The 115,343-nt window shown below is 45.7% G+C and carries 99 protein-coding genes and 2 pseudogenes (2 of these 101 cut by a window edge); 62 read left to right on the top strand and 39 right to left on the bottom strand.

Translation table 11 applies throughout. The features are described from left to right. Positions 1-4 carry the 3' end of a dicarboxylate/amino acid:cation symporter gene (locus OCU60_RS01225; RefSeq protein WP_074372239.1) on the top strand. It extends 1,280 nt beyond the left edge of the window, so the window shows 4 of its 1,284 coding nt (coding positions 1,281-1,284); its start codon lies off the left edge, out of view; it ends in the stop codon at positions 2-4. A 321-nt stretch (positions 5-325) separates the two neighbouring features. Continuing rightward, positions 326-997, top strand: coding sequence for a 7-cyano-7-deazaguanine/7-aminomethyl-7-deazaguanine transporter (locus OCU60_RS01230; protein WP_074372238.1), 672 nt, complete (start codon positions 326-328; stop codon positions 995-997). Between the two features lie 91 nt (positions 998-1,088). Here OCU60_RS01230 and OCU60_RS01235 read toward each other — a convergent pair whose 3' ends face one another. The 6 genes from OCU60_RS01235 to OCU60_RS01260 form a co-directional block, all read right to left on the bottom strand. Further along, positions 1,089-2,792 (bottom strand): sodium:solute symporter family protein, encoded by a 1,704-nt coding sequence (locus OCU60_RS01235; protein WP_074372237.1) that lies wholly within the window; start codon positions 2,790-2,792, stop codon positions 1,089-1,091. Positions 2,793-2,806: 14 nt separating this feature from the next. Next, positions 2,807-3,073 (bottom strand): DUF4212 domain-containing protein, encoded by a 267-nt coding sequence (locus OCU60_RS01240; RefSeq protein WP_074372236.1) that lies wholly within the window; start codon positions 3,071-3,073, stop codon positions 2,807-2,809. Positions 3,074-3,402: 329 nt separating this feature from the next. Beyond that, a complete protein-coding gene (locus OCU60_RS01245; RefSeq protein ID WP_074372235.1) occupies positions 3,403-4,032 on the bottom strand; it encodes a response regulator transcription factor in 630 nt (209 codons plus the stop codon). Positions 4,033-4,271: 239 nt separating this feature from the next. Continuing rightward, positions 4,272-6,068, bottom strand: coding sequence for a protein-disulfide reductase DsbD (locus OCU60_RS01250; RefSeq protein WP_074372234.1), 1,797 nt, complete (start codon positions 6,066-6,068; stop codon positions 4,272-4,274). Positions 6,069-6,341: 273 nt separating this feature from the next. Continuing rightward, a complete protein-coding gene (aspA, locus tag OCU60_RS01255; protein WP_074372232.1) occupies positions 6,342-7,787 on the bottom strand; it encodes an aspartate ammonia-lyase in 1,446 nt (481 codons plus the stop codon). 189 nt (positions 7,788-7,976) lie between these two features. Further along, positions 7,977-9,848: a sensor domain-containing diguanylate cyclase gene (locus tag OCU60_RS01260; protein ID WP_228448965.1), complete on the bottom strand. Its 1,872-nt coding sequence runs from the start codon at positions 9,846-9,848 to the stop codon at positions 7,977-7,979. A 331-nt stretch (positions 9,849-10,179) separates the two neighbouring features. Here OCU60_RS01260 and OCU60_RS01265 point away from each other — a divergent pair, with 331 nt between their 5' ends. From OCU60_RS01265 to OCU60_RS01295, 7 genes are all read left to right on the top strand, one after another. Next, entirely contained in the window at positions 10,180-10,665 is a 486-nt protein-coding gene (locus OCU60_RS01265; protein ID WP_074372230.1) for an FxsA family protein, read from the top strand. Between the two features lie 54 nt (positions 10,666-10,719). Further along, positions 10,720-11,184 carry a tRNA (cytidine(34)-2'-O)-methyltransferase gene (locus tag OCU60_RS01270; protein ID WP_074372229.1) on the top strand — a complete coding sequence of 155 codons (465 nt, stop codon included), beginning with the start codon at positions 10,720-10,722 and terminating at the stop codon, positions 11,182-11,184. A 641-nt stretch (positions 11,185-11,825) separates the two neighbouring features. After that, the gene (locus tag OCU60_RS01275; protein WP_074372228.1) at positions 11,826-12,503 is read left to right on the top strand and encodes a hypothetical protein; all 678 of its coding nucleotides are present in this window, start codon (positions 11,826-11,828) and stop codon (positions 12,501-12,503) included. Positions 12,504-12,525: 22 nt separating this feature from the next. Further along, positions 12,526-13,407, top strand: a complete 882-nt coding sequence (locus OCU60_RS01280) for a hypothetical protein (RefSeq protein ID WP_074372227.1) — start codon at positions 12,526-12,528, stop codon at positions 13,405-13,407. 12 nt (positions 13,408-13,419) lie between these two features. Further along, a complete protein-coding gene (locus OCU60_RS01285) occupies positions 13,420-14,637 on the top strand; it encodes an ATP-grasp domain-containing protein (protein ID WP_074372226.1) in 1,218 nt (405 codons plus the stop codon). After that, entirely contained in the window at positions 14,634-15,821 is a 1,188-nt protein-coding gene (locus OCU60_RS01290; protein ID WP_074372225.1) for an ATP-grasp domain-containing protein, read from the top strand. Before OCU60_RS01285 ends, OCU60_RS01290 begins: the two co-directional genes overlap by 4 nt. Continuing rightward, positions 15,814-16,731 carry a DMT family transporter gene (locus tag OCU60_RS01295; RefSeq protein ID WP_074372224.1) on the top strand — a complete coding sequence of 306 codons (918 nt, stop codon included), beginning with the start codon at positions 15,814-15,816 and terminating at the stop codon, positions 16,729-16,731. Before OCU60_RS01290 ends, OCU60_RS01295 begins: the two co-directional genes overlap by 8 nt. A gap of 105 nt (positions 16,732-16,836) precedes the next feature. Here OCU60_RS01295 and cpxA read toward each other — a convergent pair whose 3' ends face one another. After that, positions 16,837-18,258, bottom strand: coding sequence for an envelope stress sensor histidine kinase CpxA (gene cpxA / locus OCU60_RS01300; RefSeq protein WP_074372223.1), 1,422 nt, complete (start codon positions 18,256-18,258; stop codon positions 16,837-16,839). After that, the gene (locus OCU60_RS01305) at positions 18,258-18,953 is read right to left on the bottom strand and encodes a response regulator (RefSeq protein ID WP_074372222.1); all 696 of its coding nucleotides are present in this window, start codon (positions 18,951-18,953) and stop codon (positions 18,258-18,260) included. The genes cpxA and OCU60_RS01305 overlap by 1 nt, the downstream gene beginning before the upstream one ends. Before the next feature lie 219 nt (positions 18,954-19,172). Between OCU60_RS01305 and OCU60_RS01310 the strand changes: the two genes are divergently transcribed. Both OCU60_RS01310 and fieF read left to right on the top strand, forming a co-directional pair. Next, positions 19,173-19,673 carry a Spy/CpxP family protein refolding chaperone gene (locus OCU60_RS01310; RefSeq protein ID WP_074372221.1) on the top strand — a complete coding sequence of 167 codons (501 nt, stop codon included), beginning with the start codon at positions 19,173-19,175 and terminating at the stop codon, positions 19,671-19,673. Between the two features lie 302 nt (positions 19,674-19,975). Next, positions 19,976-20,887 (top strand): CDF family cation-efflux transporter FieF, encoded by a 912-nt coding sequence (gene fieF / locus OCU60_RS01315; protein WP_074372220.1) that lies wholly within the window; start codon positions 19,976-19,978, stop codon positions 20,885-20,887. A gap of 134 nt (positions 20,888-21,021) precedes the next feature. Here the strand turns inward: fieF and OCU60_RS01320 are convergent, their stop codons facing one another. After that, positions 21,022-22,551, bottom strand: coding sequence for a M28 family metallopeptidase (locus OCU60_RS01320; protein ID WP_074372219.1), 1,530 nt, complete (start codon positions 22,549-22,551; stop codon positions 21,022-21,024). Positions 22,552-23,094: 543 nt separating this feature from the next. Here OCU60_RS01320 and pfkA point away from each other — a divergent pair. Continuing rightward, entirely contained in the window at positions 23,095-24,057 is a 963-nt protein-coding gene (gene pfkA, locus OCU60_RS01325; protein WP_074372218.1) for a 6-phosphofructokinase, read from the top strand. Between the two features lie 143 nt (positions 24,058-24,200). Here pfkA and glpX read toward each other — a convergent pair whose 3' ends face one another. Next, positions 24,201-25,208: a class II fructose-bisphosphatase gene (gene glpX, locus OCU60_RS01330; RefSeq protein WP_074372217.1), complete on the bottom strand. Its 1,008-nt coding sequence runs from the start codon at positions 25,206-25,208 to the stop codon at positions 24,201-24,203. Positions 25,209-25,526: 318 nt separating this feature from the next. Here glpX and zapB point away from each other — a divergent pair, with 318 nt between their 5' ends. Continuing rightward, positions 25,527-25,769 (top strand): cell division protein ZapB, encoded by a 243-nt coding sequence (zapB, locus tag OCU60_RS01335; protein WP_074372216.1) that lies wholly within the window; start codon positions 25,527-25,529, stop codon positions 25,767-25,769. A gap of 145 nt (positions 25,770-25,914) precedes the next feature. On the opposite strand, the gene metF is transcribed toward zapB, so the two are convergent. The 3 genes from metF to OCU60_RS01350 form a co-directional block, all read right to left on the bottom strand. Continuing rightward, positions 25,915-26,799, bottom strand: a complete 885-nt coding sequence (gene metF / locus OCU60_RS01340) for a methylenetetrahydrofolate reductase (RefSeq protein ID WP_074372215.1) — start codon at positions 26,797-26,799, stop codon at positions 25,915-25,917. 231 nt (positions 26,800-27,030) lie between these two features. Further along, a complete protein-coding gene (locus OCU60_RS01345; protein ID WP_074372214.1) occupies positions 27,031-29,442 on the bottom strand; it encodes a bifunctional aspartate kinase/homoserine dehydrogenase II in 2,412 nt (803 codons plus the stop codon). Continuing rightward, complete coding sequence (locus tag OCU60_RS01350) at positions 29,442-30,608, bottom strand: O-succinylhomoserine (thiol)-lyase (RefSeq protein WP_074372213.1); 1,167 nt, start codon at positions 30,606-30,608, stop codon at positions 29,442-29,444. The genes OCU60_RS01345 and OCU60_RS01350 overlap by 1 nt, the downstream gene beginning before the upstream one ends. 213 nt (positions 30,609-30,821) lie before the next feature. Here OCU60_RS01350 and metJ point away from each other — a divergent pair, with 213 nt between their 5' ends. Together metJ and OCU60_RS01360 are read left to right on the top strand one after the other, a co-directional pair. Further along, a complete protein-coding gene (metJ, locus tag OCU60_RS01355) occupies positions 30,822-31,139 on the top strand; it encodes a met regulon transcriptional regulator MetJ (protein WP_072960538.1) in 318 nt (105 codons plus the stop codon). Positions 31,140-31,301: 162 nt separating this feature from the next. Continuing rightward, a complete protein-coding gene (locus tag OCU60_RS01360; protein WP_074372212.1) occupies positions 31,302-31,952 on the top strand; it encodes a glutathione S-transferase in 651 nt (216 codons plus the stop codon). Between the two features lie 87 nt (positions 31,953-32,039). On the opposite strand, the gene OCU60_RS01365 is transcribed toward OCU60_RS01360, so the two are convergent. Beyond that, the gene (locus OCU60_RS01365) at positions 32,040-33,317 is read right to left on the bottom strand and encodes a malic enzyme-like NAD(P)-binding protein (RefSeq protein ID WP_074372211.1); all 1,278 of its coding nucleotides are present in this window, start codon (positions 33,315-33,317) and stop codon (positions 32,040-32,042) included. Between the two features lie 297 nt (positions 33,318-33,614). After that, positions 33,615-33,836, bottom strand: coding sequence for a 50S ribosomal protein L31 (gene rpmE, locus OCU60_RS01370; protein WP_074372210.1), 222 nt, complete (start codon positions 33,834-33,836; stop codon positions 33,615-33,617). A gap of 250 nt (positions 33,837-34,086) precedes the next feature. Here rpmE and priA point away from each other — a divergent pair, with 250 nt between their 5' ends. From priA to rraA, 7 genes are all read left to right on the top strand, one after another. Beyond that, on the top strand, positions 34,087-36,291 hold the full coding sequence (gene priA / locus OCU60_RS01375; protein ID WP_074372368.1) for a primosomal protein N': 2,205 nt from the start codon (positions 34,087-34,089) through the stop codon (positions 36,289-36,291). 250 nt (positions 36,292-36,541) lie between these two features. Continuing rightward, entirely contained in the window at positions 36,542-37,546 is a 1,005-nt protein-coding gene (cytR, locus tag OCU60_RS01380; protein WP_074372208.1) for a DNA-binding transcriptional regulator CytR, read from the top strand. A 117-nt stretch (positions 37,547-37,663) separates the two neighbouring features. Beyond that, entirely contained in the window at positions 37,664-38,212 is a 549-nt protein-coding gene (locus OCU60_RS01385) for an SPOR domain-containing protein (protein ID WP_074372207.1), read from the top strand. 142 nt (positions 38,213-38,354) lie between these two features. Beyond that, the gene (gene hslV, locus OCU60_RS01390; RefSeq protein ID WP_074372206.1) at positions 38,355-38,894 is read left to right on the top strand and encodes an ATP-dependent protease subunit HslV; all 540 of its coding nucleotides are present in this window, start codon (positions 38,355-38,357) and stop codon (positions 38,892-38,894) included. A gap of 44 nt (positions 38,895-38,938) precedes the next feature. Then, positions 38,939-40,270: an HslU--HslV peptidase ATPase subunit gene (gene hslU, locus OCU60_RS01395; protein ID WP_074372205.1), complete on the top strand. Its 1,332-nt coding sequence runs from the start codon at positions 38,939-38,941 to the stop codon at positions 40,268-40,270. Positions 40,271-40,451: 181 nt separating this feature from the next. After that, positions 40,452-41,369 (top strand): 1,4-dihydroxy-2-naphthoate polyprenyltransferase, encoded by a 918-nt coding sequence (locus tag OCU60_RS01400; protein WP_074372204.1) that lies wholly within the window; start codon positions 40,452-40,454, stop codon positions 41,367-41,369. Positions 41,370-41,444: 75 nt separating this feature from the next. Further along, complete coding sequence (rraA, locus tag OCU60_RS01405) at positions 41,445-42,023, top strand: ribonuclease E activity regulator RraA (protein WP_074372367.1); 579 nt, start codon at positions 41,445-41,447, stop codon at positions 42,021-42,023. Between the two features lie 36 nt (positions 42,024-42,059). On the opposite strand, the gene OCU60_RS01410 is transcribed toward rraA, so the two are convergent. After that, on the bottom strand, positions 42,060-43,454 hold the full coding sequence (locus OCU60_RS01410) for an MATE family efflux transporter (protein ID WP_074372203.1): 1,395 nt from the start codon (positions 43,452-43,454) through the stop codon (positions 42,060-42,062). Between the two features lie 132 nt (positions 43,455-43,586). Continuing rightward, on the bottom strand, positions 43,587-44,357 hold the full coding sequence (tpiA, locus tag OCU60_RS01415) for a triose-phosphate isomerase (protein WP_074372202.1): 771 nt from the start codon (positions 44,355-44,357) through the stop codon (positions 43,587-43,589). Between the two features lie 206 nt (positions 44,358-44,563). Between tpiA and OCU60_RS01420 the strand changes: the two genes are divergently transcribed. Next, positions 44,564-44,914 carry a tautomerase family protein gene (locus OCU60_RS01420; protein ID WP_074372201.1) on the top strand — a complete coding sequence of 117 codons (351 nt, stop codon included), beginning with the start codon at positions 44,564-44,566 and terminating at the stop codon, positions 44,912-44,914. Between the two features lie 157 nt (positions 44,915-45,071). Here OCU60_RS01420 and OCU60_RS01425 read toward each other — a convergent pair whose 3' ends face one another. Next, positions 45,072-45,413 (bottom strand): DUF3135 domain-containing protein, encoded by a 342-nt coding sequence (locus OCU60_RS01425; protein WP_074372200.1) that lies wholly within the window; start codon positions 45,411-45,413, stop codon positions 45,072-45,074. 130 nt (positions 45,414-45,543) lie between these two features. Further along, positions 45,544-46,164 (bottom strand): helix-turn-helix transcriptional regulator, encoded by a 621-nt coding sequence (locus OCU60_RS01430; protein WP_074372199.1) that lies wholly within the window; start codon positions 46,162-46,164, stop codon positions 45,544-45,546. A gap of 246 nt (positions 46,165-46,410) precedes the next feature. On the opposite strand from OCU60_RS01430, the gene OCU60_RS01435 reads away from it, so the two are divergent. The 3 genes from OCU60_RS01435 (at position 46,411) to OCU60_RS01445 (ending at position 50,008) form a co-directional block, all read left to right on the top strand. After that, positions 46,411-46,701, top strand: a complete 291-nt coding sequence (locus tag OCU60_RS01435) for a co-chaperone GroES (RefSeq protein ID WP_059119701.1) — start codon at positions 46,411-46,413, stop codon at positions 46,699-46,701. Positions 46,702-46,776: 75 nt separating this feature from the next. After that, positions 46,777-48,417: a chaperonin GroEL gene (groL, locus tag OCU60_RS01440; RefSeq protein ID WP_074372198.1), complete on the top strand. Its 1,641-nt coding sequence runs from the start codon at positions 46,777-46,779 to the stop codon at positions 48,415-48,417. A gap of 112 nt (positions 48,418-48,529) precedes the next feature. Beyond that, positions 48,530-50,008: an ATP-binding cassette domain-containing protein gene (locus OCU60_RS01445; protein WP_074372197.1), complete on the top strand. Its 1,479-nt coding sequence runs from the start codon at positions 48,530-48,532 to the stop codon at positions 50,006-50,008. Between the two features lie 6 nt (positions 50,009-50,014). On the opposite strand, the gene epmB is transcribed toward OCU60_RS01445, so the two are convergent. Further along, positions 50,015-51,037, bottom strand: a complete 1,023-nt coding sequence (gene epmB, locus OCU60_RS01450) for an EF-P beta-lysylation protein EpmB (protein WP_074372196.1) — start codon at positions 51,035-51,037, stop codon at positions 50,015-50,017. A 34-nt stretch (positions 51,038-51,071) separates the two neighbouring features. Here epmB and efp point away from each other — a divergent pair, with 34 nt between their 5' ends. Beyond that, positions 51,072-51,638, top strand: a complete 567-nt coding sequence (gene efp / locus OCU60_RS01455; protein WP_074372195.1) for an elongation factor P — start codon at positions 51,072-51,074, stop codon at positions 51,636-51,638. Between the two features lie 102 nt (positions 51,639-51,740). On the opposite strand, the gene frdD is transcribed toward efp, so the two are convergent. From frdD to frdA, 4 genes are read right to left on the bottom strand one after another with little or no spacing between them, the layout of a single operon-like run. Then, on the bottom strand, positions 51,741-52,103 hold the full coding sequence (frdD, locus tag OCU60_RS01460) for a fumarate reductase subunit FrdD (RefSeq protein WP_074372194.1): 363 nt from the start codon (positions 52,101-52,103) through the stop codon (positions 51,741-51,743). A 10-nt stretch (positions 52,104-52,113) separates the two neighbouring features. Continuing rightward, positions 52,114-52,497, bottom strand: a complete 384-nt coding sequence (frdC, locus tag OCU60_RS01465; RefSeq protein ID WP_074372193.1) for a fumarate reductase subunit FrdC — start codon at positions 52,495-52,497, stop codon at positions 52,114-52,116. Between the two features lie 5 nt (positions 52,498-52,502). Then, the gene (locus tag OCU60_RS01470; protein WP_074372192.1) at positions 52,503-53,243 is read right to left on the bottom strand and encodes a succinate dehydrogenase/fumarate reductase iron-sulfur subunit; all 741 of its coding nucleotides are present in this window, start codon (positions 53,241-53,243) and stop codon (positions 52,503-52,505) included. 2 nt (positions 53,244-53,245) lie between these two features. Then, entirely contained in the window at positions 53,246-55,048 is a 1,803-nt protein-coding gene (gene frdA / locus OCU60_RS01475) for a fumarate reductase (quinol) flavoprotein subunit (protein ID WP_074372191.1), read from the bottom strand. Positions 55,049-55,260: 212 nt separating this feature from the next. Here frdA and epmA point away from each other — a divergent pair, with 212 nt between their 5' ends. The 5 genes from epmA (at position 55,261) to cysE (ending at position 59,478) form a co-directional block, all read left to right on the top strand. Next, positions 55,261-56,238 (top strand): elongation factor P--(R)-beta-lysine ligase, encoded by a 978-nt coding sequence (gene epmA, locus OCU60_RS01480; protein WP_074372190.1) that lies wholly within the window; start codon positions 55,261-55,263, stop codon positions 56,236-56,238. Between the two features lie 216 nt (positions 56,239-56,454). Next, a complete protein-coding gene (locus OCU60_RS01485) occupies positions 56,455-56,889 on the top strand; it encodes a rhodanese-like domain-containing protein (protein WP_074372189.1) in 435 nt (144 codons plus the stop codon). 56 nt (positions 56,890-56,945) lie between these two features. Continuing rightward, on the top strand, positions 56,946-57,422 hold the full coding sequence (gene secB, locus OCU60_RS01490) for a protein-export chaperone SecB (protein ID WP_074372188.1): 477 nt from the start codon (positions 56,946-56,948) through the stop codon (positions 57,420-57,422). Between the two features lie 189 nt (positions 57,423-57,611). Further along, complete coding sequence (gpsA, locus tag OCU60_RS01495; protein WP_074372366.1) at positions 57,612-58,601, top strand: NAD(P)H-dependent glycerol-3-phosphate dehydrogenase; 990 nt, start codon at positions 57,612-57,614, stop codon at positions 58,599-58,601. 52 nt (positions 58,602-58,653) lie between these two features. Then, the gene (cysE, locus tag OCU60_RS01500) at positions 58,654-59,478 is read left to right on the top strand and encodes a serine O-acetyltransferase (protein ID WP_074372187.1); all 825 of its coding nucleotides are present in this window, start codon (positions 58,654-58,656) and stop codon (positions 59,476-59,478) included. A 193-nt stretch (positions 59,479-59,671) separates the two neighbouring features. Here the strand turns inward: cysE and OCU60_RS01505 are convergent, their stop codons facing one another. The 3 genes from OCU60_RS01505 to argE form a co-directional block, all read right to left on the bottom strand. Further along, on the bottom strand, positions 59,672-60,211 hold the full coding sequence (locus OCU60_RS01505) for a PadR family transcriptional regulator (protein WP_074372186.1): 540 nt from the start codon (positions 60,209-60,211) through the stop codon (positions 59,672-59,674). A gap of 364 nt (positions 60,212-60,575) precedes the next feature. Continuing rightward, complete coding sequence (gene ppc, locus OCU60_RS01510) at positions 60,576-63,209, bottom strand: phosphoenolpyruvate carboxylase (RefSeq protein WP_074372185.1); 2,634 nt, start codon at positions 63,207-63,209, stop codon at positions 60,576-60,578. A 297-nt stretch (positions 63,210-63,506) separates the two neighbouring features. Further along, positions 63,507-64,643 (bottom strand): acetylornithine deacetylase, encoded by a 1,137-nt coding sequence (gene argE, locus OCU60_RS01515; RefSeq protein ID WP_074372184.1) that lies wholly within the window; start codon positions 64,641-64,643, stop codon positions 63,507-63,509. A gap of 247 nt (positions 64,644-64,890) precedes the next feature. Between argE and argC the strand changes: the two genes are divergently transcribed. The 4 genes and pseudogenes from argC to argH all read left to right on the top strand — a co-directional run. Beyond that, a complete protein-coding gene (argC, locus tag OCU60_RS01520) occupies positions 64,891-65,895 on the top strand; it encodes an N-acetyl-gamma-glutamyl-phosphate reductase (RefSeq protein ID WP_074372183.1) in 1,005 nt (334 codons plus the stop codon). Between the two features lie 7 nt (positions 65,896-65,902). Next, positions 65,903-66,697, top strand: a complete 795-nt coding sequence (argB, locus tag OCU60_RS01525; RefSeq protein ID WP_074372182.1) for an acetylglutamate kinase — start codon at positions 65,903-65,905, stop codon at positions 66,695-66,697. Positions 66,698-66,797: 100 nt separating this feature from the next. Then, the gene (locus tag OCU60_RS01530; RefSeq protein WP_074372181.1) at positions 66,798-68,015 is read left to right on the top strand and encodes an argininosuccinate synthase; all 1,218 of its coding nucleotides are present in this window, start codon (positions 66,798-66,800) and stop codon (positions 68,013-68,015) included. Between the two features lie 95 nt (positions 68,016-68,110). Beyond that, positions 68,111-69,490, top strand: a pseudogene (argH, locus tag OCU60_RS01535) (argininosuccinate lyase); the annotation flags it as partial. A gap of 297 nt (positions 69,491-69,787) precedes the next feature. On the opposite strand, the gene OCU60_RS01540 reads toward argH, so the two are convergent. Next, positions 69,788-70,036, bottom strand: a complete 249-nt coding sequence (locus OCU60_RS01540; RefSeq protein ID WP_074372180.1) for a DUF3624 domain-containing protein — start codon at positions 70,034-70,036, stop codon at positions 69,788-69,790. A 316-nt stretch (positions 70,037-70,352) separates the two neighbouring features. Then, on the bottom strand, positions 70,353-71,096 hold the full coding sequence (locus tag OCU60_RS01545; protein WP_074372179.1) for a glutathione peroxidase: 744 nt from the start codon (positions 71,094-71,096) through the stop codon (positions 70,353-70,355). A gap of 157 nt (positions 71,097-71,253) precedes the next feature. On the opposite strand from OCU60_RS01545, the gene oxyR reads away from it, so the two are divergent. Further along, entirely contained in the window at positions 71,254-72,147 is an 894-nt protein-coding gene (oxyR, locus tag OCU60_RS01550; RefSeq protein WP_074372178.1) for a DNA-binding transcriptional regulator OxyR, read from the top strand. Between the two features lie 93 nt (positions 72,148-72,240). Here oxyR and OCU60_RS01555 read toward each other — a convergent pair whose 3' ends face one another. Beyond that, entirely contained in the window at positions 72,241-74,838 is a 2,598-nt protein-coding gene (locus tag OCU60_RS01555; RefSeq protein WP_074372177.1) for a penicillin-binding protein 1A, read from the bottom strand. Between the two features lie 271 nt (positions 74,839-75,109). Between OCU60_RS01555 and pilM the strand changes: the two genes are divergently transcribed. The 11 genes and pseudogenes from pilM to trpS all read left to right on the top strand — a co-directional run bounded on the left by pilM (position 75,110) and on the right by trpS (position 85,493). Beyond that, positions 75,110-76,045, top strand: a complete 936-nt coding sequence (gene pilM, locus OCU60_RS01560; RefSeq protein WP_074372176.1) for a type IV pilus biogenesis protein PilM — start codon at positions 75,110-75,112, stop codon at positions 76,043-76,045. Further along, positions 76,035-76,694 carry a PilN domain-containing protein gene (locus OCU60_RS01565; RefSeq protein WP_074372175.1) on the top strand — a complete coding sequence of 220 codons (660 nt, stop codon included), beginning with the start codon at positions 76,035-76,037 and terminating at the stop codon, positions 76,692-76,694. Before pilM ends, OCU60_RS01565 begins: the two co-directional genes overlap by 11 nt. Further along, on the top strand, positions 76,684-77,286 hold the full coding sequence (pilO, locus tag OCU60_RS01570) for a type 4a pilus biogenesis protein PilO (RefSeq protein WP_074372174.1): 603 nt from the start codon (positions 76,684-76,686) through the stop codon (positions 77,284-77,286). Before OCU60_RS01565 ends, pilO begins: the two co-directional genes overlap by 11 nt. Positions 77,287-77,455: 169 nt before the next feature. Then, positions 77,456-78,415: pseudogene (gene pilQ / locus OCU60_RS01575) on the top strand (type IV pilus secretin PilQ); the annotation flags it as partial. A 187-nt stretch (positions 78,416-78,602) separates the two neighbouring features. Beyond that, the gene (aroK, locus tag OCU60_RS01580; RefSeq protein WP_074372172.1) at positions 78,603-79,121 is read left to right on the top strand and encodes a shikimate kinase AroK; all 519 of its coding nucleotides are present in this window, start codon (positions 78,603-78,605) and stop codon (positions 79,119-79,121) included. Positions 79,122-79,149: 28 nt separating this feature from the next. Continuing rightward, positions 79,150-80,238, top strand: coding sequence for a 3-dehydroquinate synthase (aroB, locus tag OCU60_RS01585; RefSeq protein ID WP_074372171.1), 1,089 nt, complete (start codon positions 79,150-79,152; stop codon positions 80,236-80,238). 37 nt (positions 80,239-80,275) lie between these two features. Further along, positions 80,276-81,808 carry an SPOR domain-containing protein gene (locus OCU60_RS01590; RefSeq protein ID WP_074372170.1) on the top strand — a complete coding sequence of 511 codons (1,533 nt, stop codon included), beginning with the start codon at positions 80,276-80,278 and terminating at the stop codon, positions 81,806-81,808. Positions 81,809-81,888: 80 nt separating this feature from the next. Beyond that, positions 81,889-82,725 carry a Dam family site-specific DNA-(adenine-N6)-methyltransferase gene (locus OCU60_RS01595; protein ID WP_074372169.1) on the top strand — a complete coding sequence of 279 codons (837 nt, stop codon included), beginning with the start codon at positions 81,889-81,891 and terminating at the stop codon, positions 82,723-82,725. A gap of 158 nt (positions 82,726-82,883) precedes the next feature. Continuing rightward, positions 82,884-83,558, top strand: a complete 675-nt coding sequence (gene rpe, locus OCU60_RS01600) for a ribulose-phosphate 3-epimerase (protein ID WP_074372168.1) — start codon at positions 82,884-82,886, stop codon at positions 83,556-83,558. A 102-nt stretch (positions 83,559-83,660) separates the two neighbouring features. Then, entirely contained in the window at positions 83,661-84,341 is a 681-nt protein-coding gene (locus tag OCU60_RS01605) for a phosphoglycolate phosphatase (RefSeq protein ID WP_205410474.1), read from the top strand. A 117-nt stretch (positions 84,342-84,458) separates the two neighbouring features. After that, a complete protein-coding gene (gene trpS / locus OCU60_RS01610; protein WP_083602593.1) occupies positions 84,459-85,493 on the top strand; it encodes a tryptophan--tRNA ligase in 1,035 nt (344 codons plus the stop codon). 59 nt (positions 85,494-85,552) lie between these two features. On the opposite strand, the gene OCU60_RS01615 is transcribed toward trpS, so the two are convergent. After that, positions 85,553-86,824, bottom strand: coding sequence for an NAD(P)/FAD-dependent oxidoreductase (locus tag OCU60_RS01615; RefSeq protein WP_074372165.1), 1,272 nt, complete (start codon positions 86,822-86,824; stop codon positions 85,553-85,555). Positions 86,825-87,143: 319 nt separating this feature from the next. On the opposite strand from OCU60_RS01615, the gene OCU60_RS01620 reads away from it, so the two are divergent. Further along, entirely contained in the window at positions 87,144-87,542 is a 399-nt protein-coding gene (locus OCU60_RS01620; RefSeq protein WP_074372164.1) for a hypothetical protein, read from the top strand. 61 nt (positions 87,543-87,603) lie between these two features. After that, positions 87,604-94,635, top strand: a complete 7,032-nt coding sequence (locus OCU60_RS01625) for an RHS repeat-associated core domain-containing protein (protein ID WP_074372163.1) — start codon at positions 87,604-87,606, stop codon at positions 94,633-94,635. 82 nt (positions 94,636-94,717) lie between these two features. On the opposite strand, the gene OCU60_RS01630 is transcribed toward OCU60_RS01625, so the two are convergent. Then, complete coding sequence (locus OCU60_RS01630; RefSeq protein ID WP_074372162.1) at positions 94,718-95,764, bottom strand: CARDB domain-containing protein; 1,047 nt, start codon at positions 95,762-95,764, stop codon at positions 94,718-94,720. Positions 95,765-96,097: 333 nt separating this feature from the next. Here OCU60_RS01630 and OCU60_RS01635 point away from each other — a divergent pair, with 333 nt between their 5' ends. From OCU60_RS01635 to OCU60_RS01645, 3 genes are all read left to right on the top strand, one after another. Continuing rightward, positions 96,098-97,081 carry a glycoside hydrolase family 5 protein gene (locus OCU60_RS01635; RefSeq protein ID WP_074372161.1) on the top strand — a complete coding sequence of 328 codons (984 nt, stop codon included), beginning with the start codon at positions 96,098-96,100 and terminating at the stop codon, positions 97,079-97,081. A 567-nt stretch (positions 97,082-97,648) separates the two neighbouring features. After that, positions 97,649-99,604: a glycoside hydrolase family 44 protein gene (locus OCU60_RS01640; protein WP_074372160.1), complete on the top strand. Its 1,956-nt coding sequence runs from the start codon at positions 97,649-97,651 to the stop codon at positions 99,602-99,604. Between the two features lie 256 nt (positions 99,605-99,860). Further along, positions 99,861-100,202 (top strand): hypothetical protein, encoded by a 342-nt coding sequence (locus OCU60_RS01645; protein ID WP_074372159.1) that lies wholly within the window; start codon positions 99,861-99,863, stop codon positions 100,200-100,202. A 68-nt stretch (positions 100,203-100,270) separates the two neighbouring features. Here the strand turns inward: OCU60_RS01645 and OCU60_RS01650 are convergent, their stop codons facing one another. Further along, on the bottom strand, positions 100,271-100,657 hold the full coding sequence (locus OCU60_RS01650) for a hypothetical protein (RefSeq protein ID WP_074372158.1): 387 nt from the start codon (positions 100,655-100,657) through the stop codon (positions 100,271-100,273). A gap of 317 nt (positions 100,658-100,974) precedes the next feature. Between OCU60_RS01650 and OCU60_RS01655 the strand changes: the two genes are divergently transcribed. The 5 genes from OCU60_RS01655 (at position 100,975) to OCU60_RS01675 (ending at position 106,473) form a co-directional block, all read left to right on the top strand. Next, positions 100,975-102,135 (top strand): 5-methyltetrahydropteroyltriglutamate--homocysteine S-methyltransferase, encoded by a 1,161-nt coding sequence (locus tag OCU60_RS01655; protein ID WP_074372157.1) that lies wholly within the window; start codon positions 100,975-100,977, stop codon positions 102,133-102,135. Positions 102,136-102,412: 277 nt separating this feature from the next. Further along, entirely contained in the window at positions 102,413-102,991 is a 579-nt protein-coding gene (locus OCU60_RS01660; RefSeq protein ID WP_074372156.1) for an aminodeoxychorismate/anthranilate synthase component II, read from the top strand. A 265-nt stretch (positions 102,992-103,256) separates the two neighbouring features. Then, complete coding sequence (locus OCU60_RS01665; RefSeq protein ID WP_074372155.1) at positions 103,257-104,468, top strand: aspartate aminotransferase family protein; 1,212 nt, start codon at positions 103,257-103,259, stop codon at positions 104,466-104,468. 93 nt (positions 104,469-104,561) lie between these two features. Further along, positions 104,562-105,584, top strand: coding sequence for an arginine N-succinyltransferase (gene astA, locus OCU60_RS01670; protein ID WP_074372154.1), 1,023 nt, complete (start codon positions 104,562-104,564; stop codon positions 105,582-105,584). Between the two features lie 64 nt (positions 105,585-105,648). After that, entirely contained in the window at positions 105,649-106,473 is an 825-nt protein-coding gene (locus tag OCU60_RS01675) for a DUF1338 domain-containing protein (RefSeq protein ID WP_074372153.1), read from the top strand. 74 nt (positions 106,474-106,547) lie between these two features. Here the strand turns inward: OCU60_RS01675 and crp are convergent, their stop codons facing one another. The 6 genes from crp to OCU60_RS01705 form a co-directional block, all read right to left on the bottom strand. Next, positions 106,548-107,180: a cAMP-activated global transcriptional regulator CRP gene (gene crp, locus OCU60_RS01680; protein ID WP_038179153.1), complete on the bottom strand. Its 633-nt coding sequence runs from the start codon at positions 107,178-107,180 to the stop codon at positions 106,548-106,550. Between the two features lie 284 nt (positions 107,181-107,464). After that, positions 107,465-108,334, bottom strand: a complete 870-nt coding sequence (locus OCU60_RS01685; protein WP_074372152.1) for a phosphoribulokinase — start codon at positions 108,332-108,334, stop codon at positions 107,465-107,467. Positions 108,335-108,427: 93 nt separating this feature from the next. After that, positions 108,428-108,640: a YheU family protein gene (locus tag OCU60_RS01690; protein WP_074372151.1), complete on the bottom strand. Its 213-nt coding sequence runs from the start codon at positions 108,638-108,640 to the stop codon at positions 108,428-108,430. A gap of 158 nt (positions 108,641-108,798) precedes the next feature. Continuing rightward, positions 108,799-109,815 (bottom strand): hydrolase, encoded by a 1,017-nt coding sequence (locus OCU60_RS01695; RefSeq protein ID WP_074372150.1) that lies wholly within the window; start codon positions 109,813-109,815, stop codon positions 108,799-108,801. Between the two features lie 8 nt (positions 109,816-109,823). Beyond that, positions 109,824-110,312, bottom strand: a complete 489-nt coding sequence (locus tag OCU60_RS01700) for a TIGR02444 family protein (protein ID WP_074372149.1) — start codon at positions 110,310-110,312, stop codon at positions 109,824-109,826. After that, the gene (locus tag OCU60_RS01705) at positions 110,309-112,231 is read right to left on the bottom strand and encodes an ABC transporter ATP-binding protein (protein ID WP_074372148.1); all 1,923 of its coding nucleotides are present in this window, start codon (positions 112,229-112,231) and stop codon (positions 110,309-110,311) included. Before OCU60_RS01705 ends, OCU60_RS01700 begins: the two co-directional genes overlap by 4 nt. A 273-nt stretch (positions 112,232-112,504) precedes the next feature. On the opposite strand from OCU60_RS01705, the gene kefG reads away from it, so the two are divergent. The 4 genes from kefG to slyD form a co-directional block, all read left to right on the top strand. Next, a complete protein-coding gene (gene kefG, locus OCU60_RS01710) occupies positions 112,505-113,089 on the top strand; it encodes a glutathione-regulated potassium-efflux system ancillary protein KefG (protein ID WP_074372147.1) in 585 nt (194 codons plus the stop codon). Beyond that, entirely contained in the window at positions 113,090-114,895 is a 1,806-nt protein-coding gene (gene kefB / locus OCU60_RS01715) for a glutathione-regulated potassium-efflux system protein KefB (RefSeq protein ID WP_074372146.1), read from the top strand. It begins immediately after the preceding gene. Positions 114,896-114,898: 3 nt separating this feature from the next. Beyond that, the gene (locus tag OCU60_RS01720) at positions 114,899-115,099 is read left to right on the top strand and encodes a YheV family putative zinc ribbon protein (protein WP_074372145.1); all 201 of its coding nucleotides are present in this window, start codon (positions 114,899-114,901) and stop codon (positions 115,097-115,099) included. Positions 115,100-115,220: 121 nt separating this feature from the next. Then, a protein-coding gene (gene slyD, locus OCU60_RS01725; protein ID WP_074372144.1) for a peptidylprolyl isomerase crosses the window boundary here: on the top strand, positions 115,221-115,343 show its 5' portion. The gene runs 414 nt beyond the window's last position; 123 of the gene's 537 nt are visible here — the first part of the coding sequence; it begins with the start codon at positions 115,221-115,223; its stop codon lies off the right edge, out of view.

Below are 115,343 nucleotides of genomic sequence, written 5' to 3' on the forward strand. Positions count from 1 at the left end.
ATAATCATCTTATCTCTGTCCCCTGCATAGACCTACCTGCGCAGGGGCTGATTGCTACAGTCAAGACATCGCCCGTCTTTGTCTGCTTTCACTAAAAAATGTTCCGGTTTGTCCGTTAGGATGAGCCGGAATATTCCTTTTAAACCTCACGATGCTTTTCTTTCTTTTTGACTTCATTTATCCATCTTGCACTCATGCGTTGTTGCTGTATAATTCGCCCTCTTTTTGAGCCGATGGGATCAAAAAGAGCACAGAATCGGGGCCATTTGCCTCAAATGAATATATTTGGGTTCCCTCACCCCAAACCAAAAGAAAAAGGTAGAACATGAGTATTTTCACCATTGCACAGCAGCGCAAAGCGCTGAGTTTCCTGATTTTATTTCACTTACTGATTATTGCTTCCAGTAATTATTTAGTGCAGATCCCCTTTACCGTGATGGGGTATCACACGACTTGGGGAGCATTTACATTCCCGTTTATTTTTCTCGCGACTGATTTGACTGTCAGGATCTTTGGCGCCTCACTGGCCCGACGAATTATCTTTTTAGTCATGTTCCCAGCTTTGGCCGTCTCATATCTCTTGTCAGTCTTGTTCTTTCAAGGCCATTTTCAAGGCGTTGCACCATTAGGTCAGATCAACTGGTTTGTGGCTCGGATTGCGATTGCCAGTTTTATGGCTTACCTGTTAGGGCAAGTGATGGATGTTCAGGTCTTTAACCGTTTACGCCAACTCAAACAGTGGTGGGTTGCGCCCACATGTTCAACACTGTTTGGCAATGCGCTGGATACAGTGGCCTTTTTTGGCATTGCTTTCTACCAAAGCCCTGATCCATTTATGGCACAACACTGGCAGGAAATCGCAATGGTTGATTATGGCTTTAAATTGGTGATCAGTTTAGGACTGTTCGTGCCGATGTATGGCGTATTACTGAACTATCTGGCGAGTCGGATTACTGCAACTAACCCGAATTTTTCACTGACAACTGCGAAAGCTTAAAGTCGCTGTGATGATAGGGGACGAAGAGAGAAGTGACCCGATATGCTTCGAGTCACTTCTGTTTTATCGCTGTTATTCTGTTTTATGATGATTAATGGTTATGTGCTGTCCCCGCACCTTTCGGATAGCGAATCGACTCTACCATTTCCTGCACATCATCGGGGACTTCCGCCGTAAATTTATTGACTACAATCGCGACCACAAAATTCAGACACATTCCCAATGTTCCGATACCTTCCGGACTGATACCGAACCACCAGTTGTCCGGTGTATTATCTGCCGGATTGACGAACTTAAAGTAGATGATGTATGCAGCCGTGAAAAGAATCCCGCAGAGCATTCCTGCAATCGCCCCTTCTTTATTCATCTTCTTATAGAAAATCCCCATGATAATCGCCGGGAAGAAGGATGCAGCCGCAAGGCCGAAGGCAAAGGCGACCACCTGCGCCACGAATCCCGGTGGGTTGATTCCCAGATAGCCGGCCCCGATGACGGCCAGTGCGGCACCGATCCTCGCTGCGAGTAACTCTTGCCTGTCGGTCATGTCTGGCTTGAAGCCCTTTTTGAGCAAGTCATGTGAGATGGAGGTCGAGATAACCAGCAGTAGACCTGCGGCCGTCGAAAGTGCAGCAGCCAGACCACCGGCTGCCAGTAAGGCAACGACCCAGTTTGGCAGCTTGGCTAACTCCGGAGACGCCAGGACGATGATATCTCGGTTGATCTTCACTTCATTACGCGCATCACCCGCATAGAACATACGGCCATCACCATTTTTATCGTCCCATGAGACCAATCCGGTATTTTCCCAGTTTTTAAACCAACTTGGTGCATCCGTAGACTGAACGCCCTTCATGTCCGGACCATTGAGCGTATCGATCATGTTTACCCGGGCAAATGCTGCAACCGCAGGTGCTGTTGTATAGAGCAAGGCAATAAATACCAGTGCCCATCCGGCAGAAATTCGTGCATCAGAGACTTTCGGTACGGTAAAGAAGCGGATAATGACGTGAGGGAGACCAGCCGTTCCAACCATCAAGGCCGCACAGATAAAGAAGACATCCACCGTACTTTTCGAACCGTCAGTATATGCGGTAAAGCCCAGTTCTTGGGTTAAACCATCTAATCGATCCAAGAGGTAAGTATCGGTGCCTGAAATGGTTGAACCGAATCCCAGTTGTGGAACCGGTGTTCCTGTCATCATGAGTGAGGTGAAAATAGCTGGAACCAAGAATGCAAAAATCAGCACACAATATTGGGCGACCTGCGTATAAGTGATGCCCTTCATGCCGCCCATAACCGCATAGAAGAACACGATTGCCATCCCGATAATAATTCCCATGTTGATATCGACTTCAAGAAAGCGCGCGAAAACGACGCCAACGCCACGCATTTGGCCGGCAACATAGGTGAAAGAAACGAAAATGGCACAGAATACAGCAACCATTCGCGCCGTTCGGGAATAATAGCGGTCACCGATAAAATCCGGAACTGTAAATTTACCGAACTTTCTAAGATAGGGTGCGAGGCAAAGTGCAAGTAAGACATAACCACCGGTCCAACCCATCAGGTAGACACCGCCGTCATAGCCAATAAAAGAAATGATCCCCGCCATAGAAATAAATGATGCCGCAGACATCCAGTCAGCCGCAGTTGCCATCCCGTTCGCCACCGGATGTACACCTCCGCCAGCGACATAAAATTCACTGGTTGAAGCCGCTCTTGCCCAGATCGCAATTCCGATATACAAGGCAAAGGTCACACCCACGAGGATAAATGTCCAAGTTTGAATATCCATATGTCACTCCTTCACTAGTCTTCGTGGACGTTATATTTTTTGTCGAGTGCGTTCATTCGCCAGACATAGATGAAAATGAGGGCAACAAAGACATAGATCGACCCTTGTTGGGAAAACCAAAAACCGAGCTTGAAACCACCGAATTGAATGGTATTCAGCGTGTCTACAAATAAAACCCCGGCACCGTAAGAAACCAGAAACCAAATTGCTAGCAGGGTTCCCATGATTCCCAAATTCTCTTTCCAGTAAGCTTGTGCGTGTTCTGATGATTCAAACGCCATAGCTGTCTCCTTCCTGTTATCGGTATATTTGTTAATACAATGTTACGTTTATAAAGTAGCAGCTTGTCATGGTTTGATCTTTGCAACTTTAGTCGCGTTCTGACTTTTATTGGTATTAATGCATGGGTAGATTTTTATTGAGGTGGGTAAATGTAAAATATATGTTAAATGATGGAGTTGTTAGCCAAAAGTATATACAGCGCACTTCAACGGAGGTGAGTTGAGATTGAATTGAATGGGAAACTCACTGCAAATCAGGTTCGATAGAAAGGGGGATTGGACTGAAATGTCACAGATGCACAGGTCAGAACGATGAACTATAGGGGGGATCAGTCGTTAATTTCGTTGAGCAGAATCACGGCTTGAGTGCGATTTTTGACGCCGAGTTTGCGAAAAATAGCGGTCATATGGGCTTTGATGGTTGCTTCGGAAACATTCAACTCATAAGCAATCTGTTTATTGAGTAAACCATCCGATAGCATCCCTAATACTTTATATTGTTGTGGTGTCAATGCCGCAATTTTTTCAGCCAAATCATTGCCGGGCTGATTGGTAATAACCAGATCTTCAGGGAAGTATGGGTCACCATTGAGCACTTTATTGAGTGCATTGACGAGCGTTCGCATATCACTGGATTTGGGAATGAAGCCGAAAGCACCATGCTTTTTCACCTGTGCAACAACAGCGGGTTCTTCGCTGGCCGATACCACAACAATCGGTAAATCCGGATAGGTGTTTTTGAGCTGAATTAAACCCGAGATCCCATTACTGCCCGGCATTTTTAGATCGAGTAAAACCAGATCGGGTTCTGCTTCTTTTGCCAGAAGGGTAAGCAGTGCATCGAGTGTATCGGCTTCTTGTAGATTGGCACCGCTTACCGCCATATGCACTGATTGAAATAGTGCATTACGGAAGAGAGGGTGATCATCTGCAATGATAATGGTGTAGGTCGCGTCCATTACAATTCATATGTTTACAAGTTATTAACCAAATTATTGTTCCGTTTATAGTTTTGAACAATATCGGAGCACGAAAACTCTGAACTCTATCCCCTTTTTTGTATACATCTGTGCGCATTGTTCCCCGATTGTATGCTGATACATCAATCGTGTGATCTCGGTTTCCTTTATGGGCTGGAAGGATACAGCGTTCTCAGCATCGCTGACTGGTGTCGTTTTTACCAACCGGATAGAGTGCGTTATAAATCATACTGGTGAAGATGTTCCAAGAACTCATCTGCATCCATAAAACCAGTGATTCGGGCTTGAGGAACGCGCGTTCCTGTCGAATTCCAAAAGCTGAGCGTGGGTAATCCGAGCACGCCTAAGTGGTTCAGCAGTGCTTTATTTTGCGCATTGTTTGCCGTGACATCGGCCTGAATGAGACGATAATTGGCGAGTTTTTGCTGTACGGTATGATCTGAGAACGTATATTTTTCGAACTCTTTACAGGCGACACACCAGTCAGCATAAAAATCGATCATCACGGGTTGTTGATTCGCTTTTGCTAAAGCCAGTTGTTGTGCCAGTTCATCGACATTCTGAACCTGAACAAAAGACAACGACTCAGCATGTGCTGGTGACGTGAAGATACCGGAATACAAAGCTACGGGTGTCAGTGAAAGCCCGACGCCAGCCAGAGACAAGACGAGGAGTAATGTTTTTCTGAACTGACTGGCCGCGGAACGGAGGCTGGTCAGCAATATCCATAGGAAAAGACTCACACCAAGCAAAGCCCATAAACTGACAGACCATAATTCGGGAATGATACGTTCCAGAAGGAAGATTGGGGCCGCAAGCAGGATGAAGCCAAACAGCGTTTTGATTTTTTCCATCCATGGCCCCGATTTCGGTAGAAAACGCTGACCGAAGACCGCGATGATGATCAAAGGTACCCCCATACCGAGCCCTAACAGATAAAGCGCGATACCACCGAGCATCAAATCCCCGGTCTGTGCCACGTATAGTAAAGCACCAGAGAGTGGTGCGGTGGTGCAGGGAGAACAGATCAGCCCTGAGATTGCGCCCATGATGAAAACACCAAACTGCCGACCACCGGACTGTTGTTGACTGAGGTTATTCAGGACGGTCTGCAAAGTCGCCGGCATTTGAATGGTATAGAGACCAAACATGGAAAGTGACAGCAATATGAAAAGCAGGCTGAAAGCAATGAGGATGGTCGGGCTTTGCAGGGCTGCTTGAAATTGTAATCCCGCTGAGGCGACGACAAGTCCGAGTAATGTATAGGTGAGAGCCATGCCTTGAACATAAATCACGGCCAGTCCGAAAGCTTGTTTCTTATTGAGGTTGTTCTGACCCAGCACAATACTGGTGACAATCGGATACATCGGGAAAACACAAGGTGTGAAAGCTAATCCAATACCGAGAAACAAGAATAGCATGACCGTCCATAGATTTTCTCCCAGTGCATCAGCTAACCGATTTTGTTCAGCCTGAGGCGGTTGGACGCTTTGTTTCGGTAACGGCTGATTTGACGGAGATGCGATCCCGTTTGATGCTGAATTCTCGGTATCCAGAGTCACCGTCGGAAGGGGGGCAATCGGTACAGAGCGTACTTCTGGCGGATAACAAAACCCCTGTGCGGCACAGCCTTGGTAGCTGACTTGAATCTCGGCATTTTTCCCCGCATCAGCCAGTTCCAAAGTGATTTGAAGGGGGGTGGTATAGATATTTACATCACCGAAAAATTCGTCATGGTGCGATTCACCCTGACGCATGTGAGTTGAGACGATACGTACCTGTTGCGGGGCGAAATTCAATTTATGCTGATACAGATAGTAACCGGGTTGAATCTCCCAACTCAGCGTTAATTGATTTCCTTGTTGATAAGCGAGAAAGGGAAACGCTTGATCGACTGTCACGAATCGCGATTGATTCGGCGTAAAAGCAGAGGACAACGGCGCAGCAAATTGTTGCGCCTGAAGGGGTAATAAGGCCGATACCAGCACTGTCAAAATGAGAAAAATTGAACGCATAATTGGACGTATTAAAGGATATGTTTGACTCGAATGAACTCATCATAACGCAAGTTTTCCGACAAATGCGAGAGATAGAAGTCAGTCTTGGACAGATCGATCCAAGTATTCGACCAAAAGCCAGAAAAGCCGATGACTCTTTGATGATATGCTCAGAATGCAGGGGGGGGGGAATTTGTGTAGAAAGGCAGAGGTTTGAGTTTACAGGCGTAGAAATACATACTGCGATATCCGTGTAGGCATATCGCAGTATGTTTAACGCAGAAGAATCACTTATTCGTAGCGTTTTGCTTTATATTGAGGATGTCTCAGATTTTCGACGGATAGAATTTCGTCTACTTCAGTTTCGGTGAGCAGACCGCGTTCCAGAATGACTTCACGGACACTCTTACCAGTTTGAGCACAGATTTTACCAACAATATCACCTTCATGGTGACCGATATATGGGTTCAGGTAGGTCACAATTCCGATTGAGTTGAACACATAATTCTCACAAACTTCTTTGTTAACTGTAATACCGTCAATACACTTATCGCGTAGATTGATACATGCATTGGACAGAATCGAGATTGACTCAAACATGGCCTGACCGATAACGGGTTCCATGACGTTCAGCTGGAGTTGTCCGCCTTCAGCGGCAAAAGAGATGGTATTGTCGTTACCCAGCACTTTAAAACATACCTGATTGACGACTTCAGGAACCACTGGGTTCACTTTCGCCGGCATAATGGATGAACCAGCTTGCAGTTCTGGCAGATTCAGTTCATTCAGTCCCGCTCTTGGCCCGGAAGAAAGCAGACGTAAATCGTTACAGATTTTAGAAAGCTTCACTGCCAGACGTTTGAGTGCACCATGCGTCATCACATAAGCACCACAGTCAGAAGTCGCTTCAATTAAGTCTTCTGCCGCAACAACGTCTACACCGGTGACGGCTGCCAGATGTTTGACTGCCAGCGCCTGATAGCCTTCAGCGGCATTCAGGCCTGTACCGATAGCGGTTGCACCCAAGTTGATTTCAAGCAGAAGCTTGGAAGTATATTCCAGCGCACGGATCTCTTCATTCAATGTCACCGCCCAAGCGTGGAACTCCTGACCGACGGTCATCGGTACAGCATCTTGGAGCTGAGTCCGGCCCATTTTGAGGATATCACTAAACTCATGGCTCTTAATTTCGAATGCTTCTTTGAGGTAAGCGACTGAACTAACAAGTTTTTGTACGCTGTTAAACACTGCAATGCGGAACCCGGTTGGGTAAGCACAGTTGGTTGATTGACTCTTGTTGACATGATCATTGGGATTGATCACATCGTATTGTCCTTTTTCTTTCCCCATCAGTTCCAGAGCAAGATTGGCAATGACTTCGTTGGTGTTCATATTGACCGAAGTCCCTGCGCCGCCCTGAAATACATCTGACGGGAATTGATCCATACACTTCCCTGTTTCGAGTATTACATCACATGCTTGGATAATATAAGATGCAATCTCTTTTGGAATCACGCCTAGTTCTTTGTTAGCAAGGGTTGCCGCTTTTTTGGTCATGACCATACCACGAACAAATTCAGGAACATCTGAAATCGTGGCATTGGAAATATTGAAGTTTTCTACAGCTCGTAAAGTGTGGATGCCGTAATATGCATCAGCAGGGACATGACGTTGACCGAGTAAATCTTCTTCCAGGCGGGTAGCGGTTTCAGCAACTGCTTCAGAGAGGGTAGTCATAGTATAGGATCCTTAGGTAACTCAACTTCGTAGTTATCAATTTATAGGGATTAATTCTTCAAAGAATCCATTCTGGTAGTGTTAACGTTTGGAAATCCGACCGAAACGCGTAGAACATCATACTGAGTCTACTGGATAAAAAAAGTAGCTTGATCACCTTTTTCACTACCGACAATAACTTTATTGTTTTTAGCTATTTTGCACAACGCTCAACTGTTCGATTCCATGAGCGGAAACGCAATTTTTTCCTTTTTTCTTAGAACGATAGAGGGCTTTATCTGCATTGACGAAGGATTGATGATGACTGGATGTGATTTCAGCAATTCCGATACTGATTGTGGTGTCGTATTCTTGCCATGACTCGATAGCAAGACTGATCCGTTCCATCAATTTCTGTGATGTTGTGACATCGGCATGTTGAATGATAACCGCAAATTCATCGCCACCGATGCGCGAGACAAAATCAGTATCGCGCAGGATCGACAACATTTGATTTGCTAAACGTAGCAGGACCTGATCACCGACTGAATGGCCGTAAGTATCATTGATCCGTTTGAAGTCATCGACATCAATGATTGCCAGACAACTTTTGGGTTGATTGCTATACCGTTCCTGCAATCTTGAATAGTGCAATAATGTTTGGTTAAATTTTTTCTTATTCCAGAGTCCGGTCATGATGTCCCGTTCATTCTTCTCTTTGAGCTCTAAAATCGCGTTGTAGTGCTCAGAGATATCACTGAATGAATAAACATAGTGACTAATCTGTTTGATGGAACCTTCAAGCGCCCGAACTTCCACTTTACAGACATGTGGTGGGTCCACATCACCAATCTGTACTTGGCCTTGCCATTCTCCGCTCGTTTGCAGTTGTTTGAGAATGTTTTTGTATTTTGCTGTGGCAGGTTGTAAATCGAGGATGTTTTTCCCTTGAATTTCAAACTGCTCGGTGCCGAAAAGTTTACAGAAACGGAGATTGGCCCGAAGAATGATATGGTTTGCGTTGGTGAGAGCGACAGCAACACTGTTGTCGAGCACGACTTGATTGAATGTTTGTTCCAGTCGATTGATGAGATAACTTTCCCATAATAGGGCAAAAAAACCGGCAATAATGCCGAAGAAGAGCAACAGAATGATGACGGTCATCTGAATTTCTTTATCTCGCTGAGCAAACCCTTGCTTGATGAGGTGAGCTGGATACGTTGTCATCAGTGTGATGTCATGGCGATTACTGAATAGCGGGGCCTGAAATGGTTGAAACACATATAAGCCTTCAGTCGTTAGCAGGCTACCGGATTGATAGGGCGTTTGATGAATATACTCCCATAGTTTGGGGGCTTCATAAGCAAGGTTGATGTTTTCCCGCGCTTTGATCAGTTGGCCAAAGAGTTTATTTTTATTACTACTGAGAATGTAATAGCCACTCTTATCAATAAAATCAACTGAGTAGCCTAGCTGATTCGATGTGATATTGTTGATAATGCCTAATACTTCAAGATTCGCAATGAAGTATCCCAAGCGTTGTTGGTTATGAACGATTGGATAGATTATGCGAAATCCCGGTTTGTATGGTGTCACAATTTGGCCGAATTCTCGTTCCAGATCGATACCGAAATATCCTTGCTCACCTGAAGCAAGTCGTTGAGCATAATAAAAATAGTCTCGTTTACCTTTATCCTGTAACGCATTGTCCGGCACGATATAGGGTTGAGTCATCTGCGGCGTATAATCGACACGAATGATTTCTTTCCCTTGATTATCGAGGTAGCGTAACTGATAGAAAAACTCGACATTTGCTGCTGTCAGATACCATTGATTTTTTAGATAATTCCGGTAGGTCTGATTACCAGTTTTTGCGAATTCGAGGAGCAAGGGAGAGTGGCTCAGTTGTGTAAAATTCTGTTGGATGAGCTTACTCAACTGGGTCGCTTTGGCTTCGATATGTCCAACATATTGTTTACTCTGTGTTTCGAGCTGTTGAATAAAGAACTGATGGGCTTCATTGCTGAGGTGGAAATAGTATCCGCAAGGGATCACGGATAGACACAGCCATATCAATGTCATCTTTATGATGGTTCTTTTTGCTCTTTTCATTATGCGACTAACTGACTATTTATTTCTTAATAACGTAGATCAGGATCCGCGAAGATACCAGAGAGAATGGACTATTTCGGCTGATTATTTGACCACTTTGATTAATTTCGTTTGTAAAACAGTCCAGTGGAAAAGCAGCACAACGAGGCGATATTTTTTATTTTTCTTGGAAATTCTGTCTGTGGACTGATTTTGAGCAAGGACTGTTATCAAAAGAGTAAAGAAGTGAAACACAGGGGTCGGTTTTATGAATAGATTTCGTTACACTCGACAGGTTTGCGGACCTATAGCAGGAGGCGCTGTGTTTCCCATTATCTTATGTTTGTTTATTGCTGTTCCAATCATTGAAATTGGTTTATTTATTCAGGTCGGTGGATATTTAGGGTTGTGGCCGACCATCGGTTTGGTTTTGATCACTGCGTTTGCCGGGGCATCTTTGGTTCGAAGTCAGGGGTTACAGACCTTGTTGACGATGCAACAGCGACTCCAAGATGGCGAACTACCGGCTCAACAGATTCTGGAAGGGGTACTGCTGGCAGTTGCCGGGGTACTGTTATTGACACCGGGTTTTATGACGGATTTGATGGGGATGTTTGTTTTGCTTCCGAGACCACGCGCGATACTGGCACGTAAGCTGATGGACAAAGTTGTCATTCAAGGGAATGTCCAACAGCCATTCGGTCCCAGAGCCAGAGGGCCCTATGATCGGGAATCTGATCGCGGTAACACTTACGAAGGTGAATATGATCGCAAAGACGATGATGATGATCATGATAAATTGAATTAACGTAAAACTGCATTTAGAAAATAACCACTAAAAATAAAAATAGGCGTCAATTCTATGTTTCACATTGCATTATATTGTCCGAATATTGCCCAAAATACCGGTAATATCATTCGGTTATCAACCAACAATGGCTGTCATCTCCACCTGATCGAGCCATTGGGTTTTGATCTTGAAGAAAAAAATCTGCGCCGGGCTGCCCTCGATTACAGAGATATGGCGAAGGTCAGTGTCCATCCGAACTACGAAGCATTCTTAGCTGCGATTGGTGAGCGACGGATCTTCGCACTGACGACCAAAGGCGCCAGACCTCATGATGAGCCAACCTATCAAGCTGGTGATGTATTGCTATTTGGATCTGAAACGGCTGGTTTACCAGATGACATCCGTAATGGTTTCCCTGAAGAGCGCAGAATCCGGATCCCGATGCTGCCCAATGCGCGTAGCATGAACCTCTCGAATTCTGTGGCGGTTGTGAGTTACGAAGCGTGGCGTCAGCTCGGTTTCCCCGGCGGGAAGTGATTTCGGCTCCAATATAGATAAATAATCATATTCAGAGTAGGTGTCCCTGATGTTGTATAGTTCAGGGATTACTTCCCTCCAATTGGTCGTTTATCGTTATCTAATTCCTCTCTTTAACCTTTGTATCAAGCAATCCGACCATTTCTTATTATATACAATCAATTGTTGATCATTTTGTTGAATTGTTACTGATGTTGTAGTACATTATGCAAATTGTTGCTTTTGTGTTGTATTTTATTATGCTAAATACGTTACTGTTGAAACAATGAGTAATCTACTAGTGAATGCAAAAAATGCAAAAAGTGCTCAGTTGTAATTACTGATTGATAACTCGGAGAGTTAAGCATGACGGAGTCTGATTTCCAGAATTTATGATTTCATAGAAATGGAAAATAGAAATATGAGTGTGAAATAATTTTAAATTTTAAATATTACTGATGAAATCAATAAGAAGCTTGATGTGTTATCTGAATCAAATAATTATTGATGGCTGGTTATTTCTGGTAAAAATAATCTTTGATTATTGATAGAAAATATAATAAATACCGTTTATTAATTTCATGGTAATTTTTTATTGTTATAAGATGTGATGTTCGCTTTAAAATATAGTTTAATTGTATTTAATAATAGAGGAGTTGGTTATGTTTATCAATAAAGACGTTATAAAATTATTAGAAAGTAAGGTTCAAAATTTATTAGATAAAGAGTTTGAAAAAGACTCTGTAATGAGTGACTTTCATCAAACGGATTGGTTTAATAAAGAATATTACAAGCGTCACATTCTTGAGTGCGTTATTCGTATTAATATGAATAATGAATTGGATGCAAGAGCCGTTGCTGTTGCATGTAAGGGAAATATTCCAGCAGCAAAAAAACTATCATATTATCTATATGATGAATTAGGTCATGATGAGATGTTTGCTCAGGACTTAACTAAGTATGGTTATTCCATATCTGATATAAAAGACGAGAATGCATTTCCTTCTACACTTAAATTAATGGGGTATCTGACTTATAGTGTTGAACGGTTTGGTCCATTGAGTGCAATTATTTGGGATTGGTTCCTAGAATATTATGGCGATAATTATAATCCTTTTATCACTCAGAAAGCAGGGACTTATTTAGGTGGAGAGGAAGTTAGTGGAGCTGCATCACACGTTGCATTTGATGAAGCTGAAGATCATAGTGGTATGATGACGGAAATGCTATCAACGGTTATTAAAAGTGAACATGATCTAAAGAATGCAATTCAATATATTGAAACATTTATACCTATGATTGGTGAATACTTTAGTGAGTTAAAAGAAAACACTTTATAATTATTGATAATAGTGATGTAATATGCCTGAGGTTAAAATTAAAATAGCTGATTTAAATATAACAGCTAGTATAGAAGATAATTTAATCGAACATATCCCAAGTAATTACATTACAAAGGGGTGTCTTAATGGTGTATGCCGAGTCTGTCGATGTAAGCTTGTCTCTGGTCAAGTTATAGAGAATGGTAAGATAATAAACACCCCGAATATATTTTTACCTTGTATTAGCAAACCATTGACAGATATCTCCATCGAGTCTCATGTTGGTAATTTTTCTATTGGTTCAATTAAGAGTGTTGAATATATTGATAACTCCATTATAGAGATAAAGATAAACGTGAAAAAACAGTTTTTCACTTCAAAGTCGATAGTGAATATTTTTCATAATGACTACTCTATCTCTCGAAGTTATTCATTAGTAACAATGTATAAAGATGGATTTAACCTCCTCCGTATACATGTAAAGCTTAAAGAAAATGGCATTTTTTCTAACTGGTTTATGACCTTGAAACCTGATGACCAGATCAAATATCAAATTATCAATATACCTGTACCAAGATATCAGGAAATGAGTAGATATATTAATATTATTTCTGCTGGGAGTGGCATGGGAGCAGCGCTCTCAAGAGGGATTGAACTTTCAGAAAAGCATGAGTTAGATGGGATAAATATAGTTGCAATAAATAGAAATAATTTGAGCACTTATCATGAAAATTGTATTAACGACTTAAAGCATCACGTTAATTGTGGCGTTCATATTAGGAACGTTCATTTTACTGATTGGATTCATCATGATATCGAGAAATTTATAGAGAAGAAGTTTTTCACAGTGTCTGTAGGTTCGACAATTATTACAAAAAAGGTTGTACAGCTTGATGAAAAAGAAATTGAGTCTTTTGGCTAGTAGGATGAAAATATGAGCATTGTCGTAATTGATCCGGTTTCATCTGGAATCGCTTATATACATGCAGCTGTAGAAATGGAAGTTGATTTACATGTTCTTTGTCTTGATGAAGGAGAAAGGAAGCTATCTCCTAAGTTGAGGCATTTAGTGAAATCAGTTGTCAAGGTTGATTCAAGAGATATTGAATCACTGATAAGTGCGATTGAAAAAATTGGAGATGTTCAAGCCATTCTTCCTGGTTCTGAGTATACGGTTTCAGTTTGCGCTCAACTGGCGAAGCATTTTGGCTTGCCCGGTTTAAATCGTGATACTGTAGCATTTGTACGTGATAAATATGCGTTTAGACATAAGATAAAAGAACAAAAATTGAGTCATATTCGGTATTTCTTGATTGATATTAACACTAATTTACAAGCATTGAATGTGCCGGTGGAATTTGATTTTCCAGCAGTTATAAAACCAGTCGATATGTCTGGTAGTACTGAAGTTAAACGAATTGATAGCTTTGATGAGTTGGTTTCGTTTATGCAGAATTTATCGCAGCGTGAAATTAGTGATTTGGACTACGTATCATCAGGTAAATTTATTGTTGAGGAGTACATTCCAGGCGATGAATTTAGTGTAGAGGGCGTTGTTATTGATGATAAGATAGAAATCTTATCAATTACAGAGAAAATATTGGGTGAAGAGCCTTATTTTGTCGAACTTGGACATATTGTTGGGAATCAAGTATGTGAAACAATATCAAATCGTGTAAGTCAATATGCGAAATTTATTGTTCAAGCGATAGGAATAAACATAGGTCCTTTTCATTTGGAGTTGAGAGTTCGTCCAGATGGTCAGCCTGTTGCTATTGAAATCGCTGCAAGAATGCCTGGCGATAAGATTGTGGAATTAATTAAACAGTCTAGTGGTATAGATTTAGCTCAAATGACTATTGCTGCGTATGTAAATAAAAAAATGTCCAAGGAACCTTGTTCCAATGGTATTTCTGCTATTTCATTTATATCCAGAGGAATAAAAGAGCGTTTTACAGAATTAAATTCAATTGATAAATATAAGAATCATAAATATTTCAAGAATTGTGAAATATACTTTAATCATGGTGATATATTGGGTAGTCATCAAGACTGGACTTCTCGTATTGGACACTTTATTTTCTTTGGTGATAATTATCATGAAATTAAAGATGTAGTGTATGAGTTAAATCGTGAAGTGGGGCTAATATGAAGCATGTTTTAATCATTAATCGTTATGATGATATATTTTCTAATTATAATCTATATATAAATTCTGATGAATTTTATATGTCATTTATTACATTGAAGGGTAAAGAAAAACATATTAATCCCAAATATTGCTTGAATGTAAAAAAACTTGATGAATTAAAAAGTAAAGATGTGCTAGATGCTGCAATTGAAATCAACGAACGTGATCATGTTGATTTGGTTATTGCACACTCTGAATATGATTTGGATAGTGCTGCAATGATTCGAGATGCTTTAGGAATCTCGGGTGCTAAAATCGAGGATAATGAACTTCATCGAAACAAAGTATTAATGAAGTCTACGCTCATGAAATCTAATGTTCCTTTTCCGATGTTCAAGAAGTTACAGAGTAAAGATGATATTTATAAATTTATATCTGAGTATAAGTACCCTTGTATCATTAAACCAGAAGTCGGTGCAGCATCAGAAGGTGTCTATAAAATTTTTTCACATGATGATATACCTTCTATGGAAAGTGTCGAAGGTCTTCAAATTGAACAATTTATCGATGGTGATATTTACCATGTCGATGCGATAATATCGTGTGATGACATGCCATATTTTAAAGTGTCTAAATATATTAATACTTGCCTTGATTTTAGATATAAAGTTCCATTGGGATCGTTTACTATTGATGACCTTTCCGTGAATGAACGTTTGAAAAAACTTGCATTTAATGTTGCAGATTTACTGAGAATAAACAATCAGGCAATGCACTTAGAAATTATTGAACATGATGATGAATTCTACTTCTTAGAAATAGGGGCAAGAGTTGGTGGTGGCGAGATCCCTTTTGTTGCTTATAATAATGAAGGTGTTGACCTTTTTGAACTATGGACGAAGGTCTCACTGGGAAAAAATGTGGATACGGTCAAAACGAAAGTAACAGGTTTTTTAATGGTTCCAAATCCATTTGAATCTGGTTATCAGTTCGCTGATGGATTTCAGTTAGAACACCCTAATATTACATATCAGAAATTGAATTTAAATGGTGAAAATATAGGGTTCTCATATGATGATATACCTGCAATCGTCCACTTTGAAGGTGAGAATTCTATTGAAGTTCGAGATGCAATTGTTCAGTGTATGTCTTTGGTAAGCTCTGCAATAATCCCACTAACATATGAAGTAGGCTCTCATGGATAAAAAACATTGGTTTGGGGTACTTCTGGCGCTATTGGCTGCATTTTTTAATGGCATGGTTGGTATTTTTAGTGTCAACTTATTCAATTCAGGAATGACTCCCGAGGCGGTTGCTTTTTATAAGTGTGCGGTCGCATTTTTTATAATTGTTATCGTTTTAGTGGCAACGAATAAACTCGGTACAATGTTGCACTATTTGAGAGAGAAATGGCAAGCACTCATTGTCTGTAGCTTCTTTGGATTTTTCATGCTGTATTTCTTCGAGACCGCTGCTTACGGGAATCTAAATGTTGCTGTGGTTGTGTTCTTGTTGTTCGGTGTTTCGACGCTGGTAACATTCATTACCAATGCAATACTTGAACGTCGAATCCTGACAGGAAAGGAATGGATGTCAGTTTTGTTCGCCATTTTAGGTTTGTATTTGATTTTTATAGAAAATGAGCACATTGAAGCTTCAGTGGACATCGGCTTTATTTATGCTGTATTGGCTGGTGTCGGTTACGGTCTATTTTTGGTGCTGAATAAGAAATTGAATATTGGTGGTGGATTGATTCCCGTATGTGGATTACTGTTTTTTGGATTGATATATCTACTGATTCCATTTTCGCTATCTGGTCCTGTAGGTATTGATGGCAGTGCATGGTTCACGTTGGTGCTTTTAGCGTTGCTTCCAACCATTGGTGGATTTTGGTGTACCACTAAATCTTTAACAATTATGAAAAGCCAGACTGTACAATTGGTTGAGTTGTCTGAGCCAATCTTTGCTTTAATTCTTGGTTTTATATTTCTTGAGCAATTGGTAACTCCGATGCAGATGCTTGGTGGCGTTTGCATTTTAGCTGCCATTTTGATTCATGAGTTTAGATTCTCTCTGTGCCGTAAAGCTAAAACAGTGACGGATACAATGCCTTAAGCTGACCACTCATATATTTCTTTCAAGCCAGCCCTCTCGGCTGGCTTTTTCTGTTTTATCCTTTTGAGCGTGATGGTAAATCAGACCACTGGGTGAATCGGGGGATCAAGCTGTCATATCCAGCGGTAGGATGATGGTAATCATTAGCCCGCCCATTGTGCTTCGGCTGGCTTGAATCGTGCCACGATGCTGGCGGATGGCATTCTCGGTAATTGCAAGCCCTAGTCCTGTGCCACCGCTGTGGCGCTCTCTGGTGGTTGATACGCGATAAAATGGGCGAAATATATTCGCCAATTCATCATCCGGAACACCTTCACCATTATCTTCGACACAGAGCGTCAACTGTTGTGGTGTGTCACTGAATGTGACCCGAATTTGATCTTTGCCGTAGTAGATTGCGTTACGCACTATATTCTCGACCGCACTCATCAGTTGTTGGGGATTGCCTGAGATATATCGCTCCGGAATCGTTGTATAGGTGAGTGTCTTCGCCATTTGTTCAGCTTCGAAGACGGCATCTTCAAGCAAGGTTTCCCATAAACTGGACAGCGGCTGCGTTTCTTGATCGGTGTGGCTATTGAGCTGCATTCTGGACAGGATCAACAGCTCGCCAATCATCTGTTCTAGACGTTGGGCTTCCGTATCGATTCTTTCCAGTTCAGGGCCGGCTCCTTGTTTACGGGTCGCAAGAGCTGTCGCCATCCTTAAACGGGTGAGCGGTGAGCGCAGTTCATGAGAAATATCGGATAAAAGCCGTTGTTGCCCTGAAATCATCTCATTGACGGCGCCGACCATGTGGTTAAAGCTCTGCCCGGCCTGACGAAATTCGTTGGTCCCCTGTTCCAGAGAGCGATCAACCTGAAACTCGCCTTGCGCAACACGTTGTGCTGCCTGCGCCAGTTTTTGAGCCGGTTGACTTAATGCCCATGCTAGCCAAAGCAGCAACGGTGTACTAATCAACATGACTACCAGTAACAGAGACACCGGGTGATCGAGTAAGCGAATAAAAAGTGGGGGCAGTTGATTGTCGGGGAAAGCGACGTAGAGTCGTAACGGTTGTCGGGCAAGATGAATCGGCATCGGGCCCGTCATCAGAAAATGGCCGTACAGCCGTTGCTGCGGTTGCTCGACTGAATCAATGCCGGTGATAAAGTTTTGGAGAATCCGGTTGCTGATCATCTGATTGCCATTGACCATCAGAATGTGGCCTGCCATATCGGTTAGAAACAGATGCGGTTTGTCCTGATTTTCCCTAAGTGGTCGATGGTGCATATTGCGTCGGGGTTGTCGGATGAACTGGGCGGATAATGTTCTGAGAATGAGAGTGAGATCTTGTTCTCCGGCAAATCGGGTTTCAAGGTTCTCTTTGATTGCCGTCAGACGTTGGCGTTCCGAACTCGGTAAGTCTCTGGTTTTTCTCGGGTCAAGATTCGGCAGCAAAAGTACCACGATCAAGATCAGTAACATGGTGAACCAGAACATGGCAAAGATTCGACCATAGAGGCTGTTTAACTTAGGAAGATGCATCAGTCCTCCGCAATCATCAGGTAGCCGCGTCCGCGCAGTGTTTTGATTCTCTCTCGACCATCATTGCGGGACGGGAGTTTTTTCCTCAAGTTGGAGACATGCATGTCAATGGCTCGGTCAAACGCTGCCAGTCGTTTACCGAGTACATCCAGACTCAGGGTTTCTTTCGTGAGTGTCTCTCCCGGGTGCTGGACAAAGTGAGTGAGCAGCGCAAATTCTGTTGTGGTTAACTCAAGCAGTTGATCGTGGCAGTATGCTTCTTGTCTTTTCGGGTAGAGGCGTAAGTCCTCACTCTCGATGACTTCACTTGATTGATGCGTCGGTACGGGTTGGGTACGACGGAGAATCGCGCGGATTCGGGCCAGAAGTTCCCGGTCACTGAACGGTTTTGGCAGATAGTCATCAGCACCAAGCTCAAGACCAATGACCCGATCGATCTCTTCGCCTTTAGCGGTCAACATCAGCACCGGCGTTTGCGCATATTGAGAAGCGGAACGGATTCTTTTCAGCGTTTCCATCCCATTCAGTTTGGGCATCATCACATCCAATAAAATGATGTCTGTCCGTTCATCAAGCATGTTCAGACCGGCTTCCCCATCATGGGCTTCTGCAACACTGAACCCTTCAAAGCTGAGCACTTCCTTGAGTAGTGCGGTTAACTCAGTATCGTCATCAATGATTAGGATATGGGGCATCAGTGGTTCTCCGCAGAATTCTGTGAACGTTTTATCTTTGTCAGTCGGTGACCTTTACCACTAGTTTACCTTTAAAATTCACGGATAAAGATCGTTTGGTTCCTCATTTACACTCTTTTACCTGCGCTATACACCAGTTGACCTTACAGAATGTAAGCTTAATTTACAGATACACGAAAGGCTGATGTTGATCAGTCTGTCCACCAAGAGGTAACAGAGATGAATACTTTAACAAAAGTAATATTGGCAGCTGCTGTTCTCCCGCTCGCGCTCGGCAGTATGAATGTTTTTGCCGGATATCAGAACCATCATGGCGGTGGTCGCTGGGGGAATCAATGTTCCGAATGCCAGCGTTATGATCACCGTGGGATGTTTCGAACATTCAACCTGACATCGGAACAGCAAAATCAACTGACAGCACTCCGGCAAAAGCATTGGGAGCAAAGACAGACACGGATGCAAAATTTTCATCAAGAAATGGCCCCTATTTTACTGGCAAAAAGTTTTGATGAGAAAGCCGCTCAGAAACTGGCTGGTAAAATGGGAAATGGGCAAGTTGACCAGCGTGTAGAGATGATGCGCCAACGGCATGACATGTTGCGTGTTTTGACACCAGAACAACAAGAACAATGGCGGAAAATGTTTCAAGAAAGACCATTCGGCAGTATGACCGGACCGGGTCAAGGCGGTGGTCCTCGTGTCATGATGAACCAATGGTAGGAACACATCCGCGATTTTTGGGGGAGTGTTGCGCATGGTGAAAACAGCATGTGGTGGGAGAGCGCTTTGATGAAAGCGATGATGTCTGTGAAGTAAAATGATGTCTGTGAAGCAACATGACGTCAGTGAAGAAAGAGGTGACAGGGATGCGCCTCTTTTTTGTCATTATGACCAATAATTATTATCATTTTCATGTTTAAAATCAGCTAATTATATTATATGGCGATGAATAAATTACCTGCAATGAAGCTGATTTCGTTATATAGTTAATCATTATTGATGACAATCATTCAGAGTTTTTGATGCACTCAAATTATATTCGCTTAGTGAAATCAGCAGCATGGAGTGCGACCATTGTCGCGATTACGTTGTTGATCATTAAAATGTTTGCTTGGTGGCATACCGGCTCAGTCAGTTTACTCGCGTCGGTGATTGACTCTTTGCTGGATATTGCCGCATCGGTGGTTAACCTGTGGGTGGTTCGCTATGCTCTTCAGCCGGCAGATCGGGAACATACATTTGGCCATGGGAAAGCAGAATCTTTGGCGGCACTGGCACAAGCGATGTTTATTTCAGGGTCTGCCTGCTTTTTATTTCTGAACGGGGTTGACCGCTTCTTTCGTCCTCAGCCGCTCCAAACACCGGAGCTGGGGATTTACGTCAGTGCGCTGGCAATCGTGGTGACCTTCCTGTTGGTTCGGTATCAGAAGTATGTGGTGAAAAAAACCGGGAGTCAGGCGATTGCGGCGGACTCTTTGCACTATCAGTCTGATTTATGGATGAACATTGCAATTATGATCGCACTAGCGATGAGTTGGAAAGGGGTGACCCAAGCCGATGCGATTTTTGCCGTCGGTATCGGTGTTTATATTTTATATAGTGCATACCAGATTATTCATGAAGCGATTCAGACGTTATTGGATCGCAAACTGCCGGATGAAGAAATCAGTCACATTCGTCAGCTGAGTTTATCGGTTGAGGGTGTTTTAGGCATTCATGGTTTACGGACGCGAATGTCCGGACCGGTGCGTTTTATTCAGCTTCATCTGGAATTAGATGATCATTTACCGCTGATTCAGGCCCATGAGATTTCTGATCAGGTTGAAGCGTTATTGCTGGCGGAGTTCCCCGGCTCCGATGTGCTTGTTCACCAAGACCCTTATTCTGTGATCCTGGAGTCAGAATATGAGCAGAAAGTAGCAGAATGGTCGTGATAACGATAAATGCTTAACTGATGATCGTGTTTTGATTCGGAGCGCGATTCACATGAGGTCTCAGCCGAGATGTGGATAGAACGGATAACCTGAGAATGGTTTTCAGGTTATCCGCATGACGTCCTTTCTGACGATTAGAACGTTGCTTCTAGCGTGATGCCTGAGTAATCAGAATAACCGCGTAGCATGATTGAGTAAGTCCCCGCAGCTGCGCGATCAAACGAGCATGACTCGTTATTCCCCGTTTTGTAAGGACGACAATCATAAGAACGAGTTCCCGCTTTCGCGCCATACTTCACATAAAGATCGGCATCCCCTCGTCCGCCCGATATTGAGATTTTAAAGGAACGAGATTCAGGCAGTTCAAATGTATACCAGCTTTGAGCCGATGCGTTGCCACTTAATCCAGTCAGTGGTTTGCCGACCTTCAACACCGGATCCTGTTGCGCTTCGACCGCTGAGTTTGCCATTTCGACGACATAGGAGAGGCCGAGCCGGGCGAATTTTTGCGCGTGCTTTCCTTCTCGGTCAGAATTGGAGAGCGTATCCCGTGAGGTATGAATATGCGGATTGTATTCAGAGAATTTTGCTTCGAAAGGCATTGATGCAGGGTATCCGGCACCATGCCACGAAGCATGATCCGAGCAACCATAACCACATCGGTCGAAGCCGTATTTCAGATTGGGTAGGTACTCATCCAGCAATTTTGCCAAGAATGAATTCAGGTTGCTGTCGGTATAATCGGTCATGAAGACAATATCTTCAGCAGAACCGGGATAGTTTGTCATATCCAACTGAAGGGCGGAAAGCACGTTTTTGCCCTCATTCTTATATTGACTGGCGATATCTTGAGAGCCGCGTAACCCGACTTCTTCTGCCGCATAAGCCATGAAAGCAACTGTCCGTTTCGGTTTGAAGTTGTTTTCTGCCAGAACTCTGATAATTTCTGTCACACTCGCGATGCCTGAGGCATCATCATCTGCCCCGGGGGCAACACTTTGAGCATTGGTTCTTGAACCAATGGTGGAATCCAAGTGACCGCCAATGACGACAATTTCATCGGGTTTTTCTGTGCCTCTAATGGTGAGAATGACGGACTTCTGTTGATAGCCTGAGTGGCTGACCTGCTGAACGGAAGCATTCCCCCATGAAGCAGACAAACCTCGCCATTCATTGGCAATCCAGTTCGAGGCCTGTGTTCCGGAGAGGGTCGTATAGAAGCGATTTGTGAAGTCCGACAAGCTGGTGATTGTATCGGTAATTTGATCAGCACTGATCAATGGAATTAATGGTTTGACGATATCTTGCTGACCAATGCCAACCGCAGCAAAGGAACTGCTGGTTAATGGCACTCGGCTCGCTTCAATCGCACTTTGTTTCGAATCATGAACAATATAACCACCGCAGCGGTGATGTTCTTCATGCATGTTGTGCGATAGCTCGGCCAGATCTTGTGAAGCAACCTTTCCCACCCAGACAAGAGGATTATCGACCACTGACTGAGGCTGAATGGGTTGAGTGACAGATTCCAGCAGTGTGCCTTTTGCATCAGCACCAATCGATATCCAGACTTCGTTGGCGTCAGCTTGCGAATTTTCTGCCGCGATAAGCGATGTACTGAACAGTGTCAGGATGACGGCCAGACTGGTTTTCGTGTATTTCATTTTTCTGATCTCCCTATCATAGGTGATTGATATAATTAATAAAAGTCGTTATGGATGTTAAAGGCCAGCGTGACTAAACTAACAAAACAAAGCAAGATTAGGGATGAGTTAATGCAAATTAATTCATAATCAGAATGTAAACAACAGTGAGCACAAGAATGTTAATAAATATTTATATTGGTTATATTTATGTAAATAATTAAGTGTGTGAATGCGTAATGGCTTGTTGTATATGCTGTTATAAGCGAGCTCGCTGCAAGAGCAGACCGTTATTTTTTAGACTATTTTGTATTCAATATTGCCCTTTACTATGGTTGATTCGCATAAGGAAAAAACTATACCCTGATGTGAATCAACAAAGAGTAATGACAAAGTTGCAATACTCATTCACAATATGAACACTTAATCTTCAGTGCAAAAAAAGTTCGGGTAACATTGTAAAAAAAGTGACATGATGTGCTGAGAAGATCGGTTTGTTTTGACAGCAACAACCGAATACAACTATCTATTAGAATGACATTCCCAATATTTTAGAGGGTGAGCATGATTAAAAAGATCGGGATATTAACAAGTGGCGGTGATGCTCCAGGGATGAACGCTGCGATTCGTGGCGTTGTACGCACTGCATTAGGCGCTGGTTTAGAAGTTTTCGGCATCTATGATGGCTATCTGGGACTCTATGAAGACCGGATTGCCCAGTTAGATCGCTCGAGTGTTTCTGACGTGATTAACCGGGGTGGCACATTTCTGGGGTCGGCACGTTTCCCTGAATTTAAAGAGGTTCACGTTCGTGAAAAAGCGATTGAGAACTTGCAGAAGCATGGTATCGAAGCGCTGGTCGTGATCGGTGGTGATGGTTCTTATATGGGCGCGAAGAAGCTGACAGAAATGGGATATCCATGTATCGGTCTGCCGGGCACCATTGATAATGATATCGCCGGCACTGATTATACCATCGGTTATCTGACGGCTTTGAATACCGTGATTGATGCGATCGACCGCTTGCGCGATACATCATCATCTCACCAACGGATTTCTATTGTTGAAATTATGGGACGTCATTGTGGTGATTTAACACTGATGTCAGCCATTGCCGGTGGATGTGAATATATTATTACCCCGGAAACGGGATTGAATATGGATGAGCTGATTTCCAATCTGAAAGATGGCATCGCGAAAGGGAAGAAACATGCCATTATTGCTTTAACTGAGCTGATGATGGATGCCAACGTTCTGGCGAAGAAGATTGAAGACGCGACGAAACGTGAAACACGAGCGACTGTGCTTGGTCACATTCAGCGTGGCGGTCGTCCGACAGCGTTTGACCGGGTTTTAGCCTCTCGGATGGGGAACTACGCCGTTCACCTTCTGTTGGAAGGCTATGGTGGTCGTTGTGTCGGTATTCAGAAAGAAGATCTGGTTCACCACGACATCATCGATGCGATCGAGAACTTGAAGCGTCCTGTTCGCCAGGATTTATACAAAGTTGCTGAAGAACTGTTTTAAGGTTTTTTCGTAGCACATATTAATAAAGACCGCGGTGAGCGGTCTTTTTTTGTATCGGATATTAAGTTGGATTCTTCGGAGTACGGATATCTCTGCTGACAAGTGCCTCTCAATGCGTCATATCGAGAGGGCAATCGTTTATATCAGACAATCCACATCCGTTCTTCCGGATCTTTTCTGTTCAGGTAATGCGTGGATTGAATCCGACGGATCGTCCGGCACTTACCGCGAATGAGCAGGGTTTCGGTGACGGCAATATTACCTTGACGAGTGACGCCATCCAGTAAGTCACCTTTCGTGATTCCCGTGGCTGAGAAAATCACATTATCACTGCGGACCATGTCTTCCATCTTCAGCACTTTACCGGCTTCTACGCCCATTTTCTGACAGCGTTCGATCTCTTGCTGACCGAGCTGGCGGTTTTCATCGGTGTCACCTTTTACTTCGTGACGAGGCAGAAGGCGACCGTGCATATCACCGTCTAAGGCACGAATCACGGCAGCGGAGACCACGCCTTCCGGTGCGCCACCGATACAATACATTACATCCACTTCACTATTGGGCATACAGGTTAAAATTGAAGCCGCCACATCGCCATCGGGGACGGCAAAGACGCGGACTCCCCACTGTTGCATCTCGGCAATGATTTGATCGTGACGAGGTTTTGCCAATGTAATCACGACCAGCGTATCCAGAGATTTACCTAATGCCTGCGCGACATGTTCGAGATTCTGTTTGAGGGGTTGATTGAGATCGATACATCCTTTGGCACCCGGACCGACAACCAGTTTTTCCATGTACATATCGGGTGCTTTCAAAAAGCTACCTTTTTCCGCGGCGGCCAATACAGAGAGCGCATTTGACTGCCCCATGGCTGTCATGCGAGTACCTTCTATCGGATCAACCGCGATATCAACTTCATCACCGCCCAAACCAACCTTCTCGCCGATATAGAGCATCGGGGCATCATCGATTTCCCCTTCTCCAATTACAATCTCTCCCGTGATTTCTGTTTTATTCAACAGGCTCCGCATGACTTCGACAGCAGCGCCATCGGCTGCATTTTTATCACCGCGCCCAAGCCATTTATACCCGGCTAAAGCTGCACCTTCGGTCACTCGGGAAAAGGCCATTGCTAAATCACGTTTCATGTGAACTCCATCTTGACGGAAAACTGAGAAATTTGCGTCGAATTTTAGCATATCCCGACGAAAACGTTTGCTGAAATGCTTGTGGATTATTGCACTTGATCAAATCGGCCTCAGATCTTTAACCACATTTCTGCGCTCAAGCAGGATTGAACCCGTCACGAAGAACAACAAAAGTAAGAATTGTGTCAATTCACGTCGGTTTTTTAATCGAATGATGAAAATATTCAATATAGAGCGTGTTTCTCCAGCCGTGGCTGAGTAGAATGAACAACTAGGTACAATCATCATTGCAAGCGCAGAATCGTAAAGGATATAAGCATGTCTTTTGAAGTGTTAGAGAAATTAGAAGCCAAAATTCAAACTGCCGTTGATACAATCACACTCCTTCAAATGGAAGTTGAAGAATTAAAAGAAGAAAAACAGAAATTGATTGAAGAAGCGACTCAGCTGAAAACCAGTCGTGATGAACTGGAACAGCACGTACAAGACATTCAGCAAGAGCAGACCGCGTGGCAGGAACGTATCCGCAATTTGCTGGGTAAGATGGAAGATATGGAGTAAGAAGCGAGGCTTTCTATATCAAAGCGATCTGGTTCAAGCTTTCTGTCTTACACACGCGATATTAAAAAAATGCCGACATTCCTGTCGGCATTTTTCATGAGTCCTGTCGGCATTGTTCATGAGAGAGTTGAAAGACGATTTATGCTTACGGGCGGATGCCGAGTGTATGGCATAACGCATAGGTCATTTCTGCCCGATTCAGTGTATAGAAGTGGAAGTCTTTCACGCCTTCACGACAGAGTATCCGGACCATGTCAATGGCTTGACTTGCACCGACAAGCTGACGTGTCACCGGATCATCGTCTAATCCGTCGAATTGTTGATTCATCCAGCCCGGTACTTTGACATGGTTCTGCGCGGCAAAGCGAGATGCCTGTTTAAAGTTGGATACCGGGAGAATGCCCGGTACGATTTCGACATCGATACCGGCGCTGACACAGCGGTCCCGAAATCGCAGATAACATTCAACATCAAAGAAAAACTGAGAGATGGCACGGTTCGCACCCGCATCCACTTTACGTTTGAGATTCAGTAAGTCGGCCTGAGCACTTTTGGCTTCAGGGTGGACTTCAGGAAAGGCTGCGACAGAAATATCAAAGTCGTGACGGGATTTGAGTAAGGTCACCAGATCAGCAGCATACATCTCCGGTTTACCACCGCCCGGAGGAATATCCCCCCGGAGCGCAACAATATTCTTGATACCGTTGTTCCAGTAGTCATCGGCAATCTGACTCAACGCCTCACGACTGGCATCAATACAAGTTAGGTGAGGGGCTGCGACTAAACCGGTCCGGGATTTGATTTCTTTAATAATGGCATGGGTTCTCTCTCGTTCTCCGGAGTTCGCTCCGTAGGTAACAGAGACGAATTTGGGCTGTAAGGTTTTTAAGCGCTGCACGGAGTTCCAGAGCGTTTCTTCCATCTTCGGTGAACTGGGCGGGAAAAACTCAAAAGAGACGTTAAGGTCCCCGGATAATTCACTAATGTTCTGATTCAGTGCATCAATATGTCCAGCATATGAGTATCCCATCTTCTCTCTCCCGTGAATGATGGCTAATCGGATTTTAATCGACATTTGGACGTCTATATGTCTAGATATTCTATTGAATTGTTTTTGATGTCAATAATATAAGCATGAATATTATTCATGTTTATATGAAGGCTTTTCACATTTCTTCGTGTCTAACCCAATTGAGTTTAGAAACAAATCAGGAGCCTTTCGGCTCCTGAACAATTAAATATGTGATCGAGAATGGATTTGTTATAACAGGCTGGAAAGTAGATTAATATCTGACTGGATTGCACCCGCAGTGACATCTCGTCCGGCACCGGGGCCGCGAATCACTAATGGATTGTCTTTATACCATTTACTTTCGATGGCAAAGATATTATCGCACGGTAGTAGATTGGCTAATGGATGCTCTCGGTGTAATGCTTCCACACCGACGGAGGCTTTGCCTGATTTCTCCAAGCGAGCGACATAACGCAGCACTTTATCTTCTCTCTGTGCTTTTGCCAGACGTTCAGCAAGCTGAATGTCGAGTTGAGCGCTTTGGTCAAGAAAGTCATCCAGAGAGAGGCACTGTAATTCTTCCGGCACCAGTGATTCGACAGTGACCTGACCGGGTTCAATATCCAGACCGGACTCACGCGCCAGAATGACCAATTTTCTCATGACGTCGGAGCCATCTAAATCATTTCTCGGATCGGGTTCGGTTAAGCCTTGTTGCCAAGCCAGATCAACCAATTCACTAAATGGGACAGTCCCGTCGTATTGTTGGAAGAGCCAAGACAGTGTTCCTGAGAAAATCCCGGACAGAGCGACGATCTCATCTCCGCTTTCCCGCAGATCTCTCACCGTATGGTTAATCGGCAGACCAGCACCGACTGTCGCATTGTAAAACCAGTGACGGCTGATCTTTGTAAAAGAGTCTTTAACTTGATAGTAGTATTCACTACTTGAAGAGCCCGCGACCTTGTTGGCAGAAATAAGGTGCATTCCTTGTTCTGCGATCTGAATATATTGTCCGGCGAGTTCAGCACTGGCGGTCACATCCAGCACGATGACATCATCATAGCCGCGGATCTGTCCGAGTTTGAGTAGCCATCCTTGACCATCATTGGGAATGGATTCTTCAAGAAAATGTTGTGCGACCTTTGTCGGGTCAATGCCATGTTCATCAAACCAGTAGGTCTGACTATCGATGATCGCAACCAGTTCAAAACTCATCCCCCGGCGCTTTTCCAGCTCGGCTTTCTGTTCCGCAAAGAGCTTGAGCCAACTTGAGCCAATATTGCCTTTGCCGCAGAGTGCGAGTGCCACGCGTTTCTGAGCCTGAAAAAGGTAAGTATGTAGCTGATTGACCAAAGTATCCATGGATGTCTGACGAAGTATCGCGACCAGACTCAATTCTGATTCAGATTCACAGAGGAATTCAATCGGAGCCTGTTTGAGCTGCTGATAAAAACCGAAACAGTGGTTGGCATTTTTGGTCACCCCGGCACCGACGGCGGCGACCAGTGAATAGCCTTCTTTGAGGCGAATTTCCGCTTCAATAGCGGCATCTTGCAAATAGGATAAAGCACCAGAAGCAATTTCAGCCGTGTAAGCAAGCTGGATGCGATACTGGTCTTCTTGCTTATCATAAGCAAGCGGTATGAGCTGGGCTCGCTTGAGTTGCTCGATCACCTGTTTGTACAGACGCTGAAAATCGTGTCCGCGTGAGAAACTCAGTTCAATCAGTAAGACTTCATCCAAAGACGTGATGATTTTGGCACCCCGTCCTGAAGCAAGTACCCGTTCGATATGGGTTGATCCGGCTTCAGGGTCATAGCTACACCGGAGATGCAGATCAATCGCACTTTGCGCTACCGGCTGTAATGTCCGGCTGTGTAAGACGGGTGCAGCGAGGCGAGCCAGTTCGCTGGCTTCATCCAGACGAAGGAGCGGCAGCAGGCAGGCATCAGTGACGACTCTCGGGTCTGCACTGTAGACACCGGCGACATCACTCCAAATTGTTACCCGCTCGACTTCTGCCAGTGCACCAATAATGGTCGCTGAGTAATCGGAACCATTCCGCCCCAGCAGCACGGTTTCTCCGGCTTCGTCTTGAGCGATGAATCCAGTGATCACGATCCGTTGATGACCATGTTGAGCCAGAATTTCCTTCAATAGCGGATAAGACTGGGCACGGTCGATTTCCGGTTGGGTCTCTCGGTGAGCGCGTAAAAATGCTCTGGCGTCTTGTGCAATCGCCATTAATCCTTGCTGGTTGAGTAACGCTGCCATTAAACGGGATGACCACATCTCACCATGAGCTAATACGAATGCCTGTTGGGCGGCACTTAGTGGGGCACTGAGTTCAGCGAGGATCATGCACTCATCACTCACTCGGTTCGTCAGTGCTTGAGCGGCTTCTCCTTCGAGCAAGTCTGCAATTAACTGGTGTTGAAACTGTTGAATCTGACCCAAAATTGCTTGGGCCTGTTGCGGTTTGACGGTTAGATTCTCAATAAAAGCAATGAGTTGATTGGTTGTTTTGCCCGCTGCAGAAACCACAACTAGGTCGTGACTTTGCGAATACTCTTTGAGAATTTGAGCAACGCGGCGATAACATGCCGGATCAGCCAGACTACTTCCTCCGAATTTATGGAGGTGGCGTACGGTGGTCATCAACGATTCTCCTTTACCCAATTTAGGGATTGATCCAGATCGGCAATCAAGTCATCGACATCTTCTAAGCCGACCGAGAGCCGTAATAATTGTAGAGTAATACCGGCTTTGTGGAGTGCTTCCTCACCCATCGCACGATGGGTCATCGTTGCCGGGTGACAAATTAAACTTTCGACACCACCGAGTGACTCCGCTAATGAAAACAGATTGAGCCGGCTCACAAATTGTTGCAGCTCTTCATAGCTCCCCACAAATTCAAAGCTGAGCATCGAACCAAATCCGCTTTGCTGCTTTTGCGCAATGTCATGACCGGGATGAGTCGGTAAACTCGGATGATAAATGGTTCCGATCAGCGTCTGAGACTGCAAGTAAGCGAGAATTTTCAGTGAGCTTTCTTCATGGCAACGCATTCTTGCGCTCAAGGTGCGTAGCCCTCTGAGTGTCATATAACTATCGAATGGGGTACCGGAGGCTCCGATACAGTTGGCCCACCAAGAAAGCTGTTCAGCGTGCGCTTTGGTTTTGCTGATAATTACGCCGCCAATCACATCAGAGTGGCCATTGATATACTTTGTCGTCGAATGGATCACAAAGTCAGCGCCCAGCGATAAAGGTTGTTGGTAGACTGGGGTCAGGAAGGTATTATCAACAGCGACTAAAGCACCGACCTGCTTTGCCTGCTGACAGATTTTTTCGATATCAACGACCCGGACAAGCGGGTTGGATGGTGTTTCCAGCAAAATGAGTTTAGGTTTCTGGGCTAAGGCTTCAGTGAGCGCAGCATCGTCGCATTGATCAACGAATAACACCCGGAAGTCACCTTTATTGGCGCGGGTATTGAATAAACGGTATGTGCCGCCATAACAATCATTCGGTGCGACGATGAGATCATCGGGGCCGATAAAGGCAGAAACCCATAGATTAAGCGCTGATGTACCGCAGTTGGTGATTACGGCTCCCTGACCACCTTCCAGTTCGTAAAGTGCTTGTTCCAGCAGTCCACGGTTCGGATTACCGGAACGGGTATAATCGTACTGAGGGACTTCACCGAACGCCGGAAATCCATAATTCGTTGAGAGATAAATCGGTGGAACGACAGCATGGTACTGCGTGTCTGACTCAATACCCGTTCGAACGGCGATGGTTGCCTGTTTACGAGTGCTCATATGTGATTCCTTCCTACTTGATGACAGATGTCGTTCATGACTGAAAATCTCAATCGACACGGATTGGACATGATGGTTCACTTTACTGATTTTTTAATGGGACGTCAATACTTCTAGACGTCTATATGTCTTTGCTTGTAGCAGTAAATAAAGCTAAAATTAACACCTACTTTTTTTGATAATAATGACGAATTCCGGCAATGAGGGGAAGCAATGGCTGATTGGAATGGTGAATACATAAGTCCTTATGCTGAGCATGGTAAGAAAAACGAGCAGGTCAAGAAAATTACGGTTTCTATCCCATTGAAAGTTCTCAAAGTATTGACTGATGAACGGACAAGACGCCAGATCAATAATTTACGTCATGCCACAAATAGTGAGCTGTTATGTGAGGCATTTTTGCATGCGTATACGGGTCAGCCTTTGCCGACGGATGAAGATCTGCGTAAAGATCGCCCGGATGATATTCCAACTGAAGCAAAAGCAATCATGACTGAGATGGGCATTGAATTTGAATCTTATGATGATTAATTCGCAGGTGCCTGACTTCGCAGACAGATAAAGTATTTTTTGTCATGCTGGCTGATTTGAACGAATTGATTTAACCGCAAGCGAATATGAAATCAATTTCTTTTTAGAAAGGGAACAATGCACAAGAGGGGTTGTTTCCTTTGCAGATAAGGAACGTCTGATATGATCTATGTTCACTACCTTGAACAGTCTCGGGCATTACGTGTGGTCTGGTTGTTGGAAGCGCTCGAACTCGAATATGAGATTGTTCATTATAGTCGAGACCCAAAGACTTGGGGAGCACCGGAGTCTTTGAAGGCGGTTCATCCGTTAGGTAAATCTCCGATGATTGTTGATGGCGAACAAACCATTGCCGAGTCAGGTGCCATTATCGAGTATCTGATCGATACCTATGATCATCAACATCGTTTCCGGCCTGAATCAGGGCAGGCATTACTGGATTACCGCTACTGGTTACATGCCGCTGAAGGTTCTTTCATGATGTGGCTGGTGATGCGGCTGATCTTTATTAAGTCGAGAGAAAAACTCCCATTCTTGCTGCGTCCGCTGATTGGTTCTTTTCTCAACAAAATGGATCAGATAGTGATTGAGCCTCGTGTGTCTACTTTCTTGCGTTATATCGATGATACGCTTGCGCAACGTTCATGGTTTGCCGGAGAGAAACTCAGTGGTGCCGACTTTCAGATGCATTTGGTATTACAACTTGCCGATATGCGGGCGGATTTGTCTGTCTATCCTAATATTCAACGCTATAATCAACAGGTTGCCCAACTGGCAAGCTATCAGCAAGCATTGCAAAAAATACCTAGTTGAATCAAATGTTTAAATGCAAGTAATAAAAAGAGGATACACGATGTGTATCCTCTTTTTGTATCCGTGATGTTCTGCCAGTGTGTTGGATTAATCTTGCATGTAGCCTTCAGGCATTGAAATCCGAGCAACGCCTGAATCAACAGCGGCTTGCGCAACAGCTCTGGCGACTCGTGGCAACAGCCGTGGATCCATCGGTTTGGGAATAATGTACTCGGGACCGAATGAGAGGCTATCGATATCGGCCGCAGTCAGAACCTCTGCCGGTACATCTTCTTTGGCAAGCTGGCGAATGGCTTCAACCGCTGCAATTTTCATTTCATCGTTAATTTCGCTGGCTCGGATATCCAGCGCACCACGGAAGATGAACGGGAAGCAGAGAACATTGTTGACCTGATTTGAGTAGTCAGAACGCCCCGTTCCCATGATCAAATCCTTGCGGACTTGGTAAGCCAGTTCCGGTTTGATTTCTGGATCTGGGTTTGAGCAAGCGAACACGACCGGCTTTTCAGCCATCAGTGCTAATGCTTCCGGCGGCAGGAGGTTTGGACCTGAAACGCCAAGGAATAGATCGGCATCTTGAATGACGTCTTCCAAGGTTCTCTTATCCGTATTATTTGCAAATAATTGTTTGTGTTCATTGAGATCACTACGGCGGGTGTGAATCACACCTTTGCGGTCAAGCATATAGATCTTCTCACGCATTGCACCGCATTTGATCAACAGTTCCATACAGGCAATGGCTGCTGCACCAGCGCCCAGACAAACGATCGTACACTCCTTCAGGTCCTTTCCCTGTAGCTCAATTGCATTGAGCATGCCTGCAGCAGTGACGATTGCTGTACCGTGTTGATCATCATGAAATACGGGGACATCACAACGTTCGATGAGACGTCGTTCGATTTCAAAACAATCCGGTGCTTTGATATCTTCCAGATTTATACCACCAAAAGTATCAGCAATATTTGCGACAGTCTCGACGAACTCATCAATCGTCCGGTGCTTCACTTGAATGTCGAATGAGTCCAGACCGGCGAATCGTTTGAAAAGCAACGCTTTTCCTTCCATCACAGGTTTGGATGCCATCGGCCCCAGATTGCCTAATCCAAGGATGGCTGTCCCGTTAGAGATAACTGCGACGGTATTGCCTTTCGCCGTATACTTGTAAATATTATCGACATCCTGCGCAATCTCACGGACCGGCTCGGCAACACCGGGACTGTAGGCTAAAGCCAGATCCGCAGCGGTGTCGGCAGGTTTGGTGAGCGAGATTGCGATTTTTCCTGCGGTTGGAATGGCGTGATAATCCAAAGCTTTCTGGCGAAATGCTTTTTCGGGAGTTGAATCTTGATGGTTGTCTTCAGACATAGGATCGTGTCTCGTTTTTATAGGGAAAGAAACTGCATTCTAATGGATGTCTGGGGAGCTGCCTAGGCGATCATGACATTATGTGTTTAAACGTTGCATAAATATGTAGAGGTTGGAGGAGTTTATGCTGATATATTCTGTTTTATGCAAGAATTACGTTGATGTCATAGAGATGATGACACACCAATAGACAGTGAGCCTCGCTTGGGATGACTTGCGTCAGGGGAACCAGAGGTACTTTGGAAAATAAAAAGGACACCATTTGGTGTCCTTTTTGAAATTCTCAGCGAAGAGAGATTATTTTTTGCCGCTGCTCAGCGCACCGAAACGCTTGTTGAAGCGATCTACACGACCACCGGTATCAACGACACGTTGTTTACCAGTATAGAATGGGTGACATTTGTCACAAACATCCAAGTGCAGGGAATCTTTGTTCAATGTAGTTTTGAATTCGAAAGCGTTGCCGCAAGAACATGTTGCGCTTACAACTTTGTATTCTGGGTGGATACCAGTTTTCATGGGAGAACCTCAAAATCGGGCCATGTCGCTATCCGGATCGTTGCCGGACACCACATGTCAGTTAATTATATCGTCTTACATCGGTTGTGATACGGGCATCCGTATCATCAAGGCGCGCTATATTAAAGAATCCATGAGCGGTGATCAACTAGTTTTGCTGTTATTTTCACCATTGTTATTGCTGTCTCGAATTTCACGATAGCTTCGATTAGACTGTGGTCCATGATTTTTACATCTGATGTTCAGTGATATGCATCCATCCATTGCCCGAGTGGCATTACCTGTCCCTTTAGATAAACAGTTCGACTATCTGATACCGGCGCATTGTCAGCCTGTGATCGGTGGACGGGTTTCAGTGCCGTTTGGGCGACAGACTTTGATTGGCATTGTGGTTGCGCTCGGACATGACTCTGATGTGAGTCATGATGTGCTGAAACCGATTCGCGCAGTGCTGGATGAGCAGCCAGTTTGGTCAGCCAGTCTGTTTCGACTATTTACTTGGTGCAGCCAATATTATCAATATCCACTCGGTGATACCTTGTCAAATGTGTTACCCGCGGCATTGAGAAAAGGAAAAGCCGCTGATTTTGCGACCTTGCGAGAGTGGTGCCTGACATCAGCCGGACGGGACAAGTTGATGCAGGGGCTCGGCCGAGCAGTCCAGCAGGCGAAGGTGTTGCGTTTGCTGGAAAACGGCACACAAAGTCATCAAGCATTACTCGATGAAGAGATCAGTCGTCAGGTCTTGAACACGCTTCAGGACAAAGGGTGGATTGACGCGATTGACAGAAAACCAGACCGTCAAAAGTGGCCTGAATTACTGGAAGACGAAGATGAAAAACCGCAACTGAATATGGAACAGTCCGTTGCGATTGCGACGATCAACAGCCAGCACGAATTTGGTTGCTACTTATTGGAAGGTGTCACTGGCTCGGGGAAAACAGAAGTCTACCTGAACTTGATTGCACCGGTCTTGAAGCAAGGAAAACAAGCCCTGGTTCTCGTGCCTGAAATTGGTTTAACCCCACAGACTATCCAGCGTTTTCGTTCACGTTTTATGGTGCCGGTGGTCGTCATGCATTCCGGGCTCAATGAGACCGAAAGACTGAATGCATGGTTGTCTGCCCGGGATGGTCATGCCGGTGTGATCATCGGAACGCGTTCTGCGCTGTTTACACCGTTTGCCGATTTGGGAATCATTATTGTTGATGAAGAACATGATGCTTCATACAAACAGCAGGATAGCTTACGTTATCATGCTCGGGATGTGGCCGTTATGCGCGCCAGCCTTGAACAGATTCCCATTGTTTTGGGTTCAGCGACGCCTGCACTGGAGACCTTACAAAATGCACTCAGTGGCAAATACCATCATTTGACTTTGACACAACGGGCTGGGGATGCTGTTCCGGCGACCAATCGGGTTCTGGATGTCAAAGGGCTCTACCTTGAAGGCGGACTGTCAGCCCCGTTGATTGCTGAAATGAGAAAGCATTTACAGGTTGGGAATCAGGTTTTGTTATTTCTCAACCGACGGGGGTACGCCCCCGTGCTGATGTGTCATGAGTGTGGCTGGGTCGCCCATTGTCAGCGCTGTGATGCACGTTATACCTATCATCAGGTGACACAGGAGCTGCGTTGTCACCACTGCGGTTCCCAGCGTCCGGTGTTGCATCAATGCCAGGATTGTGGCTCGACACAGATGGCGACGGTTGGTGTCGGGACTGAGCAATTGGAAACACAACTGGCGGAGATCTTCCCCCAATATCGAACTATCCGGATTGATCGGGACAGTACTCGGAGAAAAGGCACGCTGGAATCGGCTCTCAATGCCGTTCATCGGGGGGAATATCATATTTTAATCGGGACGCAGATGCTGGCAAAAGGTCATCATTTTCCGCGAGTGACACTGGTTGGCTTGCTGGATGTTGACAGTGCGTTGTACAGTCATGATTTTCGGGCATCGGAACGATTGGCACAGCTGTTTATTCAGGTTGCCGGTCGTGCCGGACGCGCCAGCCAGCCCGGTGAAGTTATTCTTCAGACGCATCACCCAGAGCACAGTTTATTGCAGGCATTGCTCAACAAGGATTACCGTCACTTTGCCATGAGCGCGTTACATGAGCGGAAACTGGCATTATTACCTCCTTTCAGTTACTTGACTTTATTTAAAGCCGAATCAAATCAAGCCGAGCTTGGTGAAGATTTTCTCAGACAGGTGAGGCAGACTTTGGAAGTTCACCCCTTGTTTGATCATGCAACCTGCACGGTTTTAGGACCATCTCCGGCACCGATGGCGAAACGAGCCGGGAAATATCGCTGGCAGCTATTGCTCCAAACGATGAGTCGCCCGATGATGCAAAAACTGTTGATGAGTGCTAAACCTGTCATTCAACGCTTACCACTCGCGGGGAAAGTGCGTTGGTCGCTCGATGTTGAACCACATGATTTGTCGTAATCCCCCACTCTCTATCCGGTAAGTCGGAAGTTCATTGGCGTGGATTGAGATTTTTGTCGCGATATAAAACCTATGTATCGTGATCTATTTCTCGTTTATGATGTAAGAAGTGTTAAATAGACCGTAACTTTATCCGTAGAAATGCTTAAACTGTGAAAGCACATACATCAAGCTCTTGATAGATATATCAAAAATATGTGCAATCAATCAGTTTTATAGCAAATACTATTTTGAAAGAGGGTTTTAATGTATGGCGACAATGAAGGATGTTGCTCAACTAGCGGGAGTGTCGACCGCGACCGTATCTAGGGCATTGATGAATCCCGAAAAAGTGTCGCCTACGACAAGAAAACGGGTTGAAGATGCAGTCCTTGAAGCCGGATATTCTCCGAATTCACTGGCACGAAATTTAAGACGTAACGAATCAAAGACGATTGTTGCGATTGTTCCTGATATCTGTGATCCGTATTTTACTGAAATAATCCGGGGTATTGAGGATGCTGCTGTCGAGCATGGTTATTTAGTGCTACTTGGTGATAGCGGACAACAGAAGAAACGCGAAAGTTCTTTTGTTAATCTGGTCTTTACCAAACAAGCCGATGGCATGTTACTCCTTGGTACCGATTTACCATTTGATGCCAGTAAGTCAGAACAGAAAAATTTACCTCCGATGGTGATGGCCTGTGAGTATGCACCGGAGCTGGAATTGCCGACCGTCCATATAGATAATCTGACTTCTGCGTTTGAAGTGGTCAATTATCTCACTCAGATGGGCCATAAAAAGATTGGTGAGATTGCCGGCCCCGATTCAGCGGCTTTGTGTCATTTCCGTCATCAGGGATATATGCAGGCTTTAAGACGTGCCGGTATTACGATAAATCCTGCGTATCATTACAAAGGTGATTTCAGTTTTGAAGCGGGTGTGAAAGCGATTCGGCTCCTTTTAGGGTTGTCTGAGCCTCCGGGGGCTGTTTTCTGCCACAATGACATGATGGCTATCGGTGCCATTCAGGAAGCAAAACGCCTGGGTGTCAGAGTGCCTCAGGACCTGTCGGTGGTTGGTTTCGATGATATCAACTTTGCTCAGTATTGTGATCCACCATTAACGACTGTCTCTCAGCCTCGGTATGAGATTGGCCGTCAGGCGATGCTGATGATGTTAGAGGTGCTCCGGGGGCACGATGTTCGGGCGGGCTCTCGTTTGCTGGAAACAAAACTGGTGATACGAGAAAGTGTTGCTTCTCCTCGCGGATAACGCTGCGTGGGTGACATTGGCAACCTCAAGAATGCTGATGTGTCTTGTGCTCAGAGTTGTGCTTCCGCATGGTCTTCTTTAACATACAGTCATTGTTTGTAAGGTAAGCATAATTTAGTGGCTAATAAAGACTATGTGAAACGGGGCAGTGCAGCAAAGAAAACTGCGCGTAAAACCCCGAAGAAGCGCCCTTGGTTGAGTGGTACGCTTGCTGTAATTGTGGTGGCTGTGTTTGGATATGGCTTGTATACACTGGGTATACAGCCGTCTCCGCCAGCAAAGCATGCGCCTGTGGTTCATAAACCCGAAGTGAAGCCATCAACGCATGACAAGCACAAGAGACTTCCTCCCCCACCGGCTGAAAAATGGGATTATGTGGATACCTTGCCTCAGCGTGAGATAGAGGTCACCCCGAAAGCGCTGAAAGTATCGAAAATTCCGTACATAATGCAGTGTGGTGCATATAAGACGATGGCCCAGGCTGATAAACGGAAACTGGATATCGCTTTTCAGGGAATTAAAAGTAAAATCCGCAAGAGAGAAGATAGTAGCTGGTATCGCGTGGTGATCGGTCCTTACAAATTTAAACGTGATGCTGAACGTGATCGGCACAAACTTCAGCGCGCGAAGATTGAACCCTGCGCGATTTGGAAAGAAAAGCAATAGACACGTTTCTCCCTATCCTCCGGAGCTGGTCACAGAATTCCGGAGGAAATAACAACGATATCCCGCCTTTTGACTTGAATTCAAACAAGCTTGTCCTTATATAGTTTTCTAACACACTTTATAAAATGGAAGAGGTCCTCTCGTGACTACAATCGTATCCGTCCGTCGTGATAATCAAGTCGTTATTGCCGGAGATGGTCAAGTTTCTCTGGGTAATACCGTGATGAAAGGAAATGCCCGCAAGGTGCGCCGTCTGTATAACGATAAGATACTGGCTGGATTTGCTGGCGGTACAGCGGATGCATTTACATTGTTTGAGCGGTTTGAAAGCAAGTTGCAAATGCATCAAGGACATCTGGTCAAGGCGGCGGTTGAACTTGCCAAAGATTGGCGAAGTGATCGCGCCTTGCGCCGTTTGGAAGCGATTTTAGCCGTTGCTGATGAGACCGCTTCACTTATTATTACCGGTAATGGTGATGTTGTTCAGCCAGAACATGATTTGATCGCAATTGGCTCTGGTGGCAATTATGCTCAGGCTGCTGCGACGGCTTTACTCGAAAACACCGATCTGAGCGCGCAGGAAATCGCTGAAAAAGCGCTGCAAATTGCAGGCGATATCTGTGTGTTCACTAACCATTTCCAGACTATCGAAGTGCTTGATATTCCTCAAAGTGAATCATAGAAACTATTCGATAGCGTCTGCAATACAGAACAAAGGAAATAAGCATGTCTGAAATGACTCCTCGTGAAATTGTTCATGAACTCAATCGTCATATTATCGGTCAGGACAACGCGAAAAGAGCGGTCGCGATTGCTTTACGTAATCGCTGGCGTCGCATGCAGTTGGAAGAAAGTCTGCGTGTCGAAGTGACGCCCAAAAATATTTTGATGATTGGTCCAACTGGGGTGGGTAAAACTGAAATTGCCCGGCGTTTGGCTAAGTTGGCGAATGCGCCATTTATGAAGATTGAAGCCACAAAATTTACTGAAGTCGGTTATGTCGGTAAAGAAGTTGAATCGATTATCCGTGATCTGACGGATGTTGCGGTGAAAATGACCCACCAGCAAGCGATGGAAAAAGTGCAGTTTCGAGCCGAAGAATTAGCTGAAGAGCGCATTCTCGATGTATTGCTGCCGCCAGCGCGTGACTCTTGGGGCGAAGAAGAGCGAGCCGAAGATACTTCCCATACCAGACAGGTATTCCGTAAGAAATTACGTGAAGGTCAGCTCGATGATAAAGAGATTGAAATCGATGTTGCTGCACCGCAAATGGGCGTTGAAATTATGGCGCCTCCGGGTATGGAAGAAATGACCAACCAGTTACAGGGCATGTTCCAAAATCTGGCCGGAAACACCCAAAAGAAACGCAAGCTGAAGATTAAAGATGCGTTTAAGGCGTTGACGGAAGAAGAGGCTGCGAAACTGGTCAATCAGGATGAACTGAAAGAACAAGCCATCTTCAATGTTGAGAATCACGGTATTGTGTTTGTCGATGAGATTGACAAGATCTGTAAGCGTGGTGAAGTCTCCGGCCCTGATGTTTCGCGAGAAGGGGTACAGCGCGATCTGTTGCCACTGATCGAAGGCAGCACCGTATCGACTAAGCATGGCATGGTCAGAACGGATCATATTCTATTCATTGCTTCCGGGGCTTTTCAGGTTGCTAAACCGTCGGATTTGATTCCTGAATTGCAAGGGCGTTTACCGATTCGAGTGGAGTTGGAAGCACTGAGCAGTGATGATTTCAAACGCATCCTGACCGAACCGAAAGCATCGCTGACGGAGCAATATCAGGCGTTGATGGCCACAGAAAATGTTTCGATTGAGTTCTCAGAAGATGGAATTGAAAAGATTGCGGATGCCGCTTGGCAGGTGAATGAAACCACTGAGAACATCGGAGCGCGTCGTTTGCATACTGTGATGGAACGATTGATGGATGAAATTTCTTTCGATGCGACCGATAAAGCGGGCTCGTCATTCACCATCAATGCTGATTATGTGAAAGAGCGTCTCGGTGAGTTGATTGGTGATGAAGACCTCAGCCGCTTTATTCTGTAAGTGTTAAATCGATATGTGACAGAGGCAGTGATGCCAGTGTTCTCCGGTACCTGTTGGTATGGTTAGTTCATTGGGTGCTTTGATGTCATCTGGATGTAAAAGCTCGCATTTTTATGCGGGCTTTTTATTATCAATGATTTCGTCGTATACTAGAGCCCTTGACGTCCACTAGGCTGTAATCATGATGAACTCTATTTCGATTTGGATGGATGCGGCTCGACCGAAAACCTTGCCTTTGGCATTGATTTCGATCCTCACAGGAAGTGCCTTAGCTTTTTCTGAAAAGCATTTTTCTTGGCCGATAGCAATGTTAGCTTTGGTCACTGCTATTTTACTGCAAATCTTGTCCAACCTTGCCAATGATTATGGCGATGCGGTGAAAGGAACCGATAATGACGCCCGATTAGGTCCCATGCGAGCAATTCAGTCGGGGGCCGTGACATTGAAAGACATGAAATATGCCATGATGATCAATGTGCTGCTCACTGTTGTTTCTGGCATGGCGTTGATCCTGTATGCCTTGGACTCGCTTGACAATATTCTGGTTTTTATTGGCCTTGGCGTCATGGCGATGATTGCTGCGGTTGCTTATACCATGGGGAATAAGCCTTATGGCTATGTCGGGCTTGGTGATGTCTCGGTATTTGTCTTCTTTGGCTTGTTGGGCGTGTCCGGGACTTATTTTCTCTATACCGGTCATTTGAATACGACGCTACTACTGCCATCGATCGCTTGTGGTTTATTGGCTGTCGCGGTATTGAATGTCAATAATATGCGGGATATCGAAAATGATGAAATCTGCGGCAAGCGAACAATCGCAGTTCGTTTAGGACCGATTCTGGCAAAAAAATATCACTTTATTCTGTTAGCCGGAGCTGTCTTCACGTTTAGTTTATATCTGTGGTTACAGACCGATCCGCTCTGGCTTGCTCTTCCTTTTCTGCTCAGTTTGGTGGCGATGGTCAAACATGCAGTTGCCATCTGGGAAGCAGAACAACCGGTGCACATCGCACCGATGTTACCTGCGGTGGTTCGATGTTCTATTGTGACAAACTTATTGTTTGTCGGGGTTGTCATTGCTCAAACACTGATCAGTTAATTGAGCTTTGTCATTGCAATGACTTACATAGTCGATATACTCGTTTAAGATACTTTCGCTGTGAGAATGGTTGCCATGGAATACAATACATCTGCACTTTGTGATATTTATTTCGATCAGGTTGATGTTGTAGAACCGATGTTCAGTAATTTTGGTGGACGAGCCTCTTTTGCCGGCCAGATAACAACGGTCAAATGTTTTGAAGATAATGGTTTGATCCGTGAAGTGCTTGAGCAAGACGGTTTGGGACGAGTGCTATTGGTTGATGGCGGTGGTTCTTTGCGTCGTGCCCTGATTGATTCTGAATTAGCTGCGCTCGCCGAAGAAAATGAGTGGGAAGGCCTGGTTGTTTACGGGTGTGTTCGTGAAGTGGACGAATTGGAAGAAATGAATATTGGTATTCAGGCCATGACATCAATTCCTGTTGGTGCCGCTGTACAAAGTATGGGTGAAATTGATATTCCCGTTAATTTTGGCGGTGTCACCTTCTTGCCAGAAGATTACCTTTATGCAGACAGTACCGGTATCATTCTTTCTCAGGAACCTTTGAATACTGACCTTGAAGAGGCTGAGTTGGATGAGGAAGAACTCGATGACGATGATGTCATTGACGATGATGATGTTATTGTCGAAGAAGATGAAGAACGGATTTAATCTGGATTTTTGTCTGATGTCAGAGCCGTTTATTGCTTACGGCTCGTCGTCTTCCTTCTCGTGACTGACTTTCTTGTCACTGGCTTCCTTGTCATTGGCGCTCAGGCTTTGTCGTCGTAAAGATAAAGCCTGAAAATATCCAAATATCCCACCAAGAATGTTGCCGATAGCAATCCCTGCAAATAACCCATTGATCTGCCAGAGTTGTGAGCCGATCCAAGCCGAAGGCAGCGTAAAAAGAAACAGACGCATAAAGTTCCAACTGAAGGCTCTCAGCGGTCGGTTGAGTGCGTTCAGCGCTGAAACAATCATCATCACAATCCCCTGAAATCCATAGCTCAATGGCACAATCAGCAGATAATGCCAGAGTATTTCTCGAACCTGTATTTCCTGTGAGAATAGCGCCGAAATAGGGATACTTAGCGGGACCATCATTAAGAAAATAATGCCCTGGAACACGACAGAAAACCGGATGCTTAAGAAAAGCCCGGCAAAGCCTCGTTGTGGGTTATCGGCACCAAAATTCTGCGCTAAAAAAGGTGTGAGTGTTGATGTTAACGACATCAGCACCAGAATCAGAATTGATTCAACACGTTGTGCTGCACCATATGCGGCGACCGCTACCGTGCCATGTTGGGAGAGCAGTATCATTAACAATGCACCGGAAATCGGGTTCATCGCGTTGGACAGTGCCGCGGGTGTTCCAATCCGTAAAACCTGCTTCCAGTCTTGCCATAATGAACGCCAATCCGGCCGGGTGACGAGCCGTTTCCGATAGAATAAAATATATAATGTTCCAACCAAGGCTGTGCACCAGCTAATCGCACTGGCTATTGCAGCACCTTGAATTCCAAGCTCGGGGAAAGGCCCGTAACCGAAGATGAGTAATGGATCTAAAATACCGTTAATGGCGCCAGAGAGGATCATGAGTAATGCCGGGGTTCTGGTATCTCCGGTTGCCCGGATGGCACTGTTCCCGGCCATGGGAATGACCAGTAATGGTATAGCAATATACCAAACGGACATATATTGCTGTATTAAAGGCAGTAATGCTGGCTGAGCACCGAGTAAGGTAAAAAGAGGCGAGATGGTTAACAAGCCAACGGCAGAAGCAATACTGACTAAAACCACAGCCAGCAGTAACCCATGAATTGTCAGGCGAGCAGCATTATGTATCGATTTCTGGCCCAACAAATGTGCAATACTGGTCGATAAACCAATCCCGATACCCATGGTGATGCAGTTCACAGCAAAAGTCACAGGGAATGTATAGCTGATGGCTGCCAGAGCTTGGGTCCCGAGCAGAGAAATAAAATAGGTATCGACTAAGTTGAACATCAGCACCGATATCATGCCGAAGGTCATTGGGATTGTCATCCGGCGGAGTACGATAGGAATTGGTGCCGAAAGCAGCCCGTGTTTATCATGCATAGAGAAGAAGGATGTCTATCGGAGGAACCGGGATGACAGCATACTTGATTCTGGTTAAAACAGCCAGTTTAGTCCCTGAGTGATAAAAAGGCCGGCAAATGCCGGCCTTGAAAATACATCAATACTTGCTCGTTATGCTTTGGCTGCCGCTGCTGCTTTCGCAATCGCTGCAAATCCTTTCGCATCTAACGCTGCACCACCCACCAATGCGCCATCGATGTCTGGTTGAGAAAACAGTTCTGCTGCATTTTCTGCTTTAACGGAACCGCCATACTGGATGATGACATTTTTAGCAACTTCTTCACTTTCTTTCGCAATATGAGCACGGATAGAAGCATGAATTGCTTGCGCTTGTTCTGCTGTTGCTGCTTTACCGGTACCGATAGCCCAGATCGGTTCGTAAGCGATAATCGCACCATTGAGTGCTTCAACACCTTGTGTTTTGATAACTGCGTCAAGTTGGCGTGCACAAACGGCAAGTGTTTCACCCGCTTCGTTTTGCGCTTCTGACTCACCGATACACAATACAGGTGTCAGGTCATTTTCTTTCAGGAAAGCAAATTTTTGTGCAACGAACTCATCAGATTCATGATGATATTCGCGACGCTCAGAGTGACCGATAATGATGTGTGTTGCACCAAAGTCTTTCAACATTTGAGGAGACATATCACCAGTGAAGGCACCACTGTTGTTGACATCAGTATTTTGTGCACCCAGGATAATCTTATTTCCGCCTTCTTTAATTAACCGTTCGGCAAGGTCAAGATACAACGCTGGTGGTGCAACCGCGACGTCAACACCGGCAACGCCTTCAAGTTCAGCATTCAGGCCAGAGAGCAGGTCTGTGACCATCGTTTTACTTCCGTTTAATTTCCAGTTACCCATAACAACAGGACGACGCATAGGAATATCTCCAAATTCAGTGAGTATAAAAACGTGACTTTGACAGAATATAACAGATAAAACCCAGTAGATCATGATACGAATCATGACTTTCTTGGTTAGAGCATTGAGATAGTTTCTATTTGGTTCTATTTTACCAGAGCGATTACAGTGGGGGCGGGAAGCTCCGAAATCTTCGGCAGTATGTCATGATAGGGATACATCATATGATCAATCTTCGGATGGAGTATTCAGCGCCAGTTGATGAACGCGTGAATATTTCTCGGTTGCTGGAAGACCTTCATCAAGTGTTACTCCACGATGAAATCATTCAGCGATTCGGTTTATCAGTCAAAAGCAATGCCATCCGGAGCCACCAGTGGTTTGTCGGTGAACAATTAGATTCTGCTGATTTTATACAGTTGATTGTGGAAGTGAGTCAGGAATATGTCACGGATATCAGTCACTCTGTTATAGAAAAACTGAGCGAACGCTTTCAAAAAGACGCGGCTAAAATTGAAAATCTTTCAGTTTTTTTGAGAGTGATTGAACAGCACTATATTCGGCACCGCAGTTAAAAATACCCTCAAGAGAGGGCAGGGTAATAACAAGCTTAAGATTTCAAACGCCTAGAGATCGTGTCAAGCCATATTGGTGTGTAGGCTGCCTCGTAAAGGCATATCTCTTTTCAGATTTCAGACGCATCCTTATATCTATGGTTTCACTATCTCTGATTTAAACATGCGGCCTGTATCGATGAAACGGAATCACATCAGCAGGGCTGGGGGTGTCGTCCGTTGAGTTACTGGTTAACGCATTCTGGAATTTTACCATCTGAGCACTCAACTCTCTCATCAGTTTTACATTGGCATGATCCGCATTTTTGCAGGAATGCACGACTCTATCGATGTGGCTTTGTTGAGCCCAGAGCCGGTCTTGCATTTTTCGCGATGATGAGAGAATCATCTCTTCACAGATGTCACGTTTGAGCATCGCGAATGCTTGCGGATTGTGTTTAGCCAGTGCTACCAGCTCATCAAATGGAGGGAGCTCGGTATAAAAACTTGGTGCGGCCATATATCACCTCAGTTTCTTTGTATGCCAACCTATGACTCAAATTAAGTTCGTTTAATTTAAATACTACTCAATGATAAACCAAAATTGAACAAATTGTGAACTTAATGTGAGAACTTCTAACAAATGGGGGCTAATTGAGTTTTTTGATAATATAGCTGCAACGGCGATGTCCGGAGACGATATGTTCTTGGCGTTCGATAGTACACAAGCCTTCAAGCAGCGACTGAAAGATGTGTAACTCAGATTGGCAAAAGCTTTGGCAGCGCATCGCTGCTTTGCATATCGGGCAATGGTTCTCGATGAGACGGTAGCCGTCCGATAAAGTTTCCAGCTGGACCATATAGCCTTCTCTCTCTCGTAAGGTGACTAGCATCTCCAGTTTTTCTTCCAGTGTCGCACAAGCCTGAATCTCGGCACTGTATTGTGACAATGTCTGCGCTTCTCTGGTCGCGACGATTTTAGCGATACCTTCTGAGCCGTATACCTGCTCTATTGCATCAATCACCTGAAGTGTGAGTTCACCATGACGGTCGGCAAAGTACGCATGTCCATTCTCTGTCAGTGTCCAGTGGCGAGTCGGGCGCCCCACCTTGACTTTGACATCATAAAAATGGATCAACCCATCCTCTTCAAGTGACTGAAGATGTTGACGGGCTCCCATCGTTGTGATTGCGAAGCGATCGGCAAGCTGTTTCGCAGTGACTGCGCCTTCTCGCTTAAGCGTATGCAATATCTTGTCGGCTGTTTTCATCGGTGTCCTCTTTGCTCCGCCTATTATTCAGACTTCAGTTAATAAAGTAAACAATTGACTATTGGCTGGCGATGAGAAGCTGTCGGAGCGAAAAACGCGGGAATGATTATTATTTTGTTATGTAGATCACGTTTTTTTGCCTGTTTACCCTTGGGATATTTACTTTCCTCCCCCACATAGAAAACACAAGCTGATAAACAGCATTTTCATAAACAACACAAATAATTAAATCAGGAGAGACGACCGATGAATATTCGTCCATTACATGACCGAGTTATCGTTGAACGCCAAGAAGTTGAATCCAAGTCTGCTGGTGGGATCGTTTTAACTGGTTCTGCGGCGGAAAAATCAACACGTGGGAAAGTGCTTGCTGTCGGCAACGGCCGAGTACTTGAGAATGGGACTGTTCAGCCGCTGGACGTCAAAGTTGGTGATACTGTTATTTTTGCTGAAGGTTACGGCACCAAGTCGGAAAAGATCGATGGCAAAGAAGTATTGATCCTTGCTGAAAATGACATTCTGGCGATTGTCGAATAAAAGTAGGCGTTGAGTAATTGTTGCTCTTATTCAAAACAATTGACGAAAACCGAATTAAGAAATAGGGAATAAAAGATGGCTGCTAAAGACGTTAAGTTTGGAAATGATGCACGAGTAAAAATGCTGGAAGGTGTAAACGTTCTGGCTGACGCAGTAAAAGTAACATTGGGCCCCAAAGGCCGTAACGTTGTTCTGGATAAATCATTTGGTGCGCCAACCATTACTAAAGATGGTGTTACTGTTGCACGTGAGATCGAACTGGAAGATAAATTCCAGAATATGGGCGCACAAATGGTGAAAGAAGTTGCATCTCAGGCAAATGATGCAGCTGGTGACGGGACAACGACTGCAACAGTTCTGGCTCAGTCTATCGTCAATGAAGGTCTCAAAGCGGTTGCTGCCGGCATGAACCCGATGGATTTAAAACGTGGTATCGATAAAGCAGTGATTGCTGCGGTTGAAGCGCTGAAAGGCCTGTCTGTACCATGTGAAGATAACAAAGCGATCGCACAGGTTGGTACAATCTCTGCGAACTCTGATGTCAGCGTGGGTAACATCATTGCCGAAGCAATGGAAAAAGTCGGTCGCGACGGGGTTATCACCGTTGAAGAAGGTCAAGCGCTACAAGATGAGCTGGATGTCGTCGAAGGGATGCAGTTTGATCGTGGCTACCTGTCACCTTACTTCATCAACAACCAAGAATCTGGTTCTGTTGAGCTGGACAATCCATTTATCTTGTTGGTTGATAAGAAAATATCTAATATTCGTGAATTACTACCAGTGCTTGAATCTGTTGCAAAAGCGTCTCGTCCTCTGCTGATTGTTGCAGAAGATGTTGAAGGCGAAGCATTGGCGACACTCGTTGTGAATAACATGCGCGGTATCGTGAAAGTTGCTGCTGTGAAGGCCCCTGGTTTTGGAGACCGTCGTAAAGCGATGCTTCAGGATATTGCGGTTTTGACTGGCGGTACGGTTATCTCTGAAGAAATCGGTCTGGAGTTGGATAAAACAGCACTGGAAGATTTGGGTCAGGCAAAACGTGTCACTATCACGAAAGAAAATACCACAGTCATTGATGGCGCTGGTGAAGCTGCTGCAATTGATGGTCGTGTTGTTCAGATTCGTCAACAGATTGAAGAAGCAACATCTGACTACGACAAAGAGAAGCTTCAAGAGCGTGTTGCTAAACTTGCCGGTGGTGTTGCTGTGATTAAAGTGGGCGCCGCAACTGAAGTTGAAATGAAAGAGAAGAAAGACCGTGTCGAAGATGCTTTGCATGCGACTCGTGCTGCTGTTGAAGAAGGTGTCGTTGCCGGTGGTGGTGTGGCACTGATTCGTGCAGCTTCTCAATTGACTGAACTGACCGGTGACAACGAAGAACAGAGCGTTGGTATCCGTGTTGCACTGCGTGCGATGGAGTCGCCAATTCGTCAGATCGTATCAAATGCGGGTGATGAAGAGTCTGTTGTGGCGAATAACATCAAAGCCGGTGAAGGTAACTATGGTTATAACGCTGCTACAGGTGAATACGGCGATATGATTGAAATGGGTATTCTTGACCCAACGAAAGTAACCCGTAGTGCACTTCAGTTTGCAGCATCGATTGCTGGTCTGATGATTACGACTGAAGCGATGGTCACTGAAGTACCGAAGAGCGATGGCCCGGCAATGCCTGATATGGGCGGCGGCATGGGCGGTATGCCAGGCATGATGTAATTCATTCATCATCTGAGCATGATTTGAAAAGGGTGAGGTTTTCCTCACCCTTTTTTCATTTTAGCGGTGGCTGGTATAGGATGTTGATCTTCTTTCTGACGATGGTGTGGCTATGTTAATTCAAGGGTTAAGTTATACGTATGCAGCAGAACAGCTGAATATTTCCCACTGGGAGCTTCAGCCTTCACAGCATTGGGGGGTGTTTATTGCTCATGCGCAGAGTAGTGAACTTCTAGTTCGCCTTTTTTCCGGTACGTTGGCAGAAAATGAACAGGCCATTGTAGGCAAACCAGCAAGTGTTGGCTTAGTGTCTCTGTCTGAGCAGCAGCGGTTACTGGATGATGAAATCGCCAAAGATGAAACCGATTTTCAGGACCATATCGATTATGGTTCTACGGTCGAGACGCTGTTACGGGATACCGGATGCACTGAAGATGAATTTGCATATTTGCTTGATCTGACCGATTTGAACCATTTGAGGACCCGGGGATTTCGCCAGTTATCAACCGGTGAGACACGACGCTTAATGCTGGCTCGGGCGTTAGCGGGAAAACCGGAACTACTTATCTTGCATGAACCTTATTCGGGATTAGATGTAGCGCATCGTCGTCAGCTAACCGACTGCTTGAATCAACTGGCTGGTGAAATGCAATTGGTTGTGATCACTTCAAGAGAAGATGAACTCCCCGAATGCCTCACCCATATCGCCTTGTTTGATGACGAACAGTTGACCCAGACCATGACGATTGAACAATGGCGCCAGCATCCGATTTTAGAGCAACTGGCGGCCCTGACAGAGAACAAGCAGGAAGCATGGCTGGCGCTGAGTCAGCAATATGCGCCAGACACCACAATGGTGAATCCGAGAGTGGTGATGAATCAAGTCAAGGTCGAGTATACGGATGGTCTGATTTTTCAGGACTTGTCGTGGCAGATTCAAGCGAACCAGCATTGGCAGATTCGCGGCCCGAACGGATGTGGTAAAAGTACCTTACTCGGTCTGATTTTGGGTGATCATCCTCAGTGTTACTGTAACGATATTACCGTGTTGGGAATGCGGCGCGGCAGTGGTGAGAGTATCTGGGATATTAAGCGCCATATTGGTGTGGTTTCTTCTGCGCTTCATCTGCAATACCGAGTGAATTGTCCGGTTTTGGATGTGTTGTTATCAGGTTTTTTTGACTCGATCGGTCTTTATGAAAAGCCGTCGGCAAAGCAAGTGCAGATTGCCCGACATTGGTTAGATGTGTTGGAAATGAGTCATTATGAAAAGCACACATTCAAGCAACTGGATTATGGACAACAGCGATTATTGCTCATCGTTCGTGCGTTAATTAAACAGCCGGTGTTACTGATTCTCGATGAACCCTATCAGGGTCTGGACTACTTAAACCGCCGTTTGGTGATGACTGTGCTCAATCGTCTGGCGGAATTGAAGATGACGCAGTTATTGTATGTTTCTCATTACGAGGAAGATCGACTCTCTGCAATCCGTAATTATGTGGATTTTGTTGCGGCGCCAGAGGGCGGCTACCGAGTCTGTATCTCAGAGGATGCGTCACATCCTCCGGATGACATTTTTCTTCAATGATTCAGGTTATTCTAAATGGAGGTCCAGTGGGGTTTTGCTGCTGCGGCCACCAATTTCCCGGGTCAGTCTGGGGACGAGGTAACCGGAGAGTTGTTCAATCACACCTGCCATAATTGTTTTTGCTTCCTGATCAGAAACAAAGAAATGCGCGGCCCCCTGAACTTTATCCAGAACATGTAGATAGTAGGGCAGAACGCCAGCCTGAAACAGCGCTTCACTCAGTTTGACCTGAGCTGCAACCGAGTCATTGATTCCCTTGAGCAGAACCGCCTGATTAAGCAGAGTGACGCCCGCCTGACGCAGAGAGGTCATGGCCTGACGAAGTGATGCATTGATTTCATGAGCATGATTGATATGAGAGACAAAAACCACATTCAAACGGGTTTGAGCGAGTAACTCCGTCAGTATCGGGGTGATTCGTTCAGGAATCACGACAGGCAAACGCGAATGAAATCGCAGTGTCTGAATGTGTGGCATCAAAGCAATCTGCTCGATCAACCAACGGAGTTCATGGTCTTTCGCCATGAGTGGGTCGCCACCGGACAGAATCACTTCATTCAATTCAGCGTGTTGTGCGATGTAATCTAAGTTTTCTTGCCAGACTGTTTTATTGCCCTTGTTGTCCTGATAGGGAAAATGTCGGCGAAAACAGTAGCGACAGTTGATGGCACATGCACCTTTTAAAATCAGTAATACCCGATTCTGATATTTGTGTAATAGCCCCGGGTGTTGATTGTTCTGTTCTGCCAGCGGATCCGTTGAGAATCCCGGCAGAACGTCGAATTCCTGACTGAGCGGTAGCACTTGGCGCAATAGCGGATCAAACGGATTACCTTTTTCCATACGCTCGACAAAGCTAAGCGGTACCCGTTGTGTGAAAAGTTTTCTGGCTTTAAATCCTGGCATCCAAGGTGTTGGATCAATTTCCAGATATCTGAGTAGTTGCTCTGGATCTGAGATCGCATTCGCAAGTTGTTTGAGCCAGTTTTGCTCAACAGATTCAATTTTTCGGGTTATTATGTGCGGCATTGAATTTAACTCGAAGTATAAGTAAGAGGAAATAATGGCTACTGTTAGCACGAATGAATTTAAAGGCGGTCTGAAGATTATGATCGATAACGAGCCCTGTGTCATTCTCGAAAACGAGTATGTAAAACCGGGTAAAGGTCAGGCGTTCAATCGCGTTAAAATCCGTAAATTGCTTTCCGGCAAAGTGTTGGAAAAAACCTTTAAGTCCGGAGACTCTGCAGAAGTCGCAGATGTCATGGATATCGACCTGGATTATCTTTATTCCGATGGCGAATTCTATCATTTTATGAATAGCGAGACATTCGAACAAGTTGCTGCTGATGCAAAAGCTATCGGTGACAATGCGAAATGGTTAGTTGAAAATAATGCATGTATGCTGACCTTGTGGAATGGCAACCCTATCGCTGTGGCACCACCTAACTTTGTTGAGTTGGAAGTGATTGAAACGGATCCGGGCCTGAAAGGTGATACTCAAGGAACTGGCGGTAAACCAGCGACACTATCGACCGGTGCGGTTGTTCGTGTGCCTCTGTTTATTCAGATCGGAGAAGTGATCAAAGTTGACACGCGTACCGCTGAGTATGTGAGCCGCGTAAAATAAACGGGCGTTAGCATGGGGTCGCGATGAGTATCTGCTTCATGTGGGGTTAAATAAAAAGGGCTGCCGAATCGGCAGCCCTTTTTGATTGCACGTGAATATCGTTTAGATCATGAAAATGAACACGATAGAGAGCGCGGAAATGATCGCTGCAATACCATAACAGGCGATTTTACCCACCACACCGGTATGGATTTTCAGGTCATGCATCCCGTGATGAACACGGTGCATTGCGTGCCATATCGGGAGTGCAATTGTTGCAATCACAAAGAGTGCACCAATGATATTGGTCGCAAAGCCTGCAACACGGTCATAGCTCAAGGCATCCGCATCAAGCATTCCCAGCGGCCCCATGACCCCCAATACAAAAATGGTGATTGGGGTAATCATGGCAAACCATGTGCCACCGGCACCGAACAGGCTCCACCAGATTGGTTCGTCTGAACGTTTTGGATTTTGGTTAATCACGTGAGTCTCCTTAAACGATGATGAGCACAAAAACAGAAATCACAGCAACGACAACCCATTGGCTCAGCACGATAATTTTCTTATCGATTAACTTGCCTTTCAGTCGCATCGGTACCACTTGCGGCATCATGCCAAAGAACGTATAGGCATGAAACAAACTGGCGATCAGCGCAATGATGTTAATCACAATCACTAGCGGGTTTGCCATAAAGTCCAGCCATGATTGCCATGCTTCCGGCCCCTTCACCAGACATCCCAGACCGACAGTGAGGAAGAGGGTAAACACGATTAACGGCAGAACCGTTGCCTCACGGATCATATAGAAGCGATAGAACGGATTGCTTTTCCACCACGTCCGTTTCACTTCTCTTACATAGGGCTTACGATTACTCATCTCTTTTATGCCTCCTGAGGTTTCAACATCGCGATGACAAAGTCCATGGACGACGCCACTTTACCTTGGTTGACCGCCGCTGCCGGATCGACACTCTTCGGACACACTTCAGAGCAGTAACCCACAAAGGTACAACCCCAAGCCCCGTTTTCGCCATTGATCAGTTTCATCCGCTCGGCCTGACCATGGTCTCGGCTGTCGAGGTTATAACGATGCGCCAATGTCAGGGCGGCCGGGCCGATAAATTCCGGATTCAGGCCGAACTGCGGACAGGCGGCATAACACAAACCACAGTTGATACAGCCGGCAAACTGTTTATATTTTGCCATTTGCTCCGGGGTTTGCAGGTTGGTGCCGTCTTCCGGTTTACGATCATTACCGATGATATAAGGTTTAATGGCTTCCAGACGCTCGATGAACGGTGTCATATCGACAATCAGATCTTTTTCAATCGGGAAGTTTGCCAGTGGCTCGATTTTCACGCCATTCGGGTAGTCGCGCAGAAAACTTTTACAGGCGAGTTTCGGTACCCCGTTGACCATCATGCCACAAGAGCCACAAATCGCCATCCGACAAGACCAACGATAGGAAAGGTCCTTGTCCAGATGATCTTTCACATATGAAATCGTGTCGAGGATCGACATGGTTTCATTGAAAGGGACTTCAAAGGACTGGAAGTAAGGCTCCGCATCTTTTTCCGGGTCATAACGCAGAATGTCCACTTTTTGAATACGTTGGGTGACCATGATTATTTCTCCTCTGCGCTCTGTTTGGCTTCTTCGGCTGCGGCTTGCTCCGCTGCTTCACCGTAAAGACGAACTTTCGGTTGTGACTTGGTGATGGTGACATCACTGTAGTCGATTCGAGGCGCTGCATCTTCTTGATAGAATGCCAGTGAGTGTTTGAGGAAGTTTATATCATCACGCTCGGTACAGTCTTCATCGAGACGTTGGTGTGCCCCACGGGACTCTTTACGGAGAATCGCCGAGTGAGCCATTGCTTCGGCAACTTCCAGACTATGACCGATTTCAATCGCGTACAGTAGGTCAGTGTTAAAGACTTTACCTTTGTCTTTGATGCTGATTTTTTTATAACGGGCTTTCAGTTCAGCCAGTTTATCAACGGTCTGTTGCATCAGATCTTCCTGACGATAGATCCCACATCCGGCTTCCATGGCATTGCCCATTTCAGTACGGATATCGGCCCAGTTTTCATCGCCTTCCTGATTCATCAGAGATTGCAGGCGTTGTTCAACAGCTTTGACCTGCGCTTCAATGGCTTGATCATTCCAGCCTTTGAATGCTTCAACTCGTTTGACGGCGTGTTCACCGGCAACACGACCAAATACAACCAGTTCAGCCAGTGAGTTCGAGCCGAGACGGTTCGCCCCGTGCAGACCGACAGAAGAGCATTCTCCGACAGCAAACAAGCCTTGGATCCGTGTTTCACATTGACCGTTCGTTTCAATCCCACCCATGGTGTAGTGCACCGTCGGACGGATTGGGATTGGCTCTTTGACCGGATCGACATTCACGTAAGCTTTGGCCAGCTCACAAATAAATGGCAGACGCTCATGCAGATATTCCTCGCCCAGATGACGCAGATCCAAATGGACGACATCACCGAGTGGGTGTTCGATGGTGTTGCCTTTTTGTTGTTCGTGCCAGAAAGCCTGCGAAACTTTGTCACGCGGACCGAGTTCCATATATTTGTTTTTCGGCTGGCCGACTGGTGTTTCAGGACCCATGCCGTAATCTTGTAGGTAACGGTAGCCGTTTTTATTGACGATAATACCGCCTTCACCCCGACACCCTTCGGTCATCAGGATCCCTGTACCGGGCAGACCGGTCGGATGGTACTGGACAAATTCCATATCGCGAAGTGGTACACCGTGACGATAGGCCATTCCCATACCATCGCCGGTTACAATGCCGCCATTGGTATTACATTGATAGACACGACCTGCACCACCGGTAGCCAGAACGACAGATTTTGCTTTAATCGTTACCAGTTCACCTTCCGCCATATGAATGGCAATTAAACCTTGCACTTGACCGTCGTCGACCAACAGGTCAACCACGAAGTATTCATCAAAGCGTTTGATTTGTGGATATTTCATGGATGTTTGGAACAGGGTATGCAGCATATGAAAACCGGTTTTATCTGCGGCAAACCAAGTTCTCTCAACTTTCATTCCACCGAAACGGCGGACGTTGACTTCACCATTTTCTTTCCGGCTCCAGGGGCAGCCCCATTGCTCCATCTGGATCATTTCCCGGGTTGAATTTTCGACAAAATACTCCACGACATCCTGTTCACAAAGCCAGTCTCCACCACCGACAGTGTCGTTGAAATGGTTATCTAAGCTATCCTCATCCTTGATAACTGCTGCGGAGCCTCCTTCTGCGGCAACAGTATGTGAGCGCATAGGATATACTTTTGAAATCAGAGCCACCTGTAAATCAGGGTTGGCTTCTGCGGCAGCAATCGCAGTACGAAGACCAGCGCCACCAGCGCCGATGACCGCGATATCTGTGGTAAGTGTTTGCACAGTTATCCTCCAGTGAGTGATTTGCGGGAATCCCGCTTATAATCTAAAAACATAGTGTTTTTAGGGTCTTTCTAGTCTAATTGAAGTCATATACTGAAAAAATTGATTTCGTTAGGTTTTTAATCGAATATCATGCTTTGCTGTCGATATAATTATCCCATGTGTGATTGCTTTCACGTTTTAGATTTTATTGTGTAGGAACCCAACTTTTCATGCCGAGTCACCTATCCTGGAAACCAACGATTTCAATGTTTCACCTGCGCGAGCGTTTTCGATTAATGAATGCTATCCGGCATTTTTTGACCGAAAGGGGCGTTTTGGAAGTGGAAACCCCCTCAATGAGTCTTGCGACCGTGACGGATGTTCACTTACAAACCTTCAAAAGTCAGTTTTTCGGACCTGATTTTGCCTCTGGTCAAACCGTATATTTCATGACAAGTCCTGAGTTTCATATGAAACGTCTGCTTGCCGCCGGTTCTGGTTCGATCTTCCAGCTTTGTAAAGCATTCAGAAATGAAGAGAGCGGTCGCTATCACAATCCTGAATTTACTTTACTGGAATGGTATCGAGTCGGCTTTGACCACCATCAGTTAATGGATGAGATGGATGATTTACTGCAAGATATCTTGGTGTGTCCGCCTGCACAACGCATCACTTATCAGCAAGCATTTTCTGAGCATGTTGGTGTCTGCCCTTTATCTTGTGAGATGGATGAATTGCGAATGAAAGCTCAGCATTTTGGATTTGCTGACATTGCTGAGCATGAACAGGATCGGGATACACTTTTGCAACTCCTGTTCAGTATGGTGGTGGAACCGGCGATTGGTCAGACGGCTCCGGTGTGTGTTTATGATTTCCCGGCCTCTCAAGCAGCGCTTGCGCGAGTGAGTGCGGATGATCATCGGGTCGCTGAGCGGTTTGAAGTCTATTTTAAAGGCATTGAACTGGCGAATGGTTTTCATGAACTTGATAATCCGCAAGAACAACTGCGCCGTTTTGAAGCTGATAATGAGAAAAGGTTACAAATGGGGTTGGCGCAACAGCCGATTGATTATCATCTGATTCAGGCACTTGAGGCTGGCCTGCCTCATTGTGCCGGTGTTGCGCTGGGTATTGACCGGTTAGTGATGCTGGCTCTCGGACAGTCCCATATACAGGACGTGATCGCGTTTCCTTTTTCGAATGCTTAAAACGGGTAATGACTGAAAATGAATAGCGACTGCAAACGTATAGCGACATCGTCAGCATCAAGGTGCTGACGATGTCGTTAAAGCTGATTCGCGTGAGTCATTCTCTGTATGCAAAGTTTGCCGCTCTTTCGGTTTATGATGTGAATCACTCGCGTCTTCGGAATAACATCGTTATACTCCCAATCTGTTTTTGAACTGCAATATAAGAGACAGGACATGCAGGAGTATATTGAGTTTTTCCAGCAGAATATGATTCTTTCGCTGGCTTGGGTAGGTATCTTGGTTGCCCTTATCCTGAATATTTTTAAATCATCCACAGCTAAATATCAGACGATTTCGGTGAACGAGTTAACGCATCTGATCAATAAAGAAGATGGTATCGTGGTTGATACTCGTTCTAACGACGAGTTCAGGCAAGGACATATCACCGAGGCGGTGAACTTGTTACCTTCAGAAATTAAGTCCGGATCTTATGGTTCCCTTGAAAACCGTAAATCCACCCCCATCATTGTCGTATGTAAAACAGGACAAACTGCACAGGAGAGTGCCACGTTGTTGGCCAAAGCTGGTTTTGAAAAGGTTAGTCTATTGAAAAATGGTCTTGTTGCCTGGAATGAAGCCAATCTTCCTCTTGTTCGTGGTAAAAAATAGTACAATCCTCAAGGAACGAAATTCTTTGGTGATTATGAATCAATAAGGAAAATATCATGTCTGAAGCAGCGCAACAGCAAGAACCTCAGCAGAATTTTGCAATCCAGCGCATCTATCTAAAAGATGTCTCTTTTGAAGCTCCTAACTCCCCGGTTATTTTTCAGAAAGACTGGAATCCGAACGTCAATCTGGATCTCGATACTCAAAACAGAGAGCTGGGTGATGGCATCTATGAAGTCATTTTGCGTCTGACCGTGACCGTAAAAAATGAAGATGAAACGGCATTTTTATGTGAAGTTCAGCAAGCTGGGATCTTCTCTGCCGAGGAAATGGAACCGGGCCAATTGGCGCATTGTTTAGGTGCGTTTTGCCCAAACATTCTTTTCCCTTATGCGCGTGAAACCATTTCTAGCCTTGTTGTGAAAGGAACATTCCCACAACTGAATCTGGCACCGGTTAATTTTGATGCACTGTTTATGAACTATTTACAACAGCAAGCATCTGAGGAACCTCAGCCAGAGAATGCTTCTTAAGGGTGTCGTTTGACCCGTTAGCGGTATTTTGGTAAGTGCCTAATAAAAATGCACACGACATCAGTAAGGTGTTATGTGCATTTTTTGTATATCTTTTGTATAACATCAACATCAATCGTGCATGTTGAACTGAATGGACAGAATATTGTGACTTCACATACCGATTTGATTACCCGAGACTCAATCGCGATGACTGTCATTGGCGCGGGTTCTTATGGAACATCTCTTGCCATATCTCTGGCTCGGAATGGCGCGAATATTTTAATCTGGGGACACGATCCGAAGCATATGCAGCAATTGGAATCGGATCGGGAAAACCGAGCCTTTTTACCGGATATTCCTTTTCCTGAAACATTAATCGTGACTTCAGATTTGAAAGCTGCCGTTCAGGCATCGCGGGACTTATTGATCGTTGTTCCCAGCCATGTTTTTGGTGAAGTCCTGCAACGGATACAGCCATATCTCAGAGCAGATAGCCGTATTTGTTGGGCAACCAAAGGGTTAGAGCCTGAGACCGGACGTCTGTTACAAGATGTGGCGCATGATATTGTCGGTGATCAGCACGCCTTAGCCGTGATTTCGGGGCCGACATTTGCCAAAGAGCTGGCGATGGGGATGCCGACAGCGATATCAGTTGCTTCTGCCGACAGTCAGTTTGTCGCTGATTTACAAGACCAGATTCACTGTAGTAAGACATTTCGAGTCTATGCCAATTCGGATTTTACTGGATTACAGCTCGGTGGCGCAGTGAAGAATGTGATTGCGATTGGTGCCGGTATTTCTGATGGGATGGGATTCGGTGCGAATGCCCGAACTGCATTGATTACTCGTGGTCTGGCAGAAATGAGTCGATTAGGAGTAACGCTGGGGGCGGCACCGGAGACATTTATGGGCATGGCTGGATTAGGTGATTTAGTGTTAACCTGTACCGATAATCAGTCGAGAAACCGACGTTTTGGTTTAGCGCTTGGGCAAGGGCAATCGGTTGACACGGCACAACGTGATATCGGTCAGGTGGTTGAAGGTTATCGCAACACCAAAGAAGTCTGGCTACTGGCTCAGCGTATGGGCGTCGAAATGCCGATTGTCGATCAGATTTATCAGGTACTTTATCAAGGAAAAGATGCCCGAATCGCAGCGAAAGATTTACTCTCGAGAGATAAGAAGGCTGAGCATTGATCCAGCTTAAAGCTGTGATGCTGAAATCAATACAGAACAGAGAACTCAGATAATGAAGCAATGTGCAAAACATAAGGTAGTGTGGCAAACCATTGTTCAAGAAGCCCGGGAGATGACGGAACAAGAACCGATGCTGGCGAGTTTCTATCATGCGACGATCATTAAACATGAGAGCTTGTCTGCCGCTCTGAGTTATATTCTGGCGAATAAACTGCATACGATTTCGATGCCGGCAATGGCTGTCAGAGAAGTTGTGGAAGAGGCATTTCAGTCAGACCCGAGTATTACTGAATCGGCGGCTTGTGATATTTGTGCCACCGTTACGCGTGACCCAGCCGTCGATAAATATTCAATTCCTTTGCTCTATCTGAAAGGCTTCCATGCTTTGCAAGGGTATCGGGTGGCTAACTGGCTCTGGAAACAAGGCCGGACAACACTGGCCGGTTATCTGCAACACCAAATTTCAGTCGCCTGTCAGGTTGATATCCATCCCGCCGCCCAGATTGGGCGGGCGATCATGTTGGATCATGCGACTGGTATCGTGATTGGTGAGACTGCCGTCGTTGAAAATGATGTCTCGATCCTACAGGATGTGACGCTTGGCGGAACCGGGAAAGAGTGTGGTGATCGACATCCGAAAATTCGGGAAGGGGTGATGATTGGTGCCGGTGCCAAAATTTTAGGTAACATCGACATCGGCAAAGGCGCTAAGATTGGTTCTGGTTCAGTGGTTCTACAAGCGGTGCCTCCGCATACCACCGTTGCCGGCGTTCCTGCGAAAATTGTCGGACGGCCGCAAACTGACATGCCATCTCTGGATATGGATCAACAGTTCAATGGTCATTCACAGATGTTTGTTGGCGGGGATGGTATCTAGAGAACGGTCATCGCAAAAGAGAAGACTTGGCGCGGCATCAAAGGGATGTCATACCCCCAAAGCCATCAGCGTTGATGTTCATACATCACATCATTTTTCAAAAACACCATGTAGCAAAAATGCCGTATTGTACAAACGAAATTATACAAACGAACAAGGGATGCCGATGGCATCCCTTGTCACTGTGAACGAATTAAGCAAGACTGCTTAATGTTTCCAGTGTTTCTTCTGCCCACTCAAGCCATGCCTGACGAGCCAGAAGATTACGGCGCAGCGTTAAGCGCTCCAGTTTTTGCTGTTTATCCAGAGAAGCTGGGTTCGCATAGTAAGCGGCTTCAACTTCCTGATAATGCGCAACAAATTTTTTCGATTCCTCAATCAGTTCAACCAGTTGATCACGATAAGGTTTCTCATCCTGTACCGAGCAAGCGATCAGCTTGGCACTGAACTCATCGCGAACCGTCGGATGTGCTGTCGGTTGATCAAACCATTGACTCAGGGCTTGTCGTCCGGCATCCGTAATCGAATAAACTTTACGGTCCGGTTTTCCTTCCTGAGGTTCCAATACGCAAGTCACAAGTCCCTGCTGACCCATTTTATTTAGCTCGCGATAAACTTGTTGGTGACTTGCTTTCCAAAAGTAACCGATACTCGAAGAAAACTCTTTGGTAATATCGTATCCCGTCGCATCGCGTGTACTTAAAACAGTAAGAATAACGTGTGGTAATGACATGTCTTCAATCCAAATGGTTAATTAACACAATGGGTTTGGATATAGCTGAGCTTTCTATGGCTCAATCTTAAACTCATCCAAACAATCACCGGCCTAAAATTAGTTGCCGGATATGTCACCTTAAAAGCCGTTCATCACCTAATTGTTAGTATAGTAAATTAATGCAATTTACTGACTGCAACGTCGTTATTTTATGGAAATGTTGCAGCGGTTGAATATTATATCTAATAATAAGCAAAGAGTAGAATAAACGTGTGGAAAAATGCAAAAAAACTGATAAAAAGCTCAATTAATGGTTTTGTCAGAATAAAAGGCCGCATGGATGCGACCTTTTGGGTATTGTATAGAATAATGTGTTGACGCTTTAGCCAGTATTACGCATACCTGCTGCAATACCGGCAATGGTGACCATCAATGCTTCTTCGAGTTCAGCCGGTGGTGCATCATATTGGCGGGTTCTGTAGAGCAATTCAGCCTGAAGCATATTCAATGGCTCCACATAGATATTTCTGAGGCGAATGGATTCTTGTCCCCACGGATCGCTCTGCATCAGGTTTTCATTGTTTTCGACATTCAGTACGGTTTGAATATCTTCTTGGAGTTGCGTTCGCAGATGTTGCCCCAATTTTCTCAGATGCTCATCGACAAGGCGCTCATCGTAATACTGGGCAATCTCCAGATTACATTTTGAATACACCATCTCTAGCATCCCTAAACGGGTTGAGAAAAATGGCCATTCACGACACATCTCTTCCAAGAGCGCCTGATGTCCTTTATCAATCGAATATTGAATCGCTTCCCCCGCACCGAGCCAAGCCGGTAACACCAGACGATTCTGACTCCAGGAGAAAATCCATGGAATGGCTCGGAGACTTTCTACACCGCCATTTGGGTTACGTTTGGCAGGACGAGAGCCCAATGGCAGTTTGCCCAATTCAAGCTCTGGCGTAGCTTGTCGGAAATAGGGCACGAAGTCAGGCTCGCCACGGACAACTTTTCGGTAAGCTTCACACGAGACCTCAGATAAAACTTCCATTAAATCGCGCCATTCTTGTTTTGGCTCCGGAGGCGGCAATAAGTTTGCTTCCAGAATCGCACTGGCATAGAGATTGAAACTGTTGATTGCGACGTCCGGCAATCCTAATTTGAAGCGAATCATCTCGCCCTGCTCAGTGACGCGCAGACCGCCTTTCAAACTCTTCGGTGGTTGTGACAGTAATGCTGCATGGGCCGGAGCACCACCTCGTCCCAATGTGCCTCCGCGACCATGGAACAAGGTCAGTTCGATACCTTCTTCTTCGCTGACCTTCACTAAAGATTCCATGGCACTATACTGTGCCCAGCCTGCGGACATTACACCGGCATCTTTGGCGGAATCTGAATATCCGATCATCACCATCTGATGGTTCTGGATGAAGCCTCGATAGATATCGATCCCCATCAACTGACGGATGACTGACTCGGAACGATTGAGGTCGTCTAAAGTTTCGAACAGTGGACAAACATCCATACGATAAGGGCAACCGGCTTCCTGAAGTAGCAAATGAACCGCGAGTACATCAGATGCAGTTCTGGCCATTGAAATCACGTAGGCACCAAATGCTTCTTTCGGGTTCGCTGCAATGATCCGGCAAGTATCGAGCACTTCCTGAACGGGTTCTGATGGCTCCCAGTCTCGGGGGATCAGCGGACGTTTAGAACTTAATTCATTGGTGAGGAAAGCAACTTTATCCTGTTCGCTCCACTGTTCATAATCACCTAAGCCCAAATAGCGAGTCAGTTCAGACAATACATCTGAATGGCGGGTGCTTTCCTGACGAATATCGAGACGTACGAGGTGGACACCAAATGCTTTGATACGGCGCAGCGTATCCAGCAGGGAACCATCGGCAATTGAGCCCATACCACATTCATGTAATGACAGATAACAGGCATACAGCGGTTCCCACAGTTGACTGACGTTTTTCAGCGGTGCTTTGACCAGCAGTTGTTGCCCCTGAATCTTTTCACCGAGAATATCGATGGTTCCGGTCAACAACTGACGAATATCTTTCAGAATAGCACGGTAAGGTTCGTGTTCTTCTTCACCTGCAAGGCTGCGAACCTTACCGTTACACTTGGTCATCGACAGTTCGCTGATCAGTTCATTGACATCTCGCAGATACAAATCAGCCGCTTTCCAACGAGAGAGTAACAGCACTTCACGGGTGATTTTGTGTGTGACGAATGGGTTGCCGTCCCGGTCTCCCCCCATCCAAGAAGAGAAGTGGACGGGACGGGCGTCTATCGGTAGCCCTTCTCCCAGATAGTCTTCCAGCCGATCATCCAGTTCACGCAGAAATTCAGGTACCGCTTCCCAGAGTGAGTTCTCAACGACAGCGAATCCCCATTTGGCTTCATCCATTGGCGTCGGACGTTGTTTACGAATCACATCCGAGTGCCAGAACTGAGCGATCAACTGTTCGAGACGGCGTTCTGCTTTGTTGCGTTCTTTGGGAGCCAGTTCACTGAGTTCCAGACTCGACAGACACTGGTTAATTTTGACCAGCTTGTTGATCATCGTGCGACGGGTAATTTCCGTCGGGTGAGCGGTCAGCACCAACTCGATGTTCAAATCACGAATCGCTTGTGCGGTGTCAAGCCGACTGATCTTTTTCTCGGTCAGTTTGTTAAAGAGTTCGTTGATCGCGTCAGGCGTACAAATATGAGAGTCGCAGTGGCGAGAGATCGTATGATATTGTTCGGCAATATTCGTTAAATTCAAAAACTGGTTAAATGCCCGGGCGACCGGGGTTATCTGATCATCAGATAGACTTTTGATCTCTTCGACCAAAGTGTCCCGATCGGATGGGTGACCGTCTTTGAGGGATTTCGAGAGTTTCCGTATCGTCTCTACCTTTTCTAAAATAACGCTGCCATCGGCATCGAGGATTGTCTTACCGAGCAATCTGCCGAGCATGCTTACGTTACTTTTTAGCGCTGCATATTTTTCGTTCATTGTCATCCTGCCTTGAAAAAAAACTACATCCAATGTTTTTGTTTGATCTTGCTATATCGTGGATTTTCTCCGGTCAAACTTCATATAGAGTAACAATATTCTGTTTGTTGTCTATACGAATAGATTAAATAATAAATAGAATTTAAGCGTTTTTTGTTGAAACTTTCTTTCAGAATGGCCTGAATGGTTAATTCTGTTTCAGGCCATTTATGTGCTTCAATATGAGATCTATACCAAAATAATATCGATAGCATCACGCGTGCGATACATGATGATCAGTCAGCATTATCATCAAGCTCAAAAGCAATATTTGTAAATCGATTTGGTGAGTCGATCAATCGTCGGATCAATATACTCAAAAGCAAGAAATTCATCTGGCTGGTGGGCTTGATCGATCGAACCCGGCCCCATCACGAGTGTCGGACAGAGCTGTTGCAGATAAGGCGCTTCGGTACAGTAGTTGACCGTCTCAGCTTCTCGTCCGCTGAGCTGATGAATTTGCTCGACGAATGGATGATCTTTCTGACACTCATACCCGGGAATTGAATCATGCAACGGTTTCATTTCGATACGGCCGGGCCATTTGATTTCTAGTTCCTGAAGCGACTCGCGCAGCAGATGATCAAGCCCTTCGAGACTCATCCCCGGGAGCGGTCTGACATCATAGTGCAGTTCACAACAGCCACAGATCCGGTTGGCACTGTCGCCACCATGAATATGCCCCAAATTGAGCGTTGGTGTCGGTACTTCAAACCCCGGATGATGATAGGTTTTGATCAGTCGCTCTCGGACTTGCATCAGGGTAAACAGGATCTCATGCATGATTTCAATCGCATTCACACCCAATGCCGGATTCGATGAATGCCCTGATTTACCCGTAACCCGGATCGCATTGGCAACATGGCCTTTATGTGCATAGACCGGGACAAGGCTGGTGGGTTCACCGATAATACAGTAGTCCGGTTTAAAGGGGGCACTCTCGGTAAAGTGGCGCGCACCCATCATGGTGGTTTCTTCATCACAGGTTGCCAGCACGTAAAGCGGCTTGGTTTGCTTCTGCCAGTCAATTTTTTGAACCGCTTCTATAATAAAGGCAAAGAATCCTTTCATATCTGCGGTACCCAGACCGTAAAAACGTTGGTTTGACTCGGTCAGCACATGGGGATTGAAATTCCACTGACCTTCATCGAAGGGGACGGTATCACTATGACCGGATAATAGCAGTCCTCCCTCACCATCTCCTTTTTTGGCGATAAGATTGTGTTTATGGGGGGCGACGGTGTCGATTTGTACGGAGAAACCTAAGCTGCCCAGCCAGTCTGAAAGCTTCGCAATCACGGCTTCATTGCCTTCATCCCAGCTTGGATCTGTCGAGCTAATGGAAGAGGTTGAAATGAGGTCTTGATAAACCGTTTTGAATTTAGGGAATTGCATAGAATCTTTGCTCCTGCTATTGACAGAGTTAGGCTGAGAGGGTAAAAAGCATATTAAATCATTTTTTTTGAATAAAAAACCATAAATAAGCGAAAAACAGCATATTAATAATCATTTTTCGTTTGGTATTTAACCAGAACGTGCGTGTTTGAACTGATGTTCAAGTGTTGAATCAAACACCCAACCGTTACATTAAAAGATAACGCGTTTCACTCAAAGATACAGTCAAAAAATCGGATGCAGGGATATGTTAAAAACAACCATTATCGGAGCCAGTGGATACACAGGTGCAGAGCTTGCCCTGATGGTCCATCAACATCCTGAACTAACGCTATCAGGTTTGTATGTTTCCGCCAACAGTGTCGATGCCGGAAAACCCATCGCTCAGTTGCACGGACAACTGGCCGGGCGCATTGATATGCCGGTTCAGGCATTGAGCGATCCGGAACAAGTCGCTCAGGAATCAGATGTGGTCTTTTTAGCGACCGCGCATGAAGTCAGCCACGACCTTGCGCCAATTTTCCTGGCGCATCAGTGCCAAGTGTTTGACCTGTCCGGTGCATTCCGTGTCAATCACCCCGATTTTTATACTGATTTCTACGGCTTTGAGCATCAGCATCAGGCCCATTTAGATCAGGCTGCGTATGGTCTGGCAGAATGGAATCAAGCTGCGATTCAGTCCAGTCAACTTGTCGCTGTCGCCGGGTGTTATACCACTGCTGCACAACTTGGCATTAAGCCTTTGCTGGTCTCGGAACTGGTGGATACGCAACAGTGGCCGGTGATTAATGCGACGAGTGGTGTGTCTGGTGCGGGTCGCAAAGCGACCATGACCAACAGTTTTTGTGAAGTGAGTTTACAGGCTTACGGTGTATTTACGCATCGTCATCAGCCTGAAATCGTTGCTCATTTAGGATGTGATGTGATTTTTACCCCCCATCTGGGGAACTTCAAACGTGGCATTCTGGCAACGATCACCATGAAACTGAAACCGGGAGTCATGGCAGCGGATGTGACCGCTGCCTTTACACAAGCTTATGCGGATAAGCCAGCGGTTCGTTTAAGTGGTGAGACCCTGCCTCGGTTACAGCATGTTGTGAACTCGCCATTTTGCGATATCGGCTGGAAAGTGCAGGGTGAGCACGTGATTGTGATTTCAGCGATTGATAACTTGTTGAAAGGGGCTTCCAGTCAGGCAATGCAGTGTCTGAATATTCACTACGGTTACCCTGAACTGACCGCATTAATTTGAGGAACGCATGGAACAATTATCTCATCCGGTTGTAATTAAGCTTGGTGGCGCGGTACTGGGAAGTAGCGAGACACTAGCAAAGCTTTTTGAGACGGTGGCACAGTATCAGCAGAGCCGGCCGATTGTGATTGTTCATGGCGGGGGATACCTCGTCGATGAACTGATGTCCAAGCTTCAATTCGCAACTGTCAAAAAGCATGGCCTTCGGGTGACGCCTTATGATCAGATCCCATTTATTACCGGTGCATTGGCCGGTACAGCCAATAAAATGTTACAAGGCGAAGCCATCAAAAGTGGTTTGAAAGCTGTTGGTTTATGTTTGGGGGATGCGGGGTTGTGTCAGGTTGAAGAGCTCGATCCGGCGCTTGGCGCTGTCGGCCGTCCATCTGCCGGTGACCCAACGATTGTGAATGCGATCATGCAAGCGGGTGGTGTCCCGATTATCAGTTCAATCGGTCTGACAGTCAGCGGACAAATGATGAATGTTAACGCTGATGATGCAGCCGTGGCCGTTGCCAAAACACTGAATGCTGAATTGGTGCTGCTTTCCGATGTCAGCGGGGTATTGGATGAAAACAAACAGTTGATTACTCATTTGGATGCATATCAGGCCAATCAGCTGATCGCGGATGGTGTGATCACCGATGGCATGATTGTTAAAGTGAAAGCGGCACTTGAAGCGGCTGAGGATTTAGGTCGCGCGATTACGGTTGCCGGATGGAGAACACCAGAATTGCTGGCTCATCTGTTTTCTGGTGACAAGCACAGTGTCGGAACAAGTTTTTATCCCACAACAAAATAGTTTCATTCAACAGACTGTTTTGTTTCAATAGATTTTTTACAAACTAGAAACGCTTGGCGCTGACCGCCATGTGCAGAGCTGAGATATTGGAGAAAAGATAATGAGTAAGGTTCAAGTAAAAAAAGTTGTTGTTGCATACTCTGGCGGTCTGGATACGTCAGTGATTATTCCATGGTTAAAAGAAAACTATGGTTGTGAAGTGGTCGCATTTGTTGCCGATGTCGGTCAAGGTGCAGATGAACTGGTCGGCATCGAAGAGAAAGCCATTGCTTCGGGTGCATCTGAATGTCATGTCGTTGACCTGAAAGATGAATTTGTCGCGGAATATATCTACCCAAGTCTGAAAACCGGTGCGTACTACGAAGGGAAGTATCTGCTCGGTACTTCAATGGCTCGTCCGGTCATTGCCAAAGCACAGGTTGACGTCGCGCGTAAAGTGGGGGCTGATGCACTAGCGCACGGTTGTACCGGGAAAGGCAATGATCAGGTTCGTTTCGAAGGTGCTTTTTCTGCATTAGCACCGGATCTTCATGTGATTGCGCCATGGCGTGAATGGGATCTGGAAAGCCGTGAAGAGTGTCTGGATTATTTGGCTGAGCGTAACATTCCTTGTGCGGCATCACTGACTAAAATCTATTCGCGCGATGCAAACTCATGGCATATCTCAACTGAAGGTGGGGTGTTGGAGAGCACTTGGAATGCGCCGAATGATGATTGCTGGGCATGGACCGTTGATCCGAAGAAAGCTCCGGATGCTGCGGAAAACGTGACATTGAAAATTGAGAATGGCGAAGTGGTTGCCGTTGACGGTCAGGCGATGTCGCCTTATGAAGTGCTGGTTTGCCTGAACGAGAAAGGGGTCAAGCATGGTGTCGGCCGGATCGATATCGTCGAAAACCGTCTGGTCGGTATGAAATCGCGCGGTTGTTATGAAACTCCCGGAGGCACCATCATGATGGAAGCTCTGCGTGCCGTTGAGCAACTGGTGCTGGATAAAACGGCGTTCGAATTCCGTGAAGAGATTGGGATTAAAGCATCCCACCTGATTTATGATGGTCGTTGGTTTACGCCATTACGTGAGTCGGTTTTTGCCGCAGCCGAGTCATTGGCAAAAGATGTCAATGGTGACGTCGTGATTGAACTTTACAAAGGTCATGCAACTGCGATTCAGAAGCGCTCTCCAAACAGCCTTTATTCAGAAGAGTTTGCGACCTTTGGTGCCGATGACGTCTATGACCAGAGTCATGCCGGTGGATTTATCCGTCTATACTCTCTGTCAAGCCGCATCAGAACGCTGAATGCAGCAAAACAAAAATAATGAGCAACGTTGGCGTGCAATAAAAAAGGTGGATCCGGACTTTGGTCCGGATCCCTTTTCTCTTTAATAAAGATGTAAATGGCAGGAGAGATACAATGGCATTATGGGGTGGTCGGTTTACTCAGGCAGCAGATACAAGATTTAAAGACTTTAATGATTCTCTTCGTTTTGACTACCGTCTGGCCGAGCAAGATATTGTGGGTTCGGTGGCTTGGTCGAAAGCATTGCTATCCGTCAATGTGCTGACACAGGAAGAGCAACAGAAGTTAGAAGCGGCACTCAATGAGTTAAAAGCCGCTGTGGTTGCAGAGCCGGAACAGATTCTGAGTTCAGATGCTGAAGATATCCATTCATGGGTTGAACAGCAGTTGATTGATCGTGTCGGTGATCTGGGCAAAAAACTCCATACCGGTCGTTCAAGAAACGATCAGGTGGCGACTGATTTAAAACTGTGGTGTCGTGCTCAGGGAGAAGTGTTAGTTGACGCTCTACAGCGCTTGCAGCACAGAATGGTTGAGGTTGCCCAAGCCAATCAAGCAACAGTCTTGCCGGGGTATACCCACTTACAACGTGCTCAGCCGGTTACATTTGCACATTGGTGTCTGGCATATCTGGAGATGCTTGAGCGGGATAGCTCGCGTTTGCAAGATGCGCTACAACGTCTGAATACTTGCCCGTTGGGTTCGGGTGCTTTAGCGGGGACAGCTTATGCGATTGATCGTGAGCAATTGGCGCAGTCGCTGGATTTTCAACGTGCAACCCGTAATTCTTTAGATGCCGTCTCTGATCGGGATCATGTCATAGAGCTGATGTCAGTCGCATCGATCTCGATGCTGCATCTGTCTCGTCTGGCAGAAGACCTGATTTTCTATAATTCGGGCGAAGCCGGATTTATTGAACTCGCTGATACCGTGACGTCGGGCTCTTCACTGATGCCACAGAAGAAAAACCCGGATGCACTGGAATTAATTCGTGGTAAAACAGGGCGTGTTTATGGCGCACTGGCTGGCATGATGATGACCGTGAAGGCGTTGCCGCTGGCGTACAATAAAGACATGCAGGAAGACAAAGAAGGTCTGTTTGATGCGTTGGATACATGGTATGACTGTATCGAGATGACCGCGCTTTGTTTTGAAGGCATTCAAATCAATGGTGAACGGACGTTGGAAGCTGCAAAGCAAGGGTATGCGAACGCGACCGAGCTGGCAGATTATCTCGTTGCGAAAGGGATTCCATTCCGTGAAGCACACCATATTGTCGGCGTCGCTGTTGTCGGTGCGATTGCGAAAGGCTGTGCGCTGGAAGAATTGTCTCTGGATGAGCTCCGTGAATTTTCCGCCGTCATTGATGAGGATGTATACGGAACGTTGACGATTGATTCGTGCCTGAAACAGCGCTGTGCTTTAGGTGGTGTTTCGCCAAATCAAGTAGCTTATGCCGTTGAACAGGCACAACAACGTCTGAGTGATAACGATTAAAATCACAGTTCTTGATGGTCACTTATTTGGGCTGATATCGGATGCGAACGGCCGATCAAATCAGCCTTGGTAAGTTGCCGCGAACAAATGATCAAAAAAGATCGATTTTTTTTGAACCAATAGAAAAAGGCAGGGTCTACATTTATACCACTGCTTTTTCTTAGATGAATCTAAGAGGCCCCGAGACTGATTTTGGTCTTGGGGCTTTTTCTTTCCGGTAGATTTTCTTTCCGGTAGATTCTGTTGCGGGGGCAAAGGTTATTGATGATGAGCGCTTGTCCGTTCACGCTTGGCTTAATGCGGTTTTCTTCTGCGCAATGGCAGAATGATAAACTTCATCCATAAGTGAAGACTGAGCAACAGATGCACCGCCAACCCAAAACAGATCAGCGCAATCCCTTCAACCGATTTGGTGTGGTGTATTCCCCAGAGTAGCCAGCCGCCCCAGAATAAAAGACAGAGCACGCTTAACTGATTCATACAGCGCTGACAGCGACCTATTTTTTTCCAGAACCAGCTTGATTCACAGTTGTTACAAGTCATCGAAAGCGTTTATTGAGCGAATAAAAAGCAAGCGTAGGTGAGGATATGAGGGGAATCAAGCAAAAAAATTACTCTGGTTCACTTTCTTGGGGGAAGATGAGAACCAGAGTCGAAATGAATTACTGTTTATTCAAAAGGCAGTAACACACCGAAACAGAGCCAGCGTTATGGACAGTAACCCTGACTCAACTCCCGAGATAAAGCGAGTAAAAACAAGCAAAACACAGGCAGTTTGGATACGAAGTAAATGGTAGACCTATTCTTATTGTGATTGGTTTGGAGTCAGACCTCCGGGTCACCCAGAGGTCTGTATTATTTAGTTTGTGGCTGATTCACGGAAGTAGATATCCAGCTCTTCACTTCCGCCGATATGTTTACCACCGATGTAAACTTGAGGCACCGTTGAGCGACCGGTAATGGCGCGCAGGCTGACAGTTGTTGCATCTTTGCCCAACACAACCTCTTCATATTGCAGCTCTCGGTCAATCAGGGTCTGCTTCGCTTTGGCACAGAATGGGCAGCCCGGTTTGGTAAAGATGGTGATCGATTCCTGAAGCTGATGCCCCGGGGAAATATGTTTCAACATCGTATCCGCATCGGAAACTTTGAATGGGTCACCGGGTTCGTTCGGTTCAACAAACATCTCGTCGACGATGCCATCTTTGACCAGCATACTGTAACGCCATGAGCGTTGACCAAAACCGAGATCGTGTTTATTGACTAACATGCCCATGCCGGCGGTAAATTCACCGTTACCGTCAGGGATGAAGGTAATATTGTCGGCTTCCTGATCGTGTTTCCATGCATTCATGACGAATGTATCGTTCACAGAGACACACAAAATTTCATCAACACCATGCTCTTGAAAGATAGAAAACAGCTCGTTATATCGCGGTAAATGACTTGAAGAACATGTTGGTGTGAATGCACCGGGAAGACTAAACACGATGACTGTTTTTCCTTTGAATAATTCATCAGTGGTTACATTGATCCACTGATCCCCCTTGCGCGTTGGAAAGGTAACTTGTGGAACGGGTTGGCCTTTTTTAGATGTCAACATACTGGGTGTCCTTTTAAGTTCAAATGTATTTTCGAATTTATATTCAAGTGTCTGGCACTTGTTTTTGTTTTGATGGGGCTATTATTCAAAAAAACCTTTGATAGCTCTAATCGTTTGATGCTATGGTTTTGATAGATACAACCTATTGGGGGATAAAATGAATATCCGAGATTTTGAATACTTGGTCTCTTTAGCTGAACACCGTCATTTTCGTAAAGCGGCTGAAGCGTGTTTTGTCAGTCAGCCGACACTCAGTGGTCAGATCCGTAAACTGGAAGATGAGCTGGGAACAGTATTGTTAGAACGGAGCAGCCGCCGGGTGCTGTTTACTGACGCCGGATTACAGTTAGTCGGACAGGCAAAAAATATTCTGAAAGAGATTAAAACATTCAAAGATATGGCAAGCGGACAAGGGGATGAGATGAGTGGTCCGATGCATATCGGCTTTATCCCGACCGTTGGCCCCTATTTATTGCCTCGTATTGTCCCGTCTCTGAAAACTAATTTTCCTGATTTAGAATTATATTTGCATGAAGCTCAGACCAGCCAGTTAGTTCGACAGTTAGAAGATGGTAAATTGGACTGCCTTGTACTGGCAGCGGTTGAAGAAACGAAACCATTTAAAGAAATTGAGCTCTACAATGAACCGATGAGTCTTGCTGTGCCAGCCGACCATCCGTGGGCAAAGAGTGAGCAATTGGATATGTCTAATCTCAAAGGACAAACCGTACTGATGTTGGGCGACGGGCATTGCTTACGTGATCAGGCTCTGGGATTCTGTTTTGCCGCCGGTGCAAAAGATGATGAACGTTTTAAGGCAACCAGCTTAGAAACATTACGGAATATGGTGGCAGCTGGTGGCGGCATGACATTACTGCCGGAGCTCTCTCTGCCGGGGTGCCGAGAAAAAGATGGTGTCTGCTATCTGAAAGCATTTAATCCCGTACCAAGCCGGACATTAGTGCTGGTCTATCGACCCGGCTCACCGCTCAGGCAACGGTTTGAGACACTGGCTGCTTTGATTCATCAACGGCTTCATGAACTGACCTGACGTCGACTCAAGATAAAAAAGCGGAGTGACCTCCGCTTTTTTTGTGGTTGCTCTCTTGAGACCCCCACTTTCATGTCAAAATCGTCTGCCACACTAAAACAGCTCTTCACCACCATTGGGTGAGGTGTACAGGCTATTTGTCACGGAATCCTGCACATATTCTTTTGGCTCGGTGCCCTGAATAAAGTATTCGAACATCGCACTGCCATCTGTTTTTGTGGTTAACAGTCCGGTATCCCGATCGATTCTGACCTGAACAATATGTTTCGGGATGACCTTCTTGTGTGGCGGGACATCATTGAGTGCATGAGCCATGAAATCGATCCAAGCCGGTTCCGCTGTTTTGGCACCTGACTCGCCACCGCTAATCGGGACATTGTCGAGATTCGGGTTTTTGGTCGTGCGGCCTAAGTTCCGGTTATGGGGATCAAAGCCGACCCAAGCACTTGCAACGATCCCCGGTGCAAAGCCGTTATACCAAGCATCTTTCGAATCGTTGGTTGTTCCGGTTTTTCCACCAATATCCCGGCGTTTGAGTTTTTGAGCGCGCCATCCGGTGCCGTTCCATCCGGTTCCTTCACGCCAGTTTCCTCCGCCCCAAATATTGCTATACATCATTTCCCGAACCAAAAATGCATTCTGTTCAGAGATAACGCGTGGGGCATATTGGATATCTGCCGAATGTTCATTAAAGCGCGGTGCACCGATGTCGCCATAAGCATTATCTTGACGGAGAGGGGTACGGATCCCTTGACCATCGTCTGCTTGCTGGGGGGGATAGTGTTGATCTTGATGTTGTGTCTCGTCATTGTCTTGATCGGGACATTGGTCATGGCAGACGATTTTCGGTGTTGATCGATAGACCTGTGTCCCGAAAGGATCTTCAACATGATCAATGTAATAGGCATCAACACTATAACCACCGTTGGCAAATACCGAATATCCCTGAACCAGTTTCATCGGGCTCAGGCTACCGGCACCCAGCGCAATGGTTTCTGAATGAGGCAGGTCGTTCAGATCGAAGCCAAAACGGGTCAGGTAGTGTCGGACATGTTCCAGACCCACCGCTCTGAGCACGCGGATTGCCATGACGTTTTTCGATTGGGCTAAGCCAATTCGTAGTCGTGTCGGTCCGCGATAAGACGGAGGCGAATTTTTAGGGCGCCATGCGGTTCCCTGACTCTGATCCCATTTGTTAATCGGTGCATCATTCACCAGTGTTGCCAGCGTCAGGCCATCATCAATAGCGGATGAGTATATGAATGGTTTAATCCCCGAGCCAACCTGACGGATAGATTGGGTCACACGGTTGAATTTACTATGAATGAAATTAAAACCGCCAACCAGCGCAAGAACGGCACCATCTTCAGGATTCATGGCCACAAAAGCCGTGTTCGCATTAGGAACCTGACTGAGGTGCCAAATCGGTTGGTTTTCATCCTGAGTATCATCGCGCTTTCTCACCCAGATTTGTTCACCGGCTGCCATGATTTCATGGGCGTTTGTTGGCGCGTCTCCTTGCCGATCATCGGTAATAAAACGCCGGGCCCATTTCATCCCATCCCAAGGTATGGATTGTGTGCCGTGCTTCTTAACCCAGACCGTTGCCGATTGTTGGTCAACATGTGTCACAATGGCAGGGTACATATCATCATAGATAGGTTGTTCTGTGAGGTATTCGTCCATCTGTTCCTGGGTAAAGGCCGGCTGGTCCTTTTGCCACAACACTTTTTCTGCACCTCGATAACCATGACGTTGATCGTAGTTGATCAAGTTATTGATGGCTGATTTGTGCGCGGCATCCTGCAGATCTGATTGGATCGTGGTGGTCACTCTCATCCCTGACGTATAGGCGTCTTCACCATAATGTTCAACCATCCAAGCACGTGCGAGCTCAGCCACATAAGGCGCATTGACTTCAATTTCAGCCACATGATATCGCGCGATCACTGGCTCAGCTTTTGCCGAGTCATACTGCTCTTGCGTAATGTAATGCTCGTCGAGCATCCGCATCAGGACAATATTACGACGGTGGGTTGCCCGGGGCAGTGAGTAGATGGGATTCATGGTCGATGGGGCTTTCGGTAATCCGGCAATCATGGCCATTTCACCAAGCGTGAGGTCTTTGACGTTTTTACCGAAATAGACTTGTGCTGCTGCACCAACCCCATAAGAGCGATAGCCCAGATAAATTTTGTTCAGATACAGTTCAAGGATTTCGTCTTTTGTGAGCAACTGTTCAATGTGAACCGCGATAAAAATCTCTTTTATCTTGCGCATGATTTTCTTCTCATTGGTCAGGAAGAAATTACGGGCAAGTTGCTGAGTAATGGTACTCGCGCCTTGAGATGCACTACCGGATAGAATGACGGCAAATGCCGCGCGGGTGATACCGATGGGGTCAAACCCATAATGCTCATAAAAGCGGTTATCTTCCGTTGCCAGAAATGCATGGATCAAATCCGGCGGAATGTCGCTTAGTTTGAGTGGAATCCGGCGTTTTTCGCCAAACTGGGCAATCAATTTCCCATCTTGACTGAAAACTTGCATCGGTGTTTGAAGCTGAACATCTTTTAAGGTGGCGACATCAGGCAATTCCGGTTTGACATAGTAGTAAAACCCAAAAATTGTACTCACCCCTAAAACCATGCAAATCAATGAAAATAAAAATAATCGCTTTATGAACTTCACCGGATAATCCCTGTTTGGTCGGATTGAACGCATGTCATCCGATCTAATTTTCGCTATTTTCTCTAAGAAACTGATCGCTTAACGTTTCATTTCAAGATAGACCTGTTGAGAAGAGTCTACACGACTCAAAATATTTGGTTGTTAAAAAATATAACGCAGCAAACCTGTCGTTTTATCTTTTATCATCCTGTCGTTGTGGTGCTATCTCAAAATGAACGCTTATTGTACTACCAATCGGCGCTTTGAACAGTGCTGAACGACTGGAGTCTGTATGAGAAAACGTATCGTAACGGGAATTGATATCCGCCGTCACCGTATTACTACCGTTACTTTGAAGCGCCAACATAACATCGTGTCATTACTTGCCTGTGAAACGCTGCCTGTACCCGATGACATTCTCTCTGAGAATGAGGTCATCGATTATCAGAGCATTGTCAATAAACTTGCCGAAATCAGAAAGAGATTACCTTTTTGGCAAAATCGTGTTGCGATTTCGATACCTGATCTGGCGGTGATGACCAGAACCGTCGAGCCCTCAATCAATACCTCAATCGATACCTCAATCGATAGTTATGACCAAAGTTTGGCACCGTGGTTAATTGCTCAGGCTTTTTCAGAAAAAACCGGCCTTTCCGGTTCGTCCGTCTATTTAGATTATGTTCCGCTTGAAACCGGGTATCAGGTTTATGCTGCGAAAAAAGAGGTGGTAGAAAGCCGTCTGCAAGCGCTCTGTCGCGCCGGATTAAAACCCGTGTTGATTGATACGGAGAAACAGGCTTTTCTGCAGTTCTTGCTGGAAGCAATGTGTCGTGCTCAGCGTCAGGGGTGGCTACTGATTGATATCGGTGAAGATACGATCGCGCTTGGGTTTGTCACCGATGAACTGAATTTTTATCGTCAGTTTCCTTTTTCGGCACAGGCGTTCGATGCCGCGCTCACTTTGGTGTTACAAGAGGTGCAGCGGTTTATTTCATTACATCCAGCCGCCTTGCTGAACGGGATATGGATCAATGGTACACCGAGCATGTATCAGACATTTTTACAGGGGTTACGTCAGCAATTCCGAGAGCCGATAGAACACTTGGTGGCCGTATCGGTTTTCGAGACATCAGCGTTGATACCAGTACATCTCTCGCCTTTCATTCCTTTGGCTGCCGGCAGTGCGTTGCGTGGACTGATGGCATTGGAGTCCGGCTATGCTGCATGAACTGAATTTGATGGATTGGCGGCAAAGTCAATTATATCGGCGTAAACGGTTGTTGTATGGCGTGTGGCTCTGCGGTGGGTGTCTGTGGCTGATGGTACAGAGTGTGTTCTATTTTGAATGGCACAAACAGCAAACGGACTGGCAACAGTCGGAGCAACAGATCAATGCACAGCTCAACGAACAGCAGCAGCATCTGCGTGAGTGGGAATTGCGACGGCAACATGCGCAGCAGGAGCTGCGAAAACTGGCTCATGCAGAACAGTGGATTGCACACAGTCAGTTACCGCAGACGCTCATGTCCGTATTGGTTTCGGCTGTTCCTCGCGGCATCTATCTGGAAGAAATCCGCCTGACAGAACAACAGGTTGTCATCCGAGGATTAAGTCGTCATCCGGCAGCGATGAACCGTTTTATTCAGCGGCTCAGGCAAGCCTCATCGATTGGGCAGTTGGACATTTTGTCCGTCACGGATCAGACACCCGGTTGGGGGAGCCAATTCAACACGTTTCAGTTGCGTTTGGTGATGACAACCAGCATGGGTGATTCGGTCTCAGCGATGGCGTCAGACACGGCGATAACACCGGTTGCCGTCATGCATACAGCCGTCATGCATACAATAAAGGAAAAGGATAGCGCTGATGTTCACTGATTCTCTCCGACGCTGGCTGTTGAACGCTGCGATGCCGCAACAAGTGGGAATCATGGCGGTCCTGTTTGTGATACTCACCGGTGCCAGTTATCTACTGTTCTGGCAAAGCCGATATCAAGTGTTACTGCAATATCCGACCCGTCTGAATGTACTGTCTCAGCAGCAGGAGATGAACAAGCAACAATTGTATGACTTTCGCCAACAGCAAGCGGGGTGGGATGCGATTCAGTACAAACTGGAGCAAACCATGGCCCGGATGACGAAAGTGCCTGATTCTTCAGCGTGGGTCAAACAAATCGAGCAGGTTGCAGCGCAACAGCATATTCGCCTGCGACACATCGTATGGAAAACGCCGCAACAACGCGATGGTCATGATGCGGATGTTTTCGAGATCAGGCTGAGCGGTCTGTTTCCGGACATCCTGAAATTCATGCGGGCAATTGGGCAGCAGTCGGTTGGTGTGGTGTTGCAACCGATCCGTTGGAAAAGAGAGTCACCGTTGCAACGTCGTATCGAAGTTGTCGCAACAGGTTTTCTTTATCGACTGAAAGCAGACCACAGTAAAGGTCATCACACAGAAGGATATGAATAACATGCGTCAAAATAGCTATCAGGGGGTGCTCTCTGCTATCAGGATGATAGGGGGCATTTTATGGGGAATGAGTGCTCAAGTCTCTGCACAACCGATGATTGATCCGTTTGATGTGCCGACGATGGTGCAATCCGGTACCGGAGATGCTCCCAATGCATCGCAACCGATACTGGAGACGGCATTCATTCCGATTCAGTATGCAAAAACCGCGGACTTACTGCCACTCCTTGAAGGTGGCGAAAAGCCGGGACTGCTTTCCGAATATGGACTGGTACGCGTTGACCCTCGAACCAATGCGCTGATTATTCGCGATACACCGCATCATCTGGCATCGATCCGCAGTATGATTCAGGCGCTCGATATTCCTGTGAAACAAGTCAGAATCGAAGCAAGAATTGTGATTGTCAGTGAAGGGGCACTCGATGAGCTTGGTGTACGTTGGGGCGTCGGGCTGAAACAAGGACATTTGGCTGTCGGGAGTCATATTGCCCCCCCCAATGTAACAGGCGATGGGGCAACCGAATCACCATCAGTGACCGATTTTATGAATATTAATTTACCGAGCACATCCAGTAATGCCTCATCAATCGCTTTTCAGTTGGCTAAGTTGGGATCCGGCACATTACTGGATTTGGAATTATCGGCATTACAGAGTGAATCCCGTGCTGAAATTATTTCCAGTCCGAGTCTGTTAACCACAAACCATCAGTCTGCGTTTATTGAACAAGGGACTGAAATCCCATATCAGGAGTCGAATTCGGATGATGAGACAACCATTGCTTTTAAAAAAGCAGTGTTAAGTCTGGAAGTGACACCGACGATTACACCGGATCATCATATGTTGCTGGATTTACGCGTGACACAAGATCGTCCCGGAGAAGTGGTTAAAACCGGTTCTGGAGAAGCCGTTGCTATCACGACGCAAAGAATTGGTACTCAAGTGTTAGTGAATGACGGGGAAACAGTTGTTCTTGGGGGAATTTATCAGAAAACCCAAATACATCGCGTTGATAAAGTGCCAGTGTTAGGGGAATTACCGTTATTAGGCAAACTGTTTCAGCGTAATTATCAAAAGACGGATAAGAACGAGCTGCTTATTTTCGTCACACCTCGGGTTGTGATTCAATGAGTTAGTCCGCTTTTTTCAGATCACCCAAAAATAAGGTTGCATTCAGGCACTCAGATCTAGATAATTTCGGGTCTTATCACGAAATGTCTGTGAGGAATTGGTGCCACAAAGCTGATTCATCCCTTGCTATACCTTGAATTCACTTGTGGCGATGTCATTGAATTAATGTTGTTAATTACTGCTAAACATGGCTGAAAAACGTAATATTATCCTTGTTGGTCCTATGGGGGCCGGCAAAAGTACTATAGGTAGATATCTAGCACTGCAACTCCATATGGAATTTGTAGATTCTGACTCCGTTATTGAAGAACGGACGGGGGCAGATATTGCCTGGGTATTTGATGTTGAAGGAGAAGATGGTTTCCGGAAGCGTGAAGAAACTGTCATCCATGATCTGACTGAACAACAGGGCATCGTTCTGGCAACAGGCGGTGGATCAGTCACAAGCAAAGAAAATCGCAATCGTCTTTCTGCCCGGGGCGTTGTCGTTTATCTTGAAACGACAATTGAGAAACAGTTAGCTCGTACCAGTCGTGATAAAAAGCGTCCGCTTCTGCAAACGGAACAGCCACGCGAAGTTTTAGAAGCTTTGGCTGAGGAACGTAATCCGCTTTATGAAGAAATTGCGGATATTACTGTGAAAACTGATGATCAAAGTGCAAAAGTGGTAGCCAATCAGATCGTAAAAATGTTAGAAGAACAATAGGTTTTTTTTATTTTTGCGGAGTGCAACCATGACGCAGATTACGGTCAGTTTAGATGAGCGTAGTTACCCCATTTCAATCGGAGCCGGATTATTTCAAAATCCGGCGCTTCTTTCTTTTCTTTCCCCTCAGCAAAAGGTGGTCTTGATTAGCAACGTCACGGTTGCCCCTCTTTATGCTGATAAAATCACACAGTTATTGAACGATATCGGTTGTCAGACCTATCTGCTGACACTACCCGATGGAGAGCAATACAAAAATCTGAATACTTTTGATACGGTCATGACGTTTTTGCTCGAGCATAATCTTGGGCGGGATATTGTGATCGTTGCGCTCGGTGGTGGTGTGATTGGTGATCTGGTTGGTTTTGCTGCGTCGTGTTATCAACGCGGTGTTGATTTTATTCAAATCCCCACAACACTCTTGTCTCAGGTTGATTCTTCGGTGGGTGGAAAAACAGCGGTGAATCATCCGCTGGGTAAGAATATGATCGGTGCATTCTATCAACCACGTTCAGTGATTATTGACACCGACTGTCTGGCAACGTTGCCCGAGCGGGAATTTGCTGCCGGAATGGCAGAAGTCATCAAATACGGCATTATTTATGATGCTGAGTTTTTCGACTGGCTTGAAACCAATCTTGATAAGCTGTACGCACTGGATCAGTCTGCGCTAACTTATGCAATCGCGCGTTGTTGTGAGATTAAAGCGGAAGTTGTCGCACAGGATGAAAAAGAAGCCGGTATCCGGGCATTACTGAATTTAGGTCATACGTTTGGTCATGCCATTGAAGCGCATCTGGGATATGGACAATGGCTTCATGGTGAAGCCGTCTCATCCGGAACCGTGATGGCTGCGAAGACTGCACAATTACACGGCTTAATTTCTGAAGCGCAGTTCTTACGAATGGTTGCGCTCCTCAAATCGGCAAAACTGCCTGTGCAAACACCGGACGGCATGTCTTTCTCTGATTTCATGACCCATATGATGCGGGATAAAAAGGTTCTGGCCGGAACATTGAGGCTGGTCCTCCCAACCGGAATTGGGACAGCACAAGTGTTGAAGGACATTCCTGAATCAACGATTGAGCAGGCGATCGAGTTCTGTCGTACAGTTTAATTCAACAGTCTTTCATGTTTCTGGGTAGGATGATTTCATGAGTGCAGCACACGGGCGAGTGTTGGAATTACAGTCTCAGGTCGATCTGTTAGAACGGCTGAGGTTACTGACGCATTTCGGTTCAAATCTGGTGACGGTTTCCGGTGAACCCGGAGCCGGTAAAACGTGGCTCGCACAACGTTATCTGGAAGCATGGGCGGAGGATAAGAATCAGTCGCTCTTGCTGTGTTATCCAAATCAGGATGATCGTCAGCATCGTATGACGATTCTGACACAGATCGATTCTCACGCACGCTTTAGTCCCGATGACGCCTTGGTCGATAATCTGACGGCCGTATTTGATGATGAACCGTGCAATATCGTGATTGTGGTCGATAATGCGCAGCGTCTGTCTGAAAATCTGGTTTCGGAACTGTGGATGCTTGTGCTTGAGGCGCAGAATAAGCCGCAATGGTCAATCAATGTGATTTTCTTTGCGCTTCCTCGGGTCCTTGACCCTTTGCTGACTCGGATTGGCTATGGTCAGGAGCATAAACCGGTTGATCTGGAGATTGAGCGGCTTTCTCAGGATGACGCTGATCGTCTGTTCGAATATCTGGTGATCCGTTTTATCGACGATAAAATGGAGAAAAGGGTTCGCCATGCGTATAGTAAAGTGAGTAAAACACCGGGTGATATCATCGCATTAGGAGAGAAGAAGATGGAAAAGCGGATCGTGATTCGCTCAATAGTCGGGTCTCCGGTTAAGATCGCGGCACTGATACTGTTCATTGCTGTCATTCTTGGTGGCGGCTATTGGTGGATGTTATCTGAAGAGCAGGCACCTGAGCGCGTGCTGGACGATATGGTTGCAAATGATACCGCGACAAAAGAACAGACGGTGATTCCGGCTTTGACGGGTCATACTAAAGAGAGCACAACAGCATCTGATATCTCCGATACATCCAATGCGTCCGGTGACAATACCATCAAACCACCTGGCGTGAATGATGATTCCAATGCTCTCCCTCCTGCGGTGACTTCTGATTCTGATCGGGTTGGCGAGGATGATCAGGGACAACGGGTTGTGATTTCTTCAGAAGTTGTTGATGCATTGATGGATGGCAAAGCCGAATCGGCTGATACCAAACAGCTCGCGGATGTTGCCCGTCAAGTTGCTCCGGAGTCAGATGAGTCCGCTGCGACGGCTGGTGCTGATCAGAACGTGCCGTCTTCAACCTCAGAACAATCCAAATCAAACCGTTCGCAATCCTTACCTGGTTACTCATTCTCCTATACCAAAGCAGCATTAAAAGCGATGTCTGATCGCAGCTATACCTTGCAGCTTGCCGCATTTAATTCGCTTCAAGAAGTTGAAGATTTTATTCAACGTCATCGCTTACAGAATCAGGTTTATGTCTATCCGACGATACGGGGCCAGGTTAACTGGTATATTGTGACATACCAAAACTATCCAACGATTCAGATGGCCCGTGATGCTGTTTCGGCACTCCCTCGCCCGATTCAGGCGCTAGGACCTTGGGCAAAATCTCTCAGGCAGGTACACCGAGAGATTGAACGGGTGAAATAGTACAGCTTCACTTGGGGATGAAGTGAAAATATGTTAGATTTCGCAGCCTTGTTGATTGTGGTGGATAGATAGAGCAGTAGATGAAGAAGAATCGCGCCTTTCTGAAGTGGGCTGGTGGAAAATATGGATTGGTTGATGATATCCGACGCCATTTACCGGCCGCTCAAACTTTAGTTGAGCCCTTTGTCGGTGCTGGTTCTATTTTTCTCAATACCGATTATGAGCATTATGTTCTGGCTGATATCAATCCAGATCTGATCAATTTATATAATCTGCTGAAAGAGCGACCCGGACATTATATTACAGAAGCCAAACGGTGGTTCATTGCCGAGAATAACCGAAAGGAAGTCTATCTGGCGGTCCGGCAGCAGTTTAATCAGACCGATGAAGTCATGTATCGTTCGTTGGCATTCTTGTATATGAACCGTTTTGGTTTTAACGGCTTGTGTCGTTATAACAAAAAAGGCGGATTCAATGTCCCTTTTGGTTCCTACAAAAAGCCGTACTTCCCTGAAGCGGAACTAGAGTTCTTCTCCGAGAAAGCTCAGAAAGCCACATTTGTCTGTACCAATTATCGGGAGAGTTTTGAACAAGCGGATCATGTCAGCGTGATTTATTGCGATCCACCGTATGCGCCGTTGTCTCATACCGCGAATTTTACCTCTTATACCGGTGGTGGCTTTTCACTCGATGATCAGGCTGCGCTGGCTGATATTGCCGAGAAAACCGCGAATGAGCGGGGGATATCGGTACTCATCTCTAATCATGATACGATTCTGACCCGACGGTTGTACAATGGTGCAAAACTCAACGTCGTGAAGGTTAAACGAACCATCAGCCGGAATGGCGCAGGGCGGAATAAAGTGGATGAACTGCTGGCATTATTTGACGCGAATTCAACCTCACGCGCTAAATAGTTCCCCTTTGAGGCAGACCGACTGAGTTCACGATTACCTCGATACACCGCAAAAATAGTATCAAAGCGCAACACACGCTAGGATCCGAGCAATGGCTTCTGTAGAATGGTTTATCTTGGCAACTATCCCTAATCTTCATGCTCACAGAGGCCTGCTTTATGAAAGACTTTTTGATTGCCCCTTCGATCCTTTCTGCTGATTTAGCCCGTTTAGGAGAGGATGTTGTTGATGTCCTCAACGCCGGCGCGGATGTGATTCATTTTGATGTCATGGACAACCATTATGTGCCGAATTTAACGTTTGGCGCACCGGTTTGCAAAGCATTACGTGACTATGGTGTAACGGCACCGATTGATGTCCATCTGATGGTCAAACCGGTTGATCGTCTCATTCCTGATTTCGCCGAAGCCGGTGCATCGATGATTACTTTCCATGTCGAAGCCTCAGAGCATGTAGATCGAACGTTGCAACTGATCAAATCTCATGGTTGCCAAGCCGGCGTTGTTCTGAATCCGGCGACGCCACTGACTTATCTGGATTATCTGATGGATAAAGTTGATCTGATTCTGCTGATGTCGGTGAACCCCGGCTTCGGTGGTCAGTCTTTTATTCCACATACATTGGATAAACTCAATGCCGTTCGTGAACGTATCAATGCTTCCGGGCGTCAGATTCGTCTGGAAATCGACGGTGGCGTCAAAGTTGATAACATCCGTGAAATTGCTGAAGCCGGTGCTGATATGTTTGTGGCGGGCTCCGCGATTTTTGGTCAGCCTGACTACCAGCAAGTGATTGATGCAATGCGTGCAGAGCTGGTACAGGTTAAGCGGTGATTTGCCGTTATTGTGATTGAATCCGTTCGGATTCACGCTGGTGTGATCAATCATGCTGAGCCACCAATATAAAAAATTAAATAGAGAGTATATGTGATGTCTATTGAGCAGATTCAATTGATCGTCTTTGATCTGGATGGCACGTTGTTAGACAGTGTTCCCGATCTCGCTGTTGCAGCGGATCAAACGGTTCGTGCGTTGGGTTATCCGGGGGTGTCTGAAGCACAAGTTCGTGATTATGTCGGCAATGGCGCTGATGTGTTGATTGGTCGCGCTTTAAGTCAGAGTCTAACGGTGGATCCATCGTTGAGTCCGGAACTGATGCAAGATGCCAGAAAACGGTTTGATGGATATTATGCTGCGACAGGTCATCGCCTCAGTCATTTGTATCCCGGGGTTAAAGAAACGCTTGAGCTGCTGCATCAGGCAGGATTTACAATGGCGATTGCAACCAATAAGCCATCGCAGTTTGTACCGGATATTCTGCAACAACATCAGATCGCTCACTATTTTAAGGAAGTCATTGGTGGTGACCGCTTTGAGAAAAAGAAACCTGATCCAATGGTGCTTGAATGGCTGCTCTCAACCTATGGCTGCCAGCCTCAACAGATGCTGATGGTCGGAGACTCAAAGAACGATATTCTGGCGGCACAGCGTGCCGGATGCCGTTCATTCGGTCTGACATACGGCTACAATCATGGTGAGCCGATTGCCGATTCAAATCCCGATTATGTTGCGGATCAAATCAGTCAATTACTCGATATTGTTCTTGTCTCGGCATGAATGCGATAAATATCTAGAAAAATACTTCCTGATGAGTACACTGAGTGAACCGTGTGACTGTTTGCAGAACAATCACACGGTTTCTCTCTAATTTTGATGAAGTCAAAGGAATTTTTCATGAGCAACTCCCTTGTCTCGGACAAGCCGATCGTCTTTAGTGGTGTTCAACCTTCCGGTGAACTCAGTATTGGTAACTACTTGGGTGCGCTTCGTCAATGGCATCAGATGCAAGATGAATACAACTGTCAGTACTGTATTGTTGATCTTCATGCTATCACCGTGCGTCAGGATCCAAAAACGTTGCATGAAGCAACACTCGACGCACTGGCGATTTGTCTCGCGGTTGGCATTGACCCAAGTAAAAGCACATTATTTGTTCAGTCCCACGTCCCTGCTCATGCACAACTCAGTTGGCTTCTCAATTGTTATACCCAGATGGGTGAGTTGAGTCGGATGACTCAGTTCAAGGACAAATCCGCACGCTATGCCAATGACGTCAATGTCGGACTGTTTGATTATCCAGTCTTGATGGCTGCCGATATTCTTTTATATGGCACCCATCAGGTACCTGTCGGAAATGACCAGAAACAGCATCTTGAGCTGGCTCGCGATATTGCGATTCGCTTTAATAATATTTACTGTCCTGAGCAACCAATTTTCACGGTCCCTGAGCCTTACATTCCGACAGTCAATGCCCGGGTGATGAGTCTTCAGGATGCGACGAAGAAAATGTCTAAGTCGGATGATAACCGTAAGAATGTCATCACGTTGCTTGAAGACCCGAAATCGATTCTCAAGAAGATCAATAAAGCACAAACGGATACCGAAACGCCACCACGGATTCGTCATGATGTTGAGAACAAAGCCGGAATCTCCAACCTGATGGGGCTGTACTCGGCTGCAACTGGCATGAGCTTTGCTGAAATCGAAGCAAAATATGCTGAGGTGGAAATGTACGGTCCGTTCAAGAAAGACGTCGGTGAAGCGATTGTGGCAATGCTGGAACCCGTTCAGAGTGAATATCATCGGGTTCGTGCTGATTTGGGATATCTCAATGAAGTGATGAAATCTGGCGCTGAAGCTGCGTCGGCAAAAGCTGCGCCAATCCTGAAAAAAGCATATGAAGCGGTTGGTTTTGTGACGCCATTTTAGCGATCACGCTATATCGTCATCATCTTGATGCTGAGGCTGCCTGTATCGGCAGCCTTTTTTTATTGAGTCCGTTTGATCCCTGCCGCCTTCATTATATATTTTTCATAAATCGGCTCACTGGTGCCTTTCTTCACTTTATAGAGGAAATATTTCTCGAAAGCGACTTTAGCGATGTGAACCCATTGTCCCATCGAGGTCCAGTTGGTATTCCGTGGCGGGTTTTGTGGCAGGGCAATAAACGCGGCCCCTTTATCCCCCATGTCGGCCAGACAGACAGCATTCATCGACGGTTTGGTTGTCACCGCTTCACCACGCTCAATACTGAGGATGTTTTCCACAATCGCACTGGTCATCGATTCAATCATAAAACCGGTTTTCGGTGCACCGACAGGTACGGGCGTTTCTTCAAGTGGCGGAATCGCAACGCAAACACCGGCAGCAAAGATTTCCGGGTAAGTTGGGCTACGCTGATATTCATCAGTCAGAACAAAGCCTTTGGGGTTACATAAATCAGGGACACTAGCAATCGCAGGAGAGCCTTTAAATGGCGGCAAAAACATCGCCATATTGAAAGGTAAGTGATGTTCGAAATCGACTTCACCTTTGCGGTTGAGTTCTTCAATATGCGCCATATTGGGTTCAAAATGTGTGGTGCGCGCATTACAAATCCACTGAATGCCTCGCTCCCGGAATTCGTGCTCCATTAATGCTTTTGAATCCCCGACACCGCCGAGTCCCATGTGGCCGATGTAAGGTTCGCTGGTGACAAACGTCATCGGTACCTGAGCGCGGATTTTCAGTTTACGCAGCTGGCTTTCAAGCGACAGGATATATTCATAGGCCGGACCGAAACAACTGGCGCCCTGAAGCGCCCCGACAATGACTGGTCCCGGGTTGTTGATCAGCTGCTGATATGCTTCGTGAGAATGTACCGCATGGTCAACCGTACAAACTGACTGGGTATAACCATTCTCCGGCCCGGCACCGGGGACGGCTTCAAATGCCAGTTTCGGGCCGGTACAGATGGCCAAATAGTCATATTGATATTCGGTTCCGTCTTCAGTTTGCAAACATTTATCCTGAGCATGGATCTGAGCAACGCCGGAAGTATTGAACGGAATCTGGAATTTCTTGGTGTAGGGGGTCAGATCCAATACCACCTGATCTCTGGTTCGTTCGCCGAGGGCAACCCAAGGGTTGGAAGGAATAAAATGAAATTCAGCGCCCTCATTGATCAGCAGTATTTCATGATCTTTCGGTAGTTTCTGTTTTAACTCATATGCGATGGAGATGCCACCCAGCCCCGCACCAATTACGATCGTCCTTTTCATCTTTACTTACTCTCTCTTTTTTATATTAGTAATTACTAAATTAATAATAACTGATATTGATGATTATGCGACCGATCTGCGTCACAGAAAGGAGATCAGGTGAATAGACCGACTCCAGTGGCCGTAGAATCCCAAAAAATATAAAGGTCTATGAGGACCGGATAAAGAGTGATGCATATCACCCTTTGTTTGACTGCAACTTGCCAATGAGATGGGAAGAAATATGATGGCTATCTATAAATAATATTTATATTATTAGCCATTATTATATTGATGCAGGACTTTCGTCCTTCTTTTAATCTTAAATGATTTGATTCTTATGCTAAGTCAACGTCGCTGGTTTACCATTTTATTGATGACACTTTGTTGTGTCTGTCTAGGTTATTTCACCTTACAGATCTATCAGGCGATTTTTATTGCAGATTCTGTAACGGATGAAAAAATTCTGGATAGGAAAACGGAGTCATCGGAGCTTGTTGATCATCAATCACCACCATTAAGCCGTCATGCTGAATATCCTTCCCCAGTGATTCAATTACAGCAGACAGTCACGGATGGTTTGTTAAAAGATAATAACAATCATCTACCACTACTGCATGGTGATCTTGCTGACTTTTCGCAGAATAATATCCGTAAACAGTATGCCCAGTCAGATGAATTACTTGATTTGAAGCAACGGTTACAGCAACTGAAGTCCGTTGCCCATCCAGAACGATAAATAATTACGCCCCAAATTATAAACAATTGCCAGTGGTCTCAATCGCCTTATGAAAATAACAATGACTCGAACCGTGACATCATTCTGTGTCTTATTATGCAGTGTGTTTCTTTTTAACAATCCAGCTGCTTATGGCGCGACCGGAGAGAAATCAGTTCAGCTTTCCGGCAAGTTTCAGGCTTCGGGAGGTGAGGCAACCTATTCACTACCGATACATATCTCTCCGGGCAGAGCCGGTCATCAACCGAAGCTGAGCTTTGAATATCGAAGTGATTCACCGAATGGTAATTTGGGGGTGGGATGGTCGCTCGGTGGTGTGTCGAATATTCGTCGTTGTGGTAAAAATCTACTCAAAGATGGGCGCTGGGGTGGCGTTAATTTTGATGGTAATGATCGTTACTGTTTAGATGGGCAACGTTTAATTGCTGTGTCGGGAAGAAATGGAGGGGACCTGACCGAATACCGTCTGGAAAAAAATGGCTATGATAAAATTGTATCATTTGGTCAAACGGCTGGCAGTGGTCCTGCTTATTTTAAGATCTGGCGTAAAGATGGTTCGGTGTATGAATATGGCAATAGTGCAGATTCTCGAGTTGAATTACCGGGGCAGAGTCATGTTTATCAATGGACGCTGAATAAGATTACCGATGGCAGTAAAAATAATCATGTTACGTTTTTGTATGCAGAAGATAATGGTGCCGGTACCCATGTTCTGAATCAGATTCAGTATGTCGGGGGTAAAATTAATTTTCAGTATGAAGACCGCTCAGACAAAGTTTCTCAATACTTTTATGGCGCTAGACTGAATCGTAATTTTCGCTTAAAAACCGTTCATACCTACGACCGCAATAACCAGCTCATCGGTGATTATCATCTGGCTTATCACTATTCTGCCGGGACTGCGCGGAGTCTCTTGAGTCAGATCGAATATTGTGCCGGTGGTGAGTGCTCAACGGCACTGAAATTTAACTGGGCAGAGACCGGTCGGGTTCAGCTCGATGGCGGACGGGAAACCAGTTTCTATCGGCCTCAGTTTATTGATCAGAATAATGATGGTGTCAGCACTCTTTATGGTCGGGTTTCGTCGATTAATAGTCAGGGCTTATTCCGGATTAAAAACCCAATCGCTGAAGTGCCGTACTCGCCTGTTGAACCGGGTAAAGAGACCGCGTCTGTGAAATCTTTTGCACTTCAAGGAAAAGTGAATGCAGTATCAGTAAAAATAAATCAGTGTCGGCAAACAAATGTTGGTGCCTCTTTTCAAAAGACTGATGGGAGCTATGAAGCATACTGTCATGATCCGCAATCCCCCCAATTTTGGTCGAGTGGGACGAATGCCGGGGATTTTAATGGGGACAGTGCCGAAGAACTGATTAAGGGGTATCAGGTCGCGGATTTTAATGGTGACGGATTAGACGATAAATATATATTTGATAATCCCAGCAAAGGTTATAAATATATAATCACTGGAAAGGGTGAACAAACATTAGTTGATCATGACAACAAAACGCTGAAAGCCCTCGCTGATGTGAACAATGATGGTTATTTAGATGTTGTGATGCAAGACCGGGCCGGTAAACTCTTTCTTTATTTGTTTAACGGTCAGTCATTTAATCCACCAATTACGCTGAATCATTCGGTCGTATTGGATAAAAATATATCATTTGTTGATATCAATAATGACGGCTATCCAGAGCTGGCTTACAACGGGAAATTTTATCGCAACCGCTTTGGTATCATAACCCAAGAAGTGCTTCTTGATCTGCCTTTTGATTCTCTGACAACGGGGGATTGGAATGGCGATGGCTGGGCGGATTTAGTTGATAATGATTCAACCGACAGGAAAAAATCTAAGCTTTATTACTCCACTCCAGCTATTCAAGACAAAATTACATCGTTTCAGGAAGATGCAATTCAGTTCAATGTGACTTATAAGCCAGCTGTCGATCGCTCTGTACTGACTCAGTCTTTCTATGATGCAAATAATATTCGTAATGTTACCCCGCGTCGTTATTTAGTGTCTCAAGTGATGAAGCAGCCCAAGGGGTACGGGTCAACCCAGTATACTTATTATTATGTCGGTGCCAAATTACATCGTCTCGGTGGGGGCTTTCTCGGATTTGCCCAGATTACCGAAGTTGAAAATGCAGAAGTTTCGACCAAAACCATTACCGATTTTGAGCAGTTGGATTTGGTCAAAGTCGGTAAAACCAACCGAGTCCGTGTTTATAAAAATAATCATCTGATTTCCGATACGAGCTACGCTTATACCCGTAAAGATCATCGTGGCTATCAGGCTAATTATTATCAGATTTATGCCAGTACCATGACACAAAAGCAGTATGGACTGGCGAATCCGGCCATTGAAAAACAACAGGTGACTCAACGGGTACTGAACCAGTTTGGCAGCCTGACAGACGAAAAAGTTACCATCACCAGTGGCTTAGAAGGTACGGGTAGCTACACGCAGCATCAGCGTTATGAATACCTTTCCACCGGTGTCAATCAGGACCATTCTATCTTCGATGTGACCACAACCAGTCAGATCGATAATTTATCTGCAATTTTGGGGCGTTATAAAGCAGGTATCAGTCGTTATTGCTCGTCTCAAGGGACGATGTATTTCAAACCAAATAACTATGTCGTCATTCTCCATGGTGAGGTGGATACCCCGATTCTATTAGAGCGCTACGGAGAATATTTTAAATATTCGGTGCAGTCAGTTGCGACTGATTTGGATGGATTAACCCGCTATCAAGGCGCTTTAACACAGGTCAGTGCGCAGGAATTTGCGCAGTCCGGTGCCAATGGATGTGGTAGTTACGGGTTGGCGGATGTCAATGGCGATGGTGTACCGGAGATCACAACATCCCGCTCGACAAATGTTCAGTTAGTGACTGAGTCAGGCAATAACTACTGGCAGCTTGGCGCGGTTAAGAACGTGGTTTCAACGTTGACGGATGAAACCTCCGGGTTGAAGCGAACCACCAAACAGTCATTCTCTTATAGCTCTCAAGGCTTTATGACGTCACAAGTGACTCAGGGCGCTGAATATGAGTCTACCGGTGAAGCTGCAATCAGTCACAACGAGTTACGTAAATCGTATCAGTATGATGATTGGGGGAATGTAACCGCTGAGAGTATTCAGGGGACGGATCTGCCGCAGAGAACCACGGCAACCCAGTATGACAGTGACGGTTTGTCTGTGACTGCATCTGTTAATGCGATGGGGCAGAAAACGACGGTTAAATATAACGGACAGGGATTACTGAAACAATCAGTGAGTCCACTTAAATCCCGGACGACAAGCTATCGTTATGATGTTTTTGGGCGAGTGGTATCTGAAACGCTTCCTGGTGTTCGTAATATTAATCAGACCCGTTATCAGTTAGGCGGGCAATGTCCGCAGCATCTGCCACAGACGGTTTCTTGTGTCACGACCACGGTAGCAACGGGTGCTGAAAGTATCATTCAGTATGATTATGCCGGCCGGGAAATCCGTAACTTACACCGCGGTTTTCAGGGACGATGGGTTGCCGTTGATACTAGTTGGGATCGCAACGGACGTAAGATCAGAGTTACGCGACCTTACTTCCTGTCAGAAACGCATCCTGCTGCTGTGACTTTCGGCTATGACTTGCTCAACCGGGAGGTACTTAAATCTGAACCAGCCGATGGCGGTAAGCGGGCTGTATACCAAACGGTTTATCAGGGGCTGAAAACCACGGTGACTGATGGCCGAGGCTATCAGCACAGTACCCAAAGTAATGTCATGGGATATATTCTGCGTAAAGATGAGCCGCTCGGTGCCTATCAGACCTATGATTATTACCCTGACGGGAGCTTACGATCCAGTCAGGACTCGAAGGGCAATGTCACCCGTATCCGTTATGATTCGCTTGGTCACCGGTCATTTTTGGATGACCCGGATATGGGCCAATGGTCTTATCGTTATAATGCTCTGGGTGAACTGGTTTACAAGCAGGACGCCAACGGTGTTATCACAAAGATCGTTTATGATGGACTTGGCCGCAAAGTCAAACAGACTGAAGGCGGTGCGGTTTCAAACTGGCGTTATGACGAGCGAGGCGCGATTGGTGTGATTGCTGGTTTCTCCGGTAACGGTAATGAAACTGACTATTACTACAATCAGTCGGGATTGGTTGAAGAAATCGCTGTCAGAGTCAAAGGGGAAAAATTCAGTACCCACTATTTCTATGATGACTATGAACGGGTTTCCAGAGAAGTGCGGCCGAACGGAACCGATACATCGGTCTGGGGTAAAGCCAATTCAGTCTCGCAAAGTAGTAATGCACAGGAACGTCTGGCCGTCGAATATGTGTATAACCCATATGGTTATGTTGCCGCAGTCCGAAGCCCGCGCAGCTATGCTGATGAAGTCTTTACCAGTGCCAGCTACCGGGAAGATATTCGTCAGTTACTTGATGAAGCGATTGCTCAGGCTAGTGTTTATCTGAAGAAAGCGGAGCGTTACTCGACTCAGACAACCTTCTTTAAAGAGAAAGCGGATGAATATAACCAGAAAATGGTCAATGTACATACGCTGGACAGCGCTTCGGCGGCGATGCTGGCCGGTGGTTATCGCTATAAACAGTGGTGTAACAGCAGTGGTGAATGTTATCTCCGCCCCGGGACTTGGGTTCTGCTCCATGATGATGTCTCTATTCCGCTTGATATAACCTTAGATGGTGCAATTTACCGACTGACAACGACGCTGGCTGGCAGTGGTGATGGTATCCGACGTTATCATGCTTCGGTATCGCCTGTGAGTGATACTGAATTTAACAGTCAGTCCTTAACTGCTGCACATGATTATTTGCTGACGGATTATGATCATAATGGTCAGCCGGATCTGATGAGTACACAGGATATTTATATTGCACAGGCTGATGCACAAACCCGAGAAGAGTTGCACTTTACGGCTGATGAGCTCGATGAAGCTGCCACTATTGCCGGCAGCCGGTATAAATTCTATACCCATCTCGCCAGTCAACTGATTGCTTTGTCAGAAAAAGTCGCCAATTTGAGCGGGCTCTATTGTGAGTATGCCAATCAGTTAGGAGGCAGCCAAGTTGATGCGGCACAACGCAGTCAGTGCCAGAATACCGCAACGACCAGCCAGGCCGATCATCTCAACCTGATTTTGACACAGTCCGAGTTAGCAGAATCTGCGGATAACCCGGCTTATATCTACTACTGGCAACGCCGCGATACCGATGCTTACGATCATACCCTGTCGGAAACGCTGGGAAATGGGTTGGCGAATACCTATATTCATGATCAGGCTACTGGTCGTCCGAGTATGATTACCACGCATAAAGCGAGTGTGTTGTTGAATCGTCAGCTGGCCGGTAGCCTCAACTCCGGGCAGGTGATCCGTTCTCTCGTGTACCGCTACGATCAACATAACAACGTGGTTTATCGGCAGGATGAGCAACTGGGAATTACCGATCAATGGTCATATGACGGACTGGATCGGGTGACATCCAATACTATTGCGCTGGATGATCCGAACCGCCATGGTAAAGATAACCCTGATTTCGAAGCGTCGTTCAGTTATCGCTATGACAGCCTCGGCAATATCACTTATAAGCAGGGCATCGGTGATTATGAGTACGACGGTAAAGCTGCCGGGCCACATGCTGTCACTAAGGCAAACGGACTGAACTATACCTATGACCATGCAGGAAATATGTTACAGGCCCGAGGCGCCGGTAGCAGTGAAAACGAGCGGACACTGAGCTGGAATGCGTTTAACAAGCCGGAAACGATTACGCGTAACGGTAATACGGTGACCTTCAAGTATGATGCTGAACATAACCGCTATCTGAAAACGACCAGTGACGGTAAGGAGACGTTCTACTTCGGTAAATACTATGAACGGGTGACCGATACCAAGACCGGTGAAGTACAGCATAAACACTTTATTTATGCCGATGGTAAGCTGATCGCGCTGAATACGCAGGTCAAAGATGCCGATGATAAGCTGAAAGATAAGCAGATACGTTATCTGCATTATGACGCGCTGGAATCGGTCGATATGATCACCGACGGTTATGGGGTGGTGGTCGAGCGGCGCAGTTATGATACCTGGGGTAAACAGCGCAAAGTGAGCTGGCGGGAAGACGGCCCGCTGGATGTCGTGCAGGCCGCCATTACCAACCGGGGTTACACCGGCCATGAAGAGATCACCGAAGTCGGTCTGATTCATATGAACGGCCGAGTATATGATCAGGAATTAGGGCGGTTTATCAGCCCCGATCCGGAGATTCAGGCACCATTTGTGACCAATAGCTTTAACCGCTATTCTTATGTCTGGAACAATCCATTGAAGTATCGGGATCCGACAGGTTTTTGGATTCGAGAAATTAACCCTTTCGGAAATATAGATATGATGGGGGAATCTATTGTACAAAATATCTCAGTCCAAGCAGAGGAAAATGCTTCAGCTCTTATCAATGGTTTTGTAAGTGCTGAAGCATCCCTAGGTTATTATGGGGAGGCTATAACCGCAACTTATGGTGAGAGGGGCATTAATCTATACTCTAGTGCGGTTATTAATAAAGGGCCTCATGACACGACTGATATTTTATCTTTTAGTGCTGGGGTTATATTTGGGGACCCTAAAGCTATAGAAGGCTTTGGAGTCAACTTTAACGGTCCATTCCTTGGTGCCGGTTTTTCACTTGATCGCCAAACAGGATTAATTGATGGGGAGTCGATTAGTGTTTATGCGCACGATGATATGCTTCCTGGCTCTTCCTATCAATATACAGGTAAATTGAGTGATGAATTACTTGACGCTCTTTATGATAATGGAAGTACAAATTATAGTGATTATGCAGACCTTAGTGAACATCTTTTAGCTGGGGCGACATATATGGGGCCTCATACTACACCTACCAGTGAAAATTATGGTGGTTATGGAGATAATCAATCGGGCAATGATGGAAACTCAGGAGCTCATACTGGTGGGGTGGGTGAGAATGCAGATGGATGTACAGGTTGTAATACTCCATGGGGAGGAAGATCAATCAAAGACATAATTTTTGTGAAGCTTCGTAGTTCATAAAATAATGATGACTACAAAACGATGAATAAAAAACGCCAGTCTCAGACTGGCGTTGATTTTGGACGACGACTAAATTAGCCGGCTATTCTTGATGCTCTGGTAAAGCAACTGCATCAAGTTGGTTGATAGCGTTGAATAGATCGTCTTGGTTTGTTTGTTTTGACTTGAGCATTTTCATCCCTGGTGTGACCGGTAATTGTGGGTCAACGAAGTTTTGGTTATCTTCGTCGGTTCTGGTCAGGTAAGTCATTAAGCCACTGCTGTTGGCTGACTGTACATTTGATTTAGCCGCAATGCCTTGTTCTGTGGCTGAGCTGTCAATCACAGTAATTTTACCCATCGCGACGTTGTTATTTTCATTGGTTTCAGCAACAACATTAGTTCTGTCGACCGCCAACACTAAATAATAAGTACCCGCCGTCAGGCCTGAAAGCATCGGGATGGTGATCGTGTGTCTTGAACCGTTGGGGAGTCTAATGGGTGTTTCGCCATAGAAATAGATAAGTTGCTTATTTGCATTGGCCAAATATACCGCCAGCGTTGGTGCTGTACCGCTTTTTTGTGCACAATTGGCTGATGATACCTCGGCATTAATCACAACCTGGCCACCCGCAGTGACTCGGTTCGGAGAAAAACTACCGGAAGAGACCAGCCAGTCCGGTGCGCCTAAACCCCCGATCTTGACGGTATTGAAACTCAGTGCACTCGAAATACTGTAACTCGCCTTCACCTTAAATTCATAGGGGACACATGAATTTGCCAGTGCAGTTCTGTTGTTTTCACTTAACACAGAATCCAGGTTGACTCGGTATGTTTGTGTCGAGCTACTTGGGACGCAGCGCATTGTACCGCCTAAACCACCGCTTCCACATGAAATATCAGCAAAATCACGGCCGATATTAATGCCTGATTTTCCACCATCTTGTGTCAGCGCAAAATTAACGGTTCTACCGTTATTAAAGATCTCAGAGCCGAACATGTGGTAGTCCACTTCCAGGGTTTTTTGATTCGGGTATGGGATCTCTGTGTTAACGATATCGACGTTGCCCGGATAAATCGAGGCGAGAGCAGCTTGACTACAAAGCGCTGTTGTTGTGAGAAAGCCAACGACTATTTTGTCTAGTTTCATACTTAGTTCCTATTCCTATATGTTTATTATGATTTCGTCAGTGAGGTTTGACGCGACCCTTGTGCAAATGAAACAAGATTTATATCAACTTTCGCTATTATGAAATGAATTTATTATCCGTCAATGCGGGTTTGTCTTTTTTATCAATACTGTGATCAATGAGAAACTATAGTGTGCTGTTTTCGGGGCAATTACTGAGTAACAGGATGCTCGTTCAATATCAAATTCGACATGGCTTGAATTAATATGAAATTATAACCATATTATTACGGTTTGAATGGTACTGCTGGAACTATCTATCGCGGTGCCGCCACCGACGATAAGGATATGGAAATGAAATTAATAAAAATATTGCTGGCAACATTCGGTTGTATTTACGCTTTGTCTGCTCAGGCTGGGTTTTATATTGCCAATGGGGGGTTATATGAAGGCAATGGACATCCTTTTAAAATCCGTGGGATCAACCATGCCCACACTTGGTATCTCAATCGGTTGAATCACGCCTTAGACGGGATTGCCGCGACGGGGGCCAATACGGTGCGGATTGTTCTGAGTAACGGTCAGCGCTGGAATAAGAATGGTGCCGCTGATGTGGCGAATGTGATTCGACAAGCGAAAGCAAGACATTTGATCACGGTACTTGAAGTCCATGATACAACCGGCTTTGGTGAAGAGTGGCAAGCGGCAAGTTTAGATTCAGCAGCGGATTATTGGATCGAACTGAAAGATCAACTCGTCGGTCAGGAGGATTATGTCATTATTAATCTGGGCAATGAACCGATGGGAAATGGGGTGAGTGCCAGTGTGTGGATCAATGATCATATCGATGCGATTCAGCGCTTAAGAAAAGCCGGGCTGACTCATACACTGATGGTTGATGCGCCAAACTGGGGGCAGGACTGGCAACAAATCATGTTGGGTCATGCTCAGTCTGTATTTGATGCTGACCCACTGCATAATACGATATTTAGTGTCCACATGTATCAGGTTTACGGGGATTACCCAGCGGTTAACAATTACATCTCAACATTTCTCAATCAAGGTTTGGCACTGGTTGTTGGTGAGTTCGGTGCGAGTCATCAAGGTGAGGATGTCGCTGAAGGTGCGATTATGGAACGGGCAGAAACCTTGAATATCGGCTATATCGGCTGGTCATGGTCGGGCAATAATCAAGATGTTGCGGATTTGGACATCGTCAATCACTGGGATAATCATTCATATAGCGAGTGGGGCAAGATTCTGATCAATGGCGTGAACGGTATCAAGTCCACGTCGACACCCGCCACAATTTTTACCTGTGGTACATCTTGCCAGTAACTTTGTAAGTATTTATCTGACCTATCTTGCACCGGACAGAGAGAATCTCATCGCTGTCCGGACTTTTACCCATGTACCTCGTTATTTATCAATTAGATGAAGATGAATTGGGAGCAATCATACAGATTGGGAATAATTATAAGATTCAATATATCTCGGCTCTATTATAAGCAATTTGTTGTACTAATATGGTAAGTGTTCCATTTTGTCTCAGTAGTCTGATTTTTGGCGCGTGACATGACACTATTTTCATTTGTACAACCAGAAAATGGTGTTTATCAACTGACATGTGTTTTCGTGCTCGTATAGGAATTGTCAGATTATAAGAGAGGCAGATAAGGGAGAGAATGAATGTTGACGGATAAAACTCTTTCGTGATTAATCCTGGATCTTCATCAATACCATGCTGAATTTCAAGAAGTACGTCGAGCTGGTTTGGTACGTTTTTGCCACTGTCGGTATACCTGATGTTTGATGAACTTTTCGTTTGTAGAGCTTTGCTTTGATCGAGTTTTGTTCCGGCTGCATCACTTTTATAGCAACAGTAGCAAAGGAGAATATCTTGTGATGAATGTATCAAGTCATCGACATGGACTAGCCAGACCGAAAATACTATCTGTACTGATTTTTGCAGCATTAGCCAGTAGCGCTGCTTCTGCTCAGGTGAGCATCGATTATTCGATTTCACCTGACGAACAAAATCATGAAATCAGTGATTTAATCTATGGTACCAATCATCGAATGAATATGACTGGTCATGAAAATTTTGGTTTCTATCGCCTCGGCGGCAACCGGACAACCGCATATAACTGGGAGAATAACTACTCCAATGCCGGATCTGACTGGGTGCATTCCAGTGATACCTATATGGTACCGGATGGTGCAGATGAAACCATTCCCGGGATTACGCTGACCGATTTTGTCGATAACGACGCGATCGGCGCGAAAACGATGCTGACCGTGCCATTAGCTGGCTATGTTGCCGCGGATAAGGATGGTACGGTACAGGAAGGGGAGGTCGCCCCATCATCTCGTTGGATTCCGGCGATAGCGAAAAAAAATGCACCATTCTCGTTAACGCCTGATCTTACAGATAATGCTGTGTATACCGATGAAATGGTCAACTTTTTAGTTGAGCGGTACGGAAAAGCGGCTGACGGTGGCGTATTTGCTTACTCACTGGATAATGAGCCCAGTTTATGGTACCACACCCACTCACGAATTCATCCTGACAAACCGGGCGCAAAAGAACTGCTTGATCGTTCGGTTGAAGCGGCTCAGGCCGTGAAAGGTGTCGATCCGACAGCGATGATCTTTGGCCCTGCTTTGTATGGCTTTACCGCATTTGTATCGTTGACTGATGCACCGGATTGGTCGAACTATTCAGATCAGTATCACTGGTTTATTGATTATTATCTGGCAGAGATGAAAGCGGCTGGTGAATCATCCGGTATGCGATTATTAGATGTACTCGACTTGCACTGGTATTCCGAAGCGCAAGGCGACCAACGTGTCACGGGGGGGAATGCGGATTCCGCAAAAGATAAAAATGCGCGGATGCAGGCTCCTCGGACATTGTGGGATCCTGAATATCAGGAAGATAGCTGGATTGCCCAATGGAATATGGCTGAACTGCCGCTGATTCCACATATTCAAGATTCAATCGACGCGCATTATCCGGGAACCAAGATTGCCTTCACTGAGTACGGTTATGGCGGTGGTGATGATATTACCGGTGCGATTACTGAAGCGGATGTATTGGGTATTTTCGGTAAATATGACGTCTATGCTGCAAATAGCTGGATTTTAAATGATGAAGAGAAATATTTAGCCAGTGCCTATCGTCTCTATCGTAACTATGATGGTGAGAATGGGACATTTGGTGATACCAGTGTCACCGCAACGATGAGCGATAAAGAAAACAGCTCTATTTATGCGTCGGTTGATTCAGAGACTGGATTGCTTCATGTCATTGTACTGAATAAGAATATGAACGAATCGATCAATGGTGTATTCAATATCGATTCAACAACGATCTATAAGTCAGGAAAGACTTATGTCTTGAATTCCGATTCGGTTGAAATCCAAGATAAAGGTGAGGTTGAGGTGACGAATAATCAGCTCAATTATGATATTCCTGCCTTGTCTGCTTATCATTTTGTCTTTAGTACAGCAGACGCCACCGACCCGACAGATCCAACGGACCCAACGGACCCAACAGACCCGACTGATCCAACAGACCCTACCGATCCAACGGATCCCGGTACTGATGGTGTCACTGTGTCCGTGAACATTCCACAAGATGGTAGCGCATCATACTGTTCTGATATTGTTGTTACCAATAATGGTTCAGAAGCCGTTGAATGGCAGACTAATTTTGACGTCGAAGGTAGTGTTTATGCGTTATGGAACGCAAACTGGGAACAAGCAGGCACCACCGTCACCATTAGTGGTGTTGAATGGAATAAAGTGCTGCAACCGGGAGCCAGTACCAGCTCTATTGGGTTCTGCGCGAATCGTTAATTGATATCTTTTCAATAATTACACGAGAACAAAAACGCAAATCCCCTGTAAAATATACAGGGGATTTTTTATGACTGATAAAAATAGTGACAATATTATCTATAAATGTCTAATTAGCTTGATTTTGAATCAATGTAAAATTAGGGTATGACTCTAAAATAGAGGTTTATCCGTGAATTGGTTGGATGCGATACAGCATATAAATCGATGCGCTGACTATATCCGAAAACTAATATAAGTATGAATAGGAACAACAATGAAAAAATCAATGTTAAGCAGTATCCTGTTGGGCTCTTTGTTATCTTTTACTGCTTTTGCCGGAACGGGAACAGGAACGATTACCCAAGTGATAGTACACCGGGATGATTCGGGTCACGGTGTGGTCATGTTTACCACACAAGGAAATACAGACAAAGCCCCTTGTAGCTCTGTGGCAAATGAGTGGGCATTTTCTCTGAATAATGAACTTGGGAAAGCGATGTATTCCTTGGTGCTTTCAGCACAAGCGCAAGCCAAACCAGTAGTAGTGAAAGGAATGCATCAATGCAATGACTGGGGTGACAGAGAAACACCGCTTTATATTGCCGTGCATAATTAAGATTTTTTAGTTTAAAAAGGGAGAAGATGTGACTTCTCCCGATGTGTTATTTTTCAATGAACCTTTTATCACCGACCATCTGAATCTGCTGAACTGCTTTGTGTCTGTTTACTTACCACTGTACTTGATTTCAGCATATAGAAGCAGCCATCTAAGCCATTTTGTGATCTTTGTACTCCGACGACCGCTTTACTAGTATGGTAACCGGTATAATAGGTTCCTGTGCTATAGGTGAGTGTCAGGGTTTGATTGTTTTCTACCCAGTTGCCGCTGTAATTACCGACATTAAAAGTGCCGTCAGAACTGAGAGTTGCTGCTGTTGAAGAGTAACTTCCGTCACAACCCCAATCAAAGTTAAATGTGTAGGTACCCGTTGTTGCGACAGCCGCTGATGCTATACCGGTAAAACCAATAGAGCAAAGTAGTGCAATGGATGGAATAAGTGGCGATTTCATGACAAGTTTCCTTACATTATGAATGTGTGTGAATACATCAATAAAAAATATAGTTCTGAATGATAATGCACGCCAAAAAATATGAATTTATTTTCATAATGAATGCCTGCCATACTCATTGACTCACCATACTCAGGCTCGTTTTATTTGGTTGATAGTTATTCGGGAGACATGGAAAATTTATCCATCTCTTATCCAACTAGTTAGTTAAATATACATGAATTTCTTTCATGCTTGATTTGAGTAAATATCACTTCTCTCATATGTAGATGCGAGTAGTCTATGAATATAATTCAATATTAACTTGAGAGAATATCATGTCTTTATCTGTTCCCCCGTTTCGTGCTGATGTGGTCGGCAGTTATCTGCGCCCAACCTATCTTCATCAAGCTCGCCGGCAGTTTGCTGCCGGTCAACTGACTCAGCAACAACTGACAGACATTGAAGATCAAGCCATTACGGAACTTGTTGCCCGTCAGAAAGCGGCTGGCTTACAAGTCATCACCGATGGCGAGTTTCGTCGAAGCTGGTGGCACTTAGATTTTATGTGGGGCATCAATGGCGTCGAAAAATCTGAGATTGAGCAAGGTTATCTTTTCTCTGAGATGGAAACTCGTCCGGAGAGTGTCCGTTTGAGCGGAAAACTCAGTGGTGAGAACCACCCCTTCCTTGCGCATTTCCGGTTTCTGATGCAATTTGCAGAAGCGGGGATTGTACCTCGTCTGACGGTGCCGGCGCCTGCTCAGTTTCTAAAAGAGCTACAGCGTCCGTGTAACCTGGAACAGACACAAGCGATATATCCGAATGAAACTGATTTGCTCGATGCTGTTGTGCAAGTTTATCAAACGTTCATTGCTGAATTGTATGCATTGGGCTGTCGCAATTTACAGATTGATGACTGTACCTGGGGGATGTTAACCGATCCTAAAATTGCAGCAAAAGCGTCGACCCCGAAAGAAGCAACTTGTGGCTGTGGTGATTCTCATGCGTTTGACCATGCCCAAAGTATCGCTTCACTGACGCAGAAGTTGTTGCTGGTCAATAACCGTTCCGTTGCCAATGCACCAACTGATCTGATTTTGACGACACATGTTTGCCGTGGTAATTATCGTTCGACCTGGGCGGCATCAGGTGGGTATGCACCGATTGCTGATGTTTTGTTTGCCAAAGAAAATGTCTCTGCATTTTATCTGGAGTTTGATAGTGACCGCTCTGGTGATTTTTCACCTTTAGCCAAGGTTCCACAAGATAAACAGGTTGTTCTCGGTCTCGTTTCTTCAAAAACGGGTGAATTAGAAAACAAAGAGGAAGTGATTGCCCGTATTCATGAGGCTGCGCAGTATGTGCCGTTAGAACATCTTTGTCTGAGCACTCAGTGTGGTTTTGCTTCAACTGAAGAAGGTAATGAACTGACCGATGTACAGCAATGGCAGAAGATTGCTTTTGTGAAAGAGGTTGCTGAACAAGTCTGGGGATAGGTTGGACGAAGTAAGCTGAGCTTCTCTGTGTGTTCATTATTGCCAATGTGCTAGTTTTCAGTATAGGGTTTGTCGCCCTGCTATTCTCTTAGTATAAGCCTCTAGTGAATCTTGGTACATTAGTTGGTCTATCTCTGCTGATCAGTGTCATGCCAGTATGGAAGAGAAGTAGCCGGGGTTCGGTTACTTCTTTTTATTGTTTGACGATTCTTGATTTCTTGCTTCTATCCTGCACAATAGCGACCTGATTTCGGCAGTCGTGTGGCGTAGGATTCTCATGTTACTCATTATTGATAATTATGACTCGTTTACTTACAACCTGTATCAGTATTTCTGTGAGCTGGGGACAAAAGTCAACGTGGTCCGTAATGACCAGATTGATATTGCCGGAATTACGTCTCTCAATCCTTCCCATCTCGTGATTTCTCCGGGGCCATGTACCCCGAATGAAGCTGGGATCTCGCTCGATGTCGTCAAACATTTCGCGGGTCAGCTTCCTTTACTTGGTGTTTGTCTCGGCCATCAGGCGATTGCCCAGGCTTTTGGAGCAAAGGTTGTCCGTGCCAAGCAAGTGATGCATGGTAAAGTTTCGTCGATTTGTCACAGTAGTCAGGGACTTTTTCAGGGTTTAAATTATCCGTTGACGGTAACTCGCTACCACTCTTTAGTTGTCGAACGACAGAGTTTACCCGATTGTTTTGATATCACGGCTTGGACTGAAACAGCCGAGGGTGATGTTGATGAGATCATGGGATATCAACACCGAACTCTCCCCATTGATGCCGTTCAGTTTCATCCGGAATCGATCAAAACCGAACAAGGTCATGCGTTGCTGGCGAATTTTTTACGTCATTGACTCCGTATGGCGTGTCATCGCGATAGCAAAAAATTAAATAATAAATCATTTTTATTGCATATTTATACATGTAGAATGAGTTATGACAGAATCATCTGACAAGTCGTTATGTGAATGATATTGTCTATTTGTAATGATATTGTCTACTGACATTGAACGTATCGTATCTTCAACCATGCCAATACGGTCAGCATGAACAGATCATCTATACTGGTGAATATTTGGATGAGTTGGTTGTAAGCTCACGAGCGAAGAGGGAGTGTGAATGGCTACACAAAATAATGTTGATCGGGCGCAGTTTGATGAGGTCATGGTGCCTTGCTATAGCCCGATGGAAGTGATTCCGGTGAGGGGAAAAGGATCTCGGTTGTGGGATCAAGCAGAAAAAGAATATGTTGATTTTGCGGGAGGGATTGCGGTCAGTTGTCTGGGTCATTGCCACCCGGCGATGGTTGATGCATTGACTGACCAAGCTCAGAAGCTTTGGCATCTGAGCAATGTGATGACCAATGAGCCGGCATTACGTTTGGCAAAAAAACTGACAGAACTGAGTTTTGCTGAGAAAGTTTTCTTTGCTAATTCAGGCGCTGAAGCGAATGAAGCGGCACTAAAATTGGCCCGTCGTTGGGCTGCCGATCATTATGGCGCGGAAAAATCAGAAATTATTGCTTTTGAACAGGGATTTCATGGCCGGACATTTTTTACGGTGACGGTTGGCGGGCAATCGACTTATTCTGATGGCTTTGGTCCGAAACCCTCGGATGTTGTTCACCTGCCTTATAATGATTTGGCGGCATTCAAAGCTCAAATTTCAGATCGGACGTGTGCCGTAATGATGGAGCCATTACAGGGCGAAGGTGGGATTATTACGCCGACAGCAGAATTTATTCAGGCTGTCAGAGCGCTGTGTGACGAGCATAATGCATTATTGATTTTTGATGAAGTTCAGACCGGTAATGGCCGGACCGGTGACTTCTATGCATATCAGGGGACGAGCGTCACGCCGGATATTCTCAGTACTGCGAAATCGCTGGGCGGGGGATTCCCGATCGGTGCGATGTTAACGACGACGGCGATTGCATCTCACTTTAAGGTGGGTGTGCATGGCTCGACGTATGGCGGTAATCCACTTGCCTGTGCAGTGGCTGAAGCGGTGGTGAATATAACGTCTCAACCTCAGGTACTTGATGCCGTTAAAGAGAAAGAAGCGCTGTTCCGTGATGGATTAGAGCGGATTAATGCTAAATATCCGATATTCAGTGAGATTCGTGGTAAAGGCTTATTGCTCGGGGCGGTGTTAACCGAGGCGTGGCATGGCAGAGCGCGTGACATACTACAGGCTGCGGGTAAAGCCGGTGTGCTCGTTTTGGTCGCCGGGCCAAATGTGGTTCGCTTCACTCCGTCACTGGTGATTGAGGATGATGATATTCAGGAAGGTTTATTACGACTGGAAAAAGCCATTGCATCATTAACTTAGTTTCAATTTTAGCTCAGGTTCGCAACGATCCTGAGCTATGCTTATAGTCAGACTGGTTTCATTTCGAACTCAGGTTTTCAGGGAGAGATATCCATGCTTGTAGTTCGTCCCATAACAATGACTGACTATAATGCGCTCTATCATTGTGCGATAGAATCTGGTTACGGTTTTACATCACTGCCAGTCAATGAAGCGCTGTTGTCTCACCGCATTGAACATTCAGAAGCGAGTTTTGCAAAAACGGATGTCCAGTGTCCGACTGATGAGAGTTACTTGATGGTCGGGGTCGATAGCGAAAGTGGCCGGATTGCCGGCACAACCGCAATTGAAGCCTACGTCGGCTGGGATACGCCGTCTTATTCTTATCATATCAGTACCATTCTTCATTCTTCCCGTCGTTTGGGCGTCAACAAAGTCGTGAAATTACTGACACTTGGCAATAACTATATCGGGAGCTCAGAGTTGTGCACTCTATTTCTTTTACCCGAGTATCGCGCCGGTCTCAACGGACGCTTGATGTCAAAATGCCGCTTTCTGATGCTGGCGGAACACCGGGAACGTTTTGCTCAAACGATTATTGCTGAAATGAGAGGCGTCTCGGATGAACAGGGCAACTCTCCGTTCTGGCAATGGTTGCAGGAACATTTTTTTTCCATCGATTTTTCTCTGGCGGATTATTTAACGGGGTCGGGTCATAAAGGGTTCATTGCGGAACTGATGCCAAAATTACCGATCTATATCAATCTGCTCAGCCCTGAAGCCCAAGCCGTGATCGGGAAAGTCCATGACAAGACAAAACCTGCTTTAAAATTATTGGAAGAAGAAGGTTTCTCTTGCCGTAATTATGTCGATATTTTTGATGCGGGCCCGACGGTTGAATGTGACTTACGCCATATTGAGTCGGTCAGGCATTCGCTGTCTGCGACGGTCAAAGTGGCGCAGCATCAGAGTCGGCAGAAAGTGATACTCAGTAATACTTCATTTGAATTTTTTCGGGCGACGATTACTGAGGTCGATTTTCACCCGGAATCTGAGACTGTGATGATCACGCCTGAAGTTGCTCAGGCTTTGTTGATTCAGTCTGGTGATCGGGTTCGTTTTCTGATGATTCGTTAATCTCCTGAATCTGAAAACAGGAACGCGATGGCAGCCCAAGATCATTGATAAACAAGGAGGCGCTATGACGCCGGACTCATTGTTTGCCGCATTATGGCAAGATTATACAACCAGACTCTGTCCATCAGCGCAGCGGATTCATCAATTACTTCAGGAAGGTGAGCCGTTAAGCAATGATCATATTGCGCTGCGGACGTTTAATTTGCCACAAGTGTGCCTTGAGGTGATGGCTGAGCCATTTATTCGACTGGGATATGTATCGAAAGGGCATTATCAGTTTGAGCGAAAAATGTTAGCCGCGCAGCACTTTGAGCATCCGAATCCCAAGTTACCCAAAGTTTTCATCAGTGAATTGGAAGTTGAGCGCTGTTCTGAATCTTTGCAAAAGATTGTGAGAAGCCTGGTCTCCCATGTCCGGCCTGAGATGGTAGCTGATGCTAATTTCCTTTATGGCGGACGTTTGTGGCCCGTGTCACTCGAGCAATATTATTTGTTGGCCGAAGAAAGTGAGTATGCCGCTTGGGTTGCCGCACATGGTTATGGTGCGAACCATTTTACCGTGAGTGTGAATCAGTTGGCCCGCTTTAATCAGGTCGCGGACGTTAATGCTTATCTGCACCAGCATGATTTTGTGATCAATTCATCAGGTGGTGAAGTAAAAGGTTCACCTGCGCTATTTCTGGAACAGTCCTCAACCATGGCTGATCGGGTTGCAGTTGAATTTGATGAAGCGGAGTTGTTGGTTCCCGGTGGTTTTTATGAGTTTGCCAAACGTTATCCGATGAGCAATGGCATATTGTATCCCGGATTTGTCGAAGCTTCCGCGGACAAAATTTTTGAAAGTACTCATGCTCAAAGTACTCATACTCAAAGTACACATGGTCAGTGATGTATTATGTTTAATCGTAGCAAATAAAAGAGCCATCGCGAGGATGGCTCTTTTGTTGGTTCAAGCAGAAAAAATTATCTTGTACCGTAAACAACGATTGTTTTTCCGTGGGCTGAAATAAGGTTCTGCTCTTCAAGCATTTTCAAAATGCGACCAACGGTTTCACGAGAACAGCCGACAATCTGGCCGATCTCCTGACGAGTAATCTTGATTTGCATTCCGTCTGGATGCGTCATTGCATCGGGTTGTTTTGCCAGATTTAACAGCGTCTGGGCAATACGACCAGTCACATCCAGAAAAGCCAGATCACCGACTTTTTGGCTGGTGACTTGAAGGCGGCTTGCCATCTGTCCTGCCAAACGCATTAAAATGTCTGGGTTAACCTGAATTAACTGACGGAATTTTTTGAAGGAAATTTCTGCAACTTCGCAGGGAGATTTCGCTCTGACCCAAGCAGTCCGCTCTTGACCTTCTTCGAATAAACCAAGTTCACCGATGAAGTCACCCTGATTGAGATAGGAAAGGATCATCTCTTTTCCTTCTTCATCCTTGATCAGAACTGCAACAGATCCCTTCACGATGTAATAAAGCGTTTCCGCTTTTTCGCCTGCATGAATCAGCGTACTCTTTGAAGGGTATTTATGTATGTGACAATGTGAAAGAAACCACTCTAATGTTGGATCGGTTTGAGGTTTACCTAGAACCATAATATCTCTCTTCCTCTGCAGGGTATGCTTGCTGCTTTCCATGTTTTCGCGAAGCTTTTGAACTGAACACGTTTAAACTGAATATGTCCCCGAACTAAACACTTAGCATAAAAGCACTTGAGAAAGCCTGCAAGTTGTCTTCTGTTTCGGTATCAAATAGTATCCTTTTTCTTACACAATTTCTTGACTTTAATCGTGTCAGGACCGTGATTTAGTACGCAAAAACGTGCGCATGGTCACGGTATAGGAACTAAAAGAGCCCGATTCGTACCATTGAATCGTGATTAGCCAATTTTTCCTGTTTCAATCAATTGCTGGAGAATCGGACGAACTATCAACTCCATGGCAAAACTCATTTTCCCACCGGGGACGACAATCGTGTTATGGCATGACATAAATGAGCCATCAATCATTGCCAACAGGTAAGGGAAATCGACTTTTTTTATGCCGAGTAAGCGGATGACCACAAAACTCTCATCCAGACTTGGAATCCCTTTGGCACTCAATGGATTCGAGGTATCCACTGTCGGAACGCGCTGAAAGTTAATATGCGTCCGGGAAAATTGGGGCGTAATATAATTTAAGTAGTCATCCATTGAGCGAACGATAGAATCCATCACTGCTTCTCTGGAATGACCTCTGTCCCGGGTGTCCCGGACATATTTCTGGATCCACTCCAGATTGACGATCGGTACCATGCCAATGAGAAAATCGACATGTTGGGATACGTTGGTTTTGCCATCAACGACCCCCCCGTGGAGCCCTTCATAAAAGAGCACATTGGTATCATTGGGGAGATCCTGCCATGGCGTGAATGTTCCCGGCATCTGATTATAGGGAACCGCTTCATCAAATGTATGCAGATAGCGGCGAATTTTCCCCGTTCCGGTGCGGCCATACTCTCGGAAAAACTCTTCCAAAGTGGGAAAGTCGTTCGCTTGAGGACCGAAATAACTGATATGACGTCCTTGTTCTCTGGCCTTACGGATTTCGACGTCCATTTCCGGTCTGGTGAAACGGTGAAAACTGTCTCCTTCAACCCAAGCAGGCTTAATTCGCATCATATTAAACATTTTGCGAAAAGCTTCTGAAGTCGTCGTTGTTCCGGCGCCAGAAGAGCCGGTTACTGCAATAATCGGATGTTTTGCTGACATGACATACCTTGTCTTATCATTCCTTGTCGTGTACTCAATCAACCGATTTCACTATATCATGTAAATTGGTGCTGTCATCGGACAATTCATGAATTAACGATATCTGTTTTGTTGAATATCTACGGATTCGTGAAGCTCGGAATAGACGATCACCGCTTCTCCGGATTGAATCTGTTGTTTGATCTGAGCAATTTTCTCTTCAAGAGAGATTTCGTGCTCACCGTAGTCGGTTCCTTCTCGGAGGATAAACTCTCGGACCAGATTATCGAGTGTATCCGTTTCGAGCGTTTGCCAAGGAATAATCATGATGATGACTCTCTATACTATCACTCGGGGATTTCTGTATAGGGGGTATATTAACGGATTTTGTATGATGTTTCGCAATAATCATGATTTTTCATGCAAGTGATGATGATTCACGCTCGTGGTTGCTCACGCTTGTGGTTGCTTACAATCGTGGTTGCTTACAATCGTGAGTGCTCACGATAATAGTGAGGCAGCATCTCTTCCAACCAGAAACGAGGTTTGAGAAGCGTGCCACTCAAAAAGCCCACATGTCCGCCATGCTTCAGCAATTGATAATTGATCGTTTCAGGCAGTGGCTGGGTTGGAATCACGGCATCCGTCATGAATGGATCGTCTTGTGCGTGTAAAATGAGTGTTGGCAGACGAATTTGCCCCAGTTTCGACATGGCTGAACAGCGCTGATAGTAGTCTTGAGCATCGTAAAACCCGTGTAATGGGGCGGTGATCAAATCATCGAATTCTTGTAATGTTTTCAACCGGCGGATCAAGGATTGGGTGATAGGAATCGCTTGCCGTAGGGTACTGAATTTACGATGAGCATTCTGCTTGAGTGAGTTGAGGAGATAAGACTGATAGATGCGTGAAACCCCTTGATTGATACGGCTCGAACTGTCGCTCAAATCAAAGGGAGCAGAGATAATTGTCGCACTCTCGACAAGTGGTTGTTCGGCAAACTCCGCCAAATAATTTGCCAGCATATTGCCCCCGAGCGACACACCGGTAGCCATTTTGTAATTTGACGGAAAACGTTGATGGATTTGCTCCAGAAAATAGCGTGGATCGCTGGTTTCCCCGGAATGGTAAGCCCGGGGGCGGCGATTCGGTTGTCCGTTGCACCCACGAAAGTGCATCATGACAGATAACCAGCCTTGTTGAGCGAAAGCATACATTAAGCCGTTGGCATAAGGGCTGTGAAAACTGCCTTCCAGACCATGAAATAAAATAAACAGTGGTTTTGTCCGCGCGCTGGGCTGATCAGGATCTTCACTCCAAGCCAGACTCAAAATATCATCATCCGGTGTCGTCAGCGTTTCCCAGTGCGGTGAAAATAAAGGGGTACGTCGAACCCATCTGGGTAGCACAGTCTGAATGTGTGGTGCTGCACCGCCTGACGCTGGGTTGAATATCAGTAATCGATTTTGGCTCACGTTCTGTATCGTACTGCTCACCGCCATGATTTCCTCTATTTTTTGTGTTTGGTATGTGTCGATGAAAATGATGCGGGTTTTGCAAAGATCTGAGCCAGATGATCGGCTGCCAGTTCTTTACAATAGCGTTGCGTCATTAATTGTGAGTCGCCGGGCTGTAATCTGAGCTGATTCATACAATCAACCAGATCGGACTGTTGCTGTTTCTCCAGTTGTAGCTCAAATTGAAGCGACTCACGATAGAGTGTATCCGGTAGATGAACTTTGAGTTTTCTTCGCAGTTCCCGGTAGCTGTGTAGCAGCCCTTCGGTTGAGCTGATACAGCTCAGTACACGATGCCAGTCTTGTTGTTCAATACTGAGCTGCTGTTCATCGAGCCATTTCAGAAGTAAGAGTAAATTGACGTTACCGTGGTAGTTGTTTTGTAGGCTGAGACAGGCTTCTTTGACCTCTCGGACACTGTAATATTGCAAACTAAATTGCCAAAGTCGTTCCAGTGTCAGGGACGTCGATGTCTGAATCATAAAGTGTTGAACTCCTGTTCCATCTGTTCTAGGCGCTCTTGGTGTTCCATCCATTGAGACTCAACTTCCTCAAGGTCAGATTTACTTTGAGCCTGAAGCGCTAGTACCTGAGTAAGTTTAGCTTTATTCTGCGCGTCATACAGGGACGAATCGCCTAATTGCTGCTCTGCATCGCTGAGCGTTGTCTGTAATTTATCGATTTGCTGTTCTAATTGTGTCAGTTTCTTGCGAATTGGTGCGGTTTGCTGACGTAGTTCTGCTTCTTTACGTTTTTGTTCTTTTTTCGCCGTGGCACTGAATGGACTATCTTTAGTTGGCGTTTGTTCTTTTTTATCCTGTTTTTCTTGTTTTTGCTGATCGGTGAGCCAGCGGTAGTAATCGTTGAGATCACCATCGAATGCAGCCACTTTGGCATCATGCACCAGATAAAAGTCATCTGTGGTTGCCCGAAGCAGATAGCGATCGTGGCTGACGATGACCATCGCCCCTTCATAAGTTTGCAGTGCGAGTGTCAGTGCCTGACGCATATCGAGATCAAGGTGGTTGGTCGGTTCGTCCAGTAACAGGAGGTTTGGTTTCTGCCAGACGATCAATGCCAATACGAGTCGTGCTTTTTCGCCACCGGAGAAGGGCGCGACTTTTTCGAGGGCTTTATCGCCTTGAAAGCCGAAGCTACCGAGATAGTCTCTTAATTGTTGTTCGGTATAATTCGGAGCGATTTGCATTAAATGTTGTAAAGGGGTTTCTTCTGAATGAAGAGTTTCCAACTGATGCTGGGCAAAATAACCGATTTTAACCCCTTGAGAATAGGTTAGGGCACCACTCTGCGGCTGTAAATCTCCAGAGAGTAGTTTAATCAGCGTTGATTTCCCTGCTCCATTACGGCCAAGCAAACCGATACGACTGCCGGGCACCAGATTCAATTTGATCTGATTGAGAATTGCGACGTGATCATACCCGGCAGCCACTTCATCCATCATCAGAATCGGGTTCGGCAGAGCCGCCGGCTCTCTGAATTCAAAACTAAAAGGATTGTCCAATTGTGCGGGCAGCACTTTCTCCATTCGTTCTAGTGCTTTAATCCGACTTTGTGCCTGACGCGCTTTAGATGCCTTGTAACGAAAACGGTCGATATAGCTTTGCATATGAGAAATTTGCTTTTTCTGTTTCTGATACATAGCCTGCTGAAGAACCAGTTTTTCGGCTCTCTGATTCTCGAATGACGAATAATTACCGGTGTACTCGTTGAGTTGCTGATTCTCGATATGGATAATCCGGCCGATAATCGGATCAAGAAAATCTCGGTCATGCGAAATTAAGATCAGTGTGCCCGGATAACTCTGTAGCCAACGTTCCAGCCACATCACTGCGTCCAGATCCAAGTGGTTGGTCGGCTCATCGAGTAACAATAGATCTGAGCGACATAGCAATGCCTGAGCCAGATTCAGGCGCATCCGCCAGCCACCGGAAAATTGTGTCAAATGCCATTGCATCTGTTCTTGGCTGAATCCAAGACCATCCAGTAATTCAGACGCCCGGGCCCGAATACTGTAACCCCCGATCATTTCTAGATGACCGTGCAGTTCTGCGACCCGTGTCCCTTCTTCACGTTGCTCTGCCTGCTGCAACTGTTTTTCCAGCAGACGGTATTCCCGATCACCATCAATTACATATTCTATTGCGCTACGTTCGAGTGCCGGTGTCTCTTGTGCGACCCAAGCTAATTCCCATTGGGCCGGCATGTTGAATGAACCGGCATCAATACTGAGTTCATCTTTGAGTAATGCAAATAATGTTGACTTACCACAGCCGTTTTTACCGACCAGACCCACTTTATCGCCCGGATGGATTGTCGCTGAGGTTTGTTCTAAAAGCGGTTTGCCGCCACGTAATAACTGAATATCAGAAAAGGTAATCATAAAAATGTATCAGGTTGAAAACAAACTGCCCGAAATAGTAGGTGGATTGATGGCAAATGTCGATGATTAGCGGAGCACGACGGTTGGATCTGGCGGTGTATCTTTCTTGATTTTCATTATTTGTGTTTGTGTCAGCGAAAGTCTTGCCCGTCTATGATTTGAGATGATTTCCGGGTGAGACCATTATTATGGTAGAAATCGCAGGGAAGATTGGTACGGACAGATTACAATACGTTATGATTCAGTTAAATAGACAAAGGAGTGAAGTTAGTCATGACTGATACGGTTTCGTGTACCACCGAATGTCCCAAAGTGTTGGTGATCTTTGCTCATCCAGAGCCTCAGAGCTCGATTGTTAATCAGGTCTTGATTGGCGCGATCAAGTCGCTTGAGAATGTCACGATTCATGATCTTTATGCGACCTATCCGGATTTTTTTATCGATGTCGATGCTGAACAGAGTTTGTTGATGGCGCATGATGTGATTGTTTTTCAACATCCGCTTTATATGTACTCTTGTCCCGCGCTGCTGAAAGAATGGTTGGATCGGGTTTTATGCAAAGACTTTGCGTTTGGCTCTCAATGTGCGCTGGCCGGTAAGATCTGGCGGAGTGTGATTACCACCGGAGGGAAGAAGACGGCCTTTGGGAATAAAGGCTATAACAAATATCCGTTGGACGAGATTTTACAACCGTTCGAGCTGGTTGCCTCTCTTTGCCGCATGGCATGGTGTGAGCCATTGATCTTATACTGGTCTCGTAATGTCACTGAAACTGAAAGATACCAACATGCCGAATCTTACCGTCGGTGGCTGAGTGCTCCTGAGATGATGGGCACGCATAATTCTGAGGAGCAATAAATGGCAGCATTGACGAATGATTTTTTACAAAGTGGTGCTGTATTTCTGACCGCTGCTGCTATTGCTGTGCCGGTGGCCCAGCGAGCGGGGCTCGGGTCGGTGTTGGGATATTTATTGGCTGGTGTGGCGATCGGCCCTTGGGGACTGGGATTAATCAGTGATGTCGACGCGATTTTGCATTTTGCAGAATTTGGTGTGGTTTTATTGTTGTTTGTGATTGGGCTTGAACTCAATCCGAGCAAGCTTTGGCAAATGAAATCGCCGATTCTGGGGCTTGGTGGTGCTCAGGTTGTGGTGACCAGTGCCGTGTTAGGCAGTCTCATCCATTTTTTTGTCGGCAGTTGGCAGGTTAGTTTAGTGATGGGGATGGGATTAGCGCTTTCTTCTACAGCCATTGCTTTGCGCGTCATTGAGGAGCAGGAGTTGGAGCGCAGCGAAACCGGTCAATCCGGCTTTGCGGTATTGTTATTTCAGGATATTGCGGTCATCCCTATGTTGGCGCTGTTACCGATACTTGCCGGGAATTCAGCAGGAGAGTGGATTGATGCGCTCTGGATGCTATGTGGCATTGCCGGGTTGTTGGTGGGGGGACATTTTCTATTGAGCCCGTTATTTCGCTATATTGTGATGAGCGGTGTCCGGGAGTTGTTCACCGTTGCGGCATTATTGTTGGTCATTGGGATTGCATTACTGATGCAATTTTTAGGACTGTCCATGGCGTTGGGGACTTTTCTCGCCGGTGTGCTCTTGGCAGAAAGTGAGTTTCGTCATGAGTTGGAAGTGTCTATTGAGCCGTTTAAAGGGTTACTGCTCGGGCTCTTTTTTATTGCAATCGGCATGGCTGTTGACTTAGGACTGCTGATCAACCATCCATTACAAATTCTCGCAGCGGTGACTGTATTGGTTGCGGTTAAATGTGGAATCCTCTATTTATTGGCTCGGTTGTTCGGAACGCGTGCCAAAGCACGCAGCAGTATTGCTGCGATTCTGAGTCAGGGGGGCGAATTTGCTTTTGTCATTTTTACCGCGGCACAGTCTGAAGGTTTACTGCAAGCTGAGCAGACATCATTTTTGCTGGTGGTCGTCAGTTTATCGATGGTCACAACCCCTCTGTTGCTCAGTATTCAGAAACGTTGGTTTGCCCGGGAGTTCAACGCAGTCGATGATTTAGCGGTTGATGTCGAAAATAATGACCCGAGAGTGATTATTGCTGGGTTTGGTCGCTTCGGACAGGTTGTTGGCCGTTTGATGTTTGCCAATAAAATCAAAGTCACTATTCTTGAAAGTGATGCGAGTCAGATCAAACTGCTGCGCAAGTATGGTTATCAAGTCTTTTATGGTGATGCGACCAACTTGGAGTTACTCCGTTCTGCGGGCGCTGAAGATGCGGAAGCGATGGTCGTATGTACCGATGATCCGGATGAGGTGATGGCGATTGTTGCATTATGTCAGCATCACTTCCCGCAATTGAAAATTTTAGCGCGGGCACGCAGCCGGGTTGAAGCCTATCAATTGATGAATCATGGTGTCCCGCATTTCTCGCGAGAAACATTCTTGGGCGCGCTGGATCTGGGAAGGCAAACACTGATTGAATTAGGGATGCATCCCTATCAGGCAAAGCGGGCGGAATCACATTTTTGTCGTTTGGATAATGCGATGCTGGAAGAGCTGCTACCCATGCATAATGAAGGTAAGCAACTTTCGTTGCGTGCTAAGGAAGCTCGGCAAGAGTTGGAAGAAATATTTGGACGCGAGATGGAAAAAGATCATCAAGCGCGAGACTTTTGGGAAAGAGATCAGGATTAATTTGTGCGAGTCAAAAAACGTTTTATTGCCGGAGCCAGTTGTCCGCAGTGTCACACTGCCGATTCGCTTCGCTGGTGGGAAGATAATCATGTGGAGCATGTCGAATGTGTGGAATGTGATTATACCGAACAGAGAATGCCACGCTCCGTTGAGCAAAGTACACATGCGGAAGATACGATGATTGGAATTTTTAAACCGGACTAATTGAGGTTTACGAGAGACTTCTTCATAATATCGCCCAGTTCTCCAAGGATTTCGAATCACTTGGACAGATGCAATACGGTCACAATAGGTGACAAAATACACTCGATGCCTTGGAGCGTTTATGAAAATTGAAAAGAATGTTGTGGTGAGTTTAGCGTACCAACTCAAATTGGAAGACGGAGTTGTCGCTGATCAGTCAACCGCTGATGCCCCGCTTGATTACCTACATGGTCATCACAACCTG

Source organism: Vibrio spartinae (assembly GCF_024347135.1).
In the GTDB taxonomy this organism is placed as follows: Bacteria; Pseudomonadota; Gammaproteobacteria; order Enterobacterales; family Vibrionaceae; genus Vibrio; species Vibrio spartinae.

Excerpts from the sequence above, each read along its gene's own strand:
- OCU60_RS01230 (WP_074372238.1), top strand. The coding sequence starts at position 326 with ATGAGTATTTTCACCATTGCACAGCAGCGCAAAGCGCTGAGTTTCCTG.
- OCU60_RS01235 (WP_074372237.1), bottom strand. The coding sequence starts at position 2,792 with ATGGATATTCAAACTTGGACATTTATCCTCGTGGGTGTGACCTTTGCC.
- OCU60_RS01240 (WP_074372236.1), bottom strand. The coding sequence starts at position 3,073 with ATGGCGTTTGAATCATCAGAACACGCACAAGCTTACTGGAAAGAGAAT.
- OCU60_RS01245 (WP_074372235.1), bottom strand. The coding sequence starts at position 4,032 with ATGGACGCGACCTACACCATTATCATTGCAGATGATCACCCTCTCTTC.
- OCU60_RS01250 (WP_074372234.1), bottom strand. The coding sequence starts at position 6,068 with ATGCGTTCAATTTTTCTCATTTTGACAGTGCTGGTATCGGCCTTATTA.
- aspA (WP_074372232.1), bottom strand. The coding sequence starts at position 7,787 with ATGACTACCCTCTCTGAAGCAGTTGCTGAAACCGCTACCCGCCTGGAA.
- OCU60_RS01260 (WP_228448965.1), bottom strand. The coding sequence starts at position 9,848 with ATGACATTGATATGGCTGTGTCTATCCGTGATCCCTTGCGGATACTAT.
- OCU60_RS01270 (WP_074372229.1), top strand. The coding sequence starts at position 10,720 with ATGTTTCACATTGCATTATATTGTCCGAATATTGCCCAAAATACCGGT.
- OCU60_RS01275 (WP_074372228.1), top strand. The coding sequence starts at position 11,826 with ATGTTTATCAATAAAGACGTTATAAAATTATTAGAAAGTAAGGTTCAA.
- OCU60_RS01280 (WP_074372227.1), top strand. The coding sequence starts at position 12,526 with ATGCCTGAGGTTAAAATTAAAATAGCTGATTTAAATATAACAGCTAGT.
- OCU60_RS01285 (WP_074372226.1), top strand. The coding sequence starts at position 13,420 with ATGAGCATTGTCGTAATTGATCCGGTTTCATCTGGAATCGCTTATATA.
- OCU60_RS01290 (WP_074372225.1), top strand. The coding sequence starts at position 14,634 with ATGAAGCATGTTTTAATCATTAATCGTTATGATGATATATTTTCTAAT.
- OCU60_RS01295 (WP_074372224.1), top strand. The coding sequence starts at position 15,814 with ATGGATAAAAAACATTGGTTTGGGGTACTTCTGGCGCTATTGGCTGCA.
- cpxA (WP_074372223.1), bottom strand. The coding sequence starts at position 18,258 with ATGCATCTTCCTAAGTTAAACAGCCTCTATGGTCGAATCTTTGCCATG.
- OCU60_RS01305 (WP_074372222.1), bottom strand. The coding sequence starts at position 18,953 with ATGCCCCATATCCTAATCATTGATGACGATACTGAGTTAACCGCACTA.
- OCU60_RS01310 (WP_074372221.1), top strand. The coding sequence starts at position 19,173 with ATGAATACTTTAACAAAAGTAATATTGGCAGCTGCTGTTCTCCCGCTC.
- fieF (WP_074372220.1), top strand. The coding sequence starts at position 19,976 with ATGCACTCAAATTATATTCGCTTAGTGAAATCAGCAGCATGGAGTGCG.
- OCU60_RS01320 (WP_074372219.1), bottom strand. The coding sequence starts at position 22,551 with ATGAAATACACGAAAACCAGTCTGGCCGTCATCCTGACACTGTTCAGT.
- pfkA (WP_074372218.1), top strand. The coding sequence starts at position 23,095 with ATGATTAAAAAGATCGGGATATTAACAAGTGGCGGTGATGCTCCAGGG.
- glpX (WP_074372217.1), bottom strand. The coding sequence starts at position 25,208 with ATGAAACGTGATTTAGCAATGGCCTTTTCCCGAGTGACCGAAGGTGCA.
- zapB (WP_074372216.1), top strand. The coding sequence starts at position 25,527 with ATGTCTTTTGAAGTGTTAGAGAAATTAGAAGCCAAAATTCAAACTGCC.
- metF (WP_074372215.1), bottom strand. The coding sequence starts at position 26,799 with ATGGGATACTCATATGCTGGACATATTGATGCACTGAATCAGAACATT.
- OCU60_RS01345 (WP_074372214.1), bottom strand. The coding sequence starts at position 29,442 with ATGACCACCGTACGCCACCTCCATAAATTCGGAGGAAGTAGTCTGGCT.
- OCU60_RS01350 (WP_074372213.1), bottom strand. The coding sequence starts at position 30,608 with ATGAGCACTCGTAAACAGGCAACCATCGCCGTTCGAACGGGTATTGAG.
- metJ (WP_072960538.1), top strand. The coding sequence starts at position 30,822 with ATGGCTGATTGGAATGGTGAATACATAAGTCCTTATGCTGAGCATGGT.
- OCU60_RS01360 (WP_074372212.1), top strand. The coding sequence starts at position 31,302 with ATGATCTATGTTCACTACCTTGAACAGTCTCGGGCATTACGTGTGGTC.
- OCU60_RS01365 (WP_074372211.1), bottom strand. The coding sequence starts at position 33,317 with ATGTCTGAAGACAACCATCAAGATTCAACTCCCGAAAAAGCATTTCGC.
- rpmE (WP_074372210.1), bottom strand. The coding sequence starts at position 33,836 with ATGAAAACTGGTATCCACCCAGAATACAAAGTTGTAAGCGCAACATGT.
- priA (WP_074372368.1), top strand. The coding sequence starts at position 34,087 with ATGCATCCATCCATTGCCCGAGTGGCATTACCTGTCCCTTTAGATAAA.
- cytR (WP_074372208.1), top strand. The coding sequence starts at position 36,542 with ATGGCGACAATGAAGGATGTTGCTCAACTAGCGGGAGTGTCGACCGCG.
- hslU (WP_074372205.1), top strand. The coding sequence starts at position 38,939 with ATGTCTGAAATGACTCCTCGTGAAATTGTTCATGAACTCAATCGTCAT.
- OCU60_RS01400 (WP_074372204.1), top strand. The coding sequence starts at position 40,452 with ATGATGAACTCTATTTCGATTTGGATGGATGCGGCTCGACCGAAAACC.
- rraA (WP_074372367.1), top strand. The coding sequence starts at position 41,445 with ATGGAATACAATACATCTGCACTTTGTGATATTTATTTCGATCAGGTT.
- OCU60_RS01410 (WP_074372203.1), bottom strand. The coding sequence starts at position 43,454 with ATGCATGATAAACACGGGCTGCTTTCGGCACCAATTCCTATCGTACTC.
- tpiA (WP_074372202.1), bottom strand. The coding sequence starts at position 44,357 with ATGCGTCGTCCTGTTGTTATGGGTAACTGGAAATTAAACGGAAGTAAA.
- OCU60_RS01420 (WP_074372201.1), top strand. The coding sequence starts at position 44,564 with ATGATCAATCTTCGGATGGAGTATTCAGCGCCAGTTGATGAACGCGTG.
- OCU60_RS01425 (WP_074372200.1), bottom strand. The coding sequence starts at position 45,413 with ATGGCCGCACCAAGTTTTTATACCGAGCTCCCTCCATTTGATGAGCTG.
- OCU60_RS01430 (WP_074372199.1), bottom strand. The coding sequence starts at position 46,164 with ATGAAAACAGCCGACAAGATATTGCATACGCTTAAGCGAGAAGGCGCA.
- OCU60_RS01435 (WP_059119701.1), top strand. The coding sequence starts at position 46,411 with ATGAATATTCGTCCATTACATGACCGAGTTATCGTTGAACGCCAAGAA.
- groL (WP_074372198.1), top strand. The coding sequence starts at position 46,777 with ATGGCTGCTAAAGACGTTAAGTTTGGAAATGATGCACGAGTAAAAATG.
- OCU60_RS01445 (WP_074372197.1), top strand. The coding sequence starts at position 48,530 with ATGTTAATTCAAGGGTTAAGTTATACGTATGCAGCAGAACAGCTGAAT.
- epmB (WP_074372196.1), bottom strand. The coding sequence starts at position 51,037 with ATGCCGCACATAATAACCCGAAAAATTGAATCTGTTGAGCAAAACTGG.
- efp (WP_074372195.1), top strand. The coding sequence starts at position 51,072 with ATGGCTACTGTTAGCACGAATGAATTTAAAGGCGGTCTGAAGATTATG.
- frdC (WP_074372193.1), bottom strand. The coding sequence starts at position 52,497 with ATGAGTAATCGTAAGCCCTATGTAAGAGAAGTGAAACGGACGTGGTGG.
- OCU60_RS01470 (WP_074372192.1), bottom strand. The coding sequence starts at position 53,243 with ATGGTCACCCAACGTATTCAAAAAGTGGACATTCTGCGTTATGACCCG.
- epmA (WP_074372190.1), top strand. The coding sequence starts at position 55,261 with ATGCCGAGTCACCTATCCTGGAAACCAACGATTTCAATGTTTCACCTG.
- OCU60_RS01485 (WP_074372189.1), top strand. The coding sequence starts at position 56,455 with ATGCAGGAGTATATTGAGTTTTTCCAGCAGAATATGATTCTTTCGCTG.
- secB (WP_074372188.1), top strand. The coding sequence starts at position 56,946 with ATGTCTGAAGCAGCGCAACAGCAAGAACCTCAGCAGAATTTTGCAATC.
- gpsA (WP_074372366.1), top strand. The coding sequence starts at position 57,612 with ATGACTGTCATTGGCGCGGGTTCTTATGGAACATCTCTTGCCATATCT.
- cysE (WP_074372187.1), top strand. The coding sequence starts at position 58,654 with ATGAAGCAATGTGCAAAACATAAGGTAGTGTGGCAAACCATTGTTCAA.
- OCU60_RS01505 (WP_074372186.1), bottom strand. The coding sequence starts at position 60,211 with ATGTCATTACCACACGTTATTCTTACTGTTTTAAGTACACGCGATGCG.
- ppc (WP_074372185.1), bottom strand. The coding sequence starts at position 63,209 with ATGAACGAAAAATATGCAGCGCTAAAAAGTAACGTAAGCATGCTCGGC.
- argE (WP_074372184.1), bottom strand. The coding sequence starts at position 64,643 with ATGCAATTCCCTAAATTCAAAACGGTTTATCAAGACCTCATTTCAACC.
- argC (WP_074372183.1), top strand. The coding sequence starts at position 64,891 with ATGTTAAAAACAACCATTATCGGAGCCAGTGGATACACAGGTGCAGAG.
- argB (WP_074372182.1), top strand. The coding sequence starts at position 65,903 with ATGGAACAATTATCTCATCCGGTTGTAATTAAGCTTGGTGGCGCGGTA.
- OCU60_RS01530 (WP_074372181.1), top strand. The coding sequence starts at position 66,798 with ATGAGTAAGGTTCAAGTAAAAAAAGTTGTTGTTGCATACTCTGGCGGT.
- OCU60_RS01540 (WP_074372180.1), bottom strand. The coding sequence starts at position 70,036 with ATGACTTGTAACAACTGTGAATCAAGCTGGTTCTGGAAAAAAATAGGT.
- OCU60_RS01545 (WP_074372179.1), bottom strand. The coding sequence starts at position 71,096 with ATGTTGACATCTAAAAAAGGCCAACCCGTTCCACAAGTTACCTTTCCA.
- oxyR (WP_074372178.1), top strand. The coding sequence starts at position 71,254 with ATGAATATCCGAGATTTTGAATACTTGGTCTCTTTAGCTGAACACCGT.
- pilM (WP_074372176.1), top strand. The coding sequence starts at position 75,110 with ATGAGAAAACGTATCGTAACGGGAATTGATATCCGCCGTCACCGTATT.
- OCU60_RS01565 (WP_074372175.1), top strand. The coding sequence starts at position 76,035 with ATGCTGCATGAACTGAATTTGATGGATTGGCGGCAAAGTCAATTATAT.
- pilO (WP_074372174.1), top strand. The coding sequence starts at position 76,684 with ATGTTCACTGATTCTCTCCGACGCTGGCTGTTGAACGCTGCGATGCCG.
- aroK (WP_074372172.1), top strand. The coding sequence starts at position 78,603 with ATGGCTGAAAAACGTAATATTATCCTTGTTGGTCCTATGGGGGCCGGC.
- aroB (WP_074372171.1), top strand. The coding sequence starts at position 79,150 with ATGACGCAGATTACGGTCAGTTTAGATGAGCGTAGTTACCCCATTTCA.
- OCU60_RS01590 (WP_074372170.1), top strand. The coding sequence starts at position 80,276 with ATGAGTGCAGCACACGGGCGAGTGTTGGAATTACAGTCTCAGGTCGAT.
- OCU60_RS01595 (WP_074372169.1), top strand. The coding sequence starts at position 81,889 with ATGAAGAAGAATCGCGCCTTTCTGAAGTGGGCTGGTGGAAAATATGGA.
- rpe (WP_074372168.1), top strand. The coding sequence starts at position 82,884 with ATGAAAGACTTTTTGATTGCCCCTTCGATCCTTTCTGCTGATTTAGCC.
- trpS (WP_083602593.1), top strand. The coding sequence starts at position 84,459 with ATGAGCAACTCCCTTGTCTCGGACAAGCCGATCGTCTTTAGTGGTGTT.
- OCU60_RS01615 (WP_074372165.1), bottom strand. The coding sequence starts at position 86,824 with ATGAAAAGGACGATCGTAATTGGTGCGGGGCTGGGTGGCATCTCCATC.
- OCU60_RS01620 (WP_074372164.1), top strand. The coding sequence starts at position 87,144 with ATGCTAAGTCAACGTCGCTGGTTTACCATTTTATTGATGACACTTTGT.
- OCU60_RS01625 (WP_074372163.1), top strand. The coding sequence starts at position 87,604 with ATGACTCGAACCGTGACATCATTCTGTGTCTTATTATGCAGTGTGTTT.
- OCU60_RS01630 (WP_074372162.1), bottom strand. The coding sequence starts at position 95,764 with ATGAAACTAGACAAAATAGTCGTTGGCTTTCTCACAACAACAGCGCTT.
- OCU60_RS01635 (WP_074372161.1), top strand. The coding sequence starts at position 96,098 with ATGAAATTAATAAAAATATTGCTGGCAACATTCGGTTGTATTTACGCT.
- OCU60_RS01640 (WP_074372160.1), top strand. The coding sequence starts at position 97,649 with ATGAATGTATCAAGTCATCGACATGGACTAGCCAGACCGAAAATACTA.
- OCU60_RS01645 (WP_074372159.1), top strand. The coding sequence starts at position 99,861 with ATGAAAAAATCAATGTTAAGCAGTATCCTGTTGGGCTCTTTGTTATCT.
- OCU60_RS01650 (WP_074372158.1), bottom strand. The coding sequence starts at position 100,657 with ATGAAATCGCCACTTATTCCATCCATTGCACTACTTTGCTCTATTGGT.
- OCU60_RS01655 (WP_074372157.1), top strand. The coding sequence starts at position 100,975 with ATGTCTTTATCTGTTCCCCCGTTTCGTGCTGATGTGGTCGGCAGTTAT.
- OCU60_RS01660 (WP_074372156.1), top strand. The coding sequence starts at position 102,413 with ATGTTACTCATTATTGATAATTATGACTCGTTTACTTACAACCTGTAT.
- OCU60_RS01665 (WP_074372155.1), top strand. The coding sequence starts at position 103,257 with ATGGCTACACAAAATAATGTTGATCGGGCGCAGTTTGATGAGGTCATG.
- astA (WP_074372154.1), top strand. The coding sequence starts at position 104,562 with ATGCTTGTAGTTCGTCCCATAACAATGACTGACTATAATGCGCTCTAT.
- OCU60_RS01675 (WP_074372153.1), top strand. The coding sequence starts at position 105,649 with ATGACGCCGGACTCATTGTTTGCCGCATTATGGCAAGATTATACAACC.
- crp (WP_038179153.1), bottom strand. The coding sequence starts at position 107,180 with ATGGTTCTAGGTAAACCTCAAACCGATCCAACATTAGAGTGGTTTCTT.
- OCU60_RS01685 (WP_074372152.1), bottom strand. The coding sequence starts at position 108,334 with ATGTCAGCAAAACATCCGATTATTGCAGTAACCGGCTCTTCTGGCGCC.
- OCU60_RS01690 (WP_074372151.1), bottom strand. The coding sequence starts at position 108,640 with ATGATTATTCCTTGGCAAACGCTCGAAACGGATACACTCGATAATCTG.
- OCU60_RS01695 (WP_074372150.1), bottom strand. The coding sequence starts at position 109,815 with ATGGCGGTGAGCAGTACGATACAGAACGTGAGCCAAAATCGATTACTG.
- OCU60_RS01700 (WP_074372149.1), bottom strand. The coding sequence starts at position 110,312 with ATGATTCAGACATCGACGTCCCTGACACTGGAACGACTTTGGCAATTT.
- OCU60_RS01705 (WP_074372148.1), bottom strand. The coding sequence starts at position 112,231 with ATGATTACCTTTTCTGATATTCAGTTATTACGTGGCGGCAAACCGCTT.
- kefG (WP_074372147.1), top strand. The coding sequence starts at position 112,505 with ATGACTGATACGGTTTCGTGTACCACCGAATGTCCCAAAGTGTTGGTG.
- kefB (WP_074372146.1), top strand. The coding sequence starts at position 113,090 with ATGGCAGCATTGACGAATGATTTTTTACAAAGTGGTGCTGTATTTCTG.